This window comes from Bradyrhizobium sp. USDA 376 (assembly GCF_054063675.1).
Genome location: NZ_JBSSGN010000001.1, coordinates 3,835,413 through 3,945,066, shown reverse-complemented (window position 1 = coordinate 3,945,066; position 109,654 = coordinate 3,835,413). Strand labels below are relative to the sequence as shown.

Sequence of the window (109,654 nt, the reverse complement as noted above, 5' to 3'; positions counted from 1 at the left end):
CTGCATGGGGATGTCGCCGATGTCTGCTCGGGTCATGGACGTCCTCCCAAATGCTGGTTTTGAATCGCACTTTTTGGGCGAAGGCGCGAATGGACAGACCTGCTGTCGTGCAAAGCGCTCCACCAGCTCCAAACTTAACCCAGGTTTAAGTCGTAAAAGCGACGGCCCGGCGAAAATCGCCGCTGGTGGCATTTCGCCACATCATCGCCGTGTTCCCACGGCCTAACGCGCAAGGGTGCAGGTCCGTTCTGCCGAGGAATATTTCGATGAAAATTTTGCATATTGCCGTGCTTGCTGCGGCAGGGCTGATGATGTCGCACGCCGCATTCGCGGGCGAAGCCGAATATGCCGAGATGGTTGCAGCGCATGCCCGCGCCAACGGCGTGCCGGAGGCGCTGGTGCATCGTGTCATCATGCGCGAAAGCCGCTATCAGCCCGGCCTCGTCGGCCGTGGCGGCACCATCGGGCTGATGCAGATCAAGCTCGCGACCGCTCGCGGGGTCGGCTACACCGGCGATGCCGCCGGCCTGCGCGATCCCAACACCAATCTCACCTACGCGGTGAAATACCTCGCCGGCGCCTATCGCGCCGCCAATGGCGACCACGCACGAGCTGTGCGTTATTTCGCGGGCGGCTATTACTACGTTGCAAAGCGGCAGCGGCAGGAGATGGTGCAGCAGGCCAGCAACGAGACGAGCTCCCAGGCTTGGCTGGAGCCGAACGGCAATCCGCAGCCGATGTTCGGCAACATTCCGCACAAAAAGCTCGCGCAAGGCTTCCGCAATGCGCGGGCGCAGGCGCCAAAGTAGCTCTCGTCTCCCGGGCGCGCTGCAGCGCGCAACGCTGCTGCGCTGAACCGGGACCCAGCGCTCCACGCAAAAATGGGCCCCGGCTCTGCGACGCCTCACGCCGCCAAGGGGCGGCGCGCTGCATCGCGTCCGGGGCACGGTCGGGTTCCCGGCAACACGCGTTGACCACCCCGTCCCGCTGGCATACATTAGACCCGTTCCGAGGGGTGCTCCGAGGAGGAGCTGAGATACCGCTAAATGGGCAATACCGCCCAGGACCGCGGTGACCCTTTGAACCTGATCCGGGTCATGCCGGCGAAGGGACAGGGATGTTGCAGACGACCAAGCGGCCGGATTCCCCGGTATCCATTATCGGCGCAGGCATTGCCGGCGCCTGGCAAGCCCTGCTGTTCGCGCAGGCCGGCCACACCGTGACGCTACACGAACGCGGTGACGCCGGAATGACCGACTCCACCAGCCACTGGGCCGGCGGCATGCTGGCGCCCTATTGCGAGGCCGAAGTCGCCGAACCCATCATCTCCAGGCTGGGCCTGCGCTCCCTCGACATCTGGCGGCGCGAGCTGCCCGACACCCCCTTCAACGGCTCGCTCGTCGTCGCCCATCCGCGCGAGCGCAACGATTTCGAGCGCTTTGCCCGCATGACCGAAGGCCACCGCCGGCTCGATGCCGCGGGCCTCGCCGAGCTCGAGCCGTCGCTGGAGGGACGTTTTCGCGATGCGCTGTTCTTCCCGACCGAGGGCCATGTCGAGCCGCGCCGCGTGCTGCCAAAGCTGCACGAGCGCATCAAAGCCGCCGGCGGCACCATCAAGTTCGATAGCGACGTCACTGCCAAAGATCTCGCAAACCTTAATTCTAAAGGCATCGTGATCGACTGCCGCGGTCTTTCCGCGCGCGAGGAGCACCCCGAGCTGCGCGGCGTCAAGGGCGAGATGATCCTGATCGAGACCAGCGAGGTGCAGCTTTCGCGCCCCGTGCGGCTGATCCATCCGCGCTGGCCGCTCTACGTGATCCCGCGCGAGCAGAACCTGTTCATGCTGGGCGCGACCTCGATCGAGGCCGAGGATACCGGCGTCAGCGTCCGCTCGGCGCTGGAGCTCTTGGGCGCAGCCTATGCGGTGCATCCCGCTTTCGGCGAAGCCCGCATCGTCGAATTCGGCTCGGGGCTCCGTCCCGCTTTTCCCGACAATTTGCCGCGCATCGGCATCCGCGGCGAGACCATCGCCGTCAACGGGCTCTACCGCCACGGCTTCCTGATCGCGCCGGCACTTGCCGAGCTGACGCTTGCCTATGTCCAGCGCGGCCAGATCGACAATGAGGTGATGCAATGCGGGTGATCGTCAACGGCGAAGACCGCGAGGTGGCTTCAGCCAGCGTCGACGCGCTGCTGAGCGAGCTCGACTACGAAGGCACCCATTTCGCCATCGCGCTGAACTACGACGTCGTGCCGAAAAGCCGCTGGGCCGAGACGAGCCTGAAAGCCGGCGACGAGATCGAGATCATCACGCCGCGGCAGGGAGGGTGATGGAGATGCGGGCACGCTCCCTCCACGAGTCGTCCCGGCCTAGTGCGCAATTTGCGCACGGGGGGCCGGGACCCATAAACACGACCGGTTGTTGGCGGAAAGAACAACGCCCAGTGTGCCTCGCCGAGAGGACACGGCGTATGGGTCCCGGCCTTCGCCGGGACGACGGCGTTGATTGAGGAAACACCGACATGGTGACCTTCTACGGCAAATCCTTCGCCTCCCGCCTCCTCATCGGCAGCGCGCTCTATCCGTCGCCGGCGATCATGCAGGCGGCGATCCGCGCCTCCGGCTCGAACATCGTCACGGTGTCGCTGCGCCGCGAATCCGCCGGCGGCAAGACCGGGGACGCGTTCTGGAATCTGATCCGCGAGCTCGACGTGACAGTGCTGCCGAACACCGCCGGCTGCCGCACCGTGCGCGAGGCGGTGACCACCGCCAAGCTCGCGCGCGAATTGTTCGGCACCTCCTGGATCAAGCTGGAGGTCATCGCCGACAACGACACGCTGCAGCCCGACGTCGTCGGCCTCGTCGAAGCAGCAAGCATCCTGATCAAGGACGGCTTTGAGGTGTTCCCCTATTGCACGGAAGACCTCTCGGTCGCCAATCGCCTGGTCGACGCGGGCTGCAAGGTGGTGATGCCGTGGGCAGCTCCCATCGGCAGCGCGAAAGGCATCACCAACCGCGATGCGCTCAAGCTCCTGCGCGAGCGCCTGCCCGACATCACGCTGGTGGTCGACGCCGGCATCGGCGCGCCCTCCCACGCCGCGCAGGCGCTGGAGCTCGGCTATGACGCCGTGCTGCTCAACACCGCCATTGCAAAAGCCGCCGATCCCGTCGCGATGGCCAACGCGTTCCGCCTCGGCTGTGATGCCGGCCGCACCGCCTACGAAGCCGGGCTGATGAACGCCCGCGACTTCGCCTCCCCCTCCACCCCTGTCGTTGGGACTCCGTTCTGGCATGCCGTATCCTGATCGCTTCTATCCCGTCGTCGACAGCCTCAAATGGGTCGAGCGGCTGACCAAGCTCGGCGTCGGCACCATCCAGCTGCGCGCCAAGGAGCTCAACGATGCCGACGCGCTGCAGATCGTCACCGACGCGCTGGCGATTACCAAGGACACGCAAGCCAAGCTGGTCGTGAACGACTACTGGCGCGCGGCGATCGTCGCCGGCGCAAAATACCTGCATCTCGGCCAGGAGGATCTGGCGGATGCCGACCTCAAGGCGATCCGCGAGGCGGGCCTGCTCTTCGGCATCTCCACCCATGACGACGACGAGCTTGCGACTGCGCTCGCGGCCAAGCCCGACTACGTCGCGCTCGGCCCGATCTTCTTCACCACCTTGAAGTCGATGCGCTTCGAGCCGCAAGGCATTCCAAAGATCACGGAATGGAAGAAGCGCGTGGGCACCATCCCGCTGGTCGCGATCGGCGGCATCAAGTTCGAGCACGCCGCGGAGATCTTTGCCGCGGGCGCCGATTCCATCGCCGTCGTCAGCGACGTCACCCAGAACGCCGACCCGGACGCACGCGTGCGGCAGTGGCTCGGCCAGTCAGCGGAGGCTGCATGATGCAGGTCCGCCCCTATTCGACCCGTCACCCTGAGGTGGCCGCTTCTTCAGCGGCCCTCGAAGGGCGACGGCCCGGCTCGTTCATCCTTCGAGGCTCGCCCTGCGGTGCACTGCACCGCACGGCGCGCACCTTCAGCGACGAGCGCTTCGCGCTCGCGCGGAGATGACGAGAGCAACAGCACACATACGAATTAACCGGAGGATCCCATGAACATCCGCTCCAACCCCGAAAAAACCGTCCCCGCCGTCACCACCGGCCCGCTGCCCTCCTCGCGCAAGATCTTCGCGACGCCCGACGCAGCACCGGACATCCGCGTGCCCTTGCGCGAGATCATTCTCTCCGAAGGCGCCGGCGAGCCGAACCTGCCGGTCTACGACACCTCGGGCCCCTACACCGATCCGTCCGTCACCATCGACGTCAACGCCGGCCTTGCCCGCAGCCGCAAGCAGTGGGTGCTGGAGCGTGGCGGCGTCGAGGAATATGAGGGCCGGCAGATCAAGCCGGAGGACAATGGCAGCGTCTCCACCGACAAGGCCGCGCGCGCCTTCTCGGCCTATCACAAGCCGCTGCGCGGCCTCGACGGCCACAAGATCACCCAGCTCGAATTCGCCCGCGCCGGCATCGTCACCAAGGAGATGATCTACGTCGCCGCGCGCGAAAACCTCGGTCGCAAGCAGCAGCTCGAGCGCGCGGAAGCAGCCCTCGCCGACGGCGAGAGCTTCGGCGCCTCTGTGCCCGCCTTCATCACCCCGGAGTTCGTGCGGGACGAGATCGCGCGCGGCCGCGCCATCATCCCCTCCAACATCAACCACTCCGAGCTCGAGCCGATGATCATCGGCCGCAACTTCCTCACCAAGATCAACGCCAATATCGGCAACTCGGCGGTGACCTCCTCGGTCGAGGAAGAGGTCGAGAAGATGGTGTGGGCGATCCGCTGGGGCGCCGACACCGTGATGGACCTCTCCACCGGCCGCAACATCCACACCACGCGTGAGTGGATTTTGCGCAACTCGCCGGTGCCGATCGGCACCGTTCCCATTTATCAGGCGCTGGAGAAGTGCAACGGCGATCCGGTGGCGCTCACCTGGGAGCTCTACAAGGACACGCTGATCGAGCAGTGCGAGCAGGGCGTCGACTATTTCACCATCCACGCCGGCGTGCGCCTGCAATACATCCACCTCACCGCCAACCGCGTCACCGGCATCGTCTCGCGCGGCGGCTCGATCATGGCGAAGTGGTGCCTGGCACATCACAAGGAAAGCTTCCTCTACACGCATTTCGACGAGATCTGCGACCTCATGCGCAAGTATGACGTCTCGTTCTCGCTCGGCGACGGCCTGCGTCCCGGCTCGATCGCGGACGCCAACGACCGCGCGCAGTTCGCGGAGCTGGAGACGCTCGGCGAGCTGACGAAGATCGCGTGGGACAAGGGCTGCCAGGTCATGATCGAGGGCCCCGGCCACGTGCCGATGCACAAGATCAAGATCAACATGGACAAGCAGCTCAAGGAATGCGGCGAGGCGCCGTTCTACACCCTTGGACCGCTGACCACCGACATCGCGCCAGGCTATGACCACATCACGTCGGGCATCGGCGCTGCCATGATCGGCTGGTTCGGCTGCGCCATGCTCTGCTACGTCACGCCGAAGGAGCATCTCGGCCTGCCTGATCGTAACGACGTCAAGACCGGCGTCATCACCTACAAGATCGCGGCCCACGCCTCCGATCTCGCCAAGGGCCACCCCGCCGCGCAACTGCGCGACGACGCCCTCTCCCGCGCGAGGTTCGAATTCCGCTGGACCGACCAGTTCAACCTCGGCCTCGATCCGGACACCGCAAAGAGCTTCCACGACGAGACCCTGCCGAAGGAAGCCCACAAGGTCGCGCATTTCTGCTCGATGTGCGGCCCAAAATTCTGCTCGATGAAGATCACGCAGGACGTGCGGGACTACGCGGCGACGCTGAACGATCCGAACTCAGTGGGGATGTCGATCAGCGGCACCGCCGAGGACGGCATGGCGAAGATGAGCGCGAAGTTCAAGGAGATGGGGAGCAGCGTGTATCTCGATGCGGAGAAGGTGAAGGAGAGCAATCGGGTGTTGTGAGAGGGCTACCCCGCGCTTCCATAACCGCATCCTGGGACGATGTAAGAGGCCGGGCGAAAGCCTGGCCTCTTTTAATTTGGCCCGGCGTCGATCAAACAAGATGCTAGAAGACATGCGGCCGGTGATTAGCATTGGTTAGCTTCGGACTTATAAGGCGCGCCGATCTTGGTACTCTTGCTCTGTGAGGTCCTCCGGATCTCGATCTCCAATTGCAAGTGACCAACTCGTTCTCTGGGTAACCGGGTCATTTTTGCGACCGCCGAGGAACCACCAGGATCTGAATTCCGGATTATCGTAGATGGATAGCACGTCGCCATTTTCAAACATGAGATCGAGCTGATCCTTACTGACAATCCTCGTTTCGACGATTTTCGTTCGTAGAATGCGATCAACATTCAAGGATTTTTGGTTGCCATAGATCTCGTAAGAGAAATTGACCGCACCATCGGAGGATCGGAACGAGAAACGGTCCGCGACATTCAACAAGGCATGCTCGTCCTCAAACCAGAACATGATGTGATACTTGTCGATCATCACCTGATAGAGTTCCCATCCTATGATGGGACCAAAATCAAAGCGTTCGCTAAATCCAATTGCCATTTCTATCGTCTTCCCGTTTTAGCGCCGGTACGCAAAGCTGGATAAGCGTAGCGAGGTCTGGTGTCTTTGTCGTCACGCATATCGCTCCGCTCATGCGGGCTACAGCCGCGGTCAATTGATGTGCCCCAGCCCACTCTCCACCGCCTCCCCGACCAGCTCCTTCCCAACCTCCGCCTCGTCTTCGTCGGCACCGCCGCCTCGACACGCTCGGCCGCGCTCGGGCACTACTACGCCCATCCCGGAAACCGCTTCTGGCGCGCGATCCATGAGGCCGGGATCACGCCGCGGCGCTATCAGCCGGGCGAGTTCGCTAGCCTGATCGAGCTCGGGATCGGCTTCACCGATCTGTCCAAGACGGGCGCCGGGATGGATCACCAGATCGCGACGGAGACGATCGACGTGCCCGGCTTCAGGGCGAAGATGGAAAAGTATCGGCCGCGGACGATTGCGTTCACGAGCAAGAAGGCGGCGAGCTTGTATTACGGCAGGCCGTCAGCTGCGATTGCGCTGGGGCGGCAGGCGCGCGATGGAAGCTGGCCGGAGACTTTTGTGCTGCCCTCGCCGTCTGGTGCTGCGTCGGGGAGTTGGACGCTGGAGCCGTGGCGGGAGCTTGCGGCGTGGATTGCTGCGTAGGTGGGTTGGCGCTGGCGCCGCAAACTCAGTCGTCGTCCTGGCGAAAGCCAGGACCCATTACCCCAGGGAGAGGTTTGGCGAAGACTCGTGGTCCGGTACTGCGACCAATCGCAATCGATAGATCACGCGGTATGGGTCCTGGCTCCCGTGCGCAATTGCGCACTAGGCCAGGACGACACGGTGGGTGTGGCTCGCGATCTTGCTCAAACACGAAGCCTCGTAGGGTGGGCAAAGGCGCGTCAGCGCCGTGCCCACGATTTCTTCGCGAGTCGCGGCAGTGCGTGGGCACGGCGCACGAAGAGCGCGCCTTTGCCCACCCTACGGCACCGTCTCCTCACCCCGCATACGCCTTGTCCAGCTCCGCGATCACGATCTTCCGCATCCCCATCATCGCCTGCATGACGCGGTTCGCCTTGGTGCGGTCGGGGTCGCCGAGGTAGCGGCCGAGCGCCGTCGGGATCACCTGCCAGGACAGGCCAAACTTGTCCTTGAGCCAGCCGCACCTCGATTCCTCGCCGCCGTCGGCGGTGAGCGCTTTCCAGAAATAGTCGACCTCCTCCTGCGTCTCGACGCTGATGAAGAACGACACCGCCTCGTTGAAGCGGTATTGCGGCCCGCCATTGAGCGCGTGGAAGCGCTGGCCCTCGAGCTCGAACACCGCCATGAAGTCGCTGACGGTCTCGACTTTTGCATTGGGAAACACCGATTTATAGAACGCAACGGCCTCGGGGACGTTGTTGTCGAACCAGAGAAACGGCGTGATCGAGGTCATGGGCGGGATCCTTTCGGTTTGGGCTGGACGCTCGGCGCGGCCGCTGACCCCAGGACGAGAGAGCGCGCGGCATTCCGACAGGGGGACGCGCACTTTTTCCGCCCACCGGTGTCGTCCTGGCGAAAGCCAGGACCCATTACCCCAGGGAAAAGTTTGGCGAAGACTCGTGGTTCGGTACTTCAACCGTCCACACCCGATAGATTCCGCGGTATGGGTCCTGGCTTTCGCCAGGACGACACCGTGGATTGGGCAACAGCGCGCCGCCAAAACAAGACGTGCGTAGGCCGTCGGAATCCGCGCCCGCCATTCGTCCTCTGGACAAACCGCAACCACCCCGGAGCCCCCCATGCCCACCATCACCGCCTTCGAAAACTCCCCCGACCGCGGCCGCGGGCAGGCGCGTGACATGCGCCTTCGCTGGGCGCTGGAGGAGGTTGGCCAGCCCTATGACGTCCGCCTCGTGTCGTTCGCGGCGATGAAGCAGCCGGCGCATCTGGCGCTGCATCCGTTCGGGCAGATTCCGACCTATGAGGACGGCGATCTCGCCCTGTTCGAAACCGGCGCGATCGTGCTTCATATCGCCGAGCATCATGCCGGACTGCTGCCGACGGACGCGAACGCCAGAAGCCGCGCGATCGCGTGGCTGTTCGCCGCGCTGAACACGCTGGAGCCGCCGATCGTCGAGCTCGGCATGGCCATGCTGTTCGAGCGCGACAAGAGCTGGTACGCGGAGCGGCTGCCGGTCCTGCAGGATCGCGTCCGCATCAGGCTCGGCGAATTGTCCCGGCACATCAGTGGTGCCGACTGGCTCGACGGCGCGTTCAGCGCCGGCGATCTCATGATGGTGACGGTGCTGCGCCGGCTGAACACGTCGGGACTGCTGGACGAGTACCCCGATATCGCCGCCTATGTCGCCCGCGGCGAGGCGCGGCCGGGGTTTCGGCGCGCGTTCGATGCGCAATTGGCGGTGTTCACCGCCGCATCGCGTTCGTAGGGTGGGTTAGCTGCGCGGCTGCGCGAAGCGCAGGCCGCGTGGCGTAACCCACCGCTTCTGTCGCCGCGGATGCTGACGTGGTGGGTTACGCTAAGGGACTGCGCTTTGCACAGTCCCTTAGCTAACCCACCCTACGAGAGCTGTGCCGCGTGCTGCCCATTGCGTCCATCACGGCGCCCCTGCATTCTAGGCCTCGCCAAAGACAGAGGAGCCCGCCCATGCTGACCCTCTACTCCTACCCTGAACTCTTCGGCGTCGCCGACAACAACGGCTACGGCCTCAAGGTCTACGCCTTCCTGAAGGTTTCGGGCGTGCCGTTCGTGCCCGAGCACATCTTCGATGCTTCCGCCGCGCCGCGCGGGCAACTGCCTTATATCGTCGACGACGGCGAGACCATCGGCGACAGCGAGACCATCATCGCGCACGCGATCGCGAAATATCGCCTCGGCATCGATGCGGCGCTATCGCCTGCGCAGCGGCGGACCGACCATCTCGTCACACGCATGCTGGATGATCTCTACTGGGTGATGTCGTATTCGCGCTGGAAGGACGAGCGCTTCTATCCCGCGTTCCGCGACGGTTTTATCGCGCAGCATCCGCAAGTGAGTGCGGAGGGGTTCGAGAAGGCGAAGGCGTACAACGCGCAGCGCTATCATTACCAGGGCATCGGCCGCTACACGCCCGAGCAGGCCTACGCGCGGGGCCTTGCCGATCTGCAGGTGCTGGCGGAGATCGTGCCGGCCGCGGGCTTCGTCCATGGCGCCGCGCCGACCAGCCTCGATGCCGGCATCTACGGCTTCGTCGCCAACATCTATTATTTTCCGATCCCGACGCCGCTGAAGGCCTTCGTCAACGCGCACGCAAACCTCGTCGCGCATTGCGACCGGGTGCATGCGATGGTGAACGCGTAGTCCCGTAGGGTGGGCAAAGCGAAGCGTGCCCACCACATTCGTCGCCGCGATCACAAACCTCATCCTGAGGAGGCTGCGAAGCAGCCGTCTCGAAGGATGGCCGCGGGTGACATTTGGGCCTGCATGGTTCGAGACGGCGCTTCGCGCCTCCTCACCATGAGGGTTTCACTCTGCGACCGCTGAGAGATGGTGGGCACGGCGCTACGCGCCTTTGCCCACCCTACAGCACCGTCTTCTACCGCATCGTGATCGCGAGCCCGCTCAGATCCGCATTCGCCATCAGGCCGACCTGCGTGCCGGTCAGCTCCAGCACCGCGCCCTTCTGGTTGGTGAGCACGATGGCGCGGGCGCCGCGGCCGACCGCGAGGCCCGCACCGGCCGCTCCGTAGACGCCAGCGACGTCGGAGGGACGGTTGATGTTGGAGACGCGGCCGCGCAGCACGGTCTTGGAGCCGCCGAACACGAGGCCGTAGTCGAGCCCGCCGGTCGAGAGCGCATAGGAGCGGCCGCGGAAGTTCAGCACGCCGCTCCCGCCGGAGCCGCCGATGATCCAGCCCGCCTTGTAGATCGTCAGCACCACGGTGCCGCCGTCGGCCAGCGCCGAGGTCGAAAGGCCGGCGAGCGCGGCAATGGCGACCAGCGCGGCGCGAAGGGTGCTAGCGATCTTCATGGAGTGTCTCCGGGGGCTATTTTTCAAGGAGGAACGCGAATCAGACGAGCTGAATCTATCCGATCGATCGCGGCGGCAACATGATTGGCGGACGCGAGGCGCGAGGTGCAGCAGCCCATTCAGCTGTCATCGCCCGGCTTGACCGGGCGATCCAGTATTCCAGAGACGGTCATGATTGAACCGAGAAGCCGCGGCGTACTGGATGCCCCGCCTTCGCGGGGCATGACGGCGGAGTTTGGGGCCGCAGCACAGGCCAACCGCATCATGCCATTCTGCCCCTGTTTTGCCCGACGGCGCAAACAAAATATTTCGCCTTTCCAGAAATCAGAAAAGTCCAATGATTTCGGCCCGATCTCTACTGTGCATGGGGTTGTTTTCGCACTTTTTGTTTTTGCCCCCTCCCATGCCGATTGCAACTCCCCCGCATCCCGCTACGCTCCTGCTCCCGACACGAACCCTGCGAGGTGATGCCATGTCGATCCAGCATTTCGCGGCCCCGCCGCACGTCAAGGCGCCGCCGCTGTCCTTTGCGACACGCGTCGGCGACTTGCTGTTCGTCTCAGGCATTCCCGGCTTCGACGCCCATGGCGCGCTGCCTGATGGCTTCGAGGCGCAGTTCGCCAATGTCGTCGTCAACATCAAGCGCGTGCTGGACGAGGCCGGCGCGACCTTGCGCGACCTCGCCAAGGTCAACGTGCTCTTGACCCGCGCCTCGGACGTTGCCGCCATGAACGCGCTCTATGCCGGCGCCTTCGGCCCGCCGCCCTACCCCGCGCGCACCACATGCGTGGTACATGCGCTGCCCGATCCGAGGATGCTGATCGAGATCGAGGCGGTCGCGTCGCTTTCGAAGTGAACCGCGGTTCGGCACGTGTGGCTTGCCGGGCACGCAGCCGAACCAAGTGCCCTGCATCGCCTGACATGTCCGTGAAAACGGCGGCTCCCCGGCTTGCAAAGGACCGGCTTTTACCGCACGAATTTTCGCGTCACACTTCCCCCACAAGGAGATATTTCATGCGTCGCGTTCTCGCCCTCTGTGCCGCTGCCGGCATCGCTAGTTCCATGTTCGCCGTGCCCGCATCCGCAGCGCCCGGCTATTACGTGATCCGCTGGGACAACACCGGCATCTGCCAGGTCTGGAACGAGGACCTGAAGTACAAGCCGTTCGAGTGGGGCGTGTCGACCTACAAGGTCGTCAGCAAGCCGGTCCCGACCTTCCAGGCCGCTTCCGACCTCCAGATCAAGATGCGCGCCGAGCGCCGCTGCACGCTCTAGGCTTGACGCGACAGATCGGATTCAAAAGGGCGGGTCGCGCGAGCGGTCCGCCCTTCCTCTTTTTGGCGGAGCCCTCTTTTTCAGCCGAAAGCACGCATTTCCGGCGCCCGCTCTTTGAACCTCGTCAGCATGCGGAACTACTCACATCTTGTCCGGGGCGCAGGCCAAGAAGCGCCCCGCGCCACCCCTCCCCATCATTGTCGGGAGGCGCACCACATCTTTCATTTTGAGGAGCTGATCATGCGTCGTCTTTCCATGCTGTGCGCTGCTGCGGGTCTTGCCGTCACTGCCTTCGTCGCCGCGAGCCCTGCCGAAGCCAGCTATCATCTGATCCGCTGGCAGGACACCGGCTTCTGCCAGATCTGGGACGAGAGCATCCCGACCACGCCGTGGCCGGCCGGCTATCACCGCGCCAGCGCGACCGTGCCGACCTTCCTCGACGCACTCGTGGTGAAAGACAATGCGCTGAAGGCCGGCCACTGCACCTGGTAAGATTCGATCGGCGGACGACAAGGGTCGGGCAAGGATGCGATGCTAGCATCCTTGCCCGTTCGCGTTTCCATCCAGCGTTTCATTCAGCGTTTCTCTTTGATTCTGGCGGGATCAGTCGATGCGCACGCTCACCACGACGGCAGCCATCTTCGCCTTGTCGCTCGCATTCGTCTCCGCGGCGCCGGCGCAGGCGCCGCAATCCTTCCGCGTGATCTCGCCGATCTTCGGCCAGCTCGTCAGCTTCGCGATGCCGTCGAATTTCGCGGTGGTGTTCGAGAACACCAAAGGCGGCCACTACATCCGCGAAGCCGTCATCAAGGGCGAGACGCCCGAGCGGTGGACCCAGATGATCACGGTCACAGGCGAGAAGGGCATGACGCTGACGCCGGATGCATCGCCGGAAAGCTTCGCGGGCACCATCGCCGGCGGCTTCAAATCGGCCTGCCCCGACAGCTTTGCGGCGCAGCCGCTCGGCGCCATGACGTTCGGCCGCTTCGAGGCGTTCGCCGCCGTGATCGGTTGCGGCCGCATCGACAGCGGCCCGACCCGGCACAGCGAAACCGCGCTGCTGATCACGCTGAAGGGGGCTACCGACTACTACACCATCCAATGGGCCGAGCGCGGCCCCGAGACCGACGAGCCGCCGGTCAGGGACGAGCGCTGGCAGGCACGCCTGAGCGATCTCAACCCGATCTATCTCTGCCCGATCGTATCAGGGGAAGCCCCGCCCTATCCGAGCTGCGTGAACAAGGGCTGAGTACTCAGACCTCGTAGGACCTCCTACCCGTGGTCAAGAGGTAGACGTCCTTGATGGGCGAGCATAGCGCCGTGCTCGCCGCCGTCCAGGACGCTTCGCGCCGGCGTTGCCGGTGCCGACGGCCTCCTGGACAGCGTCTGCGCGCGGCGCTGTGGCGATCGGCAGGTCGGGACGAAGGAATGGTCACACCGGCCGAACAAAGGAATGAGGCTCAGGCTTTAGTGGAGGTCCTTGCGCTATAGTCCGCCTCGTATGGGGTGTGTCGCTTGAGCGTCGTGCACAAGGCAAAGAGCAAGCGATCCCCTACAGTGCGCAGAGCACGCGCGTGGCCATGTCCTCGCTGTCGCAAGGCATCATAGCGTCGCCTGCTGGCCTCATCGTGTTGGATGGCGACCCGCGACCAGTGATGGACGGCGCTCTGTAGCCGCCTGTTGCAGGCGAGGCGACGGATCACGAAGCGTTGCTTGCCGCTTTGCCGCGTCACCGGCGCGGCCCCTGCCAAGGCGCGCAGAGCATGATAATCTCGCCTGCGCAGAGGCTCTGCGGCCTCGGCGAGCAGTGTGGCGAGATGGATCCTGCCGATTCCTGGCCAGGAGCGAAGGATCGTCACGTCGCACTGCTCCGAGCTCTGCCCCGAGGCCTTCTCCTCGCCTTCGATTGCGACGCACAGACGGTCCAGGTTCTGATGCGCCTCCTTGATCTGCTGATTGACCAGGTGCAGTCGTGCCGCCAAGCTGCGGATGTGTGCGCAGGCGGCCTCGGTGGTGCCGGGTGCCACGAACAGCAGCGGGGCCTCGCGTAAAGTTTCAAGCACCCCCGCCGCATCAAGGCGGCGGATGCGATGGGCTTTCAGAACGCGTGCAATTGCCTTCTCGCTGGCCTTGGCCGCACGGGCCGGCGTCGGCACCATCTGCCAAAGCGCCAGGAACCATTCGTCAGCGACATCGTCGGTCAGCTTGGTGGCCTGCGGATAATATCGCCACAACTGCTTGCGCAGCCGGTTGGCAAGACGTGTGCGCTCCTGCTGCAGTTCGTCGGCCAAGCGCGACCACTCGCGCAGCTCGATCATCGTGGGATCGTCGACCACAAGCCGACGGAACGCCGCGCGATCCGTGCGGAGCGAAGCTCCGAGCACATGGGCATCGCGGCGGTCATCCTTGGCACCAGCCACCGTGAAGCGATCACGGAAGCGGTCAAGCTGCTTGGGATTGATCGCGAACACCGCAAACCCGTGTTCGAGCAACACCTCCACCACCGGGCCGTGCGGCATCTCGATCGCCACGGCGATCTGCCCCGGTGCGGCGTTGGTCTTCTGCAGCAGCCAGTCGCGCAACTCCGTCAGGCCCGCACCCTCATGGGCGAACTCGCAGTGAGCAACCTGTCTTCCTTCGGTATCCAGCAGGCAAACGCTATGGCTCTGCGTTGCCCAATCGATCCCGACGAACCAGCGTACATCTTCGAGCATTGTTGGGACCTCCTTGCTCTCAAAAAGCGGGCCACCGCGATCCTGATCGATCCCTGTACTGGCGCTCTCGGCGCGAACCTCCTACTGGATCTCGACCGCGGCCGCTCTGCCGGGGCGCGGCTCCTACGTCGGTGTTCAAGACACAGGTGGGCAAGGCTGCTCCCGGCGGATCGGCCCGTGTTCCAGTCTACACCTTCGACTGGATGCGAACCCCAAAAGGGTACAGGGTGGGCAAAGCGCAAGCGTGCCCACCATTCCATCCATCACGAAGAGCGGTGGGCACGGCGCTTTGCGCCTTTGCCCACCCTACGAGATCCCGCTCGATCTCCTACACGTCCTTGTGCGCGCCGGGGTGGATGAGGACGTCGCGCGCGGCGGCGAGGTCGATGAAGGCTTGCGCGGTGCCGCCGTGGTCGGGATGCATGCCCTTGGCGGCACGGCGGTAGGCCTGGTTGATGTCGTCGCAGGTGAGCTGCACCGCGAGCGGCAGGCCCAGCATCTTGCGGGCGCGATCCTCGCTGGAGAGCTTCTTCGGCATCGCGTTGCGGCGGCCGAAGCGCGGCGCGGCGAGATCATGGACGACCTCGAGCACCACAGCGAGGCGGCGCTGGGCCGCCAGCGTGACGCTGTGATCGTCATTGACCAGGGCCTGGCGCAGCACCGGAAGCGCCTGCTCGGCAGCCTGCCGCAGCGTGTCATCCGTGCTCATCCGCGCGATCTCGGCCACGACCCGGCCAGCCTCGGCCCAGTCGGCCGGCTGTCCCGACCGCAGGCGCTCGAGAGCGAGTTTCCAGGATTCAAGCCGTTCCATCATGCGCGCAACGTTTAGCAATGAAGATCAGTATGCCAAGGCCGCCGTTTCCGACCCCTTAATTTCGGGTTAGCCTTTCATGAAACTTAGAAACGAAATCGGGAGGAAAATGTCATGGCATTGCTTGCAAACCACATCGCCGTCGTCACGGGCGCCGGTTCCGGCATCGGCCGCGCGATCGCGGCCGGCTACGCGCGCGAGGGCGCGCAAGTGGTGCTGCTCGACGTCAACGCCGACACGGTCGCGGAGGCCGCGCAGGAGATCCGCAAGGCCGGCGGCAAGGCCGAGAGCTTCGCGCTCGACGTGACCAGACGTGACGATTGCTTTGCGCTGGCAAAACAGGTCGCGGGCAAGGTCGGACAGGTCTCGATCCTCGTCAACAATGCCGGCATCACCCGCCGCAACGCCTTCACGGCGGAGACGGAGACAGTTGCGAAGGACTGGAACGACATCATCTCGCTCAACCTCAACGGCGTCTTCAACATGACGCAGGCCTTCCTCGCGCCCTTGCGCGCGAGCAAAGGCCGTATCGTCAATATCGGCTCGATCCAGTCCTTCGTGCATCTGCGCACGCCGAGCTCGGCGGCGTATACGACTTCGAAACACGGCGTGCTCGGCTTCACCAAGGCGCTCGCGGTCGAGCTCGGCAAGGAGGGCGTGCGCGTCAACGCGATCGGGCCGGGCTTCATCGAGACCAACATCAACGCCCACGTGCGTGCGACCAATCCGGCGCTGGTGCAGGCCTTCGTCGATCACACGCCGCTGGCGCGCACCGGCAAGGCGGAGGACATCGTGGGCCCCGCGATCTTCCTTGCCTCGGATATGTCAGCCTACGTCACGGGTACGATCGTGATGGTGGATGGCGGGTATCGTACGGTGTGAGGAGCGGCCCTTTGTCATCACATGCGGTGTCATCGTCTGCGAAGGCGGACGATCCAGTATTCCAGAGGCCGTAGCGGGATACGGAGAGGCCGCGGCGTACTGGATGCCCCGCCGGAGCCTGTCATCGGGCTCGCCGAAGGCGAGACCCGGTGGCAGGGCATGACAGCGAATCTGCCGCGCGAGATAGGTCCGCATCACCATGCATCTTCTGCCAAACGCGGCCGCTTCGCGGCATTCCCAAGGTCATCTGGTGCGATCGCCCGCAATTAACTTTTCATTAACCAAACCCGCCCACCGTGGTTCTACGGCCTGGGGGTCGTTTGTTCTCGATCCGCTTCCAGCGAAGGAAGCGGGCGTTGATCGGGGGTGTGTTGATGACCACTGTTTATGTCGCGGCGCCGCAGGACGCACAATTCCTCGCTCCTAACCAGATCGTTCCACTGCTGATCGGTGCAACCGTCGACGAGGTCGAGCGCGAGCTCGTACTCCAGACGCTCGCCCGCTGCGACGGCAACCGCACGCGCGCATCGCGCGTGCTCGGCCTGTCGGTACGCACGCTGCGCAACAAGATCAGGCTCTATGCCGCCTCCGGCATCGAGGTGCCGACCTGTCAGGAGTAGTGTGCAACTGCGTGCGGACGATCAATCCGCCTGCGTGGCCGTGCCGCCAGACAAGCGGCGCAGCCCGCGCCGCGCACACATGCCAACCAGCATCGCAAGTGCGATGACGGCGACCGCCGCCGTCATCAGCTCGATGGCGCGAAGAACGAAAGCCGTCATGACAGCCCATGACGGCTGCGGCTCCTCGGCGAAGGCAATCGGCACGATGTCAGGCACCAGCAGTTGGGCGATGACGATGGCCGCGGCAAGGATCGCAGCGGACAGGCAGAACATTTTCCATGCTGCGCGCATCGATCGCTCCTCGCGATGATCATGGCCCTGCCCAACTCAATGACACGTCGTGCCGCCCCGTCGATTGATGTTGATCAAGCGCGGCACGATGCGCCCGCGGAATTGCTGCTGTCGTCAAACGCCGCTAAGTAGCTTGCTTCCGGTCAAGGGAGCATTGGTGTGGCAGACGATCAGGGACGGCAGGGACCTCCGGGTCCGCGTGGGCGGCAGGGCGAACCGGGACGGTCGGGACCGCAGGGTCATCCGGGCAAGCGGGGACCGGACGGCGCGCGCGGCAAGCCGGGGCCGCAGGGTAAGCCGGGACCGGTCGGAAAGGCAGGCCCCCTGGGCAAGGCCGGCCCGCAGGGCAAGCCGGGCGACGCCGGTCCGCGTGGAACTGTCGGAGCGCAGGGGCCAGTCGGACCGCAAGGCCCGCGCGGCGAACAAGGTCCGCCCGGCCAGCTGCCGTCGATCGAACAGCTGCTGCCGTGGCTCGACCAGCTCTTCGACGCCTGGGACGAGCGCCGCCGCCAGCGCGAGCGTGAAGCCGCCGAGCGCGCGGCGCTTGAGGCGGCCGTGCAGGAGGCCGGTGACCCGATCGCCGATGACGAGGGCGACGACAGCGAAGCCGACGATCACAAGAAAAAGAAGAAAAAGAAGAAGCACGGCTATAAGGGCTAGCGGCGTGCTGGGGACGCAGCGCTGCGCGCCCGGGACACGTGCCAATCAAGATGGCCGGGAGGAATCATCCCGGCGCGGCAGCATGCCCATGCGCTCGAACTGCCAGCGCATGGCGCGATACCAGAGATAGCCGACCGCGGCGCCGCACAGGGCCAGGATCACGACGGTCGCGCTCGAGAACGAGCCGCTCCACCACATCATCCAGGCGGTCCACAGCAACGTGAAGGCGATGGCACCTGCTTTGAGGTGAAGAAGGGGGCGGCTCATGGTCGTGCTCCGGGCTGTCGAAACCCCGGCAGGCATCATTGCAAGTCGAGGCGACGCGCACCGTGAGCCAGATCACGGAACGGGTCCCTCGAGCCGCTACCCGAACCGCAACCGCGAACGCTCCTTCGCCTTCTCCGCCTCGACCTCGCGGTCGCGCGCCGGGGCATGGGTGTGCAGCGAGATCAGGAGCTTTCGCGCGGCTTCCGAGACCTCTGCCACGGCGTGATCGAAGGCGGCCTCATTGGCCTGCGACGGCTTGTTGAAGCCGGACAGTTTGCGCACGAACTGCAAGGCCGAGGCATGGATCTCCTCCTCCGTCGCCGGCGGCTCGAAGTTGAACAGCGTCTTGATGTTGCGGCACATGCAGCGTCTCTCCGGGGTTCCCATAAGGACGATCGGCGGAGGCGAAATCCTACATCCTTCGGCGCACTTCTGCTAAGTTCCACCGCAAGGCGGCCAACGACCATGAGCCGCACCGGGAGAGAGACATGAAAGCTTCTTGCGCGGCGCTGGCAGGCGTTCTGCTGTCCTTTTCGACGTGGGCGATGGCCGCTGATTATCCGGCCCCTAAACAGGGCGACTGGATCGCCAGGGATTTCAAGTTCCACACCGGCGAAACCATGCCGGAGCTGAAGCTGCACTACACCACCGTCGGCGAGCCGACCGGCCAGCCCGTGCTGGTGCTGCACGGAACGGGCGGCTCCGGCGCGAGCATGCTGACGCCCTCCTTTGCCGGCGAGCTGTTCGGCGCGGGGCAGCCGCTCGATGCGTCCAAATATTACATCATCATTCCCGACGCGATCGGCCACGGCAAATCCTCAAAACCGTCCGACGGCATGAAGACGAGCTTTCCGAAATACGATTACGACGACATGGTCGAGGCGCAGTATCGCCTGGTGACAGAAGGGCTCGGCGTCAAACATCTGCGGCTCGTCATCGGCAATTCGATGGGCGGCATGCACACCTGGCTGTGGGGCGAGAAATATCCGAAGGCGATGGACGCGCTGATCCCGATGGCCTCGCAGCCGACCGAGATGGCATCGCGCAACTGGATGCTGCGGCGGATCATGCTCGACACCATCCGCAACGATCCCGACTACAACGGCGGCAACTACGCCAGCCAGCCGCGCATGATGAAATACGCCATCACCGCCTACGGCATTGCCAGCATCGGCGGTACGCTCGCCTATCAGCAACAGGCGCCGACCGCAGCGAAGGCCGACAAGATCGTCGACGACCGGCTGGCGACGCCGATCACGGCGGATGCCAACGACTTCGTCTATCAGTGGGAATCTTCGCACGACTACAATGCGAGCGAGAAGCTCGAAGCCATCGAAGCCTCGCTGCTGCTGATCAATTCAGCCGACGATGAGCGCAACCCGCCCGAGACCGGCATCACGGACGCTGCGATGAAGCGGGTCAAGAACGGCCGCCTCTATTTGATCCCCGCCAGCACCGAGACGCGCGGCCACGGCACCACCAGCAATGCAAAGTTCTACAGCGAGCAGGTCAGGCAATTGCTGCAAACCGCGCCGCAACGGACGATGTAGAACGGCGGAGCGCAGATCCCCATATCGCAATGCATCATGTGCGGCGCCTCGGCGCCGCATATAATTTGAGCATGCAATGCGCCAGCAGCTCAGGCTTAATCGCGTCAACGATACGAATCGACGCGCGGAACAGTCGCGCGCCAACGAACGATGCGCGAGGAGGAAGATCGCATGCACAGGCTCGTGCTGTGCGTCTGGCTGGCCGCGACGACCGCGCTGACGAGCGCCGCGTTCGCGTTCGACAACGGGCAATATGACCACGTCCCGCCCGACATCCGCGCCTGGTTCAAGAGCGTGATCGCGCCAAGCGGCGTGCCCTGTTGCGACATTTCCGACGGCCATCGCACCGAATATGACGTACGCGGCGGCACCTATTGGGTGCCGATCGAGGGGCAGTGGATGGAGGTGCCCGAGCGCGCCATCATCCGCGATCAGGGCAATCCGGTCGGTCAGGCCGTGGTCTGGTACGTCCACCATCGCGGCGCCATCATCATCAGCTGCTTCGTGCCTGCGGACGCGGTGTAGGCCACTAAGCCTTCAGGTTTCGCTTGGGCGAGGCCTCGACAAATTCGATGTCATCGCCGAATTCGTCGAGCGCGGCGCGAACGGACTTGGCGTCGGCCTCGGCGACGGTGAAGATCGCAGCGAGGGTTTGCCGCTTCTGTCCCGGAAACAGGCTCCGGGCGGTGTAGCCGGCCTCGCCGAGCGTCTTGATGATCATGCGTCGCCGACGCTGATCGACACGATCGCGGAATTTGAACTGCACGGACATGCCGAAAACCTAGCGGTTCGCGGCGCCCGATCAAGGTCACGGAAAACCTATTTTCGCCGCTTCCGCGGCGGTTTCGCGCGACCGAGCGCAGCGGCAATATCGAGGAGGCCCGCGCCGTATTGCGGAGTGAAATCCCGCCCCCGCATCGCCGGCAATTTGATCGCCGTCGCGATCAGGCGCCTGGCAACCGCAAGCCCGGCCGCTCTGGATTTGGGCTTGTTGACATAGACGAGTGCAGCGGCACCCGTCACATGCGGCGTTGCCATCGACGTCCCGGGCCAGGAATCGTAGCTCGAATGATCGGCGAAGCTCGCCTTCACCCGGGGCACTGTCGACAGGATGTTGACGCCAGGAGCGACCAGCTTGATGTGCTTCCCCGTATTGGAGAACGAGGCACGCCGATGAGACTCGTCGACGGCGCCAACTCCGATCGTGTCCGCGTAGCCCGCGGGATACTCCTTCGGATTGCCGGTCTCGAACTCGTTGCCCATCGCGGTCGAGATGACGACACCGGCACCGATCAGTTCGGCGAAGATCGCCGCCTCCGCCTTCGAATGGTCCTCGCCGCCAATGCTGAGATTGATGACCTTGATGTTGGAATCGAGCGCGGCGGCGAGCGCCTTGCTGTAGAACTCGAAGTTGAAGTTTTCGTCGTCGCCCGCGCGTTTGGGATCGTCGAAGACCTTCCAGCAGTGCAGCCGGCAATTGGCCACGCCTGCGAGACCGACCGAATTATTGACCACGGCCGCGATCGTGCCGCTGACATGCGTGCCATGGCCGAGAAAGTCACGCGCTCCGTTGCCGTCGTGCCGGTATTCCTCGATCGCTCCTGCAAGATCGGGATGTCCGGCGTCGACACCGCTGTCGAGCACAGCGACATGAACCCGCCCAGCACCCGGCCGCCGCCTGTCGAACCATCTGATGGCGCGAAGGCCCCACTGGCGAATCTTCATGGGATCGGCGGAGGCACTGAGCCACCGGTTGGGAACGGGCTCGACCAGATCCATCGCCTTCGATGCACTCAGGCGCTTCAGGACACCTGCATCTATCTTTTTGTCCTTCACCTGCACGATCTGATATCCGGCCAGCGCCTCTCGTGGTGCCGCCGTTGCGGAGCGCGCGATCGAGCGATGAACCGCATCCAGCCCCTGCGGCTGCGCCGGCGCCTCACCGCCTTCGACCACAAACAGCGGCTTCATCGACTGAAGCCCGAAATTGTCGCGCAGGAAATCGATCGGACCACGAACCTCATCGGGCATTGCAGCCGCGAGCGCGCGCGACGTGGCCACCTGAGGCGAGTCCGCCGCGATCTGCCGGACAACGGCCGGCTTCAACCGAACGATGAACTGTCCCGGGACATGCTTGCGACGGCGCGGCCGATCGCCCGCGACCCGCATTGCCTGCGTCAGGGCCATGATGAATTCCTTCCTTGAAAAGCGATAAAGTATGGTACTCGTTATAAGCGAAATCCCTGGTCTACGCCACCTGCGTAGCCAGATCACTCCCGTCCCCCGCTGGTGCGGTGCAGTGACGGCACCGCGGCGCGCGTGTTATTGATGTCTTCGAGTCCTCAATCAGGGAGACCTTCGTGACCGATCTTTGCGCCGAAGACCTCGCAACCATCTATGCCAAGCCGACCCCGCGCGTGATCGCGAAGGCACGCCCCGCGGTCGATGCGCATGCGAAGAAGTTCATCGAGATGTCGCCGTTCTGCGTGCTCGCAACGTCGGGCACGGACGGCAGCGTCGACGCTTCGCCGCGCGGTGGTGGCATCGGCTTCGTCCGCGTCGCAGGTCCCAACCAGCTGCTGATGCCCGACCGCTCCGGCAACAACCGGATCGACAGTTTTCGCAACGTCGTCGAAGGCTCGGGTTTCGTGCACCTGTTGTTCTTCGTCCCCGGCATCGACGAGACGCTGCGCGTCGGCGGGCGCGGCACGCTGTCGGCCGATCCGGACCTGCTCGCCTCCATGGTGGAGTTCGGCAAACCGCCGCGCGCGGTGCTGAACGTCGCCGTCAGCGAAGTCTATTTCCACTGCGGCAAGGCGCTGATGCGCTCGAAGCTGTGGTCGGCGGACAAGATGCAGCGCTCGGTGATGCCGAGCATCACCGAGGTCATCCATGAGCAGACTGGCCTCGGCGAGCCGGAGAGCCAGGCGATCATTGAAGAGCGTTACAAGACGCAGCTGTAGGTGGCGCTGCAATCACAGCGTCGTCCCGGACAAGCGCCGCGCAGCGGCGCGCTGATCCGGGACCCATACCCACAGGGAGTGGTTTGGCGAAGACTCGGAGAGTATGCAGCTGACGCCGGAGCTTAATGCCCCTCGCCCTCGAGCCCGCCGACGTGCTTCTGGGTGTAGAGTTCGAGGCCGATGCGGCCGATCAGATCGAGCTGGGTCTCGAGGAAGTCGATGTGGTGCTCCTCGTCGCTCATCAGCTTCTCGAACAGGTCACGCGTGACGTAGTCCTTGACGCTGTGGCAGTAGGTCGCCGCTTCCTGATAGAGCGCCCGCGCGCTCATCTCGGCGGCGAGATCGCACTCGATGATCTCCTTGACGTTCTGGCCAATGCGCAGGGGATCGAGCACCTGCATGTTCGGGAAGCCGTCGAAGAACAGGATGCGCGCGGTGAGCTTGTCGGCGTGCTCCATCTCCTCGATGGACTCCTTGCGCCAGACCTTGGCCATGTCGAGGAGGCCCCAATTGTCGAGGAAGCGGTAGTGCAGCCAATACTGGTTGATCGCAGTCAGCTCGTGACGCAGTGCCTTGTTCAGATAGTCGATGACTTTTGGGTCACCCTGCATGGTTCACTCCAGCTGTTGCAGTCCAAATCGGTCCTAACCGACTTTAGAACGCTTCTAAATCACTTTACGAATGAGGGCAACCGGCTACGGGAACGTAGCCGGGAAAAAGCTCAGCCGGAGTTGCGGAAGTTTTCAGCAGGCCGCGAGGGCGAACTTGGCGGGCTCGGCCGTCTCATCGTTGGCGGCCATGGTGTGGCTGTGCGGGCAGCCGGCACAGCAGGATTTGGCGCAGGGGCCAAGCGCTTCGTCGATGATGGTCTTGATCGTCCGGGCGCAGCGACCGCATTCGGCGCTGCAGCCGAGACATCCATAGACCTGCTTGGCATGACGCACGGCGTCGTCGGACTCGGCGACGGCGGCCCGGATATCGTCATCGCTCAGCACGTTACAGGAACAAACGATCATGGAAGCGGCAGGCCCTTCGGTGATGCGCCATCATCGATATTTAAGGGGCCGGCCGGATGCAAAAGGAAAAACCGGTATTTGAAGCTATTCCAAACTGGCCCGGATATAGCCTAGAACGGCTCTAAAATAGGGGCTTGCGGTGGATCAAGGTTGCGCACTTAGTCGCCGCCGCCGCCTCCTCCACCGTCGCCGCCGCCACCGCAATCTCCGCCGCCGCTGCCGCTATCGCTGCTGGAGCAGCTGCCGCTGTCGGTCGAACTGCCCGAACTGTCGCTGGAGAACCAGCTGCCCAGCGAGAATCCGTCGCTGCTCCCCGAATAGCTGTCGCCCGCACCCGCACTATCGCCGCCGGCGGCTGCGCGCGAGCGGCGCTGGCCGCGGTTCTGGAGGTGGGTGGTCCAGCCGTAGCCGATCGCGAAGATGACCCCGGCAGCAATCAATGCATTGATCATCGCGTTGCCCATCACCGCCTCCTGGCCGACCTGCGGTCCATACCAATTGGTCGCCCCCGGCAAAGGTGCCGTTCATTGATCATTCAAACGAAATATGGAACTCTGCCCCAAAGAATTCCCGCGTGTGCTTATGCGAAAGGTCCATTCGATGAAGAAGTCGCTCCTGGCAGCCGTTGCCCTCGCCACTGTGGCCCTGACGACCGGAACCCCGGCCCATGCCCAGCGCGGTGTCGCAGCCGGCGTGGCAGCCGGGATCATTGGCGGCGCCATTGTCGGCGGCGCGCTGGCCTCTCCGTATTATTACGGACCTGGCCCCGGCTATTATGAACCGGGCTACTACCCGCCCCGCTACTACGCGCCTGGCCCGGGCTATGTCGCCGACGATTATTACGGCGGCTGCGCCTGGCAGAAGCAGCGCTTCTGGGACGGCTATGCCTGGCGCGTCCGCCGCGTCCGGGTTTGCGGCTAATGTCCCTCGAGCCGGTTCGTTTGCAGCAATTGCCTGGACCGGTTCACTACGGATATGCCGTTCATCTTGGGGCCTGAAAAAGACCGCTTTTTCTCGTCACAGCTCCGTGTGCGTTTACCGTGGATTGACCATTTGCGCGCTTCCTAGCTGCAAGGCCAATTCCATCAGAGTGTGCGTGAACCTTTGAACCCCGGGCGCCTCTAACAAGAGGAACCCATCTCCCAGGAGAGCCAAGAGCATGAAGAAGACTTTAGTTGCCGCCCTCACGGTTGCGACGGTCGCCGGTTCGCTGGTGACCGCCACTCCGTCCGCCAAAGCCGGTGACGGCGTCGGCGCCGGCATCGCAGCCGGCCTGATCGGCGGCGCCATCGTCGGCGGCGCCATCGCGTCGAGCCGCCCCGCCTATGGCGGTCCCGTTTACGTTGCCGAGCCGCCGCCGCCCGCGCCCTGCTACTGGCGTCGTGAGCGCTACTGGGACGGCTACGGCTGGGTCAGCCGCCCGGTTCGCGTCTGCTACTGATCTGATCGCCTTGGCGCATGCGCGCCGCGATAGAGAGCCCGGCCGAGAGCATCGGCCGGGCTTTTTCTTTGCTCACACGCTAAAGCGCGATGAGATTTGGATAAATCGTCATCGCGCTTCAGGTTGTTGTTTACGCATGATCTTTCCGGAAAACCGCTTCGCACTTTTCCGGATCATGCTTTAGCGCGCCGCCTGGATCGAACGCAGCACCTCTTCACTCGGCCAGCAATCGACCTTGAGTCCTGCCGACTTCTGATAGGCGCCCAGCGCGGCACGCGTCTGCATGCCGGCCTTGCCGTCGATCTTGTCCTTGTAGAGCCCGACGTGGGTGAGCCCGCGCTGCATGGTCTCGACATCCTTGGTGCGCAATTGCTTCGAGGCCGACCAGGGCGTTGCAAACGGCAGCGGGCTCGTCATGCGATCGCTGAGATGGCCGACGAACAGCACGTAGAGGTCTGAGAAATTGTATTCCTTGATGACGAAGTAGTTCTTCGTCGTGAGGAACGACGGACCATAGATGCCTTCCGGCTGGAGCAGCGAGGCCGGCTGCGCCTGCTCGGCAGCGCCCAGCTTCTGCCCGCGCACCGGCACAAAGCCTTCGCGCAGCCACTGGCCAACCGGCTTCGTCACCTCCGGCACACCGGTGGTGCAATCGACCTTCGCCGGCGCCTGCACCTCATAAGCCCAGCGCACGCCGCTCTGCCAGCCCTTGTTGACGAGCTGCTGCGCGGCAGACGCCAGCGCATCCGGCACCGAATGCCAGATGTCGATGCGGCCATCGCGGTCGAAATCGACGCCATGCTTGTAATATTCGGACGGCAGGAATTGCGTGAGCCCGGTGGCGCCGGCCCAGGACGAACGCATGTCCTTGCGCGTCACGACGCCCTCGCCGAGGATCTTCAGCGAAAGGATGAACTCGTTGCGATAGGTGTCCTTGCGCCGTCCGACATAGGCCTGCGTCGCCAGCACACGGACCAGATCATAGGGCAGCGTGTAGCGGCCGTAGTCGGTCTCGCGGCCCCAGATCGCGAGCATGACGGTCGCGGGCACGCCGGAGCTCTTCTCGATCTCGGTCAGCGCCGGACGATACTTTTGCAGCAGCCGCTGCCCCTCGCCGGCAAGCCGCGCGATCGAGGCGTCCTTGACGTAGTCGGCAGGCACCTGCACGAACTCGGCCTGCGACGGCGCGCCGGTCGCGGGCCGTCCCGGCAAGATCAGATCGGGCAGCTTGTAGTCCGGCTCGAGCCCGCGCGTCTGCTCGTCGAACGTCGCGCGCGAGACACCGGCGGCCTGCGCCTCCGGCCAGAGCGAGGCGATGAACTGCGTGAAGGCGGCGTCGGCGGCGCGGGCGGACGACCAGCCGCAGGTGACCACGATCACCGCAGCGATGAGCGCCCGCCGCATCATGCCGCCATCACCGCGTTAGCTTCTTGTACTTCACGCGATGCGGAATGATGCTGTCCTGGCCGAGGCGGCGCATCTTGTCCTTCTCGTAATCCTGGAAGTTGCCTTCGAACCATTCGACATGGCTGTCGCCTTCGAACGCAAGGATGTGGGTCGCGATGCGGTCGAGGAACCAGCGATCGTGGCTGATGATGACGGCGCAGCCGGCAAAATCCTCCAGCGCCTCTTCGAGCGCACGCAGCGTGTCGACGTCGAGATCGTTGGTCGGCTCGTCGAGCAGCAGGACGTTGGCGCCGGACTTCAGCATCTTGGCGAGATGCACGCGGTTGCGTTCACCGCCGGAGAGCGCGCCGACCTTCTTCTGCTGGTCGGCGCCCTTGAAGTTGAACGACGAGCAATAGCCGCGCGAGTTGACTTCCTTCTTGCCGAGCAGGATCAGCTCGTTGCCGCCGGAGATCTCCTCCCACACCGTCTTCTTGCCGTCGAGCGCGTCGCGCGACTGGTCGACATAGCCGAGATGCACGGTCTCACCGACCGTGATGGTGCCGTTGTCCGGCGTTTCCTGCTTGGTGATCATCTTGAACAGCGTGGTCTTGCCGGCGCCGTTGGCACCGATCACGCCGACGATGCCGCCCGGTGGCAGCTTGAAGGTGAGATCGTCGATCAACAGGCGATCGCCATAGCCTTTGCTGAGTGCTTCGAAATCAACCACATTGGCGCCGAGCCGCTCGGCGACGGGGATGATGATCTGCGCCGTCTGGGTCTGCTTTTCGCTGGCCTGCTTGAGCAGCTCCTCATAGCGCTGGTAGCGCGCCTTCGACTTGGCTTGGCGCGCCTTGGGCGAGGACGCGACCCACTCCTGCTCGCGGGCGAGCGTCTTCTGGTGCGCGGCGTCCTCACGTCCCTCCTGCTCCAGGCGCTTCTGTTTCTGCACCAGCCAGGACGAATAATTGCCTTCGTAGGGAATGCCGCGGCCGCGATCGAGCTCGAGGATCCACCCCGTGACGTTGTCGAGGAAGTAGCGGTCGTGGGTGACGATCAGGATCGCGCCGGGATAGTTGCGCAGATGGCCTTCCAGCCACGACACGGATTCGGCGTCGAGATGGTTGGTCGGCTCGTCCAGCAGCAGCAGCTCGGGCTGGTCGAGCAGCAGCCGGCACAGCGCGACGCGGCGACGCTCGCCGCCCGAAAGTTTTGTGACATCGGCGTCGTCAGGCGGGCAGCGCAGCGCGTCCATGGCCTGGTCGACCTTGCTGTCAAGATCCCACAGGCCCTGGGCCTCGATCTCGTCCTGCAGCTTGGTCATCTCGTCGGCGGTCTCGTCCGAATAGTTGACCGCGAGCTCGTTGTAGCGGTCGAGGATCGCCTTCTGCTTGGCGACGCCCTGCATGACATTCTCGCGCACCGACAGCGCCGGATCGAGGTGCGGTTCCTGCTCCAGATAGCCGACGCGGGCGCCCTCGGCGACCCAGGCCTCGCCGGTGTACTCCTTGTCGAGGCCCGCCATGATCTTGAGCAGCGTCGACTTACCCGAGCCGTTGACACCGAGCACGCCGATCTTGGCGTCCGGGTAGAAGCTCAGATGGATGTTATCGAGCACCTTCCGGGTCGGGTAGCTCTTGGTCAGGCCCTGCATGAAATAGATGAACTGGCGCGCCATCGGTCCCGTGAAACCTTCGATTTGAGGAAATTTGCTTGCCGCCGATGTAACGATCCCGCCCCCAAAGGGCAACGTTTTCCCTCCGTTCACCACGGATGAATACGGGACGGACACCATCCGGACGCAGATCCGGACAATTGAAACCATTTTTTAATAAAGCAGGCCAAAGCTCGGTTTTGCGCGGAAACAGCGCCGCCCGCTCAGAACGAACGGGGAGCACAGCGAGGCCGCATCATGGCTCTGATCGAGACCAATTCTCTTCCTGTTCCGGCAGGAGCCGGGCACGTCTCCGGGTTCGTCTCGGAGATCAAGGCCTTCTGGAAGCGCTTCTTCACCACCGCCTTCAACCCCTACCGGCCCGAACTGCACTACATGCGCGGCCCCGGCCCCGCCTGGCGCGCCAAGCACGGCCTGGATGCGCCGATCCGGCTGAAGCCCCGCGATCTCTGAGCGATTACCTCCTATCGGATTTTTGAAGACGCTGGCTGCTTGCGCGCGAGGCTGATTGCGCGCAACCATGGCCCGGTTCCGACGACGGCGTCCCGCCCAGCGCCGTCACCTCTCGCCATGGATGAATGCTGATGAGCCGGCTGCGCTGTGCGATCCTCGACGACTATTTCAACCTCGCCATCGACGTCGCCGATTGGCCGAAACTATCGGACCGCATCGACGTCACCGTGTTCAGCCATCCCTTCGCCTCGGAGCAGGCGGCGGCGAGCGCGCTGGCCGATTTCGAGATCATCTGCGCGATGCGCGAGCGCACGGCGTTTCCCAAGAGCCTGTTCGACAAGCTGCCCAAGCTGAAGCTGCTGCTCACTTCGGGCATGCGCAACGCCTCGATCGACATGGAGGCAGCGAAGGCCAAGGGCGTCGTCATCGGCGGCACGCAATATTCCCGCGATCCCACCGCCCCGCTCGCCATGGGGCTGATCCTGGAACTGACCCGCGGCATCGGCCGCGAGAGCGCGCGCATGCATGCGGGCGAACCGTGGCAGACTTTTGCCGGCGTCGAGATTGAGGGTCGCACGCTCGGCATCATCGGGCTCGGCAAGCTCGGCAGCAAGATGGCGGGCATCGCCAAAGCGTTCGGCATGAACGTGATCGCCTGGAGCCCGAACCTGACGCCGGAGAAGTGCAAGGAAATTGGCGTCGGCTATGCCAGCAAGGACGAGCTGTTCGCGAAGGCCGACATTGTCACCATCCATGTGGTGCTGAGCGACCGCTCGCGTGGCCTCGTCGGCCGGGCCGATCTGGCGCGGATGAAGCCGACCGCCTTCCTCGTCAACACCGCGCGCGGGCCGATCGTGGACGAGCAGGCGCTGCTGGAAGCCTTGCAGAAGCGGAAGATCGCGGGCGCCGGCATCGACGTGTTTTCGGTCGAGCCGCTGCCGGTCGACCATCCCTTCCGCAAGCTCGACAATCTCGTGCTGACGCCGCATCTCGGCTACGCGACCGAGGACGGATTGCGCATCCACTACGGCCAGATGGTCGAGGCAATCGACGCCTTCACCAAAGGCGCTGAGCTGCCGCGCAAGCTGGCCTGAATCGGGATAGGGGGAAGCCTCGCGGCTCCGCCCCTCCCACACCACCGGACATACGGGTCCGTATCCGGCGGTTCAGCGGATTATGCGGGTCGCCGTGCCGCGACGGAAGCCAAGCCGAGTGAGGCAAAGAAGCCGTTTGGCAGAGCAATGGTGAGCGCGGGGCTGTTCGCGAGCCGCCAAGGGCCACGTGGGCTGCCGGCGGTTTGCGCCGCCAGATCCCGGCCGACGCCGCGGCGTCGCAACTCGGCAAAGCGAGCGGGTCCATACTTCCATTGCTTCCAGGCAACGGCGCGCAACCGTCGCCTGATCCACTGGTCAAGCACGCGCAACACCGACGGGGTTTGACAGAAGCCGAAGTAGCCGTGCCACCCAATCAGGTAGGTCGACAGTTCTTTGGCGATCTGCACGAGGCATCGACCACGCGTGCGTCGCGTGAGCTCCCGAACCTTCGCCTTGAAGCGGGCGAGTGCCTGCGGCGCGATGCGCCGCCGCGGTTCTTGCCCGCCGGTGAAGCTGAAGCCCAGGAACTTGCGAACACTCGGTTTGGCAACCGCGCTCTTCGCTTTGTTGATCTTGAGCTTGAGGCGCTTTTCGAGGAACCTCTCGACGCCAGCCAGCACCCGTTCGCCCGCCCGCTGACTGCGCACGTAGATGTTGCAGTCGTCGGCGTAACGCACGAAGCGGTGGCCGCGCTTCTCCAGTTCCTTGTCCAGCACATCCAGCATCAGGTTCGACAACAGCGGCGAGAGCGGACCGCCCTGCGGCGTGCCCTCTTCCGTCGGACTGACCAGCCCTCCTTCCAACACACCCGCATTCAGGAAGGCGCGGATGAGCTTCAGGATGCGCTTGTCAGCAACCCGCTTGGCAACCAGTCCCATCAGGATGTCGTGGTTGACCCGGTCAAAGAACTTCTCCAGGTCGATGTCCACCACGATGCTGTGGCCGGCCGCAATGTACGCCTGCGCCCGTTCCACCGCCCGATGTGCCGAGCGCCCCGGCCGAAAGCCGAAGCTCGTCTCGGCGAACGTCCTATCCCAATCCGCCTGCAGCACCTGCATCACCGCCTGCTGGATCAAGCGGTCGAGCACCGTCGGAATGCCGAGCGGCCGCAGGCCGCCCGACGCCTTCGGTATCTCCACCCGCCGCACCGGCTGTGGCTTGTAGGTGCCGTCAAGCAACTGGGCTCGGATCGCAGGCCAGTGCTCCTTCAGGTGGGCTGACAGCTCGCCGACGGTCATCCCGTCGACGCCCGCCGCGCCCTTGTTGCGCTTTACTTGCGCCAACGCTGCCTTCAGATTCTCACTCTCGACAACGTCTTCCATCGACGGTCCTGCGACCGCCGGGCGTTCGAGACAGACTTCCGCCGCACGCGCTTCAGGCTCTCGGGCGCCGGCGCTTCGGGCTTCACCCTCCGCTCCGGGGCTCAAGTTCAGCTCGACCTGATTCTTCTGCCGCATGGCTCGCACGAGATCGCCGCTCTACTGACCACTTCCACCGTTCAGGCCTTCAGCGGCGCGCTGCCGCCTACTACGCCCTCGGCTGACTTCTGCGCTGCGGTCAGGCCGTCTTGCGACGGTCTCAGTCTCGTTGCCGAGACACAGCGCAGACCTCCCGAGGTAAGACCGACCGCCTTCACCGCACGCCCGCCGAATTTACCACCCCGACCTTTGATGACCTTGGACTTCGCGATCAATTGCTCGCTCGTCCGGCCGGGTAGGCCTCGTTATCCGGTGTTTGTCCATCGGGCCGCGGCTTTGCTCCACGCTTTCTTCAGACCCCACCTCACGATGACGCCCTTGCGCTTCGCTAATCCTTCGCCGCCATCAGGCTGGATAGAGGACTTCCACCTCCAAGCTGTCGCTCATACTCGGCACACAATGAAAAGGGCGTGCCGTCGGCACGCCCTTTTGCAATTTGATCTCGTTCGAAGCGCTTAGCGCACGGTGACCGGTGCGGGCAGCGGCGGCACGACCGTCGGCTGCGTGCCGGGGACCGGGCCGGCCTGGGCCGACATCGGAGCCGGCGCGGGCGCTGCGGACGCGGTCGCCGTTCCCGGCGACGGGCCACCCGGCATCACCACCACGCGGGTGCCGACCTTGACGCGATCGAACAGGTCCGAGACGTCCTCGTTGAGCATGCCGATGCAGCCGGAGGAGACGAACTTGCCGATGGTCGAGGGCTGGTTGGTGCCGTGGATGCGGTAGACGGTCGAGCCGAGATACATCGCACGGGCACCGAGCGGATTGCCGGGGCCGCCGGCCATGAAGCGCGGCAGATAGGGCTGGCGCTCGATCATCTCGGTCGGCGGATGCCAATCCGGCCACTCCGCCTTGCGGGTGATCTTCTGCACGCCGGTCCAGGTGAAGCCGTCGCGGCCGACGCGGACGCCGTAGCGGATCGCACGGCCGCCTCCGAGCACATAATAGAGGTAGGTGTTCGGCGTATCGACCACGAGGGTGCCGGCCGGCTCCTTGGTCTGGAACGCGACCTCCTGGCGGCGCAGGTTCTGCGGCAACTGCGCCGGCGCAGCATCGGGCTGCTCCTCGGGAGGCAGCGAAGCGATTGTCATCGGCCGGCCATCGGCACCGACGGGCGGCTGCCCGGCCTGGACCGTTCCGGTCGCGGCGGGACCACCGACCGCTTCCGGCGGACGCAGGCCGTCATTGGCGGGCGCCTGAGCCGGACGGTCGGCATAGATCACCGGCGGCGGGCCGGCGGGGCGGCCATAGCGGGGATCATCCGGCGACATCACGGGGCCCTGCGGCGGAGCCGCCGAATACACCGGCGGAGCGCCAGCCGGACGGCCATAACGGGGATCATCCGGCGACATCACCGGCCCCTGCGGCGGAGCGGCCGAATAGACCGGCGGACCTGCCGGCCGGCCGTAGCGCGGATCATTGGGCGAGGTGATCGGACCGCCAGGGCCGGGTGGCGGCAGCGATGCCTGCGGCATCGCGTCATCGTCTTCGTCCAACGAGTCGAAATTCGGCGTGCGGTCGCCGGGGCGATATTCGGCCGGCGCGCCATAGCTCGGCACCTGCTGGACCGGATAGCTTTGAGCCTGCACGAGCGAGGTTCCCGCCGCAGCGACTGTTGCGGCAGCGCATATCGTCAGAAAATGTTTGATCATCATCGCTCTTGTATAGCCCCGGGGCCCCATCAGGACCGTTAACGGCCAGATGACCGAAGATAGCGGCACATTCAAGACATATCAGGCCGATTTGCGCCGGATTTGCCGATTTGTGATCCGCAAGACTACCGTTGCCCCGTTGCATCACGGGGCGGAAATCGCATCGCGCCGTCAGTTGCCGGAGCCTCGGCCCCGAATTTTAGGGAATGGCGCGGAATCGTTGCGGTATGTTCGAATCAGCCTGATTCGCCACCGCTTTGAGCTCCGAACCCCGCGTGGCGAACGCGGCAATCAGTAATCGTCACCGCGTTCAGATGGCTCTTGGGTCCCGGCCGCCACCCGCCGGGGCGGAAATTCGTAACCCGTCCGATGCTTCCCGGCTTTCGCTTCCTGTTTGCCGCGATCCTGCTGTCAACCTCCATCCTGGTGTTCGGCCTAGGTGCCGCTGCGCTGCTGCGGGCGACCCATGAGCAGTATGTCAGCAACCCCTCCTGGCGGAACGGCCCGCAGGAGCAGGTGTTCGCGCAAACCTCCGAGCCGGCCCAGCCGGTGCTCGCCGCCTTGCGCGCGGAGCCGGAGCCGGCCGAGCCTGCGGTGACGCTGCGCGACCAGGTGCCGACCATCGGATTGCCGGTCCAGGAACCTGAGCAGACGGCCCCGTTGGCAAGCGAGGCCGACGCGACGCCGCAGGCCGCGCCCACGATTGACACCCCAGCCACCGAGCCGTCCAAGGCCGAGACCACGGCGGAAGCCGCAGCGCCCGCGGCGACAGACACGCTCACCCCCGCCGACGCCACGGCATCGATCTCCGAGGCGAAGCCTGCCGCAACCGCCAGCGCGCCGGCGCCGGCTGATCCCAGTGCCGCTCCGGCGTCCCCGGGGCCCGATGTCGCCCCGACCAAGCTGGCCGCACTGAACGACCCCGCCACCACGGCCGCGAAGGATCCGCCGGCGAAGGCCAAGGCGGACGCCAGCAAGCCGGAGAGCAAGGCGACCAAGCCTAAGGCGAAGAAGCGCCACCGCGTGGTGCGGCGTCCACCGCCTCAGCAGTTGCAGCAGCAGCTCGACCCGTTCGGACAGCCGCAGACGTTTGCGACGACGACTGCCACGAGGACGCGCCAGTAGCTTACGCCGGGCCGGTCGCGATCGGCGGGCCTTTTTCCTGGCCCCATTCCGACCAGGAGCCGTCGTACAGCGCAGTGTCGGTGACGCCCAGGCGATAGAGCGCGAGCGTGAGCACGCCCGCGGACACACCGGAGCCGCAGCTCGTCACGATCGGCGCATCCAGCTTGACGCCGGCGCCGGTGAAGGCGGCGCGCAGGTCGCCAAGCGGCTTCATCTCGCCGGTCGTGGCATCGAACAGCAGATTGTAGGGCACGTTGCGGGCGCCGGGGATGTGGCCGGAGCGGATGCCCGGCCGCGGCTCAGGCGCGCGGCCCTCGAAACGATCGGCGGCGCGCGCATCGATCACCTGCTCGGCCCGGCTTTCGACGTTGGCGATCAGCTGCTCCATGCTGCGCACGCGCTTCGGATCATAGCTCGCCTTGAAGGTTTGCGGCTTCGGCTTCACTTCGCCGGTCTCGACCGGGCGTCCTTCCGCACGCCACTTCTTCAGGCCGCCATTGAGGATGCGGACATTGGCGTGGCCGTAGGACAGGAACATCCACCACGCGCGGGGCGCGGCGACCCAGCCGCCGGCATCATAGAGCACGACGGTGTCGCTGTTTCCGATGCCGAGATTGCCGACGTCGCGGCCGAACTGCTCGGCGCTCGGAAACATGTGCGGCAGCGGGTTGGAATGATCCGACACCGCGTCGACATCGAAGAACACGGCGCCCGGCAGGTGCGCGGCGAGGTAGTCGTCCTTCGGCAGCGGCAGCACGCCCGGGAGCTTGAAGCTGGCGTCGAGGATCTTGACGTTGGCATCGCCCATGTGGGCGGCGAGCCATTCGGTGGAGACGAGGGGGTCGGTGGTCATGCGAGGTCTTTCTTGTCATTCCGAAGTTGAAGCAATGCGCATCAAACTCCGCTGTCATCGCCCGGCTTGACCGGGCGATCCAGTATTCCAGAGGCGGTTGTGATTGAGCCGAGAGGCTGCGGCGTACTGGATTCCCCGCCTTCGCGGGGAATGACAGCGGAGATTGGCGCGACAGCGCAGCACTTCTCACCCCTTCTTCTTCGGCTCCCACTGCTCCGTGGGGCCGCCGGCGTCGCGCCAGGCGGCGTAGCCGCCGGCGATGTGGGCGACGGGCTTCAGGCCCATGTCCTGCGCGGTCTTGGCGGCGAGCGCGGAGCGCAGGCCACCGGCGCAGTGGAAGACGAACTTCTTGTCCTCCTGGAAAATCGGCTTTGCATACGGGCTCTGCGGATCGATCCAGAATTCCAGCATGCCGCGGGTGCAGGCGAAGGCGCCGGGGATGCGGCCGTCGCGCTCGATCTCGCGGGGATCGCGGATGTCGACGATGACGACGTCGCCGTTCTTCGAGATCTCAATGGCGTCCTTGGCGTTGAGCGTCTCGATCTCGGCATTGGCCTCGTCGATCAGCGCCTTGATGCCGCGGGTGATGGTCTGGGGCATATGGTTCTCCCTTCTTCTCTTCCGTCGTTCCGGGGCGGTCGCGAAGCGAGCGGACCCGGAACCTCGATCGGCATCTACAACTGCGAGATTCCGGGTTCGCGCTACGCACGCCCCGGAATGACACAATCAGTGCGTCAATTCCTTCATCGCACCTTCCAGCCCCTCGATCGTGATCGGATACATCCGGTTGGCGAAGATGCGCTTGATGATGGTGGTCGATTCCGAATAGTCCCAGTGCTTCTGCTGCACCGGGTTCAGCCACACCGCGTGCGGATAGGTGCGGATGATGCGGTCGAGCCAGACCGAGCCGGGCTCCTCGTTGACGTGCTCGACCGAGCCGCCGGGCACCATGATCTCGTAAGGGCTCATCGAGGCATCACCGACGAACACGACCTTGTAGTCGTGCGGGTATTTGTGCAGCACGTCCCAGGTCGGCGTGCGGTCGGTGAAGCGGCGCTTGTTCTGCTTCCACACGCCTTCATAGAGGCAGTTGTGGAAGTAGAAATACTCCATGTGCTTGAACTCGCTCTTCGCCGCCGAGAACAGCTCCTCGACCTGCTCGATATGCGCGTCCATCGAGCCGCCGATGTCGAAGAACACCAGCAGCTTCACCGCGTTGCGCCGCTCGGGGCGCATGTGCACGTCGAGATAGCCGTGATTGGCGGTCTCGCGGATGGTGGTGTCGAGATCGAGCTCGTCAGGCGCGCCGGTGCGCGCGAATTTGCGCAGGCGCCGCAGCGCCACCTTGATGTTGCGGATGCCGAGCTCGACGTTGCCGTCGAGATCCTTGAACTCGCGCTTGTCCCACACCTTCACGGCGCGGTTGTTGCGGTTCTTCTCCTGGCCGATGCGCACGCCCTCGGGATTGTAGCCGTGGGCGCCGAACGGCGAGGTGCCGGCGGTGCCGATCCATTTCGAGCCGCCCTGGTGGCGCCCCTTCTGCTCCTCGAGGCGCTTCTTCAAGGTCTCCATGAGCTTGTCCCAGCCCATGGCCTCGATCTGCTTCTTCTCTTCTTCCGTCAGGTACTTTTCGGCGAGCTTTTTCAGCCACTCCTCGGGAATCTCGGCCTTCTCCATGGCGTCGAGCAGGCTTTCCAGCCCCTTGAACACCGTGCCGAAGACGCGGTCGAACTTGTCGAGGTTGCGCTCGTCCTTCACCAGGGAGGCGCGCGACAGGTAGTAGAAATTCTCGACCGTGTAGTCCGCAAGGTCGGCGTCGAGCGCCTCCATCAGCGTGAGGTATTCGCGCAGCGTCACGGGGACCTGCGCATCGCGCAGAGAGGTGAAGAATTGCAGGAACATGGGTGACAGATTGCCCGTCGGGTGGCTGACGTCAAGGGGCGCTCCACCTCTCCCATAGGGAGAGGTCGCGCCGAAGGCGCGGGTGAGGGGTTTCGTTCTTTCGTGGGAGCGGCGCCCCCTCACCCGATTTGCTGCGCAAATCGACCTCTCCCCGTCGGGGAGAGGTGAAGGGAGCCCGCGAGCGTAGCAATTCAACATGGACCCCAAGGCTTTTTGCTCTAGAATTGATCGCCTCAAGGGGTTGTATTGGGGACGTTTGCAATGGGAATTCTCGCAGCGCTCATCATCGGCGCGATCGCCGGTTGGCTTGCCGGCAAGATTGTCCACGGGGCGGGATTTGGGCTGGTCGGCAACATCGTCGTCGGCATCATCGGCGCGCTGGTTGCGGGCTGGATCCTGCCTCAGCTGCACATCCAGCTGGCAACGGGCACGGTCGGCGCCATCGTGGACGCCACCATCGGCGCGGTGATTGTGCTGGTCATCCTTTCGCTGATAAAACGGGTCTGAAAGCCTGACCGAACCAGGAACGGCCGCCGCGAGCGGCCGTTCGCTTGTCGTGACCACGGCGATGCAATTGATGCCTGGGACGACGATCAACAAGGACGCGCGATGAAATTTACCGGCACCAAGGACTATGTTGCGACCGACGATCTCAAGGTCGCCGTCAATGCCTCGATCGTGCTCGAGCGCCCGCTCCTGGTGAAGGGCGAGCCCGGCACCGGCAAGACGGTGTTGGCGGAGGAAGTGGCGAAGGCGCTGAACGCACCTCTGCTCACCTGGCACATCAAGTCCACCACCAAGGCACAGCAGGGCCTCTACGAATACGACGCGGTGTCGCGCCTGCGCGACAGCCAGCTCGGCGATGCCCGCGTGTCGGATATCAAGAACTACATCAAGCGCGGCAAGCTGTGGGACGCCTTCACCGCCGAGCAGCGCCCGGTGCTCTTGATCGACGAGATCGACAAGGCCGACATCGAATTCCCGAACGACCTGCTGCTCGAGCTCGACCGCATGGAATTCCATGTCTACGAGACCGGCGAGACGATCAAGGCGAAGCAGCGCCCGATCATGATGATCACCTCCAACAACGAGAAGGAGCTGCCCGACGCGTTCCTGCGCCGCTGCTTCTTCCACTACATCAAGTTCCCCGACGCCGACACGATGGGCCGCATCGTCGACGTCCACTTCCCCGGCATCAAGAAGCGCCTGGTCGAGGAAGCCCTGCGCATCTTCTTCGAGGTGCGCGAGGTCCCCGGCCTGAAGAAGAAGCCATCCACGTCGGAGCTTCTCGACTGGCTCAAGCTGCTGCTCAACGAAGACATGAGCGTCGAGCAGCTGCGCGAACGCGACCCGCGAAAACTGATCCCGCCGCTGCACGGCGCGCTGCTGAAGAACGAGCAGGACGTGCACCTGTTCGAGCGGCTGGCGTTCTTGAGCCGACGCGAAGTTTGAGGCTCGCTGCCAACCACACTCTCAGTGTCGTCCTGGCGAAAGCCAGGACCCATACCGCGTGATCTATCGATTGCGGATAGTCGGCGTACCGAACAACCAGTCCTCGCCAAACTACTCCCTGTGGCTATGGGTCCCGGCCCCCCGCGCGCAATTGCGCGCTAGGCCGGGACGACATTGCGGAGACATTTGCGCGCTGCACTCTCCGACTCGCATTTTGAATTGCAGACACACATTCGCATTCTCGCGGCGCATCTCGCCCGAGCTTTGCTTCATTCCATCGCCCCAAAGAAAGAGGGCGCAGGGAAGGCCGGGTGCCGACTGGCACCCGCGGTCTGCTGCGCGAATGTAGCGCAGAGAAACCGCACAACAGCATACAGGTGTAGCCAATCACTCGGCCTTCCCTGCGCAGTGGTCGGACGGCTTATGCCGTGCTCTCCCGGGAGCCGAGTTCGTTCTGGCCTCCCTCACCCCAGCGGAATTCACCAGCATCGCGCCGGTTGACGCGACTGCCGCATCCGCCGAGGCTTGACCGTAGCAACGACGGCCAGGACCACACGGTTTTGCCGTACGCACGGCCCGCTATTCGCCGCAGTTTTCCCAGCCCTGTCGACGGAACCGGAAACTTGCTGGCGAGACGAACCTGACAGCGCCGCTCGTCCGCACGAAGCCTCGGGCTCACGGAGAGCAATCCGCCCTGCCCACGCCTCTCGCACACGACGCTGCCGCGTCCACCGCAACCCGGCCCGCGTTTCGAACGACCTCGCGAACCGCCCCTCTTCCGTGAGCCGGGCTGTTTCGACTTATGCCGCAATTCCGAATTTCGGTAAAGTGGAATATTTTTGCGGGAAGGGATTGACGGGGTGCGGCACAGCAAAACTCGTAGGGGTGCGGCACAGCAAAACTCGTAGGGTGGGTTAGCGTCAGCGTAACCCACCTCTTTTGTCTCCACGGCGAAGGAGCTGGTGGGTTACGCCGCGCGAACTGCGCTTCGCGCAGTCGCGGGGCTAACCCACCCTACGCAGCTTGCGCTAGGGCACACCGAGGACCTCTTGCAGAGTATTGATGACCTCGGTCACGAAGCGTTCATAGTCGCCCCGGTCTCCGCCTCTGTCCGCTACCCGTTCAGTCTGCCACGACAGGAAGGAAGGCAGATACCAGAGCAAGGACAGCAGACGCTTTGGTACCGTCTCTTCGTCGCCGATGTCGATTGCGCGCAAGGTCGCCAGGACGACTTGTGCCCGGCTCGCATCGTATTCGCCATTGCGAACACGATCGAAGAAGCCGTTCGTATTCCACTCGGCTTCCAACTGTTCGATGATCGCGGCGATGGTCATCCGCTGGCCTTTCGCGGGCAAGTGAAATTCGACTCGCGGAGAGTCCCCCTCACCCGGACCGCATCTTCGACGCGGTCCGGCCTCTCCCCGCAGGCGGGGAGAGGCGAAGACACTTTCACGCCACCGCCGCGTCCGGGATGCGCGCGGCTTCCATCGGCGCCTTGCCGCGGATCAAATCCGAGGCGCGGTCGGCGATCATCATGGTGGAGGCGTTGAGATTCGCCGAGATCATGCGCGGCATCACCGAGGCATCGATGACGCGGAGGCCTTCGAGGCCGTGGACGCGGAGCTGGTCGTCGACGACCGCCCAGGTCGAATCCGCCGGGCCCATGCGGCAGGTGCAGCCGGGGTGGAAGGTGGTGGTGCCGCGCTCGGTGGCGGCGTGCAAAAATTCGTCGTCGGTGTTGACGTTGGGGCCGGGGAAATCCTCGTAGGCGTAATAGGGCGACAGCGGAGCGGACTTCAAAAGGCTCCGCGCGAGCTTCATGCCGCCGACGATGACGCGGCGGTCCAGCTCGGCATCGAGATAATTGGTCTGGATGATCGGCGGCGCGAACGGATCGCTGGAGCGGATGCGGACATAGCCGCGGCTCTCCGGGCGCTGCTGCCAGGAGGCCACCGTCATGCCGGGCTCGTCCTCGAGCTGGCCCTGCACACCTTCCTTGTAGGAGGCGGGCGTGAAAGTGAGCTGGAGGTCAGAGCTCTCCGCGCTCTCGCCGGAGTGCCAGAAGCAATAGACCATGGTCGGCGACAGCGACAGCAGGCCGCGGCGCGCGGTGGCCCATTTCATCGCCTCGACCCAGAGACGCCAGCCGCGGCGGAGCTCGTTGATGGTCTTGATGTCTTTTACGCGCGCCACCGTGCGTGGGGCGTAGTGATCCTGAAGGCCCTCGCCGACGGGCAGCGCGTGACGGACGGCGATGCCATGCTGTTGCAACAGGTCGGGCGAGCCGACGCCGGAGAGCTGCAGGAGCTGCGGCGAATTATAGGTGCCGCCCGAAAGGATCACCTCCTTGTTGGCGCGCACTTCGACCGGCGTGCCGCCGCGGCCGCCCTTGGTGTAGCGGACGCCGACGGCGCGTTTGCCCTCGAAGATGATCTCGGTCGCATGCGCATGGGTGTGCACATGCATGTTGGGCCGCTTCATCGCGGGCTTGAGAAACGCGGTCGAGCCGGAGACGCGCAGGCCGTTTTCGATGGTGCGCTGGCAGTAGGAGACGCCTTCCTGGGTCTTGCCGTTGTAATCGGGGTTGCGGGGAATGCCGAGCGAGACCGCGCCTTCCATGAAGGCCTCGCAGAGCGGATCGCGCCAATCCATCGTCGTCACCGTGAGGCTGCCCTCGCGGCCGCGATAGGTGTCCTCGCCCTCGCCGACCCGTTTCTCCAGCCGCTTGAAGTACGGCAGCACGTCTGCATAACCCCAGCCGCGATTGCCCATCTGCGCCCAGGTGTCGAAATCCATGCGCTGGCCGCGGTTGTAGATGTGGCCGTTGATCGAGGACGAACCGCCGAGCGTCTTGCCGCGCGGCGCGTAGATGCTGCGGCCGCCGGTATAGGGGCCGGGCTCCTGCTGGTAGGCCCAGTTGATGCTCTTCATGTGGAAGGTTTTTATGAAGCCAGCCGGCAGATGGATGTAGGGGTGCCAGTCGCTAGGGCCTGCCTCGAGCACGCAGACGCTGATATCAGGATCTTCGCTGAGCCGGCTGGCGAGCACGCAACCGGCGGAGCCCGCGCCGACGATCACATAATCAAATCTATCCATGGTACCTGCGCCTCTAAAGCGAAATGAGTCTTGATTGAATCGGCGCCAGAAGCGGGCGCTCTTCACCTCTCCCGGAGGGAGAGGTCGATTTGCTCCTGGCGATGCGCAGCATCGTCCGGTGCAAATCGGGTGAGGGGTTCAGGTTCCACGAGAGAGCGGTCCCCTCACCCGGCGCTTCGCGCCGACCTCTCCCCATGGGAGAGGTGATCGAGCCCGCGGCGACAGCGTTACGAAAAGCACACATGATCCTAGCGCGGCTTGTCGTTGAGTTGAAATTCGAGATGCGCCTGCACCGTCGGCCATTCGGCGGCGGTGATGCTGTAAACAACGGTGTCGCGCAGCGTGCCGTTCGGCGCGATTTGATGGCTGCGCAGAATGCCGTCCTGCTTGGCCCCTAAGCGCTCGATGGCGCGGCGGCTCTGGTGGTTGAAGAAGTGCGTGCGGAACTCGACCGCGATGCAGTTCAGCGTCTCGAAGGCGTGCCGGAGCAGCAGCAGCTTGCACTGCGTGTTGAGCGGACCGCGCTGCGCGCCCTTGCCGTACCAGGTCGAGCCGATCTCGACACGCCGGTTGGTGGCATCGATGTTCATGTAGGTGGTCATGCCGACGATGTTGCCGCCGGCGTCGAACACGGTGAAAGGCAGCATCGAGCCCGCGGCCTGCAAGCCGAGGCGGCGGTCGATCTCCTTGCCCATGTTCTCCGGCAGCGGGATCGCGGTGTACCAGAGTTTTGACAGCTCGCCGTCCTTGACGGCCTCGACCAGCCCCTCGCGATGCTGATGCGACAGCGGCTCGAGACGGGCGTGCTGTCCGCGCAGGGTGATGGGGTCAGGCCAGGGCATTTAAATCTCTCCTTACGTCATTATGCGGCAAGGCAGCCGGACTGCCAGATCCTCATCCTGAGGAGCGCGGAACGCGCGTCTCGAAGGATGAAGGCCCGGCTGGTGGCCTCGCCCTTCGAGACGCGCGCGAAGGGCGCGCTCCTCAGGGTGAGGGTCTGATTGCTGCTTTGCCTCTCTCGCAATGACGGTAACTAGCACCGTTCATTTGTTTAGGAAATTGAGAGGCAAACCGCCGCGCGGCCAGTCCATGGCGATCAGCTCGCCCTTGCCCGACAGCGTGATGTAGGCGGTCTTCAGCCCGGGGCCGCCGAAGGCGATGTTGGTGGTGACGCGGTCGCCGGTCGGGACCTGCTCGACCAGGGTGCCGTCGGGCGCGATCACCGAGATGCAGCCGGAGACGAGGGTGGCGACGCAGACATTGCCGCCTGCTTCCACCGCGAGCGAGTCGAACATCTGGTAGCCGCCGAGGCCGCAGATCGGCTTGCCGCGCTCGCCGCGATAGATCGCGTCGCGCGGCTTCAGCGTACCCGGCGCGGAGAGCTCATAGGCCCAGAGCCGGCCCGTCGGCGTCTCCGCGATGTAGACGGTGTTCTCGTCCGGCGACAGCCCGATGCCGTTGGCCGGCAGCACGCCGTGCACGACCTCAACAAGCTCGGTCATGCCGGGCTTCAGGTAGTACATGCCGCCGACATCCATCTCGCGCGCGCGGCGTTTTCCCAGATCGGAGAACCAGAGGCCGCCCTGCCTGTCGAACACCAGATCGTTCGGCCCGCGCAGATCGTGCTCGCCGCATTTCGTCACGACGGTCTCGACCTTGCCGGATTGCAGGTCGACGCGCTGGATCGAACCGCCAAGATAATCGTCGGGCTGCGGACCCGGCATGATCATGTTGCGGGTCGGGATCCAGGAGAAGCCGCCATTGTTGCAGATGTAGATCTTGCCGTCGGGCCCGAGCGCGGCGCCGTTCGGCCCGCCCGGAATTTTCGCGACGATCTCCTTGCGGCCGTCGGGGTAGACGCGGGTCAGGCGCTGGCCGCGGATCTCCACCAGCACCACCGAACCGTCCGGCATCACGACCGGCCCTTCGGGAAATTCGAGGTCGGTGGCGAGAACGCGGACGTTGGACATGTGGGACCCTCCCGGCTGCTTGTTATGGCTTGCACGGGATGTCCGGCACGGGCCCCACACGCAAGATTTGCCTGCGGTTATGACAAAGTCACCGGGGCTTGCCAAGCAAGCGGGACGGTATGCCAGCCTTGCAGCTTACTCGCGCACTGGCACCCAGATTTCGAAGCCGCCATTGCCGGTGGCGGGATCGAATTTTTCGTCATAGCGCTCGAAATTCGGCGCGTCCGCGGCCTTCAGGCCCGAGGCCGGCAGCCACTGATTCCAGATCGTATTCACCGTGCGGCGGATCGAGGCGACGTGCTCGGTGTGGGTGAACACCGCATAGCGCTGCTCGGGGATGCGGACGCGACCGAAGCGGCGCGGCAGGTCCGAGAAGTCGGCGACCTCGACGCCGGCGATGTAGTCGAAATTGCCGGCATCATCGCCATTGCAGCAGACGCCATAGGCGACGTTCCCGACACGCGCGGGAATGTCGGCAACCTCCTGATGAAAGCGTTGCCACAGGCTCGGGATGATGGCGCCATTGTCGCAGGAGATGCGCTCAGCGGGGCCGGCTACGAGGAAGGCCTTTGCGGTTTCGAAACGCGGTGCAGCAAGATTGTCGGATATGGTGGAGTCCATGAGGATCGGCTCCTGTAGCTTGAGTTGGCCGGTGCTGGTCGCGGTCCGCACCGCTTCGGGCGTGGTGCCGAACTGCTCGCGGAACGCGCGGGTGAATGCCTCGTGCGAGCCGTAATCCGCCTCCAGCGCCAGCGACAGGATGTCGGGCGCGCCGCTCGCAAGGCTGCGCGCCGCCTCCGTCAGCCGCCGCGCGCGCACGTAGCGCATCGCCGGCAGGCCGCTGGCTGCGGCAAACGCACGCACCAGGTGGAACCGCGACACACCGGCGACCGCAGCGATCTCGTCGAGCGTCATCGGCTCGGCCAGATGGCTCTCGATGTACCAGAGCGCGCGCTGGGCTGGGTTCATGATGGTCGGACCTCGTTCGAAGCAAGGCCATGATGCACCGAAGGCCGCCGGCCTCGCTTGATCGGCGTTGCGGTCCTTGAGGAGGATAACGCCGGAACAGCCACTGGCAACGTGCGGGCGTTCGTGGCTACATTCAACAACTCAAAGCCGCTCGCAAGAAAGCAGGAGGAACCGCAGCATGAAGATCACCGATGTGCGGGCGCACCATATCCGCATCCCCTATGACGCCGGTGTTGCGAGCTTCCGCCAGGGCGCCTCCGCCATCACCGCCCTCGACATGGTGATCGTCGAGGTCACGACCGATGCCGGGCTGACCGGCTGGGGCGATGCCTTCGCCTATGTCAGCCCGCGCACCACGCGCAGCGCCGTCGAGGAGATGATCGCGCCGCAGGCCATCGGCCTGGAGGTTCCTGGTGCCGCCGGCATTGCCGCGGCGATGGAGCAGATCCAGCGCAACCTGCATCTGTTCGGGCGCTACGGCATCACCATGTTCGCGATCTCCGGCCTCGACATCGCGCTGTGGGACCTCGCTGCGAAGATCAAGGGCGTGCCGCTGCACCGCCTGCTCGGCGAGATCAGGCGCCCGGCCATTCCCGCCTATGCGAGCCTGCTGCGGATCGGCTCGCCCGACAACATCGCCGGCGAATGCCGGACGGCGCTCGCGCTCGGCTACGGCGCGATCAAGCTGCATGAGACCACGACGCCGGCCGTGTTCGCCGCGCGCGAAGCGATCGGCCCCAAAATTCCGCTGATGGTCGACATGAACTGCCCGCTGTCAGGCGAGCAGGCGATCGCATTCGCGAAGGCGTGCGCGGACGCGCAGCCGATGTTCCTGGAGGAGCCGGTCTGGCCTCCCGAGGATTTTGCCACGCTCGCCGAGGTGCGCAGCAAGGGCGGGCTCGGCATCGCCGCCGGCGAGAACGCCTGCACCGAATATCAGTTCCGCCAGATGATGGATGCGGGCGCGGTGAGCCACGCCCAGCCGTCGGTGATCAAGGTCGGCGGCATCACGGAGTTTTTGAAGGTCGCGGCGTTGGCGGATCGGCTCGGCGTCAAGATCGTCCCGCACTCCCCGTATTTCGGCCCGGGCTTGCTGGCGACGCTGCATCTTCTGGCGACGCGCGACGACGGGCTGGTCGAGATGTTCTACCTCCAGCGCGAAGCCTGCCTGTGGGGCGGCCGCGCCGATGTCGATGCCACCGGTCATGTCGCGGTGCCGAACGGACCGGGGCTCGGCTATGAGCCCGATCGCGGCGTGATGGAGCGCTATCGCGTGGCGTGACCGACGCGCTTATTTCGCGGCGTCCTTCGGCGGCGGCGCGTCCTGCTTCTTCTTCAGGTCCTCGGCGGTCTTCGCCTGCACGGCCTGGAGATCGAGAAGCGTCTTCTGCAGGCCGGCGAGGCTCGTCTTCAAGGCGTCGATCTGGCGACCCGCCGCATCCAGCTTCTGCTGGTGGTCGAGATTGAGCTTGGTGATCGTCTTCTGGAGGAAGTCGACATTGCTCTGGAGACAGCTGGTGCGGCGCTCCATGGTCTTCTCGACAGTGCAGATCTCGATGCCGGGCACGTCCTGCGCGCGGAGCGGCGCAACCGCCAGCGTGGCGAGCAGCAACATCGGGAAAAAAATGCCGGCACTTCGAAGCAGCATGCGGGGTTCCTCGCCAAATGATCACGGCAATGTGCGCCGATTGTGCGCAGCGGCCGGAGGCTACCACACTCGTACCGCATTCTCGCGTTGAGCTTGGCTTGTTCCCCTGGGACGGGGAGCAGTGAACCGCGCGCGAAGGAAGTGGGCGCACTTTCGCGGCTTTGTTTAGGGGAGATTTTTACAATGGCAACGCGTGATAGACGTCTGGCGGAATTCGACGGCGCCGGAGAACCGCCGCCCGGCCTGCCGGTCGAAGTGCTGTGCGAGGATCACAGCGGAACGTATCAACTACCGTTCGCCTGCCGCTATGTCGGAGGACGCTGGCAGAACCACGAGGCCGGCATCGCGGTCGAAGCGACCGTCATCGGCTGGCGCCTGCCGCGGGTGAAGCACACGGGCGTCGCCTGACTGCGACTTGTGTTCCAAAATGCGACGGGGCCGCGCTCCGCCTTAACCAACGGAACGCGGCCCGAACGAATCACGTCCGAATCAGCGGAGCAGCCTCGTACGCGGCTGTTCACGGCTAGATCTCGCAACCAGCTCCGAGGCCCATACAATATCTGCGTACCATGAGCAGCCACCTCGTCCGGTGACGAGTGCCAAAAGTTAACGGCTTCAACGACATGGCTACCGAGGGCGGCCGGCGCGAGCCTCGCTCCCAAAACAGGCAGGGCGACGCCGCGCCTGCCTAATATTCGACCTCGAGCTCCTCGATCTCGGCCGGCTCCTCCTTCGCCGCCGTGATCCACTCCCTCATCTCGGGCATGTCCATGATGGTATCGGCATAGGCCTTCAGGCGCGGCTCGAGCTTGACGTCATAGGTGACGAAGCGCGTCACCACGGGGGCGTACATCGCATCCGCCATGGTGCGCCGCTCGCCGAACAGGAACGGACCGCCGGATTTCTCCAGGCAGTCGCGCCAGATGAACCAGACGCGGTCGATGTCGGCCTGCGCGCGCGACCAGATCTTGAAGCCGGGGAAGTGTCCCTTGAGATTGACCGGCAGCGAAGCGCGCAGCGTGGTGAAGCCGGAATGGATTTCGCCGCAAATGGAGCGGCAATGGGCGCGCTGGACGCGGTCATCAGGCAGCAGCCCGGCTGACGGCATCACCTCGTTGAGATATTCGGCGATCGCCAGCGTATCCCAGACCACGGCGCCCTCGTGCCGCAGGCACGGCACCAGGATCGACGACGACAGCAGGAGGATCTCCGCGCGCGCCGACGCATCATCCGGCGCGGTCACGACTTCCTCGAAATCGAGCCCGGAAAATTTCGTCAGCAGCCAGCCACGCAGCGACCAGGACGAGTAGTTCTTGCTGCTGATGGTCAGTGTCGCTTTCGCCATATGGCCCCTTCCCTCACGCCTTTGACCCGCACCCCCGCCCGCCCGCGGACGTGCTCATTCGCTGAGCTTCCCTGTGTCCTTACCCCGCTTCAGGAGCAAGCGATGTGCCAATTTTGCGGGCGGTCGTGCGCCCGTCTGGCTTCGATATTGCATGACGGCAGGGAACAGGGTGGGCGTTTCGGTATGATGTCGATGTATTATCAAGCCTTTCAGAACCATATGGATCTGACGGCGCCGTGGCGGGCGGGAGCCTCGTCCGCGCTGAAATTCCTCAATCTGGCGCCCCAGGGCATGTCGCACCAGGTGGTCGGCCGGCTCTCGGCGGCGCTGGAGCTGATCTCGCGCTCCACCCTCACCTATGACCGCCCGGCCTATGGCATCGACAGCGTCATGGTCGGCAACCGCGAGGTCGCCGTCCGCGAGGAGATCGCCTACGCGACGCCGTTCGGCTCGCTGCTGCATTTCAGGAAGGACGACGTGGGCGAGCAGCCGCGCATGCTGCTGGTGGCGCCGATGTCCGGCCATTTCGCCACGCTCTTGCGCGGCACCGTGAAGACGCTGCTCCAGGACCACGACGTCTACATCACCGACTGGCACAATCCGCGCGACATCCCGCGCAGCGAAGGCCGCTTCGGGCTCGACGACTACACCGAGCATCTCATCGACTTCCTGGCACAGCTCGGCCCGCGCCCGCACATGGTCGCGATCTGCCAGCCGTCGGTCTCGGCGCTCGCGGCTGCCGCGATCATGTGCGAGGGCAATCATCCGTCGCGGCCGGCGACGCTGACGCTGATGGCGGGGCCGATCGACACGCGCATCCAGCCGACCCGGGTCAACGAGTTCGCCAAGAGCCGGCCGATCGAGTGGTTCGAGCGCAACCTGATCAACTACGTGCCGATGCAGTGCCGCGGCGCGCTGCGCAAGGTCTATCCCGGCTTCGTGCAGCTCACCGCCTTCGTCTCGATGAATCTCGAGCGCCACATCAAGCAGCATCTCGACCTCGCCAACCACATCGCCAAGGGCGAGAAGGAGAAGGCGGCGACGATCAAGACTTTCTACGACGAATACTTCGCGGTGATGGACCTGCCGGCGGAGTTCTACATCGAGACCGTCCGCGACGTGTTCCAGGAGCACCTCCTGCCGCAAGGCAAGCTGATGCACCGCGGCCGTCCCGTGAACACCAGGGCCGTCAGCCGCATGGGGCTGATGACGGTCGAGGGCGAGAAGGACGACATCTGCTCGATCGGCCAGACGCTGGCCGCGCAAGACCTCTGCACCGGCGTGCGCGCCTATCGCCGCGTCCACCACATGCAGGCCGGGGTCGGCCATTACGGCGTGTTCTCGGGCAAGCGCTGGAACAACGAGATCTATCCGCTGCTGCGGGATTTCGTGCACGTCAACTCGTAAGCGTCATCTCTGCCCAAACGACGGCCGGCCAAGGGAAGCGGCACGTGCCTCATGCGCTTGCGTGAGCAACTCTCTCGCTTCCACGAATTCCGGAAGATTTCGTTCCGCCTCGAATTCAGCGAGTACGGGAGCGAGCACTTCGGATATCGCACCCGCTCGGCCATTTGTCTTGTACAGGCGTGCAAGTTCAAGGGCGCTGCGCAGCTCGAAAGTCCTGGCCTGCTGGCGTCGCGCGATGTCCAGCGCTCGCTTGAGGGCGTCTTCGGAACTGGATTCGTCCGAAGGGTCATGGCGCGACAAAAGTTTACCGCGGACACGATGCAGCTCGGCATCAAGCCAATGCTGGCCGGATTGTCTCGTCCCGGCGATCAATTCGTCCAGGATTTCCAGCCCGGTCTCGACTTCGCCTACCTCTGCATTCGCCAGGGCAACATGCATCCCCCAGAACGGTTCGCAGAGGTAGCAATCGTTCTCGTGCAGGAAGGTCCAGCCGTGACGCATGTCCGCCAGTCCGGCCATTCGGTCGCCGGCCCGCCACTTGGCCAGGCCATTCAGGTAGGTGCCCGCGGCCACGTATAGCGGCATCGTGTGGTCGCGCGCGAGACCGAGCGCCAGGATCGTCTCTGTTTGCTGCAACATGCCCCCGCACACCCCGTCGAACACGGCGCGATGAACCAGCGCGTTGGCCCGGGAAAGCGCCCGCTTTTCTCCCGGAGCACCCACCGCTTCGGCAGCGAGCTTGCGCGCGCGAGCGATGCTACCGAGCGGCCAGAGCACCAGGGCAAGGAATCTCATGATCACGAACGGCAGATCCAGCGCCGAAGCCCTGAATGTCGCAGGATCCGGCTCGGCACCATAGATCGCCAGCGCCTGCTCGAGATGCGTTCGCGCGTTCAAATAATCGCCCGCGAACCAGCAGGTGACGCCGCCGGTCCAATGGGCGACGACGGCGGCCACCGGCGAGTCCGGTCGTCGGTCAGCGGCGCTCCTGATGGCATCCGCCAGCTCCCGCATCGGAGCGAGTTCGCCGTGTGTCAGGCAGGCATTGAAGAGCCCCGAATGCACCGGCGCAAGTTCGACGGGATCATCGATGTCGGCTGCGAACTGGCGCGCACGCGTCCATGCCGCGACCGTTTCGGGAGCGCTATGGCCGAGGCTGCCCCGCAAGGCACGGCCATATGCGATTTGAAGATGCAGCCTGCTGATCATCCGGCGAGGCTCGTCGGGCAACAGATCGGCGGCCGCAATGGCCTTGCCGAGATGCGCGATCGCCTCGGAATAGGCAGAGCGTTTCAGCGCCTGCTGGCCCGCCTTGCGCCACCATTCGAGGGCGACTTCGCTCAGCCCCGCTTCAGTGAAGTGGTGCGCGAGGACTTCCGGCTCGGTCTCGGCGACGACTGGAAATTTCTCGCGCAGGACCTCGCCAATTCGCGTGTGAAGCAGCTGCCGTTTGCTCTTGAGCAGGCTCTCGTAGGCCGCTTCCTGAACAAGGGCGTGCTTGAAACTATAGTTAGCTTCGGGCGGAGCCCCGCGGCGAAGCAGCAGTTCGGCCTCTTCGAGCTGTCCCAGCGCATTGCTCAGCGTCAGATCATCGCGCCCCGCCACGTATTTCAGCAGTGCGTATGAGAAGTCGCGGCCGATGGCGGCGCCGATCTGCGCCACCTCCTTGACTGGAGCGAGCCGGTCGAGCCGCGCCATCAGCGAGTCTTGCAGCGTGGCGGGAATAGCAAGCGGCGGAAGCGGACTATTCAGGCGATAGCGCCCGGCATCCTCGACGAGCAGGCCGGACTCCAGCACCATCTTGGTCAACTCCTCGACGAATAGCGGGACGCCATCCGTCTTGTCGATGATCTGCTTCATCATCTCGCGCGGCAGCTGGCGACCGACGACCACCTGTTCGACCAGCGCGCGCGTGTCCTGCCGATCGAGCCGGTCGAGCCGCAACAGCCCGACGTTGGCAAGGCCCGACCAGGAGGGCTCGAACTCCGGCCGGGATGTCATGAGCCCGAGTATCGGCAGTGCCCTGATCCGATCGACCGCGAGATCAAACAGTTCAAGTGTCGTGGCATCGGCCCAATGCAAATCCTCGCAGATGACCAGCAGAGGCTGATCTCGCGCCAACCCCTCGAGCTGATCGAGCAGGGCGGCAAATGTCTGTCGCCGCTGCTGCGCCGGGCTCAAGCCAAGGGACGGGCAATGGTCGCCGGTTGGAATCGAAAGCAGAGCCGCAATGAGCGGTGTTGCCCGGGCGACCTGCCGGGTTCCAAGCGCCAGCATTGCCTCGAGCTTGCCGAGCTTTTGCTCTGGCGTGTCCTGCGAGCGGATTCCGGCGGCGCGCTCGAGCTGCGCGACAAAGGGATGAAGCGCACTGTTGGTGTGGTAAGGCGAACACTGATATCGCACCCGGCGATGCGCCCCCAACGTGGGGCTTTCGGACAGCGTTGCGACAATGCGCGACTTGCCGATGCCCGCTTCACCGGAAATCAGTACGATCTGGCCCTGGCCCTGCCATGCCTCCCGCTGGCGCGAGAGAATGAATTCGATCTCGTCCTTGCGGCCGACAAAGCCGATCGAGCGCGCGGCGCGGACCGCCTCGAAGCGGCTCTCGGATGCGGTCGCTCCTTCCACCGCCCACACCGCGATGGGTTCGCCTATCCCCCTGACTTCGCGGCGGCCGAGATTGCGAAAGGTGAAGAGATCCCCAAGCAGCCGGCGCGTCGACGACGCAACGACGACCACTCCCGGTTCCGCCAGGCTCTGAAGCCGAGCAGCGAGGTTTGGTGTATCGCCGACAGTTGCGTGCTCCTCCGACGCATCTCCGCTGATGAGATCGCCGACCACCACAAGCCCGGTCGCAATCGCGATCCGCAGCTCAACCTTCTCGCCGGCGCCCGTCTTGAGCTGACGAATCGCGGAGATGATGTCGAGGCCCGCTCGCACTGCGCGCTCCGCATCATCTTCGTGGGCGCGCGGATAGCCGAAATAGACGAGTATCCCGTCACCGACGAACCTGGCTATCCTGCCGTCATAAGCGGCAATGACGTGCGCGCATGCGGCGCGGTAGGCCCGGATCACTTCCCACATGTCCTCGGGATCGAGACGCGCCGAGAGCGCAGTCGAGCCGACCAGATCGCAAAACATGACGGTGAGGTGGCGCCGCTCGGCGTCATGAGGAGGAGCCGGCGACGCGATCAACGCGGCTGGATCGAGGTCGGCAATGGCACGCAGCATTTTGCGGCGATGACCGAGCAGGACTCCGAGCTTGTCAAAGTCCTCGTCCATCAGCTCGGGGAGGACGCCCACGTCGATCCCATTTTGGACAAAACGCTCCGCGTATTGCCCAAGCCCCAGCTTCTCGAGCCACTCCGCAATCTGCATGGCACCACCGATGTTGTGGCTGGCAGTTAGCAGAATCTCGGACCACGACCGCGCGCAGACAATATCCCAACGCCACCATGATGGCACGCCTTGTTTGCTCTGCGAAAATTTAGGTTACTCGATACCGATAAGGTTTCTGCCGGGACACTGCTCGAAGCGAACGGCCGCGCTACCAAACATCGCTGACACGCAGCGTTGGACGGCAGAGGTTGCGATGAGTCGTCACCGCTCACTCCAGACCAGAAGCCGAACCAACACCGCGGCTTGTGCTCACGTACAAGCGGACGTTTTTCCGTGAGCGCGCTTCGTTCATTGCTCGTTCGTGGACGCTTCGCGGCTGCGAGCCATCGTGCCCGCCGCAACCTGAAGCGAAGAACCAACCACCCAACAGCCGGCGACAAAGCCTATCAGGCCGTTGGGCAGATTTTGATCAAGGACAAGGATGCTGACGGACAGAGTTGCGGCAATGGCCGCGCCGAACGTTCCGGCCGCACTCATGATCTCAACCGGCTCGGAGCCGGTCCATTCTTCCGAGATGCTCGATTTCGGCTTCCGCGCAACATTGCCGGACAGATCAATGCCGACATAACAGCTGATAGCTCCGTAGAGCATTGTCAGGAGCACAATCCAGCCGCTTTCGAACAGTCCGCCTTTCTGACGCAACAGGGTTGCACCGACATAGAGGCCGCAAGAGGCCCCAACGGCCGCCAGCCCAATTCTTTCAAGGATATGGGCCGACTTGATCAGACTGGAACGGGCGATCCGAAAACTGCCGACGTGCCTTTTGAGAGAAAATGCGTTGGAAATTGCGCTGCTAATCTTCATTGGGGGGCTCCTTCTGAGTAATTGGCAGCCTACTGGCTGACCCCAAATAGAAGCTGCCTGGACGCGTTTCTCGATGCCCTAGATTCCCACTTCTGAAAGATCTGTGCTGAGTGATGGGGCTGGCTTGCTCGTGAGTATGGCGAGAGCCAATCCAAAAGCTGCGCGCACGCGGCTGCGCAGGCATTGCATCTCACCCGCGTTCGTCAATTAGATCCGGGTGCGGCAATTTCTTGCCGGAGTGGTAGTTCAAAACGAGAGGGATGGACTATGAAGCGGTTCACATACCGCTATTCCCTGTGGCTCCATCCGGTCACGATTTCCGGAGGACGTGTGGTGCGCGCGGTCAGGCCGACCACTCCTCGCCCCAGACCTGGACGACGTGGCCCGGCGACACTTCGCGATACTGCCGTACCGGCGGCTGGTAATCCGGCGCGCGCACCGGGCTTCTGATCTCATCGTTGGAGGCTTCACGCTTGGTGCCGCGGCGCGACGGGTCCGGCACCGGCACCGCGGCCATCAGCTTCTTCGTATAGGGGTGCTGCGGATCGCCGAACACCGATGCGCGCGGGCCGACCTCGACGATCTCGCCGAGATACATCACCGCGACACGGTGGCTCATCCGCTCGACCACCGCGATGTCGTGGGAGATGAAGAGATAGGCGAGGCCCATGCTGGCCTGGAGATCGAGCATCAAATTGACGACCTGCGCCTTGACCGAGACGTCGAGCGCGGACACCGCCTCGTCGGCGACGATCAGCTTCGGCCCGAGCGCGAGCGCACGCGCAATGCAGATGCGCTGGCGCTGGCCGCCGGAGAATTCATGCGGGAAACGCGCGGCCATGTCGGCAGTGAGGCCGACGCGCACGAGCAGGTCGGCGACCTTGTCGCGGGCCTGTGCAGCCGTAGCGAGCCCGTTGGCAAGCAGGGGCGCGGCGATCGCCGTTCCCACCGACATGCGCGGATTGAGGCTCGCGAACGGATCCTGGAACACGATCTGCATGTGCTTGCGGAAATCGCGCAAGGTGCGGCCGTTCATCGCCAGCACGTCCTGGCCCTCGATCAGGACGGTGCCGCTGTCGGGCTCGGTCAGCTTCAGGATCGAGCGGCCCGTCGTCGACTTTCCGCAACCGGACTCGCCGACCAGCGCCAGCGTCTCGCCGGCGCGCAGCGTGAAGGACACGTTCTCGACCGCGTGGACGCGGCCGGAGACCTTGCCGAACAGGCCCGAGCGGATCGGAAAGCGCGTGGTGAGGCCTGAGACTTCCAGCAGCGGCCGTTCGGCGGTCGAGACCGTATCGGGCGTCTCCATCGGCTCGTCCGATGTGCCCGTCACCTTGTCGACAATGGGAAAACGCATCGGCCGCGGGCGTCCGTCCATCGAACCGAGGCGCGGCACGGCAGCGAGCAGCGCGCGCGTATAGGGATGCGAGGGCGCGGCGAAGATGCGCGAGGTGGCGTCCGTCTCCACCGCCTGCCCGCCATACATCACCACGGTGCGGTCGGCGATCTCGGCGACCACGCCCATGTCGTGGGTGATGAAGAGGATCGACATCCCCTCCTCCTGCTGGAGCTGCTTCAGCAGCTCCAGGATCTGGGCCTGGATGGTGACGTCGAGCGCGGTGGTCGGCTCGTCCGCGATCAGGAGCTTCGGCTTGCAGGCCAGCGCCATCGCGATCATGACGCGCTGGCGCATGCCGCCGGAGAAACGGTGCGGATGCTCGTGGAAGCGCGATTTCGCGGCGGGGATGCGGACGCGATCGAGCAGGCGGATGGTCTCGGCCTCTGCCGCTGCCCGCGACAGGCCGCGATGCTGGATCAACGCTTCCGCGATCTGGAAACCGATCGTGAGCACGGGATTGAGGCTCGTCATCGGCTCCTGGAAGATCATCGCAACGTCATTGCCACGAATGTCCTTCATGCTCGCTTCGGGCAGCGACAAGAGATCACTGCCGGCGAGCGTGACGCGGCCCTCGACGCGGCCGATCTCCTTCGGAACAAGCCGCATGATCGAGAGCGCGGAGACGCTCTTGCCCGAACCGGACTCGCCGACGATCGCCACGGTTTCGCGCGGAGCGATGTCGAACGAGACGTTGCGGACGACGGGAACCCATTGCCGCTCGAGCATGAAGGAGGTGGTGAGGCCGGCAACCGACAGCACCGGTGCCTGCGCCTCGGCGGCGGCTTGATCTGGTCTCGTTGCACCGATGCTCATGCAATGCCCCCAGCGCTTGCCGCGAAGAAGGTGCGCTCCCTCCCCCGCTTGCGGGGGAGGGTTGGGGAGAGGGTGTTTCCACAATCGAGGACCCCCAAGAGGAGAGAGCCCTCACCCGGCGCTTCGCGCCGACCTCTCCCGCATCCGCCTTCGCCAAGGCTTCGGCGGACAAGAGCGGGAGAGGTGAGAGGAGTTCGTGGCTGCACCGATGTCTTCATCGTTATCACGCCCTCAGTAACCACGGCTGCGATCGACACGTCCCGGCAGCTCCTCGCCGCGACGGTGTCGCGCAATGACGTCGAGCACGTAGTCGACGGCCGTATCGGGCGTGGTCATGCTGGCATTATGCGGCGTGAGCAGGATGCGCGGATGGCTCCAGAACGGATGGCCCGCCGGCAGCGGCTCGGGTTCGGCGACATCGAGCACGGCACCCGACAGCGCGCCGCGGTCGAGCGCTGAGAGGAGATCGGCTTCGACGAGATGCGGGCCACGTCCGACATTGACGAGACCGGCACCGCGCGGCAGCCGGGCGAACAGGTCCGCATTCAGGATGCCGCGGGTCTCGTCGGTCAACGGCAGCAGGCAGACGAGAATGTCAGTCTGCGCGAGGAAATCCGGCAAGGCCTCAGCACCTGCGTAGCAGGTGACGTCTTCGATCTCGCGCGGCGAGCGATTCCAGCCGAGAAGCGGAAAGCCGAACGCCTTGAGCCGTTCGAGCACGGCCTGGCCGAGCTGGCCGAGCCCCATCACACCGACACGTCGCCGCTTCGCCGGCGTGATCCGGATCTCGCGCCAGACCTGTTCCTTCTGCTGGGCGATGAAGTGCAGGAGATCGCGATGCAGGGCAAGCACGCTCATGGTGACATATTCAACCATGGTCTCGGCAATGCCGGGCTCCAGCATGCGCAGCAGCGGAATGTGCGGCGGGAGCTTCGTCACGTCGAACTGGTCGACGCCGGCGCCGACCGAGAAGACCAGCTCGATGTTCGGGAACGTGGTGGCGATGTCGTCAGGCGGCACCCAGGTCACGAGATAGCGAACGTCGGCGGGATCGCCGATGTCGGGCCAGAGCCGGAACGGCATGTCGGGCGCGCGCTCCGCGAAGAAACGGGCCCATTCCGCGCCGCGCACCATGTTGGCCTTGTAGAGAACCGTCATGTCACGCGCACCCTCAGAACGGGCTGACCGGCGCGAGCCGGCGGCCGTCGATCATGCGCTTGTGGCTGTACGCCGCGGGATCGACCAGCGGCGTCGAGCCGGTCACGATGTCGGCGGCGAGCTTGCCGGCCGCCGGGCCGATGCCGAAGCCGTGGCCGGAGAAGCCGGTCGCGAGAAAGAAACCCGGCAGCGCATCGACCGGCGAGATCACGGGAATCGTATCGGGCGTGCAGTCGATCGTGCCGCCCCAGGCTTCCGCGATCTCGATGTCCTTCAGCTCCGGGTTCGACTTGATCAGCGAAGCCAGCGCCGCATTGACCAACGACATGTCGGGCGCGGGATCACGCACGCGCTCGGCCTCGAACGGCGACGGCTTGTCGAAGCTCCAGCTCGTGCCGCGCATGACCTGGTCGAAGAACGACTTGCCGAACGACAGCTTCAATCCATTCTTGCGATGCTGATAGGTCGGCCAGAAGGTGCGCGCGTAGCGGAACAGGTCGGGCGACAGCTCGACCGTGCCGCGGTTGCGCAGCGCCAGCGTGAAGCCGCCGTCGAGGCGGCGGCGGATGCAGTAGAAGTCGGTGCCGAGCGCGCCCGAGGTGATCTCCGGCCCCGGCGTGGTCCGGCACGCGGTCGCATTGACAAGGCCGATCGGCAGCTCGATACCGTGGCGGCGGCAGAACAGCGACGACCATGCGCCTCCGGACAGCAGCACGGACTGGGTGCGAATGGTGCCTTTCTCGGTGACGACGGCGCTGACGCGCCCGCCGGTCGTTTCCAGCCCGCGGGCGGCGCAGCCCTGATGAATGGTCACGCCGTGCTTGCGCGCAGCGGTGGCGAGCGCGGGCACGGCCATCGACGGCTCTGCGCGGCCATCGCTCGGCGTGTGCAGGCCGCCGACCCATTTGTCGGCATTGCCGGGCATGCGCTCGGCGACCTCGGCCGGCGTGAGCACGGTGGAGTGGACCTGCTGCTCGCGCGCGATCGCGGCCCAACGCTCCCAGCCGGCAAGCTCGTCCTTGCTCTTGCCGGCATCGACGCCGGCGTCGTTCTGCATGTCCTCCCAGAGCCGCAGCGCCTCGCGGGCGAGCGGGATTTCCTCGCGTGCGCGGCCCTGCTGGCGGCACCAGCCCCAATTGCGGCTCGACTGCTCGCCGCCGACATGACCTTTCTCGACGAGGGCGACGGAATGGCCCTTCTTCGCGAGATGATAGGCCGCGGACACGCCGATCACGCCGCCGCCGATGACGACGACATCCACCTGCGCCGGCAGGCGTTCGTCGCTATTTATACGGTTGAGCGGCGGGGACATGGGACACTCCTGGCATTCCGTTCGGTCGACTTCTTGCTCGTCATGGGATGTTCATTCGCGGATCCAGCGCATCGCGCAGGCCGTCACCGAGGAAGTTGAAGCTGGTCACCGCGAGCGTGATGGCGACACCCGGCACGATCGCGAGCCAGGGCGCGCTGGTGAGATAGATCTGCGCGTTGTTGAGCATGTTGCCCCAGCTCGCGGCCGGAGGCTGGATGCCGAAGCCGAGATAGCTGACATAGGATTCGAGCAGGATCGCCTTGGCGACGTTCAGCGTCGCCGCCACCACGATCGGCGCGATCGCATTGGGCACGAGCTCGCGGAACATGATGCGCAGGTTCGACGAGCCGAAGGCGAGCGCCGCCACGGCAAACTCGCGCTCGCGCAGCGATCGCACCTGGGCTTCGACGACACGGGCAACGGCCATCCAGGCGGTGGCCGCGATCAGCACGGTGGTGGTGACGAGGCCGGGCTCGGTGAGGGCGGCGAGCGCGAGCAGCAGGAAGATGGTCGGAAAGCACAGCACGGCGTCGACGAGCCGCATCAGGACCGCACCGACGGCGCCGCCATGGAAGCCGGCAAAGGCGCCAACCACGATGCCGACCGCCATCGCGATCACCATCGCGACGATGCCGATCGAGAGCGAGACGCGCCCGCCCATCATCAACCGCGCCAGCACGTCGCGGCCGAGCTCGTCGGTGCCGAGGATATGCGCGCCCGACAGCGGCGGCGCGAACCGCTTCATGATGTCGATATAGGTGTCGTCGAACGGCAGGAGATAGGGCCCCAATGCCGAGCCGAGGACGAGGACGAGAATGATCACCGCACCCGCAAGCGCAAGACGGTGACGGCAAAAGCGCCGCCACGCGGCCTGACCGGGCGTGCGCTGGACAGTGGAGAGGGCCGCAGTCGCCATCGCCTAGCCCACCCGGATGCGCGGATCGACGACGGCATAGAGGATGTCGGCGAGCAGCGAGCCGATCAGCACCATCGTCGCCGAGAACATCAGGATGCCCATCACCACGGGATAGTCGCGATAGCCGATGGAATCGAGGAACAGACGCCCCATGCCGGGCCAGGTGAACACGGTCTCGGCGACCAGCGCGCCGCCCAGCAGCGTCGGAAACTGCAGGCCCGCCACCGTGATCATCGGCAGCAGCGCGTTGCGCAATGCGTGCACGGTGAGGATGCGCCATTCCGGCATGCCCTTGGCGCGCGCGGTGCGGATGTAGTCCTGGTTGATGACCTCCAGCATCGAGGAGCGCATGAAGCGCCCCCACATCGCGGTCTCGACCAGCGCCAGCACCATGGCCGGCGCAATCAAATGATGCAGCAGATCGAGGAAGGAGCCGTCGCCGATGGTCTGCCGGTTGCCGGCCGGGAGCCAGCCGAGCTTCACCGAGAACACGTAGATGGTGACGAGGCCGAACCAGAAGGTCGGGATCGACAGCGCGATCATGGCGCCGACGGTGGCGAGCGTATCGAACACGGAATAGCGGCGCAGCGCACCAAGGATGCCGATCCAGCAGCCGAGCAGCACCGCGATGATGGTTGCCGTCGCCATCAGCTCGAGCGTCGCGCCGAGATGCGAGGAGATCACCGACAGCACGGCCTCGCCGTCCCGATAGGACTTGCCCCAATCGCCCCTCAGCATGCGGCCGAACCAGTCGAGGTACTGGATCGGCAGCGGCCGATCGAGGCCGAGCTGCTTCGTGACGCGGTCGAGATCCTCCTGCGTCATCTGACCGGAGACGGCAAACTGCGAGAGCGGGCCGCCCGGTGCCAGATGCAGAATGGCAAAGCCGATCGCCGAAACGATCACGAGCAGCATGATCGCCTGCGCCAGGCGATTGGCGACGTAGCGGGCCATCTCAGGCGGTCCAGCGCGCCGGAGACATCAGGCCCAGTACCATTCGCGCATGTTCCAGCTGCTGATCGAGGTATTGATGTTGGGACGGAAGCCTTGCAGCCCCTCCTTCAAACCCTCGGCGATGAAGCTCTGGAACAGCGGCAGGATCGCGAGGTCGTTGCGGATGAGCTTTTGCAACTCGCCATAGGTCGCCTTGCGCTGCGCCAGGTCGAATTGCTTGGCGCCTTGAGACAGCAGCCGGTCGGCCTCCGCGTTCTGATATTGATAAGTGTTGTAGCCGCGGCCGCCCTTGGCGGGAATGGCGCCGGAGCCGAAGCGCGGCGTCACGTCGGGGTCGCTGCCCAGCATGAAGTTCACGCCGACGATCACCGAATTGAACTTCGATTGCTGCCAGAAGTCGCCCCAGATCACGGCCGCCGGCATGTTGTTGACGCGCATCGTTGCGCCAATGGCCCGCCAGTCCTGGATCAGAAGCTGCTGGCACTGTTCGCGCACCGCACTGCCCGCTGTCGTCGAATTGGTGAATTCGAGCTTGACGCCGCCCTTCTCGCGAATGCCGCCGGAGCCGCGAACCCAGCCCGCGGCGTCGAGCAGCGCGTTGGCCTTGGCGGGATCGTATTTGTGCTGCGGCAGCCCCTGCTGGAACGACCAGGCCTGCTGCGGCACGAAGCTCTCGGTCTGCGTCGGCAGGCCGTAATAGAGCGCATCGATGATCGCCTGCTTGTTGATGCCGAGATAGAGCGCCTCGCGCACGGCGCGGTCGGCGAAGGGACCGAATTCCAGGTTGGGCGCGATATGCTCCACCGAGGAGGTCGAGGAGACGACGATCTTGCGGCCCTTCAGCGTCTTCGCCTCCTGCACGAAGTTCGGCAGGATGCCTGCAAGGCCCGTGTAGTCGACCTGGCCGGTGCGGAACTGGGTGTAGAGCACAGTGAGATCGGGGATGTATTTGAAGACCACGCGTTCGACGTACGGCCCCTTGCCGTGATAGCCGGTGTGGGCATTCAGCTGGATATGATCGCCAGGCACGCGCTCGCCCCAGCGGAACGGTCCGGTGCCGACCGGTGCATTGTGGAACGGCGAGGCATTCGGATCGGACACCTTCTCCAGGATGTGCTTGGGCACGATGAAGGTCAGCGATCCCAGGATCGACATGTAGGGCGAATAGGGCGCCTCCATGCGCCAGTGGATTTCGTCGGGCGCGACGACCTTGATGTCCTTGACGAGGTTATGGCCGACGCGGCTGCGCGCGCGGAAATTGGAATCGTTGACCAGATCGAGCGAGAACTTCACGTCCTCGGCCGTGAACGGCGTGCCGTCGTGCCACTTCACGTCGTTGCGCAGCTTGATCTTCCAGGTCAGGCCGTCAGCCGAGAGACCGCCGTTCTCGAGGGTCGGGACTTCGCGCGCGAGGTCGGGAACGAAATTGCCCTCGGGATCGATGTACCAGAGCAGCGAGAACACCTGCCACCAGATGCCCTGATCGACCTCGATGCCGGGCATCAAGGGATGGAAGACGGTCGGCTCCTGCGACAGTGCCGCGATCACCTGCCCGCGCGGCTTGCTCGGCGGGCTGGTCGGCCGCTCGGTCTGGGCAAAGGCGCTGCCCGAGAGACTCCATCCCGCGGCCGCGCCGGCGCCGAGTTGGAAGAACTGACGGCGATTCGGGATACCGAGATGCACTGCCCCAACGCCGAACTTGCCGGTGTCGCCTGCCATGACCCACTCTCCTTGTCGCACGCGGCACCGTCTCCCGCGCCCCCGAGACCCCGGCAAGGGACAAGGAGTGGGCTTTAGTGCTTCTAAATTTTTCGATCAAAAGTTCATCATGACTAAATACAGCTGTCAATCGCATTGCTAGTATGCGCGACCTTTTCACTGTGACTGAACCTCGGACCGACGCGTCGCGGGGTGAGACGATGCATGGGAGAGCGACATGGATGGTCGCGGCGATACGAACGGCACCAAGGACGCTCCGGCAATCGAGGCCGACGACGCGGTCGACCAGCGCCTCGGCGAGACCGTGCGGCTGCTGCGCCAGCGCGCCGGGCTCTCGATCCAGGACGTCGCCAACAAGACCGGCCTCTCCAACGGCATGATCAGCCAGCTCGAACGCGCGCGCGCCATGCCGTCGATCCGCACGCTCCGCCTGCTCAGCATCGCGCTCGACGTTCCCATCTCCTACTTCTTCGAGACCATCGATCCCGCCGACGTGCAGCGCTACATCGTGCGCAAGAACGCAAGGCGCCTGCTGCGCCTCACTGCCAGCGGCGTCGTCAAGGAAGCCCTCACCCCTGACGGCAAGGGCCAGCTCGAGCTCTACGAGCTCACGCTCAATCCCGGGGCGTCCTCGGGCACCGACTTCCTCCAGCACACCGGTGAGAAGGCGGGCTACATCCTGTCGGGCAGCCTGCGGCTGTGGCTCGACAACCAGGCCCATCTGCTCGAGGCCGGCGACAGTTTCCGCTTTCCGAGCATCGTGCCGCACATGTTCGACAACCCGACCCAGCAGGTGGCGCGCGCAATCTGGGTGACGACGCTGCGCCAGACCGATTCGCCACCAGGTTGAGGCACGCGCACTGTTCCCGGCGCCACCGATGCCGCAAATTGACCCGCGACGGAGAGCCGGGCAGTCTGTAGCTCACATGATGCCGGGCTCGTCGACAGGCGCGGCTGACGTCTTTGGTGAGACATGAAACTCAGGGGGCTTCTGACACTCGCGATGGCCGCACAGGTCGTCGTGACCGCCGCACCCCTCCTCGCCTCCTATGCCGTGACCGGAACCGCCGGCGGCTTCGGCGCTCCCCAGATCGTTGCCCTGCTCGCAAGCGCCGTCATTGCGATGCTGATCGCGCGTCTGTGCATGCGTGCGATCGAGAGGGCGCAGCACAAGCGCTCGGATGCAGCGCTGGCCGATCAGACGAAGCTCATCGCCGAGAGCGCACAGATCACGCAGGCCATCATCAAGACCGCGCTCGACGCCTTCGTCCAGACCGATGAGCGCGGCATTGTCCTGGAGTGGAGCTTCCAGGCCGAAGCCCTGACCGGATGGACGCGCAACGCGGCCATCGGCGCCGACGTCGTCGACCTGCTCGTCGCCGAGCCGCTCCGGGCCGGCTTCAGGCAACGCATGATGCGGCTGTTGCCGGAACTATCGCACGCGCCGATCGGCATCCGCTTCGAGGCGAGCCTGCTGCACCGGAACGGCGGCGAGATCCTGATCGAGGCGTCCAGCACGGCACTGCATCTCGGGGGGCGCCAAATCATCAACACCTTCGTCAAGGACGTCACGCAGAAACGGGCCGCCGAGGAGCAACTGATCCAGGCCCAGAAGATGGAGGCGGTCGGGCAACTCACCGGCGGCATCGCGCACGAATTCAACAACATGCTCACGGTGATCACCGGCACGATCGAGATCCTCGCCGACGCCGTCAAGGACAACCCGCCGCTCGCGACCATCACCAAGCTGATCAGCGAGGCCGCCGATCGCGGCGCCGCACTGACATCGAGCCTGTTGTCCTTTGCCCGCAAGCAGGCGCTCCAGCCGGCCGAGATCGACGTCAACGAGCTGCTCGAGGAACTGGCCAAGCTGCTGCTGGCGACCTTCGACAAGAAGATCGAGATCGTGACGAAGCTGGACGCCAATGTCTGGCTGGCGTTCGCCGATCGCGGTCAATTGAGCTCGGCGCTGCTCAACCTCGCCATCAACGCCCGCGACGCGATGCTCGACGGCGGCAGGCTGACGCTGACGACCCGCAAGGTCGTGTTCGGCGTTCGCGAGGCCGTCGCGGTCGGCGCCGGCTATGCCGGCGACTATGTCGAGATCGAGATCGCCGACACCGGCACGGGCATCCCGCAGGCCATCCTCGAACGCATCTTCGATCCGTTCTTCTCGACCAAGGAGGTTGGCAAGGGCACCGGGCTCGGGCTGAGCATGGTGTTCGGCTTCGTCAAGCAGTCCGGCGGCGGCATCAAGGTCGCCTCCACCGAAGGCCGCGGCACGACATTCACGATCTACCTGCCGAAAGCCGAGACCAGCACGCTTCGCCCGGCCGGCTATGACGAGCGCAAGATCGTGGGGGGACAGGAAACCATCCTTTGCGTCGAGGACGACCGCGACGTCCGCCAATACGTCGCGGTGCAGCTCGAGAGCCTCGGCTACAAGGTCATCCCGGCAGCCAACGCCACCGAAGCACTCGCCATCGCGGCGGAAGGCAGGGCGTTCGACCTGCTGTTCACCGACATCGTGATGGCCGGCGGCATCAACGGACGCGAACTCGCCGAGCAGATGGTGGCGGCGCGGCCGTCGCTGAGGGTGCTGTTCACCTCGGGCTATGCCTATGACTCGCAAACGCAGGGCCGCGCCACGATGAGCGCACCGCTGCTGACGAAGCCGTACCGCAAGGCCGAGCTCGCGCGCATGCTGCGCCGCTCGCTCGACACCGCCGTCGATGCCGCGGGCGACGCGATCCCGACGCCGTACTCGGTGCAGGCGGACGTCGAAGGCTTCTTGCGCAGGCAGACGGCTGAAGACGGCGGCACGACGCGATCGCGGAAGTAAGGGGTGCGCTCTAGCTCATCCTTCGCCGCAGCGTCGCCGACGGCGTCTCGCCGAATTTTTCGCGATAGGCGCCGGCCATGCGGCCGAGATGGGTGAAGCCGAGATCGAAGGCGATCTCGGTGATGGAGGCATCGGGCGCGGCCTGCGCGAGACGCGCGTGCAGGCCGGCAAGGCGCATGTCGAGCAGCATCTGCGAGATCGAGGCGCCGAAGTGACGGCGGAAGCCGAGCTGGAGCGCGCGGATGCCGATGCCGGAGGCGCGGGCGAGCTGCACGAGGTCGAGCGGCTCGCCGGCATTGTCCGCAAGATGGTCGCGCGCGGCGCGGAGCGCGCGCGGCAGGCGCTCGGCTTGTCCTGAGAACGTCCGGATCGCATCCGAGAGGCCATGGCGCTGGCTGTTGAGGAGGTGATCGAGCAGCGCCTCGCGCCAATCGGCCATGGCGACCGGTGACAGCCTGCCGGACGGCCCGAGGCGTTCGGCAATCAGCATCAGCTCGGCAAGGCTGGTCTGCAGGCGGCGCCCGGACGGTGCGTCCAGGTCGATCGCAGCATCGAACTCGACCGCGCCGGCCGCCCTGCCCGACAGCGCCGCAGCACGCTGCTCGACCAGGCGGCGGTCGAGCAGCAGGATGACTTGCGCGCAGTCGCTCCACATCATCCGGGTCGGGATGGTCGGCGACAGCAGCGACGCCGTCCGGCCCGGCACGGCGTCGAGCTCGCCGGCGCCGGCACGTATGCGGGCCGAGCCCGTGAGCGGGACCTGCACCAGGAAGAAGCGCTCGAGGCAGCCGGGATCGATGCTCACCGATCCGCCATAGGCCACGTAGTTGATGGAAAACCCGTCGAAGGCCGCGCAATTGTGCCGGGCGGAGAAACCGGCCGCGCGTGGCCGTGACGGTGTGAGATCGTGCGGGCAGAAGATGCGCCCGATCTGCTCGGCCGCTTCGTCGACATCGTCAGTGGTGACGCGGGCGAAATCCGCAAGCCGTTCGGCTGCGGACGCCCTTGCGCTCACCTCCAGCACGGCTGCGGACATCGTCGACCACGCTTCGCGTCACGGAATTGCTTTAAGCCTATAATAGTTCCCTCGACGCGAAAAGGGCCGCAACCCGCAAAATCGTCGTGCTGCATGGCAATAGCCGCACCGGATTCGTTTAGCGGATAGACAGGCGGCCCGTGGCTGGCCGAAGCTCCGTCCCCGCCGGAATCCATGAGGAGCAAGCCATGACTGCACTCGAAAAGGGCATTACCGCCAACGGCACGGGCTATGGCGGCAAGAGCTGGAACATCCTTGGCCAGGTCTATTTCCCCAAGGCCGTCACCGATTCCACCTTTGCGTTCGAGACCAACAGCGATCCCGGCCAGTTCGTGCCGGTGCACATCCACCCGACCCAGGACGAGTTCATCCTGGTGCAGGAAGGCACGCTCGACCTCAAGCTCGACGGCCAGTGGGTCAAGGCCCATGCCGGCGACCTCGTGCGCATGCCGCGCGGCATCCCGCACGGCTATTTCAACAAATCCGACAAGCCGTGCCGCGCGCTGTTCTGGGTCTCGCCGATGCAGAAGCTGGAGGCGTTGTTCAACCAGCTCCACAATCTGACCGACCCCGCCGAAGTCGTGCGCATCTCGGCGCTGCATGAGGTCGACTTCCTGCCGCCCGAGGCCAACGACTAGCCGTCGCCGCCTCGTCCACTTTCATCTGCTTGCAGGCCCTGCCGGCCGCGCCTTGCGGCCGAACGTGGCCGCTTGCGCGCCAAACACATCGATTGCGAGCAACCCCATGGTCAGCCCAAAACATGTCTGCGTGATCGGCGCCGGCGTCTCCGGCCTTGCCGCCGCAAAAGCCTTCGCCACCCGCGGCCACCGCGTCACCATCGTCGAGCGCAGCGGCGATCTCGGCGGCGTCTGGGAGCCCGCGCGCTCCTATCCCGACGTGCAGACCCAGAGCCCGAAGGATCTCTACCGCTACACCGATCGCGCCATGCCGGACGGCTATCCGGAATGGCCGACCGGGCCGCAAGTCCACACCTACCTCGCCGATTACGCCAGGAGTTTTGGCCTCGACCGCATGCTGCGCCTCGACACCGAGGTCGCCGGCATGGCGCGCCGCGCCGACGGCAGGCCGGGCTGGACCCTTGCCCTGACGAGCAACGACGGCACGACGAGCGAAGACTTCGATTTCGTCGCGGTTTGCACCGGGCAGTTCAACGAGCCGCGCGAGCTGCATTGCCCGGGCGAGGACGGTTTTCTGGCGCAGGGCGGCCAGATCCTGCATTCGTCGAAATATGGCGATCCGGCGCTCGCGAAAGGACGTCGCGTCATCGTGCTCGGCGGCTCGAAATCAGCGACCGACATCGCCGTGAACGCGGTGAAATCGGGCGCGCGCGAGGTCATGATCGTGATGCGCGAGCCGGTCTGGCGCATCCCCTATTTCATTGGTGGCCTCGTGAACTTCAAGCGCATCCTCTACATCCGTGCGCAGGAGGAGATGTTTCCGGGCTGGGGCGCCAGCGCGATGGCGCGGCTCGCGCATCGCATCGCCGCGCCGCTGGTCTGGGCCAATTGGCGCGGGCTTGAGAGCCTGCTCAAGGCACAGCTCAAGCTCAAGCAGTGCAAGATGGTGCCGACGGAGCGGATCGAGGACGGCGTCAACTGCTCGGTGCCGATCGCAACGCCGGGCTTCTATCCGATGGTCGCCGACGGCCGCATCAAGGCGGTGTTCGGCACGTTCGATCATTATGACGGCGACAGCATCGTGACGAGCGGCGGCGAGCGCATCGGTGCCGATGTCGCGGTGCTCGCGATCGGCTACAAGCTCGGCGTGCCGTTTCTGCCTGAGGCCTATCGGCAGAAGCTGGTCGATGCGGACGGGCAGTACCGCCTCTACCGCCTGATCGCCAATCCCGATCTGCCGGAGCTCGGCTTTGTCGGCTTCAACTCCTCGTTCTGCACCGTGCTCTGCGCCGATCTCGCAGCCAACTGGCTGGTGCGCTACGCCGACGGCCAGCTCGCGAACCAGCCGACGGCGCAGACGATGCGCGACAACATCGAGATGATGCTGCACTTCAAGCGCGTCGAGCGGCCGGCAGCAGGCGTCTATGGCGGCCTCTGCGTTGCGCCCTATCACTACCGCCATTTCGACGAGCTGATGGCCGATATCGGCGCAAAGAACCAGAAGCGCGGCGGGCTCGCGGGACGCTTCCAGCCACCGGATGCGGATGCCTATGCGAAGTTCCTGGCGACGGCGCCGGACTACCGGGCGGCGTGAGAGGAGAATTGCGGCTGCTCGCATCTGATGTTTACGATCTCCCTGGCCATCGAATCGACGGGAACCAGCCATGGGATCGAGACGACTTGCCGCTGCGGCCTTTGCTTCTGTTGCCTTCTTCGTCACGACGCCCGCCGTTGCACAGAAGGGCGCGCCGACGCCAAAGCAATCCGAGGCGCTCGCCACCTACGAGCGTGCGCTCGGTGATTTCAAATCGATCCTCGCCGAGCGACGGCGCCAGATCGAGGCGAAGGAGCCACTGCCGAACCTGCCGGGTCAGGCGCTCTATCTCGCCCGCGTCGCCGTGATCAGCAGCTACAAGGATCTTACCGACGCCATGCCGTCACGGATCGGCAAGCCCAACAAGTTCGAGATCCCGCCGGCCTATTTCGATGCCGATATCGAGCCGCTGGTCGACGAGTATGGAAAGCTGTTCGACATCATGGAGGCGCCGCCGGCCAATGCGCAGAACTCGGCAACGCCGTTTAGGGACGTCGTTGATCTCGCCGCCACGATCGCCCGCGCCAAGGGGCTCGCTTCTGTTCACGCCGAAGCCGCAGGGCGCATCAGCCTCGGGCTGTTCTTTGCCGAGACCAACGGCAAGCAGAATGTCCGCAATGCGCGCTCGAACACCTATATGGGCAGCTTCCAGACCGGCCCTTCCGAAGATCGCAACGGCCGCAGGAAATGGGAGACCATCAAGGGCGAGATCGCGGCGCTCGATCCGAAGCTGAGCGCGCGCGACGACAAGGAAGAGGCGCGCGCCCGCGGCACCGATCACCGCTTCAATCACTGGACCAATGTGCGCGACGGCCTGATGAACGCGCATGCGGATATCTTCCGGGAGATCCCGGCAATCGTGAAGACGCTCCCCGACCCGATCGACCAGATGAAGCTGTTCGAGCTGATCCAGATCGTCCCGACCCCGACAAGGTCCGCGCTCAAATCGGGCGACCTCCTGAATTACCGGGTATCCAGCCCCACGGTCATGAAGCACCTGCGCAACAACAGCATTTTCGCGTTCGGACAGGTCGACCGGGCGAGAACCTCGGCCAGCTTCCGCGAGATCCTCGCGGCGATGTGGCTGTTCAACCGGAAGTTCGAGCGGGCCATGGCGAAATATGCGGAGATCAGGCCGCGCTGAGGAAGCGGGTTGCAACCTCTGCTGGACGTCGTAGGCTCCCTCTCCCACTCGTCATCGGGAAGGACGCGCCACGATGTCATCGGCCATCTCATGCGCCTGCTAATCCTCGGCGGCAGCCAGTTTCTCGGGCGCGCAATCGCCACCCATGCCTGCGTTACCGGGCATGACGTGACCTGCGCAGCCCGCGGCTTCGCGGGACCGATCGCGGCGGGCGCCCGTTTCGTGATGATCGACCGCGACACCGTTGACGGGCTAGCGCCGCTTGCGGGCGGGACGTTCGATGCCGTGGTCGATGTCTCGCGTCATCCCGGTCAGGTCCGCCGCGCGGTGGCGGCGCTGAAGCGGCCGGGCGTGCACTGGACCTTCGTCTCGACCGTCAGCGTCTATGCGGACAATCGCACGCCCGGGCAGCGCGCCGACACGGCATCGCTCCGCGAGCCCGTGACGGTGGATATCGAGCACAGCACCGACGCCATCTATGGCGCCGCCAAGGTCGCCTGCGAACAGGCGGTCGGCAGCGACGCCTTCATCTGCCGGGCCGGCCTGATCGTCGGGCCGGAGGATCCGACGGGACGGTTTTCATACTGGCCGGCGCGACTGGCGCGCGGCGGCGAGGTGCTGGCACCGGGATCGCCCGACGACGCCGTCCAGTTCATCGACGCACGCGATCTCGCGCAATGGATCGTGCATGCGGCAGAGGTTGGCCTGACCGGCATCTATGACGGCATTGGACCGGTTCGCACGCGCGGCGAAGTTCTGGCCGAGTGCGCATCCGCGCTGAACCCGTCCTGCAAATTCACCTGGATCGATCGCACCTTCCTTGAAGCGCACGACGTGCGGCGCTGGGCCGGCCCCCGATCACTGCCGATGTGGCTGCCTTTGCCCGACTTTGCCGGCTTCATGACGCGCGACACCTCGCCGGCGCGCGAGGTCGGGCTGACCTCGCGGCCGCCAGCCGTCACGGCGCGCGATACACGCGCCTGGCTCCGCGCCAGCAACGGACCTGTCGCCGGACTGACCGAGGATGAGGAGAAGGCCGTGCTCGCCGCGTGGCATGCGGGCAAGGCGAGCTAGTTCTCCACCTTGTAGCCGTCCGTCAGCGTCTTCAGGAACGCGATGATGTCAGCCTCGTCCTGCTCTGTCATCGCCGGCTTGCCGCCGGGATGACGATCGAAGGGCGGATCGGTGACATCCACATTGGCGTGATATTTTGTCGGGAGGTCGTCGTACTTCAGCACCGTGCCGTCGGCGGCGCGCGGAAACACTTTTTCCGGATTTGTGTCGCGGAAATTGTAGAAGTCGAGCACCTGCTCCAGACTATGGAAGACGCCGTTGTGGAAGAAGGCGTGACGCGTCGCCGTGTTGCGCAGCGTCGGCGTCAGGAACATGCCGCAATATTGCGTCTGCTCGGGAATGTCGGTGCGCTGCGGACCGCAGACGCCGAGATCGAAGTAATTGGGATCGTGATTATTGGCGAGCGCGGCATTGCGCGGCGCGCCGAGGGCCTCGTATTGATGATCGGTGAACAGCGGCGGCAGGCCGTCGCGGGTCGGCGCCGAGGTGTGGCATCCCGCGCAATTGGCCTTGTCGGGGTCGTTGAACAATTGCAGGCCGCGCAGCTCGCTCTCGGAGAGCCGGGCCTTGCCTTCGAGCCAGTAATCATACTTGCTGGTGTAGGGATGGAAGCTCGGCTCCTCCACCTGATAGCGCGCGACTGCGAACATCGCTTCCGCGATCAGGAGCCGCTGATTTCTCAGCACGCCGGCGCCGAACAGCTCGACGAAGCGATTGGCGTAGAGCGCGCGACGCAGCTTGTCCGCGACGATCTCGGCACTGCCGCCGTCCATCTCGTTGGGATCGAGCAGCGGAAACAGCGCCTGATCCTGCAACGTGTCGGCACGACCATCCCAGAACAGGCCGCCCTGCGGCACGATGTTGGCCGACGCGCCGGTGCCGCCCGCGGTCTTCGTCGTGCGCGCGACCTGCTGGCCGGTCGCGGCCATCTGCGCGAGATCGATGATGTTGTCGTCGTCGCCCTTGTCGGGGCCGATGCTGAAATTCGGGTGGCGGTCGAGATAGGTCAGCGACGGCACCGCGCGTGCGCCTTGCCGCGACAGGTCAGCGCCGCCGAGCATGACCGGCCCGTCATTGGGCGGGCCGTAAGCGTGATTCGGGCTGTGGCAGGACGCACAGGACAGCGCGCCTGAGGATGACAACGAGGCGTCGTAAAAGATCTCCCTGCCGAGTTGCGCCATCGCCGACAGAGGGGCGATCACCGGACGCATGAGACGGACCGGGTTCGGGTTCACACCCACCTGGTTCGTCTCTGCAAATCCTTCCGTTCCGGCAGCAAAGACGGCGCCGGCCAGGCAAAGCAGGCCGGCGCCGAGAAGCCACATGGTGCGGCGGTTCATGAGAGTCCCGTTGGACTAGTGGTGGTGGTGCTCGTCCGGCGGGCTGGTGATGACAGTGCCGGAGGTCGGATCGAGGAACAGGGCGTCTGCCCGCAGGTCGTGCCCATGGTCCTGGTCGAAGTCGAACAGGTCCATGATCGATCCCGTGGTGGCGTCGAATGCGCCGCCGCCGAGCCGCTGGCCGTGCAGCCAGTTGTCCTCGATGAAGCGAACCACCGAAGCCTGCGTCGTATAGGTGTGGCTGACATAGTTCGGCCTGGCGTAGGGCGAGACCACGATCAGGGGAACGCGTGTGCCGGGACCGCAGCGGCCGTTGACCGGCTGGCCTTCGAGCCCCTTCGGCGCCGGCTGCTTGCTGGCGCCGAGGCCGCAGAGACCGGGGCCGTTGACCTGATCGGCGGTCGGATCATATGAGGCGCTCTTCGGCGCGACGTATTGGTGATCGTACCAGCCGTCGGAGTCGTCATAGGTGATGATGATCGCGGTCTCGCGCCACTCGGGCTGCTTCTGCAGGAAGTTGATCAGCTCGACATTGCCGACCTGCTCGTCGAGCGGATCGGAGTTGCCGGCATGACCGTCCTGGAAGGCCGGCATCTTGATGTAGGAGACGGCCGGGAAATTGCCGGCCTTCACTGCGGCGTAGAAGTCCTCGATATCGTAATTGTGGTTGGCTGGATCGACGGTCTTGCCGCCGGCGGCATAGGTGTGGCCGATCGCATGGACGGAGCCGGGCCGCGCATGGGTCGGGTTGGCCGTCGACTTGTGATACTGGAAGAAGGCGTGATGCGGGACGTAGTCCACGATCGTGCCGTTGACGTTGCTGGAGAAGGTGCTGCGGGCGCAGCCCGTCGTGCCGTTGGCATTCTTGAGCGTGAGATCGAAGCCGCCCATGAAGCTGCCCCAGCTGATGTGCTCGGCGTTGAGCAGGTCGCCGATGTTCTTGCCGCCCATCAGCATGGTGCTCGTCGTGCTTGAGCAGACGTCGTTGCCGGGGTCGGTGTCGCCGATCAGCGTCAGGCCGCCCTGACCGTCGGCAATCGACGACGACGTGCCGACGACGTTCTGCACGCCGTTGGTCTGTGCGGCGACCACCTCGAGCACGCCAGGCGTCGAGGGACCGAATGTGTCGGTCCAGTTGTTGTCGCTCATGGCGAAGTGCTGGGCGTAGTTCCAGAAGGCGGTGACGGTGTTGCCGTCGAAATAGCCCATCACCTGCCCGTTGGTGCCGAAGGCACCGGCGCCGCCGGCGGTGCCGCGGCCGGTGAATTTCGGGAACAGGTCTTCCTTGCCGTTGTCCACGGCCTGCTGCTCCGGCGTGTAGGCATGGTTCTGCGAGCGGGTGTTGGCCTGGGTGCGGTCGAGGCGGAACGGGTCGGTCGCGCCGGTGCCGTTGGCCGGATTGCTGTTGGGGTTGTTGACCAGCAGATTGGCCGTGACGAGGTTGTTCACCTTCGGCGTATGCGGCTTCGGCACGAACGGGATCGAGCCGGACGGATTGGCCGCGTTCGGATAGGTCGCGAAATAATGGTCGAACGAGCGGTTCTCGTTGAAGATGATCACGAGATGCTTGATCGGAGTTTCCGTATGAATGTCATGCGGATGACGGTGGTGATCCCGGTCATGGTCCCGGTCCCGGCCGAAATCGTCCGCGAGCACGGGAATGCTGCACGCGAGTGCCGTCGCGGCCGCGAAGAACGCGACCGTCGTCAGAAATCTGGTCTTCATTGTTGTGTTGCCCCGAAAGGATGGACGCCGACATTCGGGAACGTAGCGGCGGCGGATGACAGAGCTGTGTCAGTTTGACGCACGAGACACTTTGCGCAGTAGCCGAGACAAGATTTTTAACGCAGCTGCCTGCTTCGCGCCGTCCTCGCCGGACCGCGTCAGGCGCGTTTATTCCGTGGGCGAAGGCAGAAAAGATCGCGTCCAGATCGTTGCGTCATACGCCCGGTTGCATTTAGCTTGACCGGACAAGAACAAATCCTCGGGGGAAACATGAAAGCCGCTCCTCGCATGCGCGTGCGCCATGCCGCGTCAGCTCTGGTCGCCACGTCCCTGGCCGGCCTTGCCAGTTTTGCCGCCCACGCCGAGATCGTCGTCAGCGCCAATGACGGCAAGATGGTGCTGGAGAACGGCAGTGCCGTGGTGCGCAAGCAGCCGCTGCCGGATACGGTCAGCGTCATCGACCTCACCGACGGCACGTTGAAGCTTCTGGGCGAGGTGGCGGCACCTGCCAGCGTCGTCGGCCCGCCGCCGAGCGTGGCGATCGCGCCGGACGGCGCCTTTGCGCTGGTGACGGGCGCCATGAAGGTCGATCCGGCGGACCCGACCAAGGCGGTGCCCGACGACAAGCTCTCGGTCATCGACCTGAAGTCCTCACCGCCAAAAGTGCTCGCGACCCACCAGGCCGGCGCGGGCGCGGCCGGCGTCTCGATCAACCGCGCGGGCACGCTGGCGCTGGTCGCCAACCGCAGCGAGGGCACCGTCTCGGTCTTTGCGATCAGCGGGAGCACGCTGACGCCGGCCGGCAAGATCCAGCTCGGCGACGCCAAGTCAGGGCCGAGCCACGCCGTGTTCTCGCGCGACGGCGCGACCGCGCTGGTCACGCGCGACGGCGACAGCAAGATCTCGCTTCTGACCGTGGACGGGACCAAGGTCGAGTACGCCAAGCGCGACCTCTCCGCGGGCATCCGCCCCTATGACATCGACCTCACCGGCAGCGCGGCGGCCGTCATCGGCAATGTCGGCACCGGCAGCGGCGACAACGACACGATCAGCCTGATCGACATGACCGCAAAGCCGATCCGCGTCGTCACGACGGTCACCGTCGGGCAGACACCGGAAGCGGTGAAGATGTCGCCGGACGGCAATCATGTCGCCGTCACCGTCATGAACGGCTCGAACAAGCCCTCCGCCTCGCCCTTCTTCAACGATTTCGGGCTGCTCAAGGTCTACCGGATCTCGGGGACCGAGCTCGCGCCGGTGGCGGAGGCCAAGATCGGCCATTGGTGCCAGGGCATGGTGTGGTCGAAGGACTCCAAACATGTCGTGGCGCAGTGCATGGTCGAGAACGAGCTGATCGCGTTCGCGTTCGACGGCAAGGCGTTGACCAGGACGTCCACACTCAAGCTGCAGGTGAGCCCCGCGGGCATTCGCACCGCGGAGCCGTGAGACTAGCGCGCGGCGCAGCCCTCCTGCGCCGTCCGCCTATTCGGTGCGGATCGGCGTGTCCTTCAGGCCGTTGTTGTCATAGGCCCTGCGCAAGGTGCCGTTCGTCACCGCTTCGTTCATGAATTTGGTGACGAAGGCGAGAGCCTGGCTGTGGCCGAGCGGAACGGCGACGGCGGTCACCGTCTTCTTGAAGGTCTCGTCGAGCACCCTCGTGCCCGGAATCTTCTGCGCCATCTTGTTGAGCTGATCGCGCGACAATGCGAAGGCATCGATCTCGCCGCTCTTCAGCAGGCCGAAGATATCATCGTATGTCTGATAGCCGGTGACCTTCGCCTGCTTCAGATGCGCGATGGCGCCGCGCATGGTGGTCGTAGCGTTGACGGCCGCGACCTTGATGCCCGCCTGGTCCAGCGTGGCGAAATTGGTGATCGTCGAGCCGGGCTTGACGATGTAGGTGGCGTCCGCGACCTCGTAGATCGGGCCGAACAGCATCTTGGTCTCGCGCTCGGGATCCTTGGGCAGCCAAGTGACGTCCCAAGCACCTTTCTCAAGAGTGCCTTTGCTGGCGGCGTCGGTGATCTGTCCGGAATTCTGGTGCACGACATATTCGACTGATACACCGAGCTGCGCGGCCATCTCCTTGCCGAGATCGACCGGCACGCCGGCGAAGCCTGTTTCCGTCCTGGTCGACCAGAACGCGCCGCCCGCCGGGCTGATCGCGATCGCGACCCGCAGCTTGCCGGTCGGCGCGATCTCGTCCTTCAGGCCATCGGCTAGCGCGGGCATGGCGAGGGCCGCTGCGAGAACGAGGCCGGCAAGGGCCGATTGGAGCAACGTTCGCATGTCATGTTCTCCTCGCTTTTCTTCTTTCAACTGCTCAGCCTCTTTGACGCAATTCTGGTCGATCGTGCGCTCGGTGAAAAGCGGTTTGCCATGACAAACCTGCCAAAGGCCACGGCGCGGTTTGCAGTGCAAGGCCGGCGACTGCCATGGCTATGGTGTTCCACGGCCGGACGTTTGTTGGTAGCCTGCCGCACCGACAGACAACAATCGGGGGCCACCGAATGACCTGCGCGAATCCTGCATCGCTCGTCCATCGCAACGGAGCGTGGAGACAGGTCGGACGGGCGCTCGCCGCCGTAAGCGCCGTGATCGCGCTCGCCGGCTGCGAGGACAAGAACGCCTTCGTGGCGCCGCCGCCGCCGAAGGTGGATGTGGCAACGCCGGTGCAGCGCCCGGTGACGCGCTATGTCGAAGCCACCGGCAACACCGCCCCGATCAAGAGCGTCGATCTCGTCGCGCGCGTGCAGGGGTTCCTGCAATCGATCGACTATCAGGACGGCAGCTTCGTCAAGCAGGGCACCCAGCTGTTCACGATCGAGCCGGAGACGTACAAGCTCAAGGTCGAGCAGGCGAAGGCCGCGGAGGTCGGCGCGCAAGCCACGGTCAAGCAGGCCGAAGCCGATTACAAGCGGCAGGTCGACCTGGTGCAGCGCCAGGCGGTCTCGCAGTCCACCCTCGACACCTCGACGTCGACCCGCGACAACGCTCAGGCCAACCTCCAGCAGGCGCAGGTCAATACCAGGCTCGCCGAGGTCAATTACGGCTACACCAACGTGACCGCGCCGTTCGACGGCATCGTCAGCGCGCACCTGGTTTCGGTCGGCGAGCTCGTCGGCGTTTCCTCCCCGACCCAGCTCGCGACCATCGTCGCCCTGGACCCGATCTGGGTGAACTTCACGGTCAACGAGCAGGACGTCCTTCGCATTCGCGCCGAAGCGGCCCGCCGCGGGCTGACCGTCGCCGACCTCAAACAATTGCCGGTCCAGGTGGGCCTCCAGACCGAGACCGGATATCCGCATGAAGGCCACCTCGACTACGTCTCGCCGACCCTCAATACATCGACGGGCACGCTCGCGGTGCGCGGCGTCATCCCCAACGACAAGCGGGCGCTGCTGCCAGGTTATTTCGTCCGCGTCCGCGTGCCCTTCGACCAGGAGAAGAGCGCCCTGCTCGTCCCCGACACCGCGCTCGGCAGCGACCAGGGCGGCCGCTACCTCCTCGTCGTCAATAGCGACAATGTCGTCGAGCAGCGCAAGGTGCAGATCGGTCCGACCGACAACGGCCTGCGCGTGATCGAAAGCGGGCTGAAGCCTGACGACCGAGTCGTGATCGCGGGATTGCTGCGGGTGATCCCGGGGCAGAAGATCGACCCGCAGGTGACGAAGATCGACCAGTCCCAGGCGTCCACCAAGTAGGAGCCGCCGGCCATGATCTCAAAGTTCTTCATCGAGCGGCCGGTCCTCTCGAACGTCATCGCGCTTCTGATGATCCTGATCGGCGGCGTCGCGCTGTTCAACCTCGCGGTCGCGCAATACCCCGACGTGGTGCCGCCGACGGTGCAGGTCACCACGCGCTATCCCGGTGCCAGCGCCAAGACCGTGATCGACACCGTTGCCTTACCGATCGAGCAGCAGGTCAACGGCGTCGAGGACATGCTCTACATGCAGTCCTACAGCGGCTCCGACGGCACCTATACGCTGACGGTGACCTTCAAGATCGGCACCGACCTGAACTTCGCGCAGGTGCTGGTGCAGAATCGCGTCTCCAGCGCGCTCTCGCAGCTGCCGCAGTCGGTGCAGAACCAGGGCGTCACCGTCCAGAAGAAATCGACCTCGATCCTGCTGTTCGTGACGTTGACCTCGCCCGACGCCAAATATGACAGCCTCTACTTGAGCAACTACGCCACCATCAACATCCGCGACGAGCTCTCGCGCCTGCCCGGCGTCGGCAACGTCACGGTGTTCGGCGCCGGCCAGTATTCGATGCGGGTGTGGCTCGATCCCAACAAGCTGCAGGTCCGTGGCCTCGTGCCGCAGGACGTCATCAACGCAATCCAGCAGCAGAGCCAGCAGGTCTCCGCCGGCCAGGTCGGCGCGCCGCCGACACCGCCCGGCCAGGCCTTCCAGTACACGCTCAACGTCAACGGACGGCTCGACGACGCCACCCAGTTCGAGAACATCATCGTCAAGACGGGGACCAGCGGCGACGTCACGCGCGTGCGCGACGTCGGCTGGGTCGAGCTCGGCGCGCAGACCTACAGCCAGATCTTCTCGCTCAACAAGCAGCCCGCCACCGGCATCGGCGTGTTCCAGTCGCCCGGCGCCAACGCGCTCCAGGTCGAGCAGGCGGTCGAGAAGAAGATGGCGGAGCTCGCCAAGCGCTTCCCGGAAGGCATCAAATACGACACGCCGTTCGACACCACCAAATTCGTCGAGGCCTCGGTGCACGAGGTCTACATGACGCTGATCGAGGCCGGCCTCTTGGTGCTGGTCGTGATCCTCGTGTTCCTGCAGGACTGGCGCGCGATGCTGGTGCCGGCGACGACGGTGCCCGTCACCATCATCGGCGCCTTCGCCGCGATGGCGGCGCTCGGCTTCACCATCAACATGTCGACGCTGTTCGCGATCGTGCTCGCGATCGGCATCGTCGTCGACGACGCCATCGTCGTGGTGGAAGGCGCCGCCCACAATATCGAGCAGGGCATGAACGGCCACGACGCCGCGATCAGGGCGATGGACCAGCTGTTCGCGCCGATCGTCGGCATCACCCTGGTGCTGATCTCGGTGTTTTTGCCGGCCTCGTTCCTCGCCGGCCTGACGGGCCGCATCTACTCGCAATTCGCGCTGGTGATCGCCGCGACTGCGCTATTGTCCGCCATCAACGCGGCGACCCTGAAGCCGACGCAATGCGCGCTGTGGCTGCGGCCGGCGGTGCCGCCGGAGCGGCGCAACTTCTTCTATCGCGGCTTCAACAACGTCTATAACCGGGTTGAGCGCGGCTATACGCGGCTGATCACCTTCCTGGTCAGGAACGCCACGGTGTCGGTCGCGGTTGCCTTGGTGCTGATCGGGATCGGCGGCTACGGCCTGTCGCGGGTGCCCACCGGCTTCCTGCCGATCGAGGACCAGGGCTATCTGATCGCCGCTATCCAGCTGCCCGACGGCGCCTCGCTGGAGCGGACCCAGAAGGTGCTCGATCGTGCCAGCGAGATCATCAAGGAGACGCCGGGTGTGGCACAGGTCATCACCATCGCCGGCATCTCCGCGCTCGACAGCAGCGCGAGCCTTGCCAATGCGGGCGTCGCCTACATCATCCTGAAGGATTGGGATGCGCGCAAAGGGCCCGGCGAGGATCTGCGCTCGTTGGTCTTTGGCCTCAACGACAAGCTCGCCGTGATCATGGAAGCACGCACCATCGTGCTGCCGCCGCCGCCGATCCAGGGCATCGGCAACGCCGCCGGCTTCTCGATGCAGGTCGAGCTGCGCGACGGCAACAGCGACTTCGCAAAGCTGCAGGCCATCACCGGCGCGATGGTCTCAAACGGCCAGAGCCAGAGCGCGCTGCAGCGCGTGCAGTCCTCGTTCCGCTCGTCGGTGCCGCAATTCAACGTCGAGATCGACCGCATCAAGACCCAGACGCTGCACGTCACCACCGACCAGGTGTTCTCGGCGCTGTCGACCTATCTCGGCTCGTCCTATGTCAACCAGTTCAACAAGTTCGGCCGCGTGTTCCAGGTGTATACGCAGGCCGATCCCGCCTTCCGCGTCACCGAGCGCGACATCGCCAACATGCAGGTGCGCAACTCGAACGGCGACATGATCCCGATCGGCACCGTCGCCACGATCACGCCGGCGACGGGTCCGTCGCTGATCAGCCTCTACAATCTCTATCCCTCCTCGACCATCATCGGCCTGCCGGCGCAGGGATACTCGTCCGGCCAGTCTCTGAAGCTGATGGAGGAGATCGCGGACAAGACGCTGCCGCCCGGCACCGGCTATGAATGGACTGCGATGTCGTACCAGGAGAAGGCGGTCTCGAACCAGATCTACTGGGTGTTCGGGCTTGCCATGCTGCTGGTCTATCTCGTGCTCGCCGGCCAGTACGAGAGCTGGTACGCGCCGATCTCGGTGATCCTCGCCGTGCCGCTGTCGCTGATCGGACCGATGCTGATCCTGAGCGGCCTCAAGATCGACAACAATCTCTACTGCCAGATCGGCCTGATCCTCCTGATCGCGCTGTCGGCGAAGAACGCCATCCTGATCGTCGAGGTCGGGCTCGAGCTGCACGGCCGCGACGGCAAGCCGATCCTGGAATCGGCGATCGAAGCGGCGCGCGCCCGCTTCCGCCCGATCCTGATGACGTCGTTCGCCTTCATCCTCGGCGTGGTGCCGCTGGTGCTCGCGACCGGCGCCGGCGCCAGCGCCCGCAAGTCGATCGGCATCACGGTGTTCTCGGGCATGCTGGCCTCGACCTGCCTCGCGGTGCTGTTCGTGCCGGCCTTCTTCGTGGTGGTGCAGCGCTTCGAGAACTGGCGCGCCTCGAAGAAAGCGCCGAAGGCGGTGGCGGAGGTGAAGCCATAAGAGTGTCAGCCAGGATCAGCGGCGCGGCGTGCTCGGTGTAACCTCTCCCGCTTGCGGGAGAGGTCGTCGCGAAGCGGCGGGTGAGGGCTCCCTCCTCTTGGGGAGTATCCCAACGAGGAGACACCCTCTCCCCACCCCTCTCCCGCAAGCGGGAGAGGGAGTGCACCATCTGCGTGGATACGGCCCACCTCAAGCCTTCTTCGCCGACGCCTGCCGCGCCTCGCCGCTCGAGACCAGCAGCACCGAGACCTTCGACTGCCTGAGCACGGCGTCGGCGACACCGCCGAAGGAGAGATGATCGGCCTGGATGCGGTCGACGCCGATGACCACGAGATCGACGTCGGTGGTGTCGATCTCGCGCAGGATCGCAGCCTCCGGCGACCGGTTCACGCGCAGCGTCGTGGTGATATCGACATCGTAGCGGGCGGCGAGATCGCTGGCGTCCTTCAGGATGCCCGTTTCCTGACTGAGGCCACGGGACACTCCGCGTTGCGCGCCCTTGTCGCGCGTCGTCGCCACATAGATCACACGCAGCGAGCCTGATCCGGCCTGCGCCAGCGCGACTGCGACCTCCGCGCCGCGCTTGGAGACGGCGCTGCCGGAGACCGGGACGAGGATGTTCAGCCCGTCGGGCACCGGCTGCTTCAGGTGGCTGCCCTTGGCCAACACGATCGCGAGCGGCCCTTCAAATTCGGCGGCGATGTCCTCGATCTTCCTGTCGAAGCGATCCTTGGTCGCGACGACCTTGTCGATGCCGACGACGAGGAGATCGAAGCCCTTCTTCGCCTCCTCGCCGACCGCTTCGCCGAGGTCCGATCTGCGAATCCGCGTCGTCACATCGACGTTCCCGACCTCGGGGTCGGAAGCGACCGTTTCGGCCGCCCTCTTCACCACGGCTTCGTGGCTCTCCTCCTCGTCTCGGCTCTTCTCCTGCTCCGTGGCGCGCTTGCCGACATGCAGCACGGTGATCGGCAGGCCGCGCATGCCGGCGATCAGGCCCGCGACGTGGGCGGCAAAGGTGGCGTTGACGCTCTCGTCGACCGCCAGCAGGGGACGTTCGAGATTTGCGATGAAGCCGCGCCTCTCGAATTCCTCGCGCTCGAGGCGCTCCTTCTCCTCCTTGCTCATCGGCAGTTTTGCCAGCGCCGCGCGCAGCATCGGCGGCATCGCAATCGTGGTCACGATCGCCATGGTGACGATCATCGTGAACAGGTTCTGGCTGAGCACGCCGATGGACAGGCCGATGGTCGCGATGATCACCTCGGTCGAGCCGCGCGCGTTCATGCCGCTGGCGAGCGCGAGCGACTCCCGATAGTTCAGCCCGCCCAATGTGCCGCCGACGAAGGCGCCGCCGAACTTGCCGACGCTGGCGATGACGACCAAGAGGCCGGTGAGCATCAGGAGATTGGGATCGCGCAGCACCGACAGATCGGCGGCAAGGCCGGCGAGACCGAAGAACACCGGCATGAAGAAGCTCGAGATCAGGCCGCGCAGGCGCTCATCGATCTGCCTTGTCAGGATCGGCGACTCGCCGACCAGGATGCCGGCGACGAAAGCGCCGAGCACGGTGTGCACGCCGATCAGGTGCGTGATCAGCGCCATCGTCCCCATCAGCAGCAGAATGACTGTGATGACAGGTGCGGAGCTGACGAGGGTGTCGTTGGCCCAGCGGATCAGCTGGAACACCAGGCGGCGGCCGATGGTGAAGCTGACCGCAAGGAAGGCCAGCGTACCCAGCACGGCCTTGGCGACCGAGGCCAGGTCGAGCGTGCCTTGCGAGGCCAGGCTGAAGATAACGGCGATGATGATCCAGCCGATGGTGTCGTCGATCACGGCGGTGGCGACGATGATCTGGCCGACATTGCGGCGCATGAAGTTCATCTCGCGCACCACCACCGCGACGATCTTCACCGAGGAGATCGACAGCGCCGTGCCCATGAACAGCGAGGCGACGAGGCGCGCGTGCGGATCGGGCAGCAGCGCGTCCGGCAGGAACTCGCCGAGGGCAAAGCCGCAGGCAAAGGGCACGACGATGCCGGCGATCGAGATCGCGATGGCGGCCCTGCCGACCTTCCTGACCAGCTTGAGGTCGGTCTCCATGCCAGTCAGCAGCAGCAGAAGAAGAATGCCGAACTGGGCGACGCCGTCGATCATCGCCTTCTGCTCGGGCGTCCTGGGAAAGATGGCGTGCTGCGCCTCCGGCCAGAGCCAGCCGAGCAGCGACGGCCCGAGCAGGATGCCGGCGAGCAGTTCGCCGATCACCGAGGGTTGACCGATCCGCTGCATGATCTCGCCGAGGCCGCGGCCGACGGCGATCAGCAGCACGATCTGCGCCACCAGCAAGAATTCGGACGGGCCGGCCGACTTGCCGCCCTCCGCACTGGCCGCAATGGTGGTGAGGACAAGCGCCGCGGGGACGAGGCCAACCGGTCGGAGCAGGCTCCACTGCATGCAGCTATCTTTCCCCCTTCATCTGCCCCACAGGGGATAGAACCCGCGGGAGGTGGAGCAGGTTCCCACCGCTCGCGGCGGGGTTAAAGGAGTGAAAACAAAAAGTGCGAAAACAACCCCATGCACAGTAGAGATGGGGTTGAGTAAGCTTCAGAAATTTCGGCTCCGCCGAAACGACTTGCTCCGTCGGGCAAAACAGGAGCAGAATGGCATCATGGGTGGCATGGGCAGCGTGCCAGTCCATCCCTTAGAGAAGCAATTGAGGAAGACCCTCACCCTGAGGAGCGCGCTCCTGGCGCGCGTCTCGAAGGGCGAGGCCACCGGCCGGGCCATTCATCCTTCGAGACGCGCGTCCCGCGCTCCTCAGGATGAGGAACTGATCGTCTGGATTGCTTCGCTGCGCTCGCAATGACGGCGTGGTGAGAATCCCGGCCTCACGCCCCGCTCGTGCCCCGGACGCAGCGCAGCGCCCCTTCGGCGGTGCGCTGCAGAGCCGGGGCCCATGCGACACGGGAATTCGCGGCCTCTGGGTCCCGGCTCTGCGCGCGCTTGAGGCGCGCTTGTCCGGGACACGAGTACCGCACTCACGCCGGCTGCGGCGTCCTGATCTCGCGGGGCAGGATCAGCGCGGCGGCGATCGCGAGCAGGCAGAGTGCGGCGAAGGCATGCAGCATGGTGACGAAGCCGCCCTGCTCGTAGAGCCAGGCGACCAGGCCGACGGAGGCGCCGGCCGCGGTGAAGCCGACGAAATAGCGCACGGCATAGGCGCGCGAGCGCCACTCTTCCGTGGTGTACTTGCCGACCATGGCGTCGTTGACCGTGACCTGCCCGAACGCGCCCATGACGATGCCGATCGAGACCAGGATCAGCGGCAGATTGTTCAGGCTGGCGGCGAGATACAGGAATGGCGCCAGCATGAAGGACAGCGGCAGCGCCACCGTCTTCAAGGAATAGCGGTCGAGCAGCCGGCCGATCGTGTACTGCGTCATCGCCCCGAACACGTAGACGCAGGCCGCGATGACCCCGAGCAGCGCCGGGCTCTTGGTCAGGTCGGCGAGCCGCTCGGCGAACAGCTTTGGCAACGCGACGGTGACGGCATTGAAGGTCGTGGAAATCGCGATCACCACGATCAGCAGCGCCAGGATCACGCGCCACATGTCCTGTTTCGCCACCCGCGCCTGCGCCGCCGCCTGCTTCGAGCCCTTGCGGTCCTCGTGCACGACCATCATCGCAAACGCGATGCCGATCAGGACCGTGACCACGCCGGGAACGATGAACGCAAAGCGCCAGCCGAGATACTGGCCGATCACGCCGGTCACCAGCGCGGACGAGGCGACGCCGAGATTGCCCCAGACGCCGTTGATGCCCATCTCGCGGCCGAGCCGGTCGGCATAGGACACGATCATGGCGGTGCCGACGGGATGGTAGATCGAGGCAAAGATGCCGATGGCGAGCAGCGCGGCGCCGAGCTGCACGGGCGTCTGCACGAAGCCGACCGAGATCATGGATCCGCCAATGCCGACGAAGAAGATCAGCATCATGTGGCGGCGGCTCCAGCGGTCGCCGAGCCAGCCGGTGAGCAGCGAGCCGGCGCCGAACGCGATGAAGCCGGGCGTCGCGTAAGGCAGCAGCTCCGAATAGGCCATGCCGAGCGCCGGCCCCATGATGATCACGGCGGCGGCAAAGATCAGCATCGAATAATGGTCGATGAAATGGCCTGCGTTGACGAAACTGATGACCCGGCTGGGGCTGTTCATTCCCGAATCCTCTCCTGCTCCGAAATGAGTTATATGTCGGACCCATGACGGGGTGCTGCCAATGAGTGTCTTGGAAACGCCAATCCTGAGAGAGGTCCGGAGCAACCATCGCTCGCCCGCGGGCGTGCATCTGGTCGCGCGCGATTATCCCAAGGGCATGCGGATCGATCCGCACCTGCATCGCGAGTCGCAGCTGATCTATGCGGCACGCGGCACGATGCAGGTGACGACGCCCGGGGGGCGCTGGCTGGTGCCGCCGGACCGCGCGGTCTGGGTGCCGGCCGGGCTGGAGCATGCCATCGACCTGCTCGCGGACATCGAGATGCGCACGCTGTATTTCGACCTGTCCTGGCTCAAGCGCGAAAAACGCTATGAGGGACTGACCCGGGAATTCGTGGTGCGGGTGTCGCCGCTGCTCAACCAGGCGATCCTCGCGCTGTTCGATGCGCGCAATACGGAAGAGCGCACCGAGCTGCTGGTCCGCCTGGTGATGCTGGAACTGCACCAGGCCGAGGATTCCGCCACCTTCGTGCCGCTGCCGCGCGAGCCGCGCTGCCGCCGCGCCGCGATGATCGTGCTCGACGATCCCACCGGCCTGCACGACATCGACACGCTGGCGCGCGAGGTCGGAACTTCCGCGCGCACGCTGTCGCGGCTGTTCTCGAGCGAGACGCAGCTGAGCTTCAAGAGCTGGTGCCAGCGCGCCCGTATCGCATCGGCGATCCAGCTTCTGTCCACGGATGCCAGCGTGTCGGTGAAGCAGCTGGCGACCCAGCTCGGTTATGCCAGCGTGCCGGCGTTCTCGGCGGCGTTCCGTCAGGTGACGGGGCGGACGCCGACGGAGTTTGCGGGGAAGGGGTAGCCCCACCCGACGCTGTCATCGTCCGCGAAGGCGGACGATCCAGTATTCCACCGGCGCCGGAGATTGAACCGAGAAGCCGCGGCGTACTGGATGCCCCGCCTTCGCGGGGCATGACAGAACTTGTAGGGTGGGCAAAGCGAAGCGTGCCCACGGTTCTTTGCAGTTAGCGAGAGATGGTGGGCACGGCGCAAGTGCGCCTTTGCCCACCCTACGGCAGCGGTTGAACCTACGGCAGCGGTTGAACCGAGAGGCCGTGGCGCACTGGATGCCCCGCCTGCGCGGGGCATGACAGCATTCTTGGTGATGCATAGCACCACTAAAGATACAAAATTCGCCTGCTTGATTGTGATCGGCTTCCGCCTAAATCCCGTGTAAGCTTCCGCATCGCACAATCCCGGAATCGAAAGCCCAGATGGCCAACGCCTTCTTCTCCGATCTGCTCGCCACGATCTCCGAGCGCGGCCGCACGCTGCTTCGGCGCGGCGATGGTTCTGACACCAGACAGGACGCCGACGGGCTGATCGAGCTCTGCGACGCGCTGCTATCGGGCCGGGGCGAAGCCTCCGGCACGGCGATGGCACGCGAGGTGCTCGATCTCTACAGGGATCTGGATGCGGCGGGACGCCGCGCCTTCTTCGAGGCGCTGGTGCGCGATTTCGGCCCGGACCGGGAACGTCTGTCCCAGGCAATCGAGAAGTGGCGCGCCAAGCCGACCGACGAAGACGCAAGCTCGCTGCATTTCGCCTCGGAGCCGCGGCGGCAGGAGCTGATCCGCCGCCTCAACCGGGCGCCCGGCGGCACCGGCGATCTCGTCGCCATGCGCGCCGATCTGCTCGGCATGATGAACGGGCACACCGATCTCGCCGCGCTCGATCGCGACGTCTCGCATCTCCTCTCTTCGTGGTTCAACAGGGGGTTTCTCGTGCTGCGCAGGATTGACTGGTCGACCCCGGCCAACATCCTCGAAAAGATCATCCGTTACGAGGCCGTGCACGAGATCAGCGACTGGGACGATCTGCGCCGCCGCATCGATCCGGTCGACCGCCGCTGCTACGCCTTCTTCCATCCGGCGATGGTCGACGAGCCGCTGATCTTCGTCGAGGTGGCGCTGACCGAGACCATGCCGGGCGCGATCGCGCCGCTGCTCGCCGTAGACCGCCAGCATCTGCCGATCGAGCGTGCGCGCACGGCCGTGTTCTATTCGATCTCCAACACCCAGCGCGGTCTTGGCGGCATCTCCTTCGGCAGCTTCCTGATCAAGCAGGTGGTGGAGGAGCTGCGCCGCGAGCTGCCTAAGCTCGACACCTTCGTGACGCTGTCGCCGGTGCCGGGCTTCATGCAATGGGTGAAGCAGGACAAGGACCTGCCGCTGTCGGACGAGGACCGCGAGGTGCTGAAGCGCCTCGACGATCCCAAATGGTTCGAGAGCCCCGAGACGACGACGCTGCTCCGCAGCGTGCTGGAGCCGCTCGCCGCCTATTATTTCCTGAAGGCGCGCACGCCCAAGGGCCGGCTGATCGACTCCGTCGCCCGCTTCCATCTCGGCAACGGCGCCCGGCTTGAGCGCATCAACTGGTTAGGAGATCTCTCGCCGAAGGGCGTGCGCGAGTCCGCCGGCGTGATGGTCAACTATCTCTACCGCCTCGACGACATCGAGAAGAACCACGAGGCCTATGCCAATGACGGCGAGGTCGTGGCGTCCAGTGCAGTGAAGAAGCTGCTCAAGGGCGAAGGGCGACGGCTGCTGGATATGCGGCTGTCGTAGGCACGTCTTAGCAACAACCTCGGTGTCATCGTCCGCGAAGGCGGACGATCCAGTATTCCAGAGGCCTGCGTTAAAGAACTCACTTTCTCCACACCCGCCGCGGCGTACTGGATGCCCCGCCTTCGCGGGGCATGACAGCGGAGGGGAAGGCCGGGACCCATAACCACAGGAGAGCGTGGTTACGACGACTCGGAGTTGTCAGCTTCAAGGGACGACTTCTCCCTGGGGTTATGGGTCCCGGATCGGCGCGCGCTTAAGGCGCGCTTGTCCGGGACGACACTGAGTGTGGCGCGGCCATCGTACCCCAGCGCCGCCGCCCCTACTCCGCCAGCGCCTTCATCTCCTTGTAGAGATCGGACTTGCCTTCGAAACCGATGCCGGGGAGATCGGGCATGGTGATGTGGCCGTTCTCGACGCGGACGCCGTCCGGGAAGCCGCCGTAGGGCTGGAACAGGTCGGGGTAGCTTTCGTTGCCGCCGAGGCCCAGGCCGGCGGCGATGTTGAGCGACATCTGGTGGCCGCCGTGCGGGATGCAGCGGCTCGGCGACCAGCCGTAGGTCTTTAGCACCTCGAGCGTGCGCTGGTATTCGCACAGGCCATAGGACAGCGCGCAGTCGAATTGCAGCCAGTCGCGGTCGGGGCGCATGCCGCCGTAGCGGATCAAATTGCGGGCGTCCTGGTGGCTGAACAGATTCTCGCCTGTCGCCATCGGGCCGGGATAGAATTCGGCGAGCGCGGCCTGCAGCGCGTAGTCGAGGGGATCGCCGACCTCCTCGTACCAGAACAAGGGATAATCGCGCAGCATTTTTGCGTAGGCGATTCCGGTCTCCAGATTGAACCGGCCGTTGGCGTCGACGGCGAGCTGCGCGTCCTTGCCGATCTCCTTCAGGACCGCCTCGATGCGGGTGCGGTCTTCGTCGATCGGCGCGCCGCCGATCTTCATCTTCACGACGTTGTAGCCGCGATCGAGATAGCCGCGCATCTCGCCGCGCAGCATCGAGAGATCCTTGCCGGGATAGTAGTAACCGCCGGCAGCGTAGACGAACACGCGGGGATTGGCCTTGACGACGTGACGTTCGGCGAGCAGACGGAACAGCGGCTTGCCGGCGATCTTGGCCACCGCGTCCCACACCGCCATGTCGATGGTGCCGACCGCGACCGAGCGCTCGCCATGGCCGCCCGGCTTCTCGTTGGTCATCATCGCGGCCCAGACCTTGTCGGGGTCGAGATTGTCGCCGGTGCCATCCAGCAGCGACTTCGGATCGGCCTCCGTGATGCGCGAGGCAAAACGCTCGCGGATCAATCCGCCCTGCCCGTAGCGGCCATTGGAGTTGAATCCGTAGCCGACGACGCGCTTGCCGTCGCGCACGACATCGGTGACAACGGCGACGAGGCTGGTCGTCATCCTGGTGAAGTCGATATAGGCGTTGCGGATCGGGGACGAGATCGGTTTTGTGATCTCGCGGACGTCGACGATGCGGACGGACATGGGGGTTGGCCTTTGCTCAAGAGGAATTTCGTCGACTGTCTCCCCGTCATCCTGAGGTGCGAGCCGTACGACGCGTCGCGTCCTACGGAGAGCCTCGAAGGATGAACGGTCGAGGTGCCGCCGGGGCCGTCGCCCTTCGAGGCTCGCCGAAGAGGCGAGCACCTCAGGGTGACGGGGATGCATTTGGGCGCGCAGCCCACTTCCACATCGTCATTGCGATGACGGCTTCGCCGTCATTTCTTATCCCGAAAATACGGCTCGACCGGACCATGCACCTTGATGGTCAGCGGATTGCCGTAGCGGTCCTTGGCGTTGCCGGCGGTGACGCGGACCCAGCCTTCGCTGATGCAGTACTCCTCGACATTGGTCTTCTCGATGCCCTTGAAGCGGATGCCGACGTCGCGCGCCAGGATGTCCGCATTGTAGTAGGGGCTGTTCGGGTCGACCGAGAGGCGGTCGGGAAATTCGTCGCTCATGATTGTCTCGCTTACAACAGGGTCTCGATTTGCTGCCGCAATCCTTCGGGCCGGGCGGTCGGCGCGTAGCGCGCGATGACCTTGCCGGCACGGTCCACCAGGAATTTGGTGAAATTCCATTTGATGGAGGCCCCTAACAGGCCGGATTGCTGACGTTTCAGGTACTCATACAAGGGATGCGCATTGGCGCCGTTGACGTCGATCTTCTCGAACAGCGGGAAGGTGACGTCGTAATGGGTCGAGCAGAATTCCTGGATCTCGCTTGCCTGCCCCGGCTCCTGCGCGCCGAACTGGTTGCAGGGAAAGCCGAGCACCGCGAAGCCGCGCGGCGAGAGATCGCGGTAGAGATCCTCGAGGCCGCGATATTGCGGCGTGAAGCCGCATTTGCTCGCGGTGTTGACGATCAGCAGCACCTGCCCCTCGAACCGGCGCATCGACACTTCGTCGCCGGCAAGCGAGTTGGCCTTGTAGTCGTAGATCACAGACATCACTAACCCACGGGGTCGATCGGCGACGGCGGCACGCCGCCGGCCTCGATCGCTTCGCCTGCGAGCAGGCACAGATCCTCGCGATAGCGTCCCGACACGATATGCACGCCGACCGGCGCCTTGCCGACGAGGCCGGTGGAGACCACGAGGCCGGGCAGGCCCATGAACGGAATCGCAATCTGCGGCAGCTGCGCTTCCCAGACGCGCTTGAAGGACTCCTCGTCCTTGCGATCGAGATGATCGGGGAACGGCAGCTCGCCGGAGACCGGCGTCAGCAGCACGGCGTATTTTTCGAAGAACAGCATCCAGTCGCGCGTCAACGTGGCTCTTCGGGTCAGCGCCTTCGCGAAGTTCGCCTGATCCATCGGCGTGACCCTGCTGCGGTTACCGCGCAGGCATGCCAGCGCGCCGGGATCGCCTTCGCGCTCGGCCATTTCGAGCTGCGCCTCATAACCGTCGCCGAGCCACAGCTTGATCTGCCACTCGACCGCTTCGCGCATCGGCGGGGCGTTCTCGATGACGTCGACGGTCCAGCCCGCGCGCTCCAGGCGCTTGCCGGCATCGCTCACGGCGGCCTTCACCTCCGGCGTCGTGGCAAGGCCGTCCGGGTTGAGGCAGAGCGCGGCACGCTTCGGCCGCACGGGGCCTTCGAGCGGCGCCGGCACATACCAGGGATCGCGGATGTCGCGGGCCGACATCGCTTCGAGCGAGATGCGCAGGTCATTGACCGTGCGGGCCAGCGGGCCCGACACCGCCATGATCTGCGGCCCGATCGGGCGCTCCGGCAGCACCGGGTTGAAGGCGGGGATGCGGCCAAGGGTCGGGCGCAGGCCGTGCACGCCGCAGGCATAAGCGGGGTAGCGGATCGAGCCGGCGATGTCGGTGCCGTGGGCGATGTGGCCGATGCCGGCCGCGACCGCCGAGCCGGCGCCGCCGGAGGAACCGCCCGGCGTCAACGAGGCATCGCGGGGGTTCTTGGTGTCGCCATGGACCAGGTTGGTGGTGAACCAACGATAGGAGAAGGCCGGGCAATTGGTGCGGCCGAGCAGCACGGCGCCGGCTTTGCGGAAATTGGCGACCACCGGATTGTCCTCGCGCGCGATCAGGTCGCGCTGCAGCTTAAGGCCGTTGGTGGTGGCAAAGCCTTCCTGGTCGACATTGGCCTTGATGGTGACGGGCACACCGGCGAGCACGCCGGGATCCTCGCCCCGGCTAATGGCGGCATCGACGGCGTCGGCCTGCTTGAGCACATCCTCCGGGCGGTGGTCGATCACGGCATTGAGCGCGGGGTTGACCGCGTCCAGGCGGTCGAGGCCGGCCTTGGCGGCCTCTCGGGCGGACACCTTCTTGGATCTGACGAGGGTGGCGAGGTCGGCGGCCGACAGGCGCCAGAGATCTTGCATGGCTTGCTCCGTGTGACCGGCGTCTTTTAGCGCCGGGAACGCAGCAAAGCCATGCGGATTTCGCAGGGGCGAGGGCCTGATGTCGGTGCTGCACAGGTCTCACCACAGGGCACGCTGCAACCTCTCCCGCCTGCGGGAGAGGGAGCGCAGCTTGCGCGCCTCTAATGCCTTGTCGCCGACTGGTCCGGCATGTCCAACAGTGCCTCGGTGAAGGGAAACTCCAGCACGATGTCCCCGTCGACGTCGGTGACCTCGATGACCGCCTCCAGCAGCGCCGGCTGGGTTCCTTCCGACTTCAGGACCTCCAGGATCATTTGGCGGGCGACCTCCCAGGCGCGATCGGGATTGCGCAGGTCCTCGCCGTCAGGATCCACGATCAATTCGTCGCCGATGCGGGTGTTGAAGAAATATCTGGGCATGCCTGATCCAATGGGGTCGCCTGTAGCCGATTGGAAGCCGTTCTATACTCACAACTGGTTTATCCCGACAGGGACCACGACCTATCGGCAATTTTGCGGATGTCATTCGCTCATCTTTGCGGCCGGAATACGCTCTCTTTGCAGCGCAGCAATTCCGCCGGCCTACGACCTTGGTCGGGAAAATTTCACTGGCGAACTTTTCCGCCCGCATTAATTTATCTGCGGGCGGACACGTCCGAATTCGCGAAATGGAGAGCCAAAATGGCCTGGAAAGCCCCGAAGATCGTCGAAGTGCCCTGCGGCATGGAAATCAACATGTATGTGAGCGCCACCCGCAAGTAAGCGGTTGGTGAGTTCGCGTTCAGCGCTGGTGGGTCTTTCGGTCACGATCGGTTTCCGGACGTAGGAAACGGTGTCGACCTGAGATCCACCTCGCGACGTTCCCTCCAGGAGACGGATCATGCTTCGCGTCGTCGTCCTGGGCGCCGGGGCCGGCGGCGGGGTGCCGCAATGGAATTGCGGCTGCGAGGGTTGCCGCGCGGCCCGTGCGAATGGACATGAGCTCTATCGAACCCAGGCGTCGGTTGCCTTCAGCGGCGATGGCGAGCACTGGTTCCTGATCAACGCCTCGCCCGATCTTCGCCAGCAATTGAACGCCACGCCGCAACTGCATCCCAAGGCGGGGGCGCTGCGCCATACGCCGGTTGCGGGCGTAATCCTGACCAACGGCGAAGTCGATGCCGTGGCCGGCCTGCTGTCGATGCGCGAAGGCTCGCCCTTCACGGTCTATGCGCATGAGAAGGTGCTGGCGATCCTGAACAGCAACAGCATCTTCAACGTGCTGAACGAGAAGAACGTGCGGCGCCAGCCGATCAGTGTCGGTGAGCCGTTCGAGCCGCGGCTGCCCGACGGCGCCCGCGCGGGGCTCGAGGTGCTGCCCTTTGCCGTCCCCGGCAAGTCGGCCTGGTATCTGGAAGGCAAGGCGCATCCGGGCGGCGAGACCGGCGACGGCGACACGCTGGGGCTGAAGGTCACCGACAAGGCCACCGGCAAGTGCTTCTACTTCATCGCCGCCTGCGCCGAGGTCACTGATGCGCTGAAGGCCGAGATCGACGGCGCCGCGCTGGTGTTCTTCGATGGTACGGTCTGGCGGGACGACGAGATGATCAAAGCCGGGCTCGGCCACAAGACCGGCAAGAGCATGGGCCATGTCGCGATGTCCGGCGCCGACGGCGCGATCGCGCGGCTCGCCGACCTCGATATCGACAGGAAGATATTTCTGCATATCAATAACTCGAACCCGGCGCTGCTGCCCGCCTCCCCGGAGCGGAAAATGGTAGAACAGGCGGGCTGGCAGATACCTCGGGATGGAACGGAGATCGTGCTGTGAATGCCGCGTCCATGACTGGAATGACCGCGCTCTCGATCGGCAAGGACTTGAGGCTCACGAGCGCCGAGGAGCTCGAGGCGACGCTGCGCCATATCGGGGCGACGCGCTATCACAGCCTGCATCCGTTCCATAAGCTGCTGCACGGCGGCAAGCTGAACAAGGGCCAGGTGCAGGCCTGGGCGCTCAACCGCTACTATTACCAGAGCACCATCCCGATCAAGGACGCGGTGGTGATCTCGCGCTTCCGCGACCGCGCCACGCGCGTGGAATGGCGCCACCGCATCGAGGACCATGACGGCGATGTCGGCAGCGAGGGCGGCATCGAGCGCTGGCTGAAGCTGACCGAAGGGCTCGGGCTCGACACCGCTTACGTGGAATCCACCGAAGGCATCTTGCCGGCAACGCGCTTCGCGGTGGAGGCTTACGTGCACTACTGCCGCGAGAAGAGCCCGCTGGAGGCGATCGCCTCCTCGCTCACCGAGCTGTTCGCGCCGAACCTGCATGAAGAGCGCATCTCCGGCATGCTGGAGCATTACGACTTCGTCAACCCCGACATCATGAGCTACTTCAAGCGGCGCCTGGCACAGGCGCCGCGCGATGCCAATTTCGCGCTCGACTACGTCAAGTCGCATGCGACGACGCCGGAGCAGCGCGCGCTGGTGTGCAACGCGCTGATCTTCAAGACCAACGTGCTGTGGGTGCAGCTCGACGCGCTCCAGCATGCCTATGTCGAGGGGAACATTCCGCCGGGCGCGTTCGTGCCCAAAGAAAACTAAGAAGGCGAGTTAAGAGGAACTGCGATGGCCGGGCCGCGTCATATCAGCGTCAGCGAGACAAGCCGCCCCGTGCTGCCGCGGCATGCCAAGCTGAAATATGACGACACGCGACAAGTCTGGGTGATCCTGGCGCCGGAGCGCGTGCTGGCGCCTGACGAGATCGCGGTCGAGGTTTTGCAGCTCTGCAACGGCGAGCGCAATGTCGGCGACATCGCCGATCAATTGGCGGCGAAATACGCCGCGCCGCGCGAGGCAATCCTCACTGACGTCATCGCCATGCTGCAGGATCTCGCCGACAAGGGCTTCCTCACCGAGGCCCGGGAGAAGACGTCATGAGCGACGTGCTCGGCAACATCGCGCCCGGGATGAGCGACAGCCTCGCGGTGCTGGAGAAGCAGCGCTCGACGGCGGAGACGTTTGGCATTCCGCTCGCCGTGCTGCTGGAGATCACCCACCGCTGCCCGCTGCAATGCCCCTACTGCTCCAACCCGGTCGAGCTCGACCGCTCGGGCAAGGAGCTGACCACCGAGGAATGGAAGAAGGTCTTGAGCGAGCTCGCCGAGATCGGCGTGCTGCAGGTGCATTTCTCCGGCGGCGAGCCGACGGCGCGCAAGGATCTCGTCGAACTGGTCAAGCATGCAAGCGACGCCGGGCTCTACACCAACCTGATCACGTCGGCCGTGCTGCTGACGCGCGAGAAGCTCAGCGACCTCGCCGACGCCGGGCTCTGCCATGTGCAGATCTCTTTCCAGGGCGTCGAGGAAGGCCTTGCCGATCGCGTCGCCGGCTACAGGAACGGTCATCGCAAGAAGCTCGAGGTCGCAAAGTGGACGCGCGAGCTCGACCTGCCGCTCACCGTGAACGCGGTGATGCACCGGCAGAACCTGCATCAGCTCCCCGACATCATCCAGATGGCGCTCGATCTCGATGCCGACAGGCTCGAGGTCGCCAATGTCCAGTATTACGGCTGGGCGCTGAAGAACCGCGCCGCCCTGATGCCGACCGTGGCGCAGCTCGACGAATGCACCCGGCTCGTCGAGGAGGCACGCGAGCGGCTGAAGGGCCGGCTGACCATCGACTACGTCGTGCCGGATTATTACGCGTTGCGGCCGAAGAAGTGCATGGGCGGCTGGGGCCGGCAGTTCTTCAACATCTCGCCCGCCGGCAAGGTGCTGCCGTGCCATGCCGCCGAGAGCATCACCGGGCTCGACTTCGAATCGGTGCGCTCGAACCATTCGATCGCCTGGATCTGGCAGAACTCGGAGGCCTTCAACCGCTATCGCGGCACCGGCTGGATGAAGGAACCGTGCAAATCTTGCGAATTCCGCGAGATCGATTTCGGCGGCTGCCGTTGCCAGGCCTTCGCGCTGACGGGCGATGCCGCCAACACCGATCCGGCCTGCGCGCTGTCGCCGCTTCACGAGACCATCTTCAAGCAGGCCGAGCGCGAGGCCGAGGGCGAGACCAACCGCTTCCTCTATCGCAATTTCGCCGGCGGCACTCTGGAATCCGAGAATGGTGCCTGACGCCGACGCGGCCGCATCCGCCAAACGCGCCGATCCCTTTGCGCCGCTGACTTCCGACATGCTCGACGTCGGCGACGGCCATGAGCTCCATGTCGAGAGCGTCGGTCGCGCCGACGGCATCCCTGCGGTCTATCTGCATGGCGGGCCCGGCAGCGGCTGCCAGCCCGACCATCGTCGGCTGTTCGACCCCGACCGCTTCTGCGCCGTGCTGTTCGACCAGCGCGGCTGCGGCCGCAGTCGGCCGAAGGGATCGCGCGAGCACAACACGACGGCGCATCTCGTCGCCGACATGGAAAAGATCCGCGAAAAATTCGGCTTCGCGCGCTGGATGCTGGTCGGCGGCTCCTGGGGCGCGACGCTGGCGCTGGCCTACGCCGAGGCGCATCCCGAGCGCGTCTCCGGCATTGCGCTCCGCGCAACCTTCCTGGGCACGCGGGCCGAGGTCGTGACGGCCTTCACGACGCGCCTGTCGCAATTCTATCCAGCGCTTTACGAGGATTTCCTCAGCGTGCTGCCGCAAGAGGAGCGGGAGCGGCCGGTGGACGCCTATTGGCGCCGCATCCTCGATGCCGACCCGGCCGTGCATGGACCGGCGGCGAAGGCCTGGCACGATACCGAGCGCATCTTGTCCGAGCACAAGGCTGCAAAGACGCGGCTGGACCTCGCCTCGCTGAACGTGTGGCGGACATTGCCGGCAACGCCGTTCATGGAGGCGCATTATTTCGTCAACAATTCCTTCATGAGCAAAGACCAGTTGCTGCGAAACGCGGGCCGGCTCGCCGGCATTCCCGGCATCATCGTGCAGGGGCGCTATGATCTGTTGTGCCCTCCTGAGACATCGCAGGCGCTCGCGAAGGCTTGGCCCGGTTCCGAGCTTCGCATCGTGGAAGAAGCCGGACATTCGCTCTATGATACCGGCGTGAGGGACGCGGTCATGAGGTCGATCGCGGACCTTGCTTCGAAGATTCCGCGACAGGGATCTATCTCCTCATCCTGAGGAGCGCGCCCTTCGCGCGCGTCTCGAAGGATGAAAGGCCGAGATGCAACAGCAGGGGCCTTTCATGGTTCGAGACGCGCGAAGATGCGCTCCTCACCATGAGGGGTGAGCATGGAAGGACAAGAACAATGCCGCTCGCCGGGAAAGGCATGCTGCTGACGTCGATGAATATCGACGCCGCCGATGAGGCCGATTTCAACCGCTGGTACGATCGCGAGCATCTGGAAGAGCGCGTCGCGATCGAGGGATTCCTGGAAGCGCGTCGCTATGTCGCGCATGCCGCCAATCCCAAATATCTCTCCCTGTACTCGACCGCGACGCTCGACGTGCTCGACAGTCCGGCCTACCGGGCGCGGCTCGCCAACAAAACCGAATGGTCGCGGCGGAGCATGGCGCGTTTCAAGGACATGCTGCGCGTGGTCGCGCGCACCACGATCAGTAACGGCACGGGCCGCGGCGCTGCGCTCGGCGTGGTGCGGCTGCGGCCGACGCCTGATAATGCCGCGCCTTGGCGTGATGCACTGCAAGAAAAGCTGGCGCCGGAAAAGCACGCCGGCATCATCTCGATGCATCTGCTCGAGAGCGAGCCGGAATTGTCGGGCGCAACGGCGGGAATTCCGGCAGTGCGCAACGAGGGTGCACACGACTGGTTCGTGCTGATCGACGGCACCCATGTCGGCGCGGTCTCGGCGGTCATCGCCGAGCGCTTCACCGGTCCCGCCGCATCACCCTTCCCGCTTCCGGTCTCCGTCGGCACCTACTGCCTGATGTGGGACCTCGCGAAGGACGATATCGCGCGCGGCTAAGCGCTACTCGCATCGCAGCATATTGCACCGCACGCACAGCGCGCGCGGCGCGTTAATGCTGTGCACGCGCAGCTCCCATGAAAGCAGGTGATCACCCAAATTTGCCGTTGTGCTTCGGAATGGTTCTAATAAGCTAACCCAATGACGTCATTCAGAAACCGGATCGAAGCGCGCTAAAGCGCTCGCCAAGCTCAAGAAAAGGCCGCGGGGGTCTTTGAGCCTGCGCGGACAGGGTAGGAATGAAACCGACCGATATCGCGGCCCCCGACTACTTTCACAAAGTGGTCGATTGCCAGTGGGCCTGTCCCGCGCACACCCCGGTTCCCGAATACATCCGACTGATCGCACAAGGCCGCTACAGCGACGCCTACATGATCAATTGGCAATCGAACGTGTTTCCCGGAATTCTGGGACGCACCTGTGATCGTCCCTGCGAGCCGGCGTGCCGCCGCGGACGCGTCGAGGAAAATCCAGTGGCGATCTGCCGCCTGAAGCGCGTCGCCGCCGATTTCAAGGACGACATCAAGCAGCGCCTGCCGCGGCCCTCGCCGAAGAATGGCAAGCGTGTTGCCCTTGTGGGCGGCGGTCCGGCGTCGTTGACCGTTGCGCGCGATCTCGCGCCGCTCGGCTACCATTGCACCGTGTTCGACGGCGATCCCGAAGCCGGCGGCATGATGCGCTCGCAGATCCCGAAATTCCGCCTGCCCAATTCCGTCATCGACGAGGAGACCGGCTACATCCTGGGCCTCGGCGTCGACTTCAAGGGCGGCCAACGCATCGACAGCATGAAGTCGCTGCTCGCCGAGAAATATGACGCGATCTTCGTAGGCTCCGGCGCGCCGCGCGGCCGCGAGCTCGACATTCCCGGCCGGAAAGAGGCCGCCGCCAACATCCATATCGGCATCGAGTGGCTGGCCAACGTGTCGTTCGGCCATGTCGACAAGATCGGAAAGCGCGTCATCGTGCTCGGCGGTGGCAATACCGCGATGGATTGCTGCCGCACCGCGCGCCGGCTCGGCGGCGAGACCGTCAAGGTGGTCGTGCGTTCCGGCTTCGAGGAGATGAAGGCCTCGCCTTGGGAGAAGGAAGACGCGCTCCACGAGGACATCCCGATCCTCAACTACATGGTCCCGTTGGCCTTCAAGCATGTCGCCGGCAAGCTGATCGGCGTCACTTTCCAGAAGGTGAAGGCCGAATACGATGCCAAGGGTCGGCGCAACCTGGTGCCTTCGGGCGAGCCCGACGAGACGATCACATGCGACGACGTGCTGGTCGCGGTCGGCCAGGAGAATGCTTTCCCCTGGATCGAGCAGGATTGCGGCATCGAGTTCGACAAATGGCACATGCCCATGGTCGATCCCAAGACCTTCGCCTCGACCAATCCAAAGGTGTTCTTCGGCGGCGATGCCGCGTTCGGCCCGAAGAACATCATCTGGGCGGTGGCGCACGGCCATGACGCCGCGCTGTCGATCCACAAGATGCTCTCGGGCGAGGACATCACCGAACGTCCGCTGCCGGAGGTGCAAATCTCCTCGCAGAAGATGGGCATCCACGAATGGAGCTATGACAACGACATCTCCAACGACAAGCGCTTCAAGGTGCGGCATCGCGACAAGGTCATCGCGCTGAAGGACATCCGCGCCGAGGTCGAGCTCGGCTACGACGTCAAGCTGGCACTGGGTGAGGCCGAGCGCTGCCTGAACTGCGACGTCCAGACCGTGTTCTCGACCTCGCTCTGCATCGAGTGCGACGCCTGCGCCGACATCTGTCCGATGGATTGCATCACCTTCACTGACAACGGCGAAGAGAGCGACCTGCGCCAGCGCCTGAAGGCGCCCTCGCCGCGTCCGGACCAGGACCTCTACGTCTCCAGTGACCTGAAGACCGGGCGCGTGATGGTGAAGGACGAGGATGTCTGCCTGCATTGCGGGCTGTGCGCCGAGCGTTGTCCCACCGGCGCCTGGGACATGCAGAAATATTTCATCGATATGACCCACGCAGGTTCGACATGTCCGACAAAAAGCCGATCAGCAGCGTAAACGACTTCGTCGTCCGCTTCGCCAACGTCAACGGCTCGGGCTCGGCCAGCGCCAACGAGATGTTCGCGCGCGCGATCCTGCGCCATGGCGTTCCCGTGAGCCCGCGCAACATCTTCCCCTCCAACATCCAGGGCCTGCCGACCTGGTACGAGGTGCGGGTGACGGAGGCCGGCCATCTCGGCGCGCGCGGCGGCGTCGACATGATGGTGGCGATGAACCCGCAGACCTGGGACAAGGACGTCGCCGGCATCGAGCCCGGCGGCTATCTGTTCTACGATTCCACCAAGCCGATGCCGTCGACCAAATTCCGCGACGACATCACCGTGATCGGCGTACCGCTCACCGCGATCACCAACTCGACCTATACCGATCCGCGCCAGCGCCAGCTGTTCAAGAACATCATCTATCTGGGCAGCCTCTCGGCGCTGCTCGACATGGACCCGAAGCTGATCGAGCAGCTGATCGGCGAGCAGTACAAGGGCAAGGAGAAGCTGCTCTCCTCCAACGTCCATGCGCTGCATCTCGGCCGCGACTGGGCGCTGCAGAACCTGAAATGCCCGATCGGGCTGCGGGTGAAGAAGTCCGACAAGGTCGGCGACCGCATCTTCATCGAGGGCAACAGCGCTGCCGCGCTCGGCGCCGTCTATGGCGGCGCCACCGTGTGCGCCTGGTATCCGATCACGCCGTCTTCGTCGGTGGCGGAGGCCTTCACCGCGCATTGCAAGAAGTACCGACACGATCCGGAGACCGGCAAGGCGAAATACGCCATCGTGCAGGGTGAGGACGAGCTGGCTTCGATCGGTATCGTCATCGGCGCGTCCTGGAACGGCGCCCGCGCCTTCACCGCGACCTCGGGCCCCGGCATCTCGCTGATGACGGAATTCATCGGCCTCTCCTACTTCGCCGAGATCCCGGCGGTGATCATGAACATCCAGCGCGCCGGTCCCTCCACGGGCATGCCGACCCGCACCCAGCAATGCGACATCATCGCCTGCGCCTATGCCTCGCATGGCGATACCAAGCATGTGCTGCTGTTCCCGGAAGACCCGGCCGAGGCCTTCGAATTCGCGGCCGCCGCCTTCGACCTCGCCGAGCGGCTGCAGACCACGATCTTCCTGATGCTCGACCTCGACATCGGCATGAACCACCGGCTCTGCCGCCCGCTGAAGTGGGATGACGCCCGGCAATATGACCGCGGCAAGATCATGACCGCGGAGATGCTGGAAGAGGGCCGCGACTTCGGCCGCTATCTCGACGTCGACGGCGACGGCATTCCCTACCGCACCTATCCCGGCACGCATCCGACCAAGGGCTCCTACTTCACCCGTGGCACCTCGCGCGACCGCTATGCACGCTACTCGGAGGAAGGCACGGTCTACGCGGACAACATGCAGCGCCTGGTGCGCAAGTTCGAGACCGCGCAGGATCTGGTGCCGCGGCCGCTGCAGGCCAATGCGGAACGGCCGACCAAATATGGCGTGATCTATTTCGGCTCGACCTCGCCGGCGATGGACGAGGCGATCGGCCTGCTGGAGGCACGCGGGCATCAGCTCGACCGGCTGCGCATCCGCGCCTTCCCGTTCCATTCGAGCGTGGCGAGCTTCCTCGCCGAGCACGATTTCGTCTACATCGTCGAGCAGAACCGCGACAGCCAGCTCCGGCAGCTCATCGTCAACGAGAACGGCATCGATCCGGTGCGCCTCGTGCCGATCGTGCACTACGACGGTTCACCGATTACCGCTCGCTACATCGCAAAAGCCATTGGCGACCACCAGGATCAGCTCAAGGTGACCCCGCTCCGGAAGGCCGTGTCATGACCTACATTGCAAAACCGAAATTCCATCATCCCGGCCTGAAGAAGAACGAGCTCGGCTACACCCATCGCGACTACGAGGGCAAGATCTCGACGCTGTGCGCGGGCTGCGGCCACGATTCGATCACGGCATCGATCATCGAGGCCTGCTACGAGCTCTCGATCGAGCCGCATCGGGTGGCAAAGATCTCCGGCATCGGCTGCTCGTCGAAGACGCCGGACTATTTCCTCGGCAATTCGCACGGCTTCAACTCCGTGCACGGGCGCATGCCCAGCGTGCTCACCGGCGCCAACCTCGCCAACCGCGACCTGATCTATCTCGGCGTCTCCGGCGACGGCGATTCCGCCTCGATCGGCTTCGGCCAGTTCGCGCATTCGATCCGGCGCGGCGTCAACATGACCTATATCGTCGAGAACAACGGCGTTTACGGCCTGACCAAGGGCCAGTTCTCGGCCACCGCCGACCGCGGCTCGAAGAGCAAGAAGGGCGTCACCAACACCGACAACGCCATCGACCTCGTCGCGATCGCGCTGCAGCTGGGCGCAACCTTCGTGGCGCGCTCGTTCTCCGGCGACAAGAGCCAGCTGGTGCCGCTGATCGCGGCCGCCATCGGCCACAAGGGTGCGTCCTTCATCGACGTCATCAGCCCCTGCATTGCCTTCAACAACCACGCCGGCTCGACCAAGAGTTTTGACTATGTCCGCGAGCACAATGACGCCGTGAACCGGCTCGACGTGCTGGTCGGCCGCGATCCGATCGCGGTGGACTACGCGCCGGGCACGGTGCAGATGGTCGAGCAGCATGACGGCAGCAAGATCGCGCTGCGCAAGATCGACGCCGACTATGATCCGCATGATCGTCTCGGCGCCCAGACCTTCCTCGCGAAGCACGCCGCCAAGGGCCAGATCGTCACCGGCCTGCTCTATGTCGACCCCGACGCGGAGGACCTGCACGAGCACCTCAACACGGTCGAGACGCCGCTCAACATGCTGGAGGCGGACACGCTGTGCCCGGGCTCGGCGGTGCTGGACAAGATCAACGCCAGCCTGCGCTAGCAGGCAACCGAATCGTCATGTGGCGCGCGCAGCAGCATGGTAGGTGCGGCAGGTTTCCAGAAGCATTTCTGTCGTCACATTGAAGCCGGCCGTCCCAATCTGCACCCTGTCCACACCAAGCGTCCTGTTGGTGAGTTGGATGGGGTGGCGCTTCGGTCCGATGTGGAACCGAATATAGTCGGCGGCCCGGCTGAGTCTGAGCAGCAGAAATCGCTCACGGTTCTGGTGCGAAATGTCCTCCACCAGCTTCCATGGAATGACTTCTTCGGCAATTCGTCTGTCGCGAATGCCGTCTCGGCTGATAACGACAATGGGTCCCTCTACTCGCCTCCACAGCCAGACCACCGCAACGGTGCCCAGGCCGAAGAAAACCAAACCAACATAGCCTGCGACGACCCCGACGGCGCCCTTCAAGGTCCCCGCCGGTCCCGATCCGCCAATTGCTATCCATTGAAACGCCAGACTTGCGCTCGCGAGCGTCATGAGGACGCCCGCCCCGATCAAGCCAACCAATCGGAGCGGTGAATATCCAATCTCGATCGTGGGCAGTTCTAGATTTGACGCCATGGTTGAGGTCCGAAAAAGAAGAACGCAGCGATGCTGACGTGCGCATCCTTCTCGGAAATCGTTAACAGAAAGCATCTTGCTCGCCGAGGTAGCGCCAGTTTCGCTGTTGACACGCCCGTGAACACGCTGGAAGCGGACACGCTCTGCCCGGGCTCGGCGGTGCTGGACAAGATCAACGCCAGCCTGCGCTGATCACTTGCCGGCAACTGGTTGCCTGACACGTATGGTGATCTTCTCGGACACGACGGGCGGCTCGAACGGATAGTGCTTGGCGTCGCCGAGCACCAGTTGCAGCGTGTGCGTCCCCGGTGGAAGTTCGAGCATGGTTTCGGTCTGCCCGGCCCCGAAATGCAGATGCGACTTGTCCTGCGGAATTGGCTCCTTGGGATCGATGGGATCGTTGACGTCGACCAGCAAATGATGATGGCCGGCGTTCTGGTAATCGTCGCCGGCATGCGTCACGCCCATGTTCCGCAAGCCGAACCGAACCCAGAACCCGCCGCGAACCTTCTGCCCGTCACGCGGGGTGATGAAATAAAGCTTGGCATCCTTGGGGGCGGTCTTGCCCTGCGCGTAGGCTGCGCCGGGAGGCAATGCGATCGCCGCCGCCAATGCGGCGCAAAAAATGATCTTCATCAAATCCACTCCAGCACTTACGGACTGAGCGCGACCCGGAATCCATGCGTGGGATAACGAACATTGGTGTCGTAACCATCGCGGTTGGATGGCCGCACATATCGCGAATCGTTCTTCCAGGAGCCCGAGCGCAGGACGTGAGAGCCGCAGTCCCCGCTGCTCCAGGACGATCCGTCAGTCGGCGCGCCCTGATAGGTCTTGTGCCAGCAATCGTCGACCCATTGATCGACGCCGCCGCCCATGTCGTACAGCCCGAACGGGTTTGGCTTGAAGCTGCCGACCTTCGCCGGCTGCTCGGTCCCGAGGTTGCCGCAATCCTTGCAGCCGGCCATGCCCGACTGGAGCTTGTCGCCCCACCAGTACTTGCTCTGCGTTCCGCCGCGCGCCGCGTACTCCCATTCGGCTTCGCTCGGAAGCCGGTAGGGCTTCTTCGTCGCCTGCGCGAGCCAGGCGGCATATTGCTGCGCGTCGGTCCAGCTCACGTTGCTGACGGGGGCATCGTCCTTGCCGGTCGCCGTGAAGCCGCACGCCTTCGCAGCAGCGCATTCGTTCCACTCCTGCACCGTCACCGGATATTTGCCGATCGAGAACGGCTTGATCGTGACCTGGTGGACCGGGCGTTCCGTCGGATCGTCATTGCTCCCCATGGCGAAGCTGCCGCCACGAATGGCGATCATTTCGGGTTCTCGGACCGCCGTCACCGATGGACTGGATGCCGGAGACGGTGAAGGCGACGCTGCAGGCGATGGCGTCGTTGCGGGCAACGGAGAAGCCGCCGGTGCGGCTTGTGGCGCCGGTACCGCCGGGCTCGGTAGCGACGGAACGGATTGCGCCGTCGGCGAAGCTGACGGCGCCGCGATCGGAGGAGCGGCAGCCTGTTGCCCCACCTGGCTGCGGTGCTGCACCAGCACGTACCAAAGCACGTAGCCGGCAATCACCAGCAATGCCGCGATCAGAAGAAACAGCAGGACGCTCTCGCGCCGGCTTCGCGTCCTACCCACCGCGTCTGCATCCGGAAGCACGCGATAGACACGCACGGGGTCGGTGATGTTCTTGACCTTGCGGTCCCCGAGCGACTCATAGCCACAGACGACCTTGTGCTTGATCTGCTCGTAGATCGCCCCGGAAATGTAGACCTGACCGGGCTCCGCAATGCCTTCGATGCGTGTGGCGATGTTGACGCCGTCGCCGTAGACATCGTCCGGCTCTACGATGACGTCGCCGAGATTGACGCCAATCCGGTATTCGAGCCGTGAATGCTTGGGAAGCGGGGCGTTGCGGCCGATGAGATTCTGCTGGATGACGATGCTGCATCGAACGGCCTCGACGGGGCTGTCGAAAATGGCGATGAAGCCGTCGCCCGTCGTCTTCACCAGCGTGCCATGGTGCTCGACGATGCTGGGCTGGATGATATCCCGCTCGATCCGCTTGACGCGGACATGCGTGCCCTCCTCGTCGGCCTGCATGATGCGACTGTAGGAAGCGATGTCGCCGACAATGATCGCCGCGAGACGACGAGGTATGGGGCCGTGTGCAGGCGGCCCGTCCTGATTTCCGGATCTGAAGTTGCGAATTTCGCCCATTGCGGGGGACTCCACACACGACGAGAGGCGGCCCCACTCTACGACTGCCAAGAGCAATCGCCTGTGAAGGCTATCACATCGACGAATGGGGACAATGTCGAATGGCTGACAGCATCGAGTTCCCAAAAAACGAAGGCCCGCGCCGATTGAACCTTCCTGCCTTGAGGTTCGACTAAGGCCGCACATGGAACCGGGCCGCCTCGCTCCGCTCTGCGCGTGTATGCGAGTTGAGCGCGTCATGGATGCGGCGACTGCCAACACGCAGTGTTTCGTGAAAGCAATGCGGTCCGCCTCGGCTGCGGCCCGGACTAGAGCCTTTCCCGTTCCGATGGAATCGGAACGGGGCTCTAGATTCTTGTTTTGACGCGTTTTCTTGACGCGAACCGGTACCCACTTCGCTCGAAAACGCTCTAGCTGACCGGCTCGGGCTCAGCTGCGGCGCGACCTGTATATGCCAGCCGTCCGGCCGTCCAGTATTGCTTACAGGTCTCGAACAGCGTTTCGCCGTCCATGGTCAGGCCGCCCATGACGAGCACGCCGTCCGCACCAATGGGCTTGTTCAGCAGCGACAAGACGCGCTTCAGAAAGCCGCCTTCGAACCGCTCGGCGAGAAGAGGATCGACCTGAAGAACGACGATCCTCTGGCTGCGATACCGAAAGATCGAGATGTCCCGCACCGATCGCCACGAGATGGTGTCGTCGGCGATCCTGGTGTCGCGAATGCCGACACGGGTGATGAAGAGGACCGGCTCCCTGGCGGAGATCAACGTCCAGAGCGTCTTGCAAGTGGCCAGGCCGAAAAACACGACGCCGAAATAGCTGAGCGCAATCTGGATCGTGGCGATGTCCCTGCCATAGTGCCAGCTGAATGCGAGCGCGCCGCACAGCAGCGTCGCCAGCAGGCCGGCTCCCAGCAACTTGAACAGCCGCGGAAGGGAATAGCCGATCGCAAGGTTGGGCAAGTTCTGACTTACGGACATTTTGACCGCCACCAGTCATCTGCAGCAACCAGGGGTTTACCAACGCTCCTCCTTCCAAATGATTAAGACGGGAACCTTGCGTGAGGCTGCCCGCAAGGCGTGCGGCCAGGAGCGCTTGAACGCAGCGCTTTCCGCCCGCGACTAAATGCCAGCCGGCTTCCACCTGCGCGTTGCGGATGGACGACGGTTCACACGCCCCGGTGCGATCATGAAGCTTGCCCTCATCCTTCCGCTTGTCCTTGCCGGCTTCGTCGGCGCCGCTCGGGCCGAGGAGGCCGACGACATCCGTGAGGCCACCAAGGCCGAGGCCGACACCTTCAACGCGCGTATGTATGCGGGCAGGCCGGGCGACAAAGCCTATGCCTGCTTCGTCCGCCGTTACGACGCCGAGCATCTGGCACGGCACCCGAAGCAGAAGGTCGCGTCGATGAAGCTGCTGATCTCCGCGGAGGTCGACAAGGAGGACAAGCAGCTCCACAACTCGTTCCGGCTCGGCTTCAGGTATCGCCATCGCAGCGGCGATTTCGATTCCAGCGGCTCCTGTAACCACGCCGTGTTCACCAAGGACGGCACCGAGGTGCGCCTCGGCTGCGGCGTCGACTGCGAGGGCGGCGGCATCGGCGTCGCGCTCTCCAAGGACGACAAGTCGGCGATCGTGCGGCTTGCACGGGTCAGGGTCTGGCAGAACAACAAGCCGGACGACGATGCCGAGCAATCGCTGGTCGCCGGCGCCGACGATGCGATTTTCCGCCTCGATCGCACCGACACCGGCGAGTGCGCCTCGCTCGTGACCGATCGCAAGGAGCTCGCCGCGCTTCGTCACAAATGATATCTGTCCGGCAAAGTCGGGATTGATCGAGGGAGATCGCCATGAACCGCCGGAACGTGTTGTGGAGCGCCGTCTCGGCGTTGGGTGCGGCGTTTGCCGCCTCGCGTGCACAAGCCGCGAGCGAGGCCAACGCGGGCAGCAAGCTCAAGGTCGTCTATCATCTCAGCGACGCCGAGAAGGTCAATTTCGTGCTCGGCAACATCCAGAACCACATCGACGGGGTCGGTGGGCCGGAGCATGTGACGATCGCGCTGGTGATCCACGGGCCGGCGCTGAAGGCGTTTCACTGGGCGCAGGCCAATCCTGATATCAGCAAGCGCGTCGGCGACTTCTCCAGGGATGGCGTGGAGCTCGCCGCCTGCGGCAACACCATGAAGGCGCAGAACGTCACGCTCACGGACCTGCTGCCCGGCTTCGTCAGCGCGGAGAAGGGCGGCGTGGTCCGGTTGGCCGAGCTGCAGTCGCAGGGGTATCTGTATTTGCGGCCGTAGCGTTGCGCGCATCCACGAACTCGGTGCGCCCCCTCCCCCGCCTGCGGGGAGGGTGTCTCCCCAAGCGAGGACCCCCAAGAGGAGAGAACCCTCACCCGGCGCTTCGCGCCGACCTCTCCCGCAAGCGGGAGAGGTAAGAGGAGCTCGCGGGCACCCTCTTCGCACCCAATCCGCATTGCACTTGACTTACCCATAACCCTACGGTTATGAATTAATCCATAACCTATGAGTTATGGATCCGCGTGTCCGCCGCCCAAGACCTCCTGTTCAGGACGCTCGCCGATCCGACCCGGCGGGCGATCTTCGAGCGGCTGTGCCGCGAGGGCGAGCAGACGGTCGGGGCACTGACGCTGCGATCCGGCGTTTCCCAGCCGGCGGTCTCGAAACATCTCGGCGCGCTGAAGCAGGCGGGCCTCGTGCGCGACCGCCATGAAGGACGCCAGACCCATTACAGCGCGCAGCCCGGCGCGCTCAATCCGCTGGTCGACTGGACCAGCCAGATGGCCGGCTTCTGGCAGAACCGGCTCGACGCACTCGATGATCTCCTGAAGAGGATGGACCAATGACCGAAACACGATCCGTCGTCGTCGAGCGCGAGTTTGCCTTCCCGGCGGAGCGGCTCTGGCGCGCGCTGACACAGCCGCATCTGATCGAGGAATGGCTGATGAAGAACGACTTCAAGCCCGAGGTCGGTCATCGCTTCAACCTGCGCGGCGAATGGGGCGGCGTGCTGGATTGCGAGGTGCTCACCATCGAGCCGCGGAAGACGCTCGCCTATACCTGGAATTTCTCGCATGAGGACGCCGCCTTCGATCTCAAAAGCGTGGTGACCTTCACGCTGACGCCGACGAGTGCGGGCACGCATCTGCGCGTCGAACAGGCGGGCTTCAGGGCGACGCAGAAGCAGGCCTATGGCGGCGCGCATGCCGGCTGGAAGCAGTTTTTGGCCAGGCTGGACGAGCTGCTGGCGCGGCCGGATTGAGCGCAGCCATTTCCATCATTGCAGAGGAGGTCCCGTTGCACATGCGGATTCGACAAATTCATCGCTGGCTGTCCATCGCCTTCACGCTCGCCGTCATCGCGAACATCGTCGCCATGACGATGCAGCTCGATGCGGCCTGGATCGGCTTCCTGGCGCTCGTGCCGCTGATCCCGCTGCTCGCGACCGGGCTGTATCTGTTTGCGCTGCCTTATCTTGGCCGGCGTGGCAGTGCGCACAGTGAGGCGAGATCATGAAAAAGGCGGTGGCGGCGAAGAAGAGCAGCGCGAAGGACGCGGACAACGCTTCGCCATCAAAACTGATCGACGGCAGGATCAGGGAGCTCGGCGACTGGCGCGGCGAGATGCTGGCGCGGGTCCGCGGCCTGATCAAGCAGGCGGACCCTGACGTCGTCGAGGAATGGAAATGGCGCGGCGTTCCCGTGTGGGAGCACGACGGCATCATCTGCACCGGCGAGACCTACAAGGAAGTGGTGAAGCTGACCTTTGCCAGGGGCGCGGCGCTGGAGGATCCGGCGGGCCTGTTCAATTCCAGCCTCGACGGCAACGTGCGGCGCGCGATCGATCTTCGCGAGGGCGAAAAGATCAACGAGAAAGCGTTGAAGGCGCTGATCCGGGCGGCGGTGGAGCTGAATGCGGCCAAGAAGAAGCCGGCCAAGAAGCGATCGGCTTAGCGCGCTTTAAGTCGGTATCAGTTCCTGGCGGCGGCCCGAGCAAGCGCCTCGTCCTTCGAGACGACCGCTTCCAGCGGTCTCCTCAGGATGAGGCTAAGCGGCATCTCTGTCTGATGGAATTGCTGCCACGCACTCCGTCCTCATCCTGAGGGCCCGCCAAAGGCGGGCGTCTCGAAGGATGGCCGCGGGCGAGCTATCCGCCACGTCGATGCTCCAGGAGTGCCGACGGCCTCAAGCCACCGCCGCAGGAATCGGACGCGGGCTCACGACGTATTCGCGCAAAACCTTGTCGTTGGCGTCGACCTCGATCAGCGCGACGTCGTAGGTCCAGAGATCTGCGAGATGCTGCAGCACCCGCTTGGCGTCGGTCTCGTTGAGCTGCGAGCCCTTGATGACGTGGTGATGCAGGATCAGCCGGCGATCGCCGGAGAGATCGACGTCGACCACCTCGATATTGGCGTCGATGTAGCCGACATCGTGCTGCCGCGCCAATTCGCGCCGCACGCGGCGGAAGCCGCGCTCGTCGTGGATGGCATCGACGCGGATGCCGGCGCGCTCCTCGGGATCGTCGTGGAGATGGAACATGCGGAAGTGCCGCATCAGCCTGGGGCTCAGGAACTGGCCGATGAAGCTCTCGTCGCGGTAGTTGGCCCAGACGTCGCGCAGCACGCCCATGACGTCGTTCCTGCCGGCGATATCGGGGAACCATTCGCGGTCCTCGTCTTCCGGCCTGGTGACGATGCGCTCGATGTCCTGCATCACGGCGAAGCCGAGCGCATAGGGGTTGAAGCCCGAGAAGCGCGGATCGTCGAATTCGGGCTGGAACACCACGTTGGTGTGCGACCCCAGGAATTCGAGGAAGTTGCCGTCGGTGATGCGGCCCTGCTGATGCAGCTTGGTCATGATGCGATAGTGGACGTAGGTCGCCGTCCCCTCGTTCATCACCTTGGTCTGGCTCTGCGGATAGAAATATTGCGCGATGTGGCGGACAATGCGCAGCAGCTCGCGCTGCCAGGGCGCCAGCCGCGGCGCGCTCTTCTCGAGGAAATACAGCAGGTTCTCCTGCGGCAGGCCGAGCAGCTTGCGGCGCCGCTCGATGCTGAGCGTCGAACGGCTCTTGCTCTTGCCGGCCGGCACGGTGCGCCAGAGATCGTTGAAGACCTCTTCCTCGTGCTGGCGCCTGCGCCCTGCCCGCTTCTCCTCGGCGCGCAGGTCCAGCTTCTTCTTGCCGGGATAGCGATCGATGCCGTGCGACATCAGCGCATGCGCCGCGTCGAGCGTACGCTCGACCTCGGTGCGGCCGTAGCGCTCCTCGCATTGCATGACGTAGTTCTTGGCGAAATCGAGATAGTCCAGAATGCCGTCGGCGTCGGTCCACTGCTTGAACAGATAGTTGTTCTTGAAGAAGTGGTTGTGGCCGAAGGCGGCGTGCGCGATCACCAGCGTCTGCATCGTCGCCGTGTTCTCCTCCATGAGGTAGGAGATGCAGGGCGAGGAGTTGATCACGATCTCATAGGCGAGGCCCATCAGGCCCTTGCGGTAGGAAGCCTCGTGGAAGGCGAAATGCTTGCCGAAGGACCAGTGCTTGTAGAACAACGGCATGCCCACCGACGAGTAGGCGTCCAGCATCTGCTCGGCGGTGATGACCTCGATCTGGTTCGGATAGACGTCGAGTCCGAGATCCTTCAACGCCACCTCCTCACAGGCATCGGTGATGCGCTGCAAGGTGCGAAAATCCCAATCCGCGCCTTCGAACAAACGTTCCGTCATGGAGCGGCTTTCTCCTGGGCAGTATCGCGGCGCTGGAACAGGTCGTGGAACACCGGGAAGATCTCACTGCGCTCGGAGACCTTGCGCATCGAGAGCGGTGCGCCGCTGTTGCGCAGGCGCTCGTAAAGGGTCCAGAGCGAGGAGTCGGAGAGATCGAAGGCGCTGCCGCCGGATTCCCCGACCTCGAGATAGGCAAAGAACTGGCAGACCGGCAGGATCTTGTCGGTCAGCAGCAGGCCCGTGAGCTCGCCGTCGGAATAGGAATTGTCGCCGTCGGAGGCCTGCGCGGCGTAGA

The 109,654-nt window shown here is 64.7% G+C and carries 112 protein-coding genes and 1 riboswitch (2 of these 113 only partly in view); of the genes, 59 read left to right on the top strand and 53 right to left on the bottom strand.

Annotated elements, in window-relative coordinates:
- A protein-coding gene (locus ACVJ19_RS18500) for a hypothetical protein (protein ID WP_453950462.1) crosses the window boundary here: on the bottom strand, nt 1–36 show its 5' portion. 165 nt of this gene lie to the left of the window's left edge; only the first 36 of its 201 coding nucleotides appear in the window; the start codon lies at nt 34–36; its stop codon lies beyond the left edge, outside the window.
- A gap of 230 nt (nt 37–266) precedes the next feature.
- Between ACVJ19_RS18500 and ACVJ19_RS18495 the strand changes: the two genes are divergently transcribed.
- The 6 genes from ACVJ19_RS18495 to thiC all read left to right on the top strand — a co-directional run bounded on the left by ACVJ19_RS18495 (nt 267) and on the right by thiC (nt 6,006).
- Nucleotides 267–809 carry a transglycosylase SLT domain-containing protein gene (locus tag ACVJ19_RS18495; RefSeq protein WP_453950461.1) on the top strand — a complete coding sequence of 181 codons (543 nt, stop codon included), beginning with the start codon at nt 267–269 and terminating at the stop codon, nt 807–809.
- 192 nt (nt 810–1,001) lie between these two features.
- Nucleotides 1,002–1,130: riboswitch (TPP riboswitch) on the top strand.
- Nucleotides 1,118–2,143 carry an FAD-dependent oxidoreductase gene (locus tag ACVJ19_RS18490; RefSeq protein WP_453950460.1) on the top strand — a complete coding sequence of 342 codons (1,026 nt, stop codon included), beginning with the start codon at nt 1,118–1,120 and terminating at the stop codon, nt 2,141–2,143. (Overlaps the previous riboswitch by 13 nt.)
- Nucleotides 2,134–2,331 carry a sulfur carrier protein ThiS gene (gene thiS, locus ACVJ19_RS18485; protein WP_453950459.1) on the top strand — a complete coding sequence of 66 codons (198 nt, stop codon included), beginning with the start codon at nt 2,134–2,136 and terminating at the stop codon, nt 2,329–2,331. The genes ACVJ19_RS18490 and thiS overlap by 10 nt, the downstream gene beginning before the upstream one ends.
- Before the next feature lie 191 nt (nt 2,332–2,522).
- Nucleotides 2,523–3,305, top strand: a complete 783-nt coding sequence (locus tag ACVJ19_RS18480; RefSeq protein WP_453950458.1) for a thiazole synthase — start codon at nt 2,523–2,525, stop codon at nt 3,303–3,305.
- On the top strand, nt 3,292–3,900 hold the full coding sequence (locus ACVJ19_RS18475; RefSeq protein WP_453950457.1) for a thiamine phosphate synthase: 609 nt from the start codon (nt 3,292–3,294) through the stop codon (nt 3,898–3,900). The genes ACVJ19_RS18480 and ACVJ19_RS18475 overlap by 14 nt, the downstream gene beginning before the upstream one ends.
- A 207-nt stretch (nt 3,901–4,107) precedes the next feature.
- Nucleotides 4,108–6,006: a phosphomethylpyrimidine synthase ThiC gene (gene thiC, locus ACVJ19_RS18470; RefSeq protein WP_453950456.1), complete on the top strand. Its 1,899-nt coding sequence runs from the start codon at nt 4,108–4,110 to the stop codon at nt 6,004–6,006.
- A gap of 147 nt (nt 6,007–6,153) precedes the next feature.
- Here the strand turns inward: thiC and ACVJ19_RS18465 are convergent, their stop codons facing one another.
- The gene (locus tag ACVJ19_RS18465) at nt 6,154–6,606 is read right to left on the bottom strand and encodes a hypothetical protein (protein ID WP_453950455.1); all 453 of its coding nucleotides are present in this window, start codon (nt 6,604–6,606) and stop codon (nt 6,154–6,156) included.
- Nucleotides 6,607–6,726: 120 nt separating this feature from the next.
- Between ACVJ19_RS18465 and ACVJ19_RS18460 the strand changes: the two genes are divergently transcribed.
- Nucleotides 6,727–7,239, top strand: coding sequence for a mismatch-specific DNA-glycosylase (locus ACVJ19_RS18460; RefSeq protein ID WP_453950454.1), 513 nt, complete (start codon nt 6,727–6,729; stop codon nt 7,237–7,239).
- 334 nt (nt 7,240–7,573) lie between these two features.
- Here the strand turns inward: ACVJ19_RS18460 and ACVJ19_RS18455 are convergent, their stop codons facing one another.
- Nucleotides 7,574–8,011 (bottom strand): VOC family protein, encoded by a 438-nt coding sequence (locus ACVJ19_RS18455; protein ID WP_453950453.1) that lies wholly within the window; start codon nt 8,009–8,011, stop codon nt 7,574–7,576.
- 346 nt (nt 8,012–8,357) lie between these two features.
- Here ACVJ19_RS18455 and ACVJ19_RS18450 point away from each other — a divergent pair, with 346 nt between their 5' ends.
- A complete protein-coding gene (locus ACVJ19_RS18450; protein WP_453950452.1) occupies nt 8,358–9,005 on the top strand; it encodes a glutathione S-transferase family protein in 648 nt (215 codons plus the stop codon).
- A 218-nt stretch (nt 9,006–9,223) separates the two neighbouring features.
- Complete coding sequence (locus ACVJ19_RS18445) at nt 9,224–9,916, top strand: glutathione S-transferase family protein (protein ID WP_453950451.1); 693 nt, start codon at nt 9,224–9,226, stop codon at nt 9,914–9,916.
- Nucleotides 9,917–10,151: 235 nt separating this feature from the next.
- Here ACVJ19_RS18445 and ACVJ19_RS18440 read toward each other — a convergent pair whose 3' ends face one another.
- Nucleotides 10,152–10,586 (bottom strand): hypothetical protein, encoded by a 435-nt coding sequence (locus ACVJ19_RS18440; protein ID WP_453950450.1) that lies wholly within the window; start codon nt 10,584–10,586, stop codon nt 10,152–10,154.
- 171 nt (nt 10,587–10,757) lie between these two features.
- Here ACVJ19_RS18440 and ACVJ19_RS18435 point away from each other — a divergent pair, with 171 nt between their 5' ends.
- The 5 genes from ACVJ19_RS18435 to ACVJ19_RS18415 all read left to right on the top strand — a co-directional run bounded on the left by ACVJ19_RS18435 (nt 10,758) and on the right by ACVJ19_RS18415 (nt 13,110).
- The gene (locus ACVJ19_RS18435) at nt 10,758–11,054 is read left to right on the top strand and encodes a hypothetical protein (protein ID WP_453950449.1); all 297 of its coding nucleotides are present in this window, start codon (nt 10,758–10,760) and stop codon (nt 11,052–11,054) included.
- Nucleotides 11,055–11,058: 4 nt separating this feature from the next.
- On the top strand, nt 11,059–11,442 hold the full coding sequence (locus ACVJ19_RS18430; RefSeq protein ID WP_453950448.1) for a RidA family protein: 384 nt from the start codon (nt 11,059–11,061) through the stop codon (nt 11,440–11,442).
- A 158-nt stretch (nt 11,443–11,600) separates the two neighbouring features.
- Nucleotides 11,601–11,861: a hypothetical protein gene (locus tag ACVJ19_RS18425; protein ID WP_453950447.1), complete on the top strand. Its 261-nt coding sequence runs from the start codon at nt 11,601–11,603 to the stop codon at nt 11,859–11,861.
- 240 nt (nt 11,862–12,101) lie between these two features.
- Nucleotides 12,102–12,353 (top strand): hypothetical protein, encoded by a 252-nt coding sequence (locus ACVJ19_RS18420; protein ID WP_453950446.1) that lies wholly within the window; start codon nt 12,102–12,104, stop codon nt 12,351–12,353.
- A 118-nt stretch (nt 12,354–12,471) separates the two neighbouring features.
- Nucleotides 12,472–13,110: a hypothetical protein gene (locus tag ACVJ19_RS18415; RefSeq protein WP_453950444.1), complete on the top strand. Its 639-nt coding sequence runs from the start codon at nt 12,472–12,474 to the stop codon at nt 13,108–13,110.
- Between the two features lie 211 nt (nt 13,111–13,321).
- Here ACVJ19_RS18415 and ACVJ19_RS18410 read toward each other — a convergent pair whose 3' ends face one another.
- Nucleotides 13,322–14,575 carry an IS110 family RNA-guided transposase gene (locus tag ACVJ19_RS18410; RefSeq protein WP_453949141.1) on the bottom strand — a complete coding sequence of 418 codons (1,254 nt, stop codon included), beginning with the start codon at nt 14,573–14,575 and terminating at the stop codon, nt 13,322–13,324.
- Between the two features lie 328 nt (nt 14,576–14,903).
- The gene (locus ACVJ19_RS18405; RefSeq protein ID WP_453950443.1) at nt 14,904–15,389 is read right to left on the bottom strand and encodes a J domain-containing protein; all 486 of its coding nucleotides are present in this window, start codon (nt 15,387–15,389) and stop codon (nt 14,904–14,906) included.
- Nucleotides 15,390–15,500: 111 nt separating this feature from the next.
- On the opposite strand from ACVJ19_RS18405, the gene ACVJ19_RS18400 reads away from it, so the two are divergent.
- Both ACVJ19_RS18400 and ACVJ19_RS18395 read left to right on the top strand, forming a co-directional pair.
- Complete coding sequence (locus ACVJ19_RS18400; protein WP_453950442.1) at nt 15,501–16,268, top strand: SDR family NAD(P)-dependent oxidoreductase; 768 nt, start codon at nt 15,501–15,503, stop codon at nt 16,266–16,268.
- 374 nt (nt 16,269–16,642) lie between these two features.
- Complete coding sequence (locus ACVJ19_RS18395) at nt 16,643–16,888, top strand: helix-turn-helix domain-containing protein (protein ID WP_453950440.1); 246 nt, start codon at nt 16,643–16,645, stop codon at nt 16,886–16,888.
- 21 nt (nt 16,889–16,909) lie between these two features.
- On the opposite strand, the gene ACVJ19_RS18390 is transcribed toward ACVJ19_RS18395, so the two are convergent.
- Nucleotides 16,910–17,179, bottom strand: a complete 270-nt coding sequence (locus tag ACVJ19_RS18390) for a hypothetical protein (RefSeq protein WP_453950439.1) — start codon at nt 17,177–17,179, stop codon at nt 16,910–16,912.
- 159 nt (nt 17,180–17,338) lie between these two features.
- Between ACVJ19_RS18390 and ACVJ19_RS18385 the strand changes: the two genes are divergently transcribed.
- Nucleotides 17,339–17,839, top strand: coding sequence for a collagen-like protein (locus tag ACVJ19_RS18385; RefSeq protein WP_453950438.1), 501 nt, complete (start codon nt 17,339–17,341; stop codon nt 17,837–17,839).
- Nucleotides 17,840–17,884: 45 nt separating this feature from the next.
- On the opposite strand, the gene ACVJ19_RS18380 is transcribed toward ACVJ19_RS18385, so the two are convergent.
- Complete coding sequence (locus ACVJ19_RS18380) at nt 17,885–18,106, bottom strand: hypothetical protein (protein ID WP_453950437.1); 222 nt, start codon at nt 18,104–18,106, stop codon at nt 17,885–17,887.
- 96 nt (nt 18,107–18,202) lie between these two features.
- Complete coding sequence (locus tag ACVJ19_RS18375; protein ID WP_453950436.1) at nt 18,203–18,469, bottom strand: DUF2277 domain-containing protein; 267 nt, start codon at nt 18,467–18,469, stop codon at nt 18,203–18,205.
- A gap of 125 nt (nt 18,470–18,594) precedes the next feature.
- Between ACVJ19_RS18375 and ACVJ19_RS18370 the strand changes: the two genes are divergently transcribed.
- Nucleotides 18,595–19,656: an alpha/beta fold hydrolase gene (locus tag ACVJ19_RS18370; protein WP_453950434.1), complete on the top strand. Its 1,062-nt coding sequence runs from the start codon at nt 18,595–18,597 to the stop codon at nt 19,654–19,656.
- A 171-nt stretch (nt 19,657–19,827) separates the two neighbouring features.
- Nucleotides 19,828–20,181 carry a hypothetical protein gene (locus tag ACVJ19_RS18365; protein WP_453950433.1) on the top strand — a complete coding sequence of 118 codons (354 nt, stop codon included), beginning with the start codon at nt 19,828–19,830 and terminating at the stop codon, nt 20,179–20,181.
- 4 nt (nt 20,182–20,185) lie between these two features.
- On the opposite strand, the gene ACVJ19_RS18360 is transcribed toward ACVJ19_RS18365, so the two are convergent.
- Both ACVJ19_RS18360 and ACVJ19_RS18355 read right to left on the bottom strand, forming a co-directional pair.
- Nucleotides 20,186–20,428, bottom strand: a complete 243-nt coding sequence (locus tag ACVJ19_RS18360) for a hypothetical protein (protein ID WP_453950432.1) — start codon at nt 20,426–20,428, stop codon at nt 20,186–20,188.
- A gap of 47 nt (nt 20,429–20,475) precedes the next feature.
- The gene (locus ACVJ19_RS18355) at nt 20,476–21,843 is read right to left on the bottom strand and encodes a S8 family peptidase (protein WP_453950431.1); all 1,368 of its coding nucleotides are present in this window, start codon (nt 21,841–21,843) and stop codon (nt 20,476–20,478) included.
- Nucleotides 21,844–22,016: 173 nt separating this feature from the next.
- Here ACVJ19_RS18355 and ACVJ19_RS18350 point away from each other — a divergent pair, with 173 nt between their 5' ends.
- The gene (locus ACVJ19_RS18350) at nt 22,017–22,619 is read left to right on the top strand and encodes an MSMEG_1061 family FMN-dependent PPOX-type flavoprotein (protein WP_453950430.1); all 603 of its coding nucleotides are present in this window, start codon (nt 22,017–22,019) and stop codon (nt 22,617–22,619) included.
- A gap of 122 nt (nt 22,620–22,741) precedes the next feature.
- Here ACVJ19_RS18350 and bfr read toward each other — a convergent pair whose 3' ends face one another.
- From bfr to ACVJ19_RS18335, 3 genes are all read right to left on the bottom strand, one after another.
- On the bottom strand, nt 22,742–23,230 hold the full coding sequence (bfr, locus tag ACVJ19_RS18345; RefSeq protein ID WP_183244787.1) for a bacterioferritin: 489 nt from the start codon (nt 23,228–23,230) through the stop codon (nt 22,742–22,744).
- A 132-nt stretch (nt 23,231–23,362) separates the two neighbouring features.
- Nucleotides 23,363–23,635 carry a (2Fe-2S)-binding protein gene (locus ACVJ19_RS18340; protein ID WP_453950429.1) on the bottom strand — a complete coding sequence of 91 codons (273 nt, stop codon included), beginning with the start codon at nt 23,633–23,635 and terminating at the stop codon, nt 23,363–23,365.
- Between the two features lie 158 nt (nt 23,636–23,793).
- Nucleotides 23,794–24,099, bottom strand: a complete 306-nt coding sequence (locus ACVJ19_RS18335) for a hypothetical protein (protein WP_453950428.1) — start codon at nt 24,097–24,099, stop codon at nt 23,794–23,796.
- Between the two features lie 136 nt (nt 24,100–24,235).
- On the opposite strand from ACVJ19_RS18335, the gene ACVJ19_RS18330 reads away from it, so the two are divergent.
- Nucleotides 24,236–24,556, top strand: coding sequence for a hypothetical protein (locus ACVJ19_RS18330; protein ID WP_453950427.1), 321 nt, complete (start codon nt 24,236–24,238; stop codon nt 24,554–24,556).
- Between the two features lie 238 nt (nt 24,557–24,794).
- Nucleotides 24,795–25,076, top strand: a complete 282-nt coding sequence (locus ACVJ19_RS18325) for a hypothetical protein (RefSeq protein ID WP_453950426.1) — start codon at nt 24,795–24,797, stop codon at nt 25,074–25,076.
- Between the two features lie 180 nt (nt 25,077–25,256).
- Here ACVJ19_RS18325 and ACVJ19_RS18320 read toward each other — a convergent pair whose 3' ends face one another.
- Nucleotides 25,257–26,483 (bottom strand): lytic murein transglycosylase, encoded by a 1,227-nt coding sequence (locus tag ACVJ19_RS18320; RefSeq protein ID WP_453950425.1) that lies wholly within the window; start codon nt 26,481–26,483, stop codon nt 25,257–25,259.
- A 7-nt stretch (nt 26,484–26,490) separates the two neighbouring features.
- A complete protein-coding gene (gene ettA, locus ACVJ19_RS18315; RefSeq protein WP_453950424.1) occupies nt 26,491–28,140 on the bottom strand; it encodes an energy-dependent translational throttle protein EttA in 1,650 nt (549 codons plus the stop codon).
- A 234-nt stretch (nt 28,141–28,374) separates the two neighbouring features.
- Between ettA and ACVJ19_RS18310 the strand changes: the two genes are divergently transcribed.
- The gene (locus tag ACVJ19_RS18310; RefSeq protein ID WP_183244792.1) at nt 28,375–28,590 is read left to right on the top strand and encodes a hypothetical protein; all 216 of its coding nucleotides are present in this window, start codon (nt 28,375–28,377) and stop codon (nt 28,588–28,590) included.
- A 131-nt stretch (nt 28,591–28,721) separates the two neighbouring features.
- Nucleotides 28,722–29,684, top strand: coding sequence for a D-2-hydroxyacid dehydrogenase family protein (locus ACVJ19_RS18305; protein ID WP_453950423.1), 963 nt, complete (start codon nt 28,722–28,724; stop codon nt 29,682–29,684).
- A gap of 80 nt (nt 29,685–29,764) precedes the next feature.
- Here the strand turns inward: ACVJ19_RS18305 and ltrA are convergent, their stop codons facing one another.
- A complete protein-coding gene (gene ltrA, locus ACVJ19_RS18300; RefSeq protein ID WP_028144467.1) occupies nt 29,765–31,141 on the bottom strand; it encodes a group II intron reverse transcriptase/maturase in 1,377 nt (458 codons plus the stop codon).
- A 476-nt stretch (nt 31,142–31,617) separates the two neighbouring features.
- A complete protein-coding gene (locus ACVJ19_RS18295; protein ID WP_453950422.1) occupies nt 31,618–32,814 on the bottom strand; it encodes a L,D-transpeptidase family protein in 1,197 nt (398 codons plus the stop codon).
- A gap of 369 nt (nt 32,815–33,183) precedes the next feature.
- Between ACVJ19_RS18295 and ACVJ19_RS18290 the strand changes: the two genes are divergently transcribed.
- Nucleotides 33,184–33,939, top strand: coding sequence for a hypothetical protein (locus ACVJ19_RS18290; RefSeq protein WP_453950421.1), 756 nt, complete (start codon nt 33,184–33,186; stop codon nt 33,937–33,939).
- A gap of 1 nt (nt 33,940) precedes the next feature.
- On the opposite strand, the gene sseA is transcribed toward ACVJ19_RS18290, so the two are convergent.
- The 3 genes from sseA to ACVJ19_RS18275 all read right to left on the bottom strand — a co-directional run bounded on the left by sseA (nt 33,941) and on the right by ACVJ19_RS18275 (nt 36,694).
- The gene (sseA, locus tag ACVJ19_RS18285; RefSeq protein ID WP_453950420.1) at nt 33,941–34,792 is read right to left on the bottom strand and encodes a 3-mercaptopyruvate sulfurtransferase; all 852 of its coding nucleotides are present in this window, start codon (nt 34,790–34,792) and stop codon (nt 33,941–33,943) included.
- 186 nt (nt 34,793–34,978) lie between these two features.
- Nucleotides 34,979–35,392: a rhodanese-like domain-containing protein gene (locus ACVJ19_RS18280; RefSeq protein WP_212431872.1), complete on the bottom strand. Its 414-nt coding sequence runs from the start codon at nt 35,390–35,392 to the stop codon at nt 34,979–34,981.
- A gap of 126 nt (nt 35,393–35,518) precedes the next feature.
- A complete protein-coding gene (locus tag ACVJ19_RS18275) occupies nt 35,519–36,694 on the bottom strand; it encodes a vWA domain-containing protein (protein ID WP_080134207.1) in 1,176 nt (391 codons plus the stop codon).
- Nucleotides 36,695–36,955: 261 nt separating this feature from the next.
- Here ACVJ19_RS18275 and ACVJ19_RS18270 point away from each other — a divergent pair, with 261 nt between their 5' ends.
- Together ACVJ19_RS18270 and ACVJ19_RS18265 are read left to right on the top strand one after the other, a co-directional pair.
- Complete coding sequence (locus ACVJ19_RS18270; RefSeq protein ID WP_212339748.1) at nt 36,956–37,201, top strand: GlsB/YeaQ/YmgE family stress response membrane protein; 246 nt, start codon at nt 36,956–36,958, stop codon at nt 37,199–37,201.
- 102 nt (nt 37,202–37,303) lie between these two features.
- Nucleotides 37,304–38,146, top strand: a complete 843-nt coding sequence (locus ACVJ19_RS18265) for an AAA family ATPase (RefSeq protein ID WP_453950419.1) — start codon at nt 37,304–37,306, stop codon at nt 38,144–38,146.
- Between the two features lie 1,028 nt (nt 38,147–39,174).
- Here the strand turns inward: ACVJ19_RS18265 and ACVJ19_RS18260 are convergent.
- The 5 genes from ACVJ19_RS18260 to ACVJ19_RS18240 all read right to left on the bottom strand — a co-directional run bounded on the left by ACVJ19_RS18260 (nt 39,175) and on the right by ACVJ19_RS18240 (nt 44,181).
- Complete coding sequence (locus ACVJ19_RS18260) at nt 39,175–39,480, bottom strand: hypothetical protein (RefSeq protein ID WP_453950418.1); 306 nt, start codon at nt 39,478–39,480, stop codon at nt 39,175–39,177.
- 115 nt (nt 39,481–39,595) lie between these two features.
- On the bottom strand, nt 39,596–41,242 hold the full coding sequence (locus ACVJ19_RS18255) for a GMC family oxidoreductase (RefSeq protein WP_453950417.1): 1,647 nt from the start codon (nt 41,240–41,242) through the stop codon (nt 39,596–39,598).
- Nucleotides 41,243–41,490: 248 nt separating this feature from the next.
- Nucleotides 41,491–42,084, bottom strand: a complete 594-nt coding sequence (locus ACVJ19_RS18250; protein ID WP_453950416.1) for a GNAT family N-acetyltransferase — start codon at nt 42,082–42,084, stop codon at nt 41,491–41,493.
- 201 nt (nt 42,085–42,285) lie between these two features.
- On the bottom strand, nt 42,286–43,212 hold the full coding sequence (locus ACVJ19_RS18245) for an SMP-30/gluconolactonase/LRE family protein (RefSeq protein ID WP_453950415.1): 927 nt from the start codon (nt 43,210–43,212) through the stop codon (nt 42,286–42,288).
- A 135-nt stretch (nt 43,213–43,347) separates the two neighbouring features.
- Entirely contained in the window at nt 43,348–44,181 is an 834-nt protein-coding gene (locus ACVJ19_RS18240) for a GyrI-like domain-containing protein (protein WP_453950414.1), read from the bottom strand.
- Nucleotides 44,182–44,359: 178 nt separating this feature from the next.
- On the opposite strand from ACVJ19_RS18240, the gene ACVJ19_RS18235 reads away from it, so the two are divergent.
- Complete coding sequence (locus ACVJ19_RS18235; RefSeq protein WP_453950413.1) at nt 44,360–45,463, top strand: mandelate racemase/muconate lactonizing enzyme family protein; 1,104 nt, start codon at nt 44,360–44,362, stop codon at nt 45,461–45,463.
- A 9-nt stretch (nt 45,464–45,472) separates the two neighbouring features.
- Here ACVJ19_RS18235 and ACVJ19_RS18230 read toward each other — a convergent pair whose 3' ends face one another.
- A complete protein-coding gene (locus ACVJ19_RS18230; RefSeq protein WP_453950412.1) occupies nt 45,473–45,829 on the bottom strand; it encodes a hypothetical protein in 357 nt (118 codons plus the stop codon).
- Nucleotides 45,830–46,012: 183 nt separating this feature from the next.
- On the opposite strand from ACVJ19_RS18230, the gene ACVJ19_RS18225 reads away from it, so the two are divergent.
- Nucleotides 46,013–46,237, top strand: coding sequence for a hypothetical protein (locus tag ACVJ19_RS18225; RefSeq protein ID WP_018641037.1), 225 nt, complete (start codon nt 46,013–46,015; stop codon nt 46,235–46,237).
- 280 nt (nt 46,238–46,517) lie between these two features.
- Here ACVJ19_RS18225 and ACVJ19_RS18220 read toward each other — a convergent pair whose 3' ends face one another.
- On the bottom strand, nt 46,518–47,174 hold the full coding sequence (locus tag ACVJ19_RS18220) for a glutathione S-transferase family protein (protein ID WP_453950411.1): 657 nt from the start codon (nt 47,172–47,174) through the stop codon (nt 46,518–46,520).
- Between the two features lie 183 nt (nt 47,175–47,357).
- Between ACVJ19_RS18220 and ACVJ19_RS18215 the strand changes: the two genes are divergently transcribed.
- Complete coding sequence (locus tag ACVJ19_RS18215) at nt 47,358–48,581, top strand: polyhydroxyalkanoate depolymerase (RefSeq protein ID WP_453950410.1); 1,224 nt, start codon at nt 47,358–47,360, stop codon at nt 48,579–48,581.
- Nucleotides 48,582–48,584: 3 nt separating this feature from the next.
- On the opposite strand, the gene ACVJ19_RS18210 is transcribed toward ACVJ19_RS18215, so the two are convergent.
- From ACVJ19_RS18210 to ACVJ19_RS18175, 8 genes are all read right to left on the bottom strand, one after another.
- Entirely contained in the window at nt 48,585–51,959 is a 3,375-nt protein-coding gene (locus ACVJ19_RS18210; protein ID WP_453950409.1) for an adenylate/guanylate cyclase domain-containing protein, read from the bottom strand.
- A 309-nt stretch (nt 51,960–52,268) separates the two neighbouring features.
- On the bottom strand, nt 52,269–52,784 hold the full coding sequence (locus tag ACVJ19_RS18205; RefSeq protein ID WP_453950408.1) for a hypothetical protein: 516 nt from the start codon (nt 52,782–52,784) through the stop codon (nt 52,269–52,271).
- A gap of 343 nt (nt 52,785–53,127) precedes the next feature.
- Entirely contained in the window at nt 53,128–54,996 is a 1,869-nt protein-coding gene (locus ACVJ19_RS18200) for an ABC transporter ATP-binding protein (RefSeq protein ID WP_456739408.1), read from the bottom strand.
- Nucleotides 54,997–55,227: 231 nt separating this feature from the next.
- Complete coding sequence (locus ACVJ19_RS18195) at nt 55,228–56,154, bottom strand: 2-hydroxyacid dehydrogenase (protein ID WP_453950407.1); 927 nt, start codon at nt 56,152–56,154, stop codon at nt 55,228–55,230.
- Nucleotides 56,155–56,167: 13 nt separating this feature from the next.
- The gene (locus ACVJ19_RS18190; protein WP_453950406.1) at nt 56,168–57,466 is read right to left on the bottom strand and encodes an NAD(P)/FAD-dependent oxidoreductase; all 1,299 of its coding nucleotides are present in this window, start codon (nt 57,464–57,466) and stop codon (nt 56,168–56,170) included.
- A 40-nt stretch (nt 57,467–57,506) separates the two neighbouring features.
- Complete coding sequence (locus ACVJ19_RS18185) at nt 57,507–58,382, bottom strand: ABC transporter permease (protein WP_453950405.1); 876 nt, start codon at nt 58,380–58,382, stop codon at nt 57,507–57,509.
- Nucleotides 58,383–58,385: 3 nt separating this feature from the next.
- Nucleotides 58,386–59,336, bottom strand: a complete 951-nt coding sequence (locus ACVJ19_RS18180; protein WP_453950404.1) for an ABC transporter permease — start codon at nt 59,334–59,336, stop codon at nt 58,386–58,388.
- 27 nt (nt 59,337–59,363) lie between these two features.
- Nucleotides 59,364–61,055 (bottom strand): peptide ABC transporter substrate-binding protein, encoded by a 1,692-nt coding sequence (locus tag ACVJ19_RS18175; protein WP_453950403.1) that lies wholly within the window; start codon nt 61,053–61,055, stop codon nt 59,364–59,366.
- Nucleotides 61,056–61,272: 217 nt separating this feature from the next.
- Between ACVJ19_RS18175 and ACVJ19_RS18170 the strand changes: the two genes are divergently transcribed.
- Complete coding sequence (locus tag ACVJ19_RS18170; protein WP_453950402.1) at nt 61,273–61,905, top strand: cupin domain-containing protein; 633 nt, start codon at nt 61,273–61,275, stop codon at nt 61,903–61,905.
- Between the two features lie 123 nt (nt 61,906–62,028).
- Nucleotides 62,029–63,897, top strand: coding sequence for an ATP-binding protein (locus ACVJ19_RS18165; protein WP_453950401.1), 1,869 nt, complete (start codon nt 62,029–62,031; stop codon nt 63,895–63,897).
- A gap of 10 nt (nt 63,898–63,907) precedes the next feature.
- Here the strand turns inward: ACVJ19_RS18165 and ACVJ19_RS18160 are convergent, their stop codons facing one another.
- On the bottom strand, nt 63,908–64,933 hold the full coding sequence (locus ACVJ19_RS18160) for an AraC family transcriptional regulator (RefSeq protein WP_453950400.1): 1,026 nt from the start codon (nt 64,931–64,933) through the stop codon (nt 63,908–63,910).
- A gap of 188 nt (nt 64,934–65,121) precedes the next feature.
- On the opposite strand from ACVJ19_RS18160, the gene ACVJ19_RS18155 reads away from it, so the two are divergent.
- The 4 genes from ACVJ19_RS18155 (at nt 65,122) to ACVJ19_RS18140 (ending at nt 69,383) form a co-directional block, all read left to right on the top strand.
- A complete protein-coding gene (locus ACVJ19_RS18155; protein WP_024339447.1) occupies nt 65,122–65,571 on the top strand; it encodes a cupin domain-containing protein in 450 nt (149 codons plus the stop codon).
- 106 nt (nt 65,572–65,677) lie between these two features.
- Nucleotides 65,678–67,165: a flavin-containing monooxygenase gene (locus ACVJ19_RS18150; protein ID WP_453950399.1), complete on the top strand. Its 1,488-nt coding sequence runs from the start codon at nt 65,678–65,680 to the stop codon at nt 67,163–67,165.
- A gap of 70 nt (nt 67,166–67,235) precedes the next feature.
- The gene (locus ACVJ19_RS18145; protein WP_453950398.1) at nt 67,236–68,309 is read left to right on the top strand and encodes a hypothetical protein; all 1,074 of its coding nucleotides are present in this window, start codon (nt 67,236–67,238) and stop codon (nt 68,307–68,309) included.
- A gap of 90 nt (nt 68,310–68,399) precedes the next feature.
- On the top strand, nt 68,400–69,383 hold the full coding sequence (locus tag ACVJ19_RS18140; RefSeq protein WP_453950397.1) for an NAD-dependent epimerase/dehydratase family protein: 984 nt from the start codon (nt 68,400–68,402) through the stop codon (nt 69,381–69,383).
- Here ACVJ19_RS18140 and ACVJ19_RS18135 read toward each other — a convergent pair.
- Nucleotides 69,380–70,723: a cytochrome-c peroxidase gene (locus ACVJ19_RS18135; protein ID WP_453950396.1), complete on the bottom strand. Its 1,344-nt coding sequence runs from the start codon at nt 70,721–70,723 to the stop codon at nt 69,380–69,382. The two genes, ACVJ19_RS18140 and ACVJ19_RS18135, sit on opposite strands and share 4 nt — an antisense overlap.
- Nucleotides 70,724–70,738: 15 nt before the next feature.
- On the bottom strand, nt 70,739–72,448 hold the full coding sequence (locus ACVJ19_RS18130; RefSeq protein WP_453950395.1) for a phospholipase C: 1,710 nt from the start codon (nt 72,446–72,448) through the stop codon (nt 70,739–70,741).
- A 270-nt stretch (nt 72,449–72,718) separates the two neighbouring features.
- Between ACVJ19_RS18130 and ACVJ19_RS18125 the strand changes: the two genes are divergently transcribed.
- Nucleotides 72,719–73,894: a YncE family protein gene (locus tag ACVJ19_RS18125; protein WP_453950394.1), complete on the top strand. Its 1,176-nt coding sequence runs from the start codon at nt 72,719–72,721 to the stop codon at nt 73,892–73,894.
- Nucleotides 73,895–73,930: 36 nt separating this feature from the next.
- Here ACVJ19_RS18125 and ACVJ19_RS18120 read toward each other — a convergent pair whose 3' ends face one another.
- Nucleotides 73,931–74,737: a transporter substrate-binding domain-containing protein gene (locus ACVJ19_RS18120; RefSeq protein WP_453950393.1), complete on the bottom strand. Its 807-nt coding sequence runs from the start codon at nt 74,735–74,737 to the stop codon at nt 73,931–73,933.
- A gap of 3 nt (nt 74,738–74,740) precedes the next feature.
- Here ACVJ19_RS18120 and ACVJ19_RS18115 point away from each other — a divergent pair, with 3 nt between their 5' ends.
- The 3 genes from ACVJ19_RS18115 to ACVJ19_RS18105 are packed head-to-tail and all read left to right on the top strand — an operon-like array spanning nt 74,741 to nt 79,317.
- Nucleotides 74,741–74,962, top strand: a complete 222-nt coding sequence (locus ACVJ19_RS18115; protein WP_453950392.1) for a hypothetical protein — start codon at nt 74,741–74,743, stop codon at nt 74,960–74,962.
- On the top strand, nt 74,959–76,152 hold the full coding sequence (locus ACVJ19_RS18110; protein WP_453950391.1) for an efflux RND transporter periplasmic adaptor subunit: 1,194 nt from the start codon (nt 74,959–74,961) through the stop codon (nt 76,150–76,152). The genes ACVJ19_RS18115 and ACVJ19_RS18110 overlap by 4 nt, the downstream gene beginning before the upstream one ends.
- A 12-nt stretch (nt 76,153–76,164) precedes the next feature.
- Nucleotides 76,165–79,317, top strand: coding sequence for an efflux RND transporter permease subunit (locus ACVJ19_RS18105; RefSeq protein ID WP_453950390.1), 3,153 nt, complete (start codon nt 76,165–76,167; stop codon nt 79,315–79,317).
- 189 nt (nt 79,318–79,506) lie between these two features.
- Here ACVJ19_RS18105 and ACVJ19_RS18100 read toward each other — a convergent pair whose 3' ends face one another.
- Nucleotides 79,507–81,768, bottom strand: coding sequence for a cation:proton antiporter domain-containing protein (locus tag ACVJ19_RS18100; protein WP_453950389.1), 2,262 nt, complete (start codon nt 81,766–81,768; stop codon nt 79,507–79,509).
- Nucleotides 81,769–82,352: 584 nt separating this feature from the next.
- Nucleotides 82,353–83,525: an MFS transporter gene (locus tag ACVJ19_RS18095; RefSeq protein ID WP_453950388.1), complete on the bottom strand. Its 1,173-nt coding sequence runs from the start codon at nt 83,523–83,525 to the stop codon at nt 82,353–82,355.
- A gap of 61 nt (nt 83,526–83,586) precedes the next feature.
- Between ACVJ19_RS18095 and ACVJ19_RS18090 the strand changes: the two genes are divergently transcribed.
- Complete coding sequence (locus tag ACVJ19_RS18090) at nt 83,587–84,387, top strand: AraC family transcriptional regulator (protein WP_453950387.1); 801 nt, start codon at nt 83,587–83,589, stop codon at nt 84,385–84,387.
- A 412-nt stretch (nt 84,388–84,799) separates the two neighbouring features.
- Nucleotides 84,800–86,152, top strand: a complete 1,353-nt coding sequence (locus ACVJ19_RS18085; RefSeq protein ID WP_453950386.1) for a malonyl-CoA decarboxylase — start codon at nt 84,800–84,802, stop codon at nt 86,150–86,152.
- Between the two features lie 319 nt (nt 86,153–86,471).
- Here the strand turns inward: ACVJ19_RS18085 and tarD are convergent, their stop codons facing one another.
- The 5 genes from tarD to ACVJ19_RS18060 all read right to left on the bottom strand — a co-directional run bounded on the left by tarD (nt 86,472) and on the right by ACVJ19_RS18060 (nt 90,427).
- On the bottom strand, nt 86,472–87,641 hold the full coding sequence (tarD, locus tag ACVJ19_RS18080) for a D(-)-tartrate dehydratase (protein ID WP_453950385.1): 1,170 nt from the start codon (nt 87,639–87,641) through the stop codon (nt 86,472–86,474).
- 233 nt (nt 87,642–87,874) lie between these two features.
- Entirely contained in the window at nt 87,875–88,117 is a 243-nt protein-coding gene (locus ACVJ19_RS18075) for a DUF3297 family protein (RefSeq protein ID WP_035730878.1), read from the bottom strand.
- A gap of 11 nt (nt 88,118–88,128) precedes the next feature.
- Nucleotides 88,129–88,605, bottom strand: coding sequence for a glutathione peroxidase (locus ACVJ19_RS18070; RefSeq protein ID WP_453950384.1), 477 nt, complete (start codon nt 88,603–88,605; stop codon nt 88,129–88,131).
- Between the two features lie 2 nt (nt 88,606–88,607).
- On the bottom strand, nt 88,608–90,008 hold the full coding sequence (locus ACVJ19_RS18065; protein ID WP_453950383.1) for an amidase family protein: 1,401 nt from the start codon (nt 90,006–90,008) through the stop codon (nt 88,608–88,610).
- A gap of 161 nt (nt 90,009–90,169) precedes the next feature.
- Nucleotides 90,170–90,427 carry a DUF6894 family protein gene (locus ACVJ19_RS18060; RefSeq protein ID WP_453950382.1) on the bottom strand — a complete coding sequence of 86 codons (258 nt, stop codon included), beginning with the start codon at nt 90,425–90,427 and terminating at the stop codon, nt 90,170–90,172.
- Nucleotides 90,428–90,688: 261 nt separating this feature from the next.
- Here ACVJ19_RS18060 and pqqA point away from each other — a divergent pair, with 261 nt between their 5' ends.
- The 10 genes from pqqA to ACVJ19_RS18010 all read left to right on the top strand — a co-directional run bounded on the left by pqqA (nt 90,689) and on the right by ACVJ19_RS18010 (nt 100,830).
- Nucleotides 90,689–90,769, top strand: a complete 81-nt coding sequence (gene pqqA / locus ACVJ19_RS18055; protein ID WP_007595659.1) for a pyrroloquinoline quinone precursor peptide PqqA — start codon at nt 90,689–90,691, stop codon at nt 90,767–90,769.
- 118 nt (nt 90,770–90,887) lie between these two features.
- The gene (gene pqqB, locus ACVJ19_RS18050; RefSeq protein WP_453950381.1) at nt 90,888–91,817 is read left to right on the top strand and encodes a pyrroloquinoline quinone biosynthesis protein PqqB; all 930 of its coding nucleotides are present in this window, start codon (nt 90,888–90,890) and stop codon (nt 91,815–91,817) included.
- Nucleotides 91,818–91,837: 20 nt separating this feature from the next.
- Complete coding sequence (pqqC, locus tag ACVJ19_RS18045) at nt 91,838–92,593, top strand: pyrroloquinoline-quinone synthase PqqC (RefSeq protein WP_453955156.1); 756 nt, start codon at nt 91,838–91,840, stop codon at nt 92,591–92,593.
- 24 nt (nt 92,594–92,617) lie between these two features.
- Nucleotides 92,618–92,929: a pyrroloquinoline quinone biosynthesis peptide chaperone PqqD gene (gene pqqD / locus ACVJ19_RS18040; RefSeq protein WP_453950380.1), complete on the top strand. Its 312-nt coding sequence runs from the start codon at nt 92,618–92,620 to the stop codon at nt 92,927–92,929.
- On the top strand, nt 92,926–94,119 hold the full coding sequence (gene pqqE, locus ACVJ19_RS18035; protein ID WP_453950379.1) for a pyrroloquinoline quinone biosynthesis protein PqqE: 1,194 nt from the start codon (nt 92,926–92,928) through the stop codon (nt 94,117–94,119). The genes pqqD and pqqE overlap by 4 nt, the downstream gene beginning before the upstream one ends.
- Nucleotides 94,109–95,116, top strand: coding sequence for a prolyl aminopeptidase (gene pip / locus ACVJ19_RS18030; protein WP_453950378.1), 1,008 nt, complete (start codon nt 94,109–94,111; stop codon nt 95,114–95,116). Before pqqE ends, pip begins: the two co-directional genes overlap by 11 nt.
- 128 nt (nt 95,117–95,244) lie before the next feature.
- Entirely contained in the window at nt 95,245–95,922 is a 678-nt protein-coding gene (locus ACVJ19_RS18025) for a hypothetical protein (protein ID WP_453950377.1), read from the top strand.
- Between the two features lie 239 nt (nt 95,923–96,161).
- The gene (locus ACVJ19_RS18020; RefSeq protein ID WP_453950376.1) at nt 96,162–97,961 is read left to right on the top strand and encodes an FAD-dependent oxidoreductase; all 1,800 of its coding nucleotides are present in this window, start codon (nt 96,162–96,164) and stop codon (nt 97,959–97,961) included.
- The gene (locus ACVJ19_RS18015; RefSeq protein ID WP_453950375.1) at nt 97,931–99,778 is read left to right on the top strand and encodes a 2-oxoacid:acceptor oxidoreductase subunit alpha; all 1,848 of its coding nucleotides are present in this window, start codon (nt 97,931–97,933) and stop codon (nt 99,776–99,778) included. The genes ACVJ19_RS18020 and ACVJ19_RS18015 overlap by 31 nt, the downstream gene beginning before the upstream one ends.
- Nucleotides 99,775–100,830, top strand: coding sequence for a 2-oxoacid:ferredoxin oxidoreductase subunit beta (locus ACVJ19_RS18010; protein WP_453950374.1), 1,056 nt, complete (start codon nt 99,775–99,777; stop codon nt 100,828–100,830). The genes ACVJ19_RS18015 and ACVJ19_RS18010 overlap by 4 nt, the downstream gene beginning before the upstream one ends.
- 15 nt (nt 100,831–100,845) lie before the next feature.
- On the opposite strand, the gene ACVJ19_RS18005 is transcribed toward ACVJ19_RS18010, so the two are convergent.
- Nucleotides 100,846–101,397 (bottom strand): STM3941 family protein, encoded by a 552-nt coding sequence (locus ACVJ19_RS18005; RefSeq protein WP_453950373.1) that lies wholly within the window; start codon nt 101,395–101,397, stop codon nt 100,846–100,848.
- 30 nt (nt 101,398–101,427) lie between these two features.
- Between ACVJ19_RS18005 and ACVJ19_RS18000 the strand changes: the two genes are divergently transcribed.
- A complete protein-coding gene (locus tag ACVJ19_RS18000) occupies nt 101,428–101,589 on the top strand; it encodes a hypothetical protein (RefSeq protein ID WP_453950372.1) in 162 nt (53 codons plus the stop codon).
- Here the strand turns inward: ACVJ19_RS18000 and ACVJ19_RS17995 are convergent, their stop codons facing one another.
- From ACVJ19_RS17995 to ACVJ19_RS17985, 3 genes are all read right to left on the bottom strand, one after another.
- A complete protein-coding gene (locus ACVJ19_RS17995; protein WP_453950371.1) occupies nt 101,590–102,033 on the bottom strand; it encodes a DUF4399 domain-containing protein in 444 nt (147 codons plus the stop codon).
- Between the two features lie 17 nt (nt 102,034–102,050).
- Nucleotides 102,051–103,616, bottom strand: coding sequence for an SUMF1/EgtB/PvdO family nonheme iron enzyme (locus ACVJ19_RS17990; RefSeq protein WP_453950370.1), 1,566 nt, complete (start codon nt 103,614–103,616; stop codon nt 102,051–102,053).
- Nucleotides 103,617–104,026: 410 nt separating this feature from the next.
- Nucleotides 104,027–104,596 (bottom strand): STM3941 family protein, encoded by a 570-nt coding sequence (locus ACVJ19_RS17985; protein WP_453950369.1) that lies wholly within the window; start codon nt 104,594–104,596, stop codon nt 104,027–104,029.
- A gap of 208 nt (nt 104,597–104,804) precedes the next feature.
- On the opposite strand from ACVJ19_RS17985, the gene ACVJ19_RS17980 reads away from it, so the two are divergent.
- The 6 genes from ACVJ19_RS17980 (at nt 104,805) to ACVJ19_RS17955 (ending at nt 107,589) form a co-directional block, all read left to right on the top strand.
- Nucleotides 104,805–105,425 carry a hypothetical protein gene (locus ACVJ19_RS17980; RefSeq protein WP_453950368.1) on the top strand — a complete coding sequence of 207 codons (621 nt, stop codon included), beginning with the start codon at nt 104,805–104,807 and terminating at the stop codon, nt 105,423–105,425.
- Nucleotides 105,426–105,466: 41 nt separating this feature from the next.
- Nucleotides 105,467–105,916, top strand: coding sequence for a DsrE family protein (locus tag ACVJ19_RS17975; RefSeq protein ID WP_453950367.1), 450 nt, complete (start codon nt 105,467–105,469; stop codon nt 105,914–105,916).
- A 242-nt stretch (nt 105,917–106,158) separates the two neighbouring features.
- On the top strand, nt 106,159–106,482 hold the full coding sequence (locus ACVJ19_RS17970) for an ArsR/SmtB family transcription factor (protein ID WP_453950366.1): 324 nt from the start codon (nt 106,159–106,161) through the stop codon (nt 106,480–106,482).
- Entirely contained in the window at nt 106,479–106,898 is a 420-nt protein-coding gene (locus tag ACVJ19_RS17965) for an SRPBCC family protein (protein ID WP_453950365.1), read from the top strand. The genes ACVJ19_RS17970 and ACVJ19_RS17965 overlap by 4 nt, the downstream gene beginning before the upstream one ends.
- Nucleotides 106,899–106,939: 41 nt before the next feature.
- Complete coding sequence (locus tag ACVJ19_RS17960) at nt 106,940–107,152, top strand: hypothetical protein (protein ID WP_453950364.1); 213 nt, start codon at nt 106,940–106,942, stop codon at nt 107,150–107,152.
- Entirely contained in the window at nt 107,149–107,589 is a 441-nt protein-coding gene (locus ACVJ19_RS17955; RefSeq protein ID WP_453950363.1) for a DUF1801 domain-containing protein, read from the top strand. Before ACVJ19_RS17960 ends, ACVJ19_RS17955 begins: the two co-directional genes overlap by 4 nt.
- A 231-nt stretch (nt 107,590–107,820) precedes the next feature.
- On the opposite strand, the gene ACVJ19_RS17950 is transcribed toward ACVJ19_RS17955, so the two are convergent.
- Both ACVJ19_RS17950 and ACVJ19_RS17945 read right to left on the bottom strand, forming a co-directional pair.
- Nucleotides 107,821–109,359: a SpoVR family protein gene (locus ACVJ19_RS17950; RefSeq protein WP_453950362.1), complete on the bottom strand. Its 1,539-nt coding sequence runs from the start codon at nt 109,357–109,359 to the stop codon at nt 107,821–107,823.
- Nucleotides 109,356–109,654 carry the 3' end of a YeaH/YhbH family protein gene (locus ACVJ19_RS17945; protein ID WP_453955155.1) on the bottom strand. Its footprint extends 979 nt past the window's final position, so the window shows 299 of its 1,278 coding nt (coding positions 980–1,278); the start codon falls outside the window, past its right edge — the gene reads right to left on this strand; it ends in the stop codon at nt 109,356–109,358. The genes ACVJ19_RS17950 and ACVJ19_RS17945 overlap by 4 nt, the downstream gene beginning before the upstream one ends.

Coding starts and splice junctions, on each gene's coding strand:
- ACVJ19_RS18495 (WP_453950461.1), top strand. CDS start 267: ATGAAAATTTTGCATATTGCCGTGCTTGCTGCGGCAGGGCTGATGATG.
- ACVJ19_RS18490 (WP_453950460.1), top strand. CDS start 1,118: ATGTTGCAGACGACCAAGCGGCCGGATTCCCCGGTATCCATTATCGGC.
- thiS (WP_453950459.1), top strand. CDS start 2,134: ATGCGGGTGATCGTCAACGGCGAAGACCGCGAGGTGGCTTCAGCCAGC.
- ACVJ19_RS18480 (WP_453950458.1), top strand. CDS start 2,523: ATGGTGACCTTCTACGGCAAATCCTTCGCCTCCCGCCTCCTCATCGGC.
- ACVJ19_RS18475 (WP_453950457.1), top strand. CDS start 3,292: ATGCCGTATCCTGATCGCTTCTATCCCGTCGTCGACAGCCTCAAATGG.
- thiC (WP_453950456.1), top strand. CDS start 4,108: ATGAACATCCGCTCCAACCCCGAAAAAACCGTCCCCGCCGTCACCACC.
- ACVJ19_RS18465 (WP_453950455.1), bottom strand. CDS start 6,606: ATGGCAATTGGATTTAGCGAACGCTTTGATTTTGGTCCCATCATAGGA.
- ACVJ19_RS18455 (WP_453950453.1), bottom strand. CDS start 8,011: ATGACCTCGATCACGCCGTTTCTCTGGTTCGACAACAACGTCCCCGAG.
- ACVJ19_RS18450 (WP_453950452.1), top strand. CDS start 8,358: ATGCCCACCATCACCGCCTTCGAAAACTCCCCCGACCGCGGCCGCGGG.
- ACVJ19_RS18445 (WP_453950451.1), top strand. CDS start 9,224: ATGCTGACCCTCTACTCCTACCCTGAACTCTTCGGCGTCGCCGACAAC.
- ACVJ19_RS18440 (WP_453950450.1), bottom strand. CDS start 10,586: ATGAAGATCGCTAGCACCCTTCGCGCCGCGCTGGTCGCCATTGCCGCG.
- ACVJ19_RS18435 (WP_453950449.1), top strand. CDS start 10,758: ATGATTGAACCGAGAAGCCGCGGCGTACTGGATGCCCCGCCTTCGCGG.
- ACVJ19_RS18430 (WP_453950448.1), top strand. CDS start 11,059: ATGTCGATCCAGCATTTCGCGGCCCCGCCGCACGTCAAGGCGCCGCCG.
- ACVJ19_RS18425 (WP_453950447.1), top strand. CDS start 11,601: ATGCGTCGCGTTCTCGCCCTCTGTGCCGCTGCCGGCATCGCTAGTTCC.
- ACVJ19_RS18420 (WP_453950446.1), top strand. CDS start 12,102: ATGCGTCGTCTTTCCATGCTGTGCGCTGCTGCGGGTCTTGCCGTCACT.
- ACVJ19_RS18415 (WP_453950444.1), top strand. CDS start 12,472: ATGCGCACGCTCACCACGACGGCAGCCATCTTCGCCTTGTCGCTCGCA.
- ACVJ19_RS18410 (WP_453949141.1), bottom strand. CDS start 14,575: ATGCTCGAAGATGTACGCTGGTTCGTCGGGATCGATTGGGCAACGCAG.
- ACVJ19_RS18405 (WP_453950443.1), bottom strand. CDS start 15,389: ATGATGGAACGGCTTGAATCCTGGAAACTCGCTCTCGAGCGCCTGCGG.
- ACVJ19_RS18400 (WP_453950442.1), top strand. CDS start 15,501: ATGGCATTGCTTGCAAACCACATCGCCGTCGTCACGGGCGCCGGTTCC.
- ACVJ19_RS18395 (WP_453950440.1), top strand. CDS start 16,643: ATGACCACTGTTTATGTCGCGGCGCCGCAGGACGCACAATTCCTCGCT.
- ACVJ19_RS18390 (WP_453950439.1), bottom strand. CDS start 17,179: ATGCGCGCAGCATGGAAAATGTTCTGCCTGTCCGCTGCGATCCTTGCC.
- ACVJ19_RS18380 (WP_453950437.1), bottom strand. CDS start 18,106: ATGAGCCGCCCCCTTCTTCACCTCAAAGCAGGTGCCATCGCCTTCACG.
- ACVJ19_RS18375 (WP_453950436.1), bottom strand. CDS start 18,469: ATGTGCCGCAACATCAAGACGCTGTTCAACTTCGAGCCGCCGGCGACG.
- ACVJ19_RS18370 (WP_453950434.1), top strand. CDS start 18,595: ATGAAAGCTTCTTGCGCGGCGCTGGCAGGCGTTCTGCTGTCCTTTTCG.
- ACVJ19_RS18365 (WP_453950433.1), top strand. CDS start 19,828: ATGCACAGGCTCGTGCTGTGCGTCTGGCTGGCCGCGACGACCGCGCTG.
- ACVJ19_RS18360 (WP_453950432.1), bottom strand. CDS start 20,428: ATGTCCGTGCAGTTCAAATTCCGCGATCGTGTCGATCAGCGTCGGCGA.
- ACVJ19_RS18355 (WP_453950431.1), bottom strand. CDS start 21,843: ATGGCCCTGACGCAGGCAATGCGGGTCGCGGGCGATCGGCCGCGCCGT.
- bfr (WP_183244787.1), bottom strand. CDS start 23,230: ATGCAGGGTGACCCAAAAGTCATCGACTATCTGAACAAGGCACTGCGT.
- ACVJ19_RS18340 (WP_453950429.1), bottom strand. CDS start 23,635: ATGATCGTTTGTTCCTGTAACGTGCTGAGCGATGACGATATCCGGGCC.
- ACVJ19_RS18335 (WP_453950428.1), bottom strand. CDS start 24,099: ATGGGCAACGCGATGATCAATGCATTGATTGCTGCCGGGGTCATCTTC.
- ACVJ19_RS18330 (WP_453950427.1), top strand. CDS start 24,236: ATGAAGAAGTCGCTCCTGGCAGCCGTTGCCCTCGCCACTGTGGCCCTG.
- ACVJ19_RS18325 (WP_453950426.1), top strand. CDS start 24,795: ATGAAGAAGACTTTAGTTGCCGCCCTCACGGTTGCGACGGTCGCCGGT.
- ACVJ19_RS18320 (WP_453950425.1), bottom strand. CDS start 26,483: ATGATGCGGCGGGCGCTCATCGCTGCGGTGATCGTGGTCACCTGCGGC.
- ettA (WP_453950424.1), bottom strand. CDS start 28,140: ATGGCGCGCCAGTTCATCTATTTCATGCAGGGCCTGACCAAGAGCTAC.
- ACVJ19_RS18310 (WP_183244792.1), top strand. CDS start 28,375: ATGGCTCTGATCGAGACCAATTCTCTTCCTGTTCCGGCAGGAGCCGGG.
- ACVJ19_RS18305 (WP_453950423.1), top strand. CDS start 28,722: ATGAGCCGGCTGCGCTGTGCGATCCTCGACGACTATTTCAACCTCGCC.
- ltrA (WP_028144467.1), bottom strand. CDS start 31,141: ATGCGGCAGAAGAATCAGGTCGAGCTGAACTTGAGCCCCGGAGCGGAG.
- ACVJ19_RS18295 (WP_453950422.1), bottom strand. CDS start 32,814: ATGATCAAACATTTTCTGACGATATGCGCTGCCGCAACAGTCGCTGCG.
- ACVJ19_RS18290 (WP_453950421.1), top strand. CDS start 33,184: ATGCTTCCCGGCTTTCGCTTCCTGTTTGCCGCGATCCTGCTGTCAACC.
- sseA (WP_453950420.1), bottom strand. CDS start 34,792: ATGACCACCGACCCCCTCGTCTCCACCGAATGGCTCGCCGCCCACATG.
- ACVJ19_RS18280 (WP_212431872.1), bottom strand. CDS start 35,392: ATGCCCCAGACCATCACCCGCGGCATCAAGGCGCTGATCGACGAGGCC.
- ACVJ19_RS18275 (WP_080134207.1), bottom strand. CDS start 36,694: ATGTTCCTGCAATTCTTCACCTCTCTGCGCGATGCGCAGGTCCCCGTG.
- ACVJ19_RS18270 (WP_212339748.1), top strand. CDS start 36,956: ATGGGAATTCTCGCAGCGCTCATCATCGGCGCGATCGCCGGTTGGCTT.
- ACVJ19_RS18265 (WP_453950419.1), top strand. CDS start 37,304: ATGAAATTTACCGGCACCAAGGACTATGTTGCGACCGACGATCTCAAG.
- ACVJ19_RS18260 (WP_453950418.1), bottom strand. CDS start 39,480: ATGACCATCGCCGCGATCATCGAACAGTTGGAAGCCGAGTGGAATACG.
- ACVJ19_RS18255 (WP_453950417.1), bottom strand. CDS start 41,242: ATGGATAGATTTGATTATGTGATCGTCGGCGCGGGCTCCGCCGGTTGC.
- ACVJ19_RS18250 (WP_453950416.1), bottom strand. CDS start 42,084: ATGCCCTGGCCTGACCCCATCACCCTGCGCGGACAGCACGCCCGTCTC.
- ACVJ19_RS18245 (WP_453950415.1), bottom strand. CDS start 43,212: ATGTCCAACGTCCGCGTTCTCGCCACCGACCTCGAATTTCCCGAAGGG.
- ACVJ19_RS18240 (WP_453950414.1), bottom strand. CDS start 44,181: ATGAACCCAGCCCAGCGCGCGCTCTGGTACATCGAGAGCCATCTGGCC.
- ACVJ19_RS18235 (WP_453950413.1), top strand. CDS start 44,360: ATGAAGATCACCGATGTGCGGGCGCACCATATCCGCATCCCCTATGAC.
- ACVJ19_RS18230 (WP_453950412.1), bottom strand. CDS start 45,829: ATGCTGCTTCGAAGTGCCGGCATTTTTTTCCCGATGTTGCTGCTCGCC.
- ACVJ19_RS18225 (WP_018641037.1), top strand. CDS start 46,013: ATGGCAACGCGTGATAGACGTCTGGCGGAATTCGACGGCGCCGGAGAA.
- ACVJ19_RS18220 (WP_453950411.1), bottom strand. CDS start 47,174: ATGGCGAAAGCGACACTGACCATCAGCAGCAAGAACTACTCGTCCTGG.
- ACVJ19_RS18215 (WP_453950410.1), top strand. CDS start 47,358: ATGATGTCGATGTATTATCAAGCCTTTCAGAACCATATGGATCTGACG.
- ACVJ19_RS18210 (WP_453950409.1), bottom strand. CDS start 51,959: ATGCAGATTGCGGAGTGGCTCGAGAAGCTGGGGCTTGGGCAATACGCG.
- ACVJ19_RS18205 (WP_453950408.1), bottom strand. CDS start 52,784: ATGAAGATTAGCAGCGCAATTTCCAACGCATTTTCTCTCAAAAGGCAC.
- ACVJ19_RS18200 (WP_456739408.1), bottom strand. CDS start 54,996: ATGAGCATCGGTGCAACGAGACCAGATCAAGCCGCCGCCGAGGCGCAG.
- ACVJ19_RS18195 (WP_453950407.1), bottom strand. CDS start 56,154: ATGACGGTTCTCTACAAGGCCAACATGGTGCGCGGCGCGGAATGGGCC.
- ACVJ19_RS18190 (WP_453950406.1), bottom strand. CDS start 57,466: ATGTCCCCGCCGCTCAACCGTATAAATAGCGACGAACGCCTGCCGGCG.
- ACVJ19_RS18185 (WP_453950405.1), bottom strand. CDS start 58,382: ATGGCGACTGCGGCCCTCTCCACTGTCCAGCGCACGCCCGGTCAGGCC.
- ACVJ19_RS18180 (WP_453950404.1), bottom strand. CDS start 59,336: ATGGCCCGCTACGTCGCCAATCGCCTGGCGCAGGCGATCATGCTGCTC.
- ACVJ19_RS18175 (WP_453950403.1), bottom strand. CDS start 61,055: ATGGCAGGCGACACCGGCAAGTTCGGCGTTGGGGCAGTGCATCTCGGT.
- ACVJ19_RS18170 (WP_453950402.1), top strand. CDS start 61,273: ATGGATGGTCGCGGCGATACGAACGGCACCAAGGACGCTCCGGCAATC.
- ACVJ19_RS18165 (WP_453950401.1), top strand. CDS start 62,029: ATGAAACTCAGGGGGCTTCTGACACTCGCGATGGCCGCACAGGTCGTC.
- ACVJ19_RS18160 (WP_453950400.1), bottom strand. CDS start 64,933: ATGTCCGCAGCCGTGCTGGAGGTGAGCGCAAGGGCGTCCGCAGCCGAA.
- ACVJ19_RS18155 (WP_024339447.1), top strand. CDS start 65,122: ATGACTGCACTCGAAAAGGGCATTACCGCCAACGGCACGGGCTATGGC.
- ACVJ19_RS18150 (WP_453950399.1), top strand. CDS start 65,678: ATGGTCAGCCCAAAACATGTCTGCGTGATCGGCGCCGGCGTCTCCGGC.
- ACVJ19_RS18145 (WP_453950398.1), top strand. CDS start 67,236: ATGGGATCGAGACGACTTGCCGCTGCGGCCTTTGCTTCTGTTGCCTTC.
- ACVJ19_RS18140 (WP_453950397.1), top strand. CDS start 68,400: ATGCGCCTGCTAATCCTCGGCGGCAGCCAGTTTCTCGGGCGCGCAATC.
- ACVJ19_RS18135 (WP_453950396.1), bottom strand. CDS start 70,723: ATGAACCGCCGCACCATGTGGCTTCTCGGCGCCGGCCTGCTTTGCCTG.
- ACVJ19_RS18130 (WP_453950395.1), bottom strand. CDS start 72,448: ATGAAGACCAGATTTCTGACGACGGTCGCGTTCTTCGCGGCCGCGACG.
- ACVJ19_RS18125 (WP_453950394.1), top strand. CDS start 72,719: ATGAAAGCCGCTCCTCGCATGCGCGTGCGCCATGCCGCGTCAGCTCTG.
- ACVJ19_RS18120 (WP_453950393.1), bottom strand. CDS start 74,737: ATGCGAACGTTGCTCCAATCGGCCCTTGCCGGCCTCGTTCTCGCAGCG.
- ACVJ19_RS18115 (WP_453950392.1), top strand. CDS start 74,741: ATGTTCTCCTCGCTTTTCTTCTTTCAACTGCTCAGCCTCTTTGACGCA.
- ACVJ19_RS18110 (WP_453950391.1), top strand. CDS start 74,959: ATGACCTGCGCGAATCCTGCATCGCTCGTCCATCGCAACGGAGCGTGG.
- ACVJ19_RS18105 (WP_453950390.1), top strand. CDS start 76,165: ATGATCTCAAAGTTCTTCATCGAGCGGCCGGTCCTCTCGAACGTCATC.
- ACVJ19_RS18100 (WP_453950389.1), bottom strand. CDS start 81,768: ATGCAGTGGAGCCTGCTCCGACCGGTTGGCCTCGTCCCCGCGGCGCTT.
- ACVJ19_RS18095 (WP_453950388.1), bottom strand. CDS start 83,525: ATGAACAGCCCCAGCCGGGTCATCAGTTTCGTCAACGCAGGCCATTTC.
- ACVJ19_RS18090 (WP_453950387.1), top strand. CDS start 83,587: ATGAGTGTCTTGGAAACGCCAATCCTGAGAGAGGTCCGGAGCAACCAT.
- ACVJ19_RS18085 (WP_453950386.1), top strand. CDS start 84,800: ATGGCCAACGCCTTCTTCTCCGATCTGCTCGCCACGATCTCCGAGCGC.
- tarD (WP_453950385.1), bottom strand. CDS start 87,641: ATGTCCGTCCGCATCGTCGACGTCCGCGAGATCACAAAACCGATCTCG.
- ACVJ19_RS18075 (WP_035730878.1), bottom strand. CDS start 88,117: ATGAGCGACGAATTTCCCGACCGCCTCTCGGTCGACCCGAACAGCCCC.
- ACVJ19_RS18070 (WP_453950384.1), bottom strand. CDS start 88,605: ATGTCTGTGATCTACGACTACAAGGCCAACTCGCTTGCCGGCGACGAA.
- ACVJ19_RS18065 (WP_453950383.1), bottom strand. CDS start 90,008: ATGCAAGATCTCTGGCGCCTGTCGGCCGCCGACCTCGCCACCCTCGTC.
- ACVJ19_RS18060 (WP_453950382.1), bottom strand. CDS start 90,427: ATGCCCAGATATTTCTTCAACACCCGCATCGGCGACGAATTGATCGTG.
- pqqA (WP_007595659.1), top strand. CDS start 90,689: ATGGCCTGGAAAGCCCCGAAGATCGTCGAAGTGCCCTGCGGCATGGAA.
- pqqB (WP_453950381.1), top strand. CDS start 90,888: ATGCTTCGCGTCGTCGTCCTGGGCGCCGGGGCCGGCGGCGGGGTGCCG.
- pqqC (WP_453955156.1), top strand. CDS start 91,838: ATGACCGCGCTCTCGATCGGCAAGGACTTGAGGCTCACGAGCGCCGAG.
- pqqD (WP_453950380.1), top strand. CDS start 92,618: ATGGCCGGGCCGCGTCATATCAGCGTCAGCGAGACAAGCCGCCCCGTG.
- pqqE (WP_453950379.1), top strand. CDS start 92,926: ATGAGCGACGTGCTCGGCAACATCGCGCCCGGGATGAGCGACAGCCTC.
- pip (WP_453950378.1), top strand. CDS start 94,109: ATGGTGCCTGACGCCGACGCGGCCGCATCCGCCAAACGCGCCGATCCC.
- ACVJ19_RS18025 (WP_453950377.1), top strand. CDS start 95,245: ATGCCGCTCGCCGGGAAAGGCATGCTGCTGACGTCGATGAATATCGAC.
- ACVJ19_RS18020 (WP_453950376.1), top strand. CDS start 96,162: ATGAAACCGACCGATATCGCGGCCCCCGACTACTTTCACAAAGTGGTC.
- ACVJ19_RS18015 (WP_453950375.1), top strand. CDS start 97,931: ATGTCCGACAAAAAGCCGATCAGCAGCGTAAACGACTTCGTCGTCCGC.
- ACVJ19_RS18010 (WP_453950374.1), top strand. CDS start 99,775: ATGACCTACATTGCAAAACCGAAATTCCATCATCCCGGCCTGAAGAAG.
- ACVJ19_RS18005 (WP_453950373.1), bottom strand. CDS start 101,397: ATGGCGTCAAATCTAGAACTGCCCACGATCGAGATTGGATATTCACCG.
- ACVJ19_RS18000 (WP_453950372.1), top strand. CDS start 101,428: ATGCTGACGTGCGCATCCTTCTCGGAAATCGTTAACAGAAAGCATCTT.
- ACVJ19_RS17995 (WP_453950371.1), bottom strand. CDS start 102,033: ATGAAGATCATTTTTTGCGCCGCATTGGCGGCGGCGATCGCATTGCCT.
- ACVJ19_RS17990 (WP_453950370.1), bottom strand. CDS start 103,616: ATGGGCGAAATTCGCAACTTCAGATCCGGAAATCAGGACGGGCCGCCT.
- ACVJ19_RS17985 (WP_453950369.1), bottom strand. CDS start 104,596: ATGTCCGTAAGTCAGAACTTGCCCAACCTTGCGATCGGCTATTCCCTT.
- ACVJ19_RS17980 (WP_453950368.1), top strand. CDS start 104,805: ATGAAGCTTGCCCTCATCCTTCCGCTTGTCCTTGCCGGCTTCGTCGGC.
- ACVJ19_RS17975 (WP_453950367.1), top strand. CDS start 105,467: ATGAACCGCCGGAACGTGTTGTGGAGCGCCGTCTCGGCGTTGGGTGCG.
- ACVJ19_RS17965 (WP_453950365.1), top strand. CDS start 106,479: ATGACCGAAACACGATCCGTCGTCGTCGAGCGCGAGTTTGCCTTCCCG.
- ACVJ19_RS17960 (WP_453950364.1), top strand. CDS start 106,940: ATGCGGATTCGACAAATTCATCGCTGGCTGTCCATCGCCTTCACGCTC.
- ACVJ19_RS17955 (WP_453950363.1), top strand. CDS start 107,149: ATGAAAAAGGCGGTGGCGGCGAAGAAGAGCAGCGCGAAGGACGCGGAC.
- ACVJ19_RS17950 (WP_453950362.1), bottom strand. CDS start 109,359: ATGACGGAACGTTTGTTCGAAGGCGCGGATTGGGATTTTCGCACCTTG.